At 33.2% G+C, this 115,343-nt stretch carries 98 protein-coding genes and 1 tRNA gene (2 of these 99 only partly in view); 51 read left to right on the top strand and 48 right to left on the bottom strand.

Going from position 1 to position 115,343, the window contains the following annotated elements; translation table 11 throughout:
• The 7 genes from B8963_RS06770 to B8963_RS06740 all read right to left on the bottom strand — a co-directional run.
• Positions 1-40 carry the beginning of a CPXCG motif-containing cysteine-rich protein gene (locus B8963_RS06770; protein WP_084060630.1) on the bottom strand. It extends 143 nt beyond the left edge of the window, so the window shows 40 of its 183 coding nt (coding positions 1-40); it begins with the start codon at positions 38-40; its stop codon lies beyond the left edge, outside the window.
• 4 nt (positions 41-44) lie between these two features.
• A complete protein-coding gene (locus tag B8963_RS06765) occupies positions 45-1,394 on the bottom strand; it encodes a TolC family protein (RefSeq protein ID WP_084060629.1) in 1,350 nt (449 codons plus the stop codon).
• Positions 1,391-4,618 carry an efflux RND transporter permease subunit gene (locus B8963_RS06760; protein ID WP_084060628.1) on the bottom strand — a complete coding sequence of 1,076 codons (3,228 nt, stop codon included), beginning with the start codon at positions 4,616-4,618 and terminating at the stop codon, positions 1,391-1,393. Before B8963_RS06760 ends, B8963_RS06765 begins: the two co-directional genes overlap by 4 nt.
• Entirely contained in the window at positions 4,618-5,748 is a 1,131-nt protein-coding gene (locus B8963_RS06755; RefSeq protein WP_084060627.1) for an efflux RND transporter periplasmic adaptor subunit, read from the bottom strand. The genes B8963_RS06760 and B8963_RS06755 overlap by 1 nt, the downstream gene beginning before the upstream one ends.
• Positions 5,749-5,914: 166 nt before the next feature.
• Positions 5,915-6,805, bottom strand: a complete 891-nt coding sequence (locus tag B8963_RS06750; protein ID WP_084060750.1) for a leucine-rich repeat domain-containing protein — start codon at positions 6,803-6,805, stop codon at positions 5,915-5,917.
• Positions 6,806-6,830: 25 nt separating this feature from the next.
• On the bottom strand, positions 6,831-7,721 hold the full coding sequence (locus B8963_RS06745; protein WP_084060626.1) for a leucine-rich repeat domain-containing protein: 891 nt from the start codon (positions 7,719-7,721) through the stop codon (positions 6,831-6,833).
• Between the two features lie 170 nt (positions 7,722-7,891).
• Complete coding sequence (locus B8963_RS06740) at positions 7,892-9,805, bottom strand: ABC-F family ATP-binding cassette domain-containing protein (RefSeq protein WP_084060625.1); 1,914 nt, start codon at positions 9,803-9,805, stop codon at positions 7,892-7,894.
• An 87-nt stretch (positions 9,806-9,892) separates the two neighbouring features.
• On the opposite strand from B8963_RS06740, the gene B8963_RS06735 reads away from it, so the two are divergent.
• Positions 9,893-10,279 carry a DUF983 domain-containing protein gene (locus tag B8963_RS06735; protein ID WP_084060624.1) on the top strand — a complete coding sequence of 129 codons (387 nt, stop codon included), beginning with the start codon at positions 9,893-9,895 and terminating at the stop codon, positions 10,277-10,279.
• Positions 10,280-10,282: 3 nt separating this feature from the next.
• Here the strand turns inward: B8963_RS06735 and B8963_RS06730 are convergent, their stop codons facing one another.
• The 9 genes from B8963_RS06730 to B8963_RS06690 form a co-directional block, all read right to left on the bottom strand.
• Positions 10,283-11,341: an NAD(P)/FAD-dependent oxidoreductase gene (locus B8963_RS06730; protein ID WP_084060749.1), complete on the bottom strand. Its 1,059-nt coding sequence runs from the start codon at positions 11,339-11,341 to the stop codon at positions 10,283-10,285.
• Positions 11,342-11,427: 86 nt separating this feature from the next.
• Positions 11,428-12,330 (bottom strand): type IX secretion system ring subunit PorN/GldN, encoded by a 903-nt coding sequence (porN, locus tag B8963_RS06725; protein WP_084060748.1) that lies wholly within the window; start codon positions 12,328-12,330, stop codon positions 11,428-11,430.
• 104 nt (positions 12,331-12,434) lie between these two features.
• The gene (porM, locus tag B8963_RS06720) at positions 12,435-13,994 is read right to left on the bottom strand and encodes a type IX secretion system motor protein PorM/GldM (RefSeq protein WP_084060623.1); all 1,560 of its coding nucleotides are present in this window, start codon (positions 13,992-13,994) and stop codon (positions 12,435-12,437) included.
• Positions 13,995-14,052: 58 nt separating this feature from the next.
• Positions 14,053-14,703: a type IX secretion system motor protein PorL/GldL gene (porL, locus tag B8963_RS06715; protein WP_084060622.1), complete on the bottom strand. Its 651-nt coding sequence runs from the start codon at positions 14,701-14,703 to the stop codon at positions 14,053-14,055.
• A gap of 87 nt (positions 14,704-14,790) precedes the next feature.
• On the bottom strand, positions 14,791-16,149 hold the full coding sequence (porK, locus tag B8963_RS06710; RefSeq protein WP_084060621.1) for a T9SS ring complex lipoprotein PorK/GldK: 1,359 nt from the start codon (positions 16,147-16,149) through the stop codon (positions 14,791-14,793).
• Between the two features lie 120 nt (positions 16,150-16,269).
• Positions 16,270-17,427: a formimidoylglutamase gene (locus tag B8963_RS06705; RefSeq protein ID WP_084060620.1), complete on the bottom strand. Its 1,158-nt coding sequence runs from the start codon at positions 17,425-17,427 to the stop codon at positions 16,270-16,272.
• A 106-nt stretch (positions 17,428-17,533) separates the two neighbouring features.
• Entirely contained in the window at positions 17,534-20,029 is a 2,496-nt protein-coding gene (gene topA, locus B8963_RS06700) for a type I DNA topoisomerase (protein WP_084060619.1), read from the bottom strand.
• A 153-nt stretch (positions 20,030-20,182) separates the two neighbouring features.
• Positions 20,183-21,421 carry an LVIVD repeat-containing protein gene (locus B8963_RS06695; RefSeq protein WP_084060618.1) on the bottom strand — a complete coding sequence of 413 codons (1,239 nt, stop codon included), beginning with the start codon at positions 21,419-21,421 and terminating at the stop codon, positions 20,183-20,185.
• A 64-nt stretch (positions 21,422-21,485) separates the two neighbouring features.
• A complete protein-coding gene (locus B8963_RS06690) occupies positions 21,486-22,142 on the bottom strand; it encodes a class I SAM-dependent methyltransferase (RefSeq protein ID WP_084060617.1) in 657 nt (218 codons plus the stop codon).
• Positions 22,143-22,292: 150 nt separating this feature from the next.
• Between B8963_RS06690 and miaB the strand changes: the two genes are divergently transcribed.
• From miaB to groL, 7 genes are all read left to right on the top strand, one after another.
• Entirely contained in the window at positions 22,293-23,738 is a 1,446-nt protein-coding gene (miaB, locus tag B8963_RS06685) for a tRNA (N6-isopentenyl adenosine(37)-C2)-methylthiotransferase MiaB (protein WP_084060616.1), read from the top strand.
• A gap of 20 nt (positions 23,739-23,758) precedes the next feature.
• Complete coding sequence (locus tag B8963_RS06680; protein WP_084060615.1) at positions 23,759-25,027, top strand: sigma-54 interaction domain-containing protein; 1,269 nt, start codon at positions 23,759-23,761, stop codon at positions 25,025-25,027.
• A 40-nt stretch (positions 25,028-25,067) separates the two neighbouring features.
• Positions 25,068-25,586: an LptE family protein gene (locus tag B8963_RS06675; protein ID WP_084060747.1), complete on the top strand. Its 519-nt coding sequence runs from the start codon at positions 25,068-25,070 to the stop codon at positions 25,584-25,586.
• A gap of 3 nt (positions 25,587-25,589) precedes the next feature.
• Positions 25,590-26,504 carry a hypothetical protein gene (locus B8963_RS06670; protein WP_084060614.1) on the top strand — a complete coding sequence of 305 codons (915 nt, stop codon included), beginning with the start codon at positions 25,590-25,592 and terminating at the stop codon, positions 26,502-26,504.
• Between the two features lie 2 nt (positions 26,505-26,506).
• A complete protein-coding gene (gene secG, locus B8963_RS06665) occupies positions 26,507-26,860 on the top strand; it encodes a preprotein translocase subunit SecG (protein ID WP_084060613.1) in 354 nt (117 codons plus the stop codon).
• 150 nt (positions 26,861-27,010) lie between these two features.
• Positions 27,011-27,289: a co-chaperone GroES gene (locus B8963_RS06660; protein WP_084060612.1), complete on the top strand. Its 279-nt coding sequence runs from the start codon at positions 27,011-27,013 to the stop codon at positions 27,287-27,289.
• A 103-nt stretch (positions 27,290-27,392) separates the two neighbouring features.
• Positions 27,393-29,021, top strand: coding sequence for a chaperonin GroEL (gene groL / locus B8963_RS06655; RefSeq protein WP_084060611.1), 1,629 nt, complete (start codon positions 27,393-27,395; stop codon positions 29,019-29,021).
• Between the two features lie 98 nt (positions 29,022-29,119).
• Here groL and B8963_RS06650 read toward each other — a convergent pair whose 3' ends face one another.
• From B8963_RS06650 to B8963_RS06630, 5 genes are all read right to left on the bottom strand, one after another.
• Positions 29,120-30,607 carry a hypothetical protein gene (locus B8963_RS06650; protein ID WP_084060610.1) on the bottom strand — a complete coding sequence of 496 codons (1,488 nt, stop codon included), beginning with the start codon at positions 30,605-30,607 and terminating at the stop codon, positions 29,120-29,122.
• A gap of 97 nt (positions 30,608-30,704) precedes the next feature.
• Positions 30,705-31,061: a heavy-metal-associated domain-containing protein gene (locus B8963_RS06645; RefSeq protein WP_084060609.1), complete on the bottom strand. Its 357-nt coding sequence runs from the start codon at positions 31,059-31,061 to the stop codon at positions 30,705-30,707.
• Between the two features lie 74 nt (positions 31,062-31,135).
• Positions 31,136-33,373, bottom strand: coding sequence for a TonB-dependent receptor (locus B8963_RS06640; protein ID WP_234989617.1), 2,238 nt, complete (start codon positions 33,371-33,373; stop codon positions 31,136-31,138).
• Between the two features lie 12 nt (positions 33,374-33,385).
• Complete coding sequence (locus tag B8963_RS06635; protein WP_084060608.1) at positions 33,386-34,120, bottom strand: heavy-metal-associated domain-containing protein; 735 nt, start codon at positions 34,118-34,120, stop codon at positions 33,386-33,388.
• 74 nt (positions 34,121-34,194) lie between these two features.
• On the bottom strand, positions 34,195-34,611 hold the full coding sequence (locus B8963_RS06630; protein ID WP_084060607.1) for an HYC_CC_PP family protein: 417 nt from the start codon (positions 34,609-34,611) through the stop codon (positions 34,195-34,197).
• A gap of 132 nt (positions 34,612-34,743) precedes the next feature.
• On the opposite strand from B8963_RS06630, the gene B8963_RS06625 reads away from it, so the two are divergent.
• The 7 genes from B8963_RS06625 (at position 34,744) to rodA (ending at position 42,545) form a co-directional block, all read left to right on the top strand.
• Positions 34,744-35,199 carry a GAF domain-containing protein gene (locus B8963_RS06625; RefSeq protein ID WP_084060606.1) on the top strand — a complete coding sequence of 152 codons (456 nt, stop codon included), beginning with the start codon at positions 34,744-34,746 and terminating at the stop codon, positions 35,197-35,199.
• Between the two features lie 94 nt (positions 35,200-35,293).
• Entirely contained in the window at positions 35,294-36,826 is a 1,533-nt protein-coding gene (gene purH / locus B8963_RS06620; RefSeq protein ID WP_084060605.1) for a bifunctional phosphoribosylaminoimidazolecarboxamide formyltransferase/IMP cyclohydrolase, read from the top strand.
• Between the two features lie 56 nt (positions 36,827-36,882).
• Complete coding sequence (locus B8963_RS06615; RefSeq protein ID WP_084060604.1) at positions 36,883-37,911, top strand: rod shape-determining protein; 1,029 nt, start codon at positions 36,883-36,885, stop codon at positions 37,909-37,911.
• An 86-nt stretch (positions 37,912-37,997) separates the two neighbouring features.
• On the top strand, positions 37,998-38,831 hold the full coding sequence (gene mreC, locus B8963_RS06610) for a rod shape-determining protein MreC (RefSeq protein WP_084060603.1): 834 nt from the start codon (positions 37,998-38,000) through the stop codon (positions 38,829-38,831).
• Positions 38,821-39,330, top strand: coding sequence for a rod shape-determining protein MreD (gene mreD, locus B8963_RS06605; protein ID WP_084060602.1), 510 nt, complete (start codon positions 38,821-38,823; stop codon positions 39,328-39,330). The genes mreC and mreD overlap by 11 nt, the downstream gene beginning before the upstream one ends.
• A 73-nt stretch (positions 39,331-39,403) precedes the next feature.
• Positions 39,404-41,272: a peptidoglycan D,D-transpeptidase FtsI family protein gene (locus B8963_RS06600; RefSeq protein ID WP_084060601.1), complete on the top strand. Its 1,869-nt coding sequence runs from the start codon at positions 39,404-39,406 to the stop codon at positions 41,270-41,272.
• Complete coding sequence (rodA, locus tag B8963_RS06595; protein WP_084060600.1) at positions 41,262-42,545, top strand: rod shape-determining protein RodA; 1,284 nt, start codon at positions 41,262-41,264, stop codon at positions 42,543-42,545. Before B8963_RS06600 ends, rodA begins: the two co-directional genes overlap by 11 nt.
• Here the strand turns inward: rodA and B8963_RS06590 are convergent.
• Entirely contained in the window at positions 42,542-43,342 is an 801-nt protein-coding gene (locus B8963_RS06590) for a DNA/RNA non-specific endonuclease (RefSeq protein WP_084060599.1), read from the bottom strand. The two genes, rodA and B8963_RS06590, sit on opposite strands and share 4 nt — an antisense overlap.
• A gap of 77 nt (positions 43,343-43,419) precedes the next feature.
• On the opposite strand from B8963_RS06590, the gene B8963_RS06585 reads away from it, so the two are divergent.
• Entirely contained in the window at positions 43,420-44,985 is a 1,566-nt protein-coding gene (locus B8963_RS06585; RefSeq protein WP_084060598.1) for a protein adenylyltransferase SelO, read from the top strand.
• A gap of 56 nt (positions 44,986-45,041) precedes the next feature.
• Here the strand turns inward: B8963_RS06585 and B8963_RS06580 are convergent, their stop codons facing one another.
• Entirely contained in the window at positions 45,042-47,171 is a 2,130-nt protein-coding gene (locus B8963_RS06580) for a carboxy terminal-processing peptidase (protein ID WP_084060597.1), read from the bottom strand.
• 190 nt (positions 47,172-47,361) lie between these two features.
• Here B8963_RS06580 and surE point away from each other — a divergent pair, with 190 nt between their 5' ends.
• From surE to B8963_RS06555, 5 genes are all read left to right on the top strand, one after another.
• On the top strand, positions 47,362-48,138 hold the full coding sequence (surE, locus tag B8963_RS06575; RefSeq protein WP_084060596.1) for a 5'/3'-nucleotidase SurE: 777 nt from the start codon (positions 47,362-47,364) through the stop codon (positions 48,136-48,138).
• The gene (locus B8963_RS06570; RefSeq protein WP_084060595.1) at positions 48,138-48,419 is read left to right on the top strand and encodes a hypothetical protein; all 282 of its coding nucleotides are present in this window, start codon (positions 48,138-48,140) and stop codon (positions 48,417-48,419) included. The genes surE and B8963_RS06570 overlap by 1 nt, the downstream gene beginning before the upstream one ends.
• Before the next feature lie 3 nt (positions 48,420-48,422).
• Positions 48,423-49,547, top strand: a complete 1,125-nt coding sequence (gene lpxB / locus B8963_RS06565) for a lipid-A-disaccharide synthase (RefSeq protein ID WP_084060594.1) — start codon at positions 48,423-48,425, stop codon at positions 49,545-49,547.
• A 69-nt stretch (positions 49,548-49,616) separates the two neighbouring features.
• Entirely contained in the window at positions 49,617-50,198 is a 582-nt protein-coding gene (locus tag B8963_RS06560) for a C40 family peptidase (protein ID WP_084060593.1), read from the top strand.
• A 9-nt stretch (positions 50,199-50,207) separates the two neighbouring features.
• On the top strand, positions 50,208-52,232 hold the full coding sequence (locus tag B8963_RS06555) for a ComEC/Rec2 family competence protein (protein ID WP_084060592.1): 2,025 nt from the start codon (positions 50,208-50,210) through the stop codon (positions 52,230-52,232).
• Here the strand turns inward: B8963_RS06555 and B8963_RS06550 are convergent.
• Together B8963_RS06550 and B8963_RS06545 are read right to left on the bottom strand one after the other, a co-directional pair.
• Complete coding sequence (locus B8963_RS06550; RefSeq protein WP_084060591.1) at positions 52,229-53,761, bottom strand: peptide MFS transporter; 1,533 nt, start codon at positions 53,759-53,761, stop codon at positions 52,229-52,231. The genes B8963_RS06555 and B8963_RS06550 overlap by 4 nt on opposite strands.
• A 27-nt stretch (positions 53,762-53,788) precedes the next feature.
• Entirely contained in the window at positions 53,789-55,954 is a 2,166-nt protein-coding gene (locus B8963_RS06545; protein WP_084060590.1) for a S9 family peptidase, read from the bottom strand.
• A gap of 166 nt (positions 55,955-56,120) precedes the next feature.
• On the opposite strand from B8963_RS06545, the gene B8963_RS06540 reads away from it, so the two are divergent.
• Both B8963_RS06540 and B8963_RS06535 read left to right on the top strand, forming a co-directional pair.
• Positions 56,121-57,446, top strand: a complete 1,326-nt coding sequence (locus B8963_RS06540; protein WP_084060589.1) for a hydroxymethylglutaryl-CoA reductase, degradative — start codon at positions 56,121-56,123, stop codon at positions 57,444-57,446.
• The gene (locus tag B8963_RS06535) at positions 57,439-58,347 is read left to right on the top strand and encodes a GYDIA family GHMP kinase (RefSeq protein ID WP_084060588.1); all 909 of its coding nucleotides are present in this window, start codon (positions 57,439-57,441) and stop codon (positions 58,345-58,347) included. Before B8963_RS06540 ends, B8963_RS06535 begins: the two co-directional genes overlap by 8 nt.
• A 58-nt stretch (positions 58,348-58,405) precedes the next feature.
• Here the strand turns inward: B8963_RS06535 and B8963_RS06530 are convergent, their stop codons facing one another.
• The 6 genes from B8963_RS06530 to B8963_RS06500 form a co-directional block, all read right to left on the bottom strand.
• Entirely contained in the window at positions 58,406-60,526 is a 2,121-nt protein-coding gene (locus B8963_RS06530; RefSeq protein WP_084060587.1) for a peptidylprolyl isomerase, read from the bottom strand.
• A gap of 92 nt (positions 60,527-60,618) precedes the next feature.
• Entirely contained in the window at positions 60,619-61,848 is a 1,230-nt protein-coding gene (locus B8963_RS06525; RefSeq protein WP_449384830.1) for a hemolysin family protein, read from the bottom strand.
• A gap of 258 nt (positions 61,849-62,106) precedes the next feature.
• On the bottom strand, positions 62,107-62,718 hold the full coding sequence (gene lptC, locus B8963_RS06515; RefSeq protein ID WP_084060584.1) for an LPS export ABC transporter periplasmic protein LptC: 612 nt from the start codon (positions 62,716-62,718) through the stop codon (positions 62,107-62,109).
• A gap of 1 nt (position 62,719) precedes the next feature.
• Positions 62,720-64,087: a hypothetical protein gene (locus B8963_RS06510; RefSeq protein ID WP_084060583.1), complete on the bottom strand. Its 1,368-nt coding sequence runs from the start codon at positions 64,085-64,087 to the stop codon at positions 62,720-62,722.
• A gap of 17 nt (positions 64,088-64,104) precedes the next feature.
• Positions 64,105-65,370, bottom strand: coding sequence for a BamG family beta-barrel-assembly machinery protein (locus B8963_RS06505; protein ID WP_084060582.1), 1,266 nt, complete (start codon positions 65,368-65,370; stop codon positions 64,105-64,107).
• The gene (locus B8963_RS06500; RefSeq protein WP_084060581.1) at positions 65,371-66,099 is read right to left on the bottom strand and encodes a type III pantothenate kinase; all 729 of its coding nucleotides are present in this window, start codon (positions 66,097-66,099) and stop codon (positions 65,371-65,373) included. It lies immediately after the preceding gene.
• A gap of 101 nt (positions 66,100-66,200) precedes the next feature.
• Here B8963_RS06500 and B8963_RS06495 point away from each other — a divergent pair.
• Positions 66,201-66,273 (top strand) — tRNA-Phe (locus tag B8963_RS06495).
• A 401-nt stretch (positions 66,274-66,674) separates the two neighbouring features.
• Here B8963_RS06495 and B8963_RS06490 read toward each other — a convergent pair.
• Positions 66,675-68,243, bottom strand: coding sequence for a glycoside hydrolase family 32 protein (locus B8963_RS06490; RefSeq protein ID WP_234989616.1), 1,569 nt, complete (start codon positions 68,241-68,243; stop codon positions 66,675-66,677).
• 90 nt (positions 68,244-68,333) lie between these two features.
• Here B8963_RS06490 and B8963_RS06485 point away from each other — a divergent pair, with 90 nt between their 5' ends.
• From B8963_RS06485 to B8963_RS06465, 5 genes are all read left to right on the top strand, one after another.
• Entirely contained in the window at positions 68,334-68,846 is a 513-nt protein-coding gene (locus B8963_RS06485; RefSeq protein ID WP_234989615.1) for a rhodanese-like domain-containing protein, read from the top strand.
• Positions 68,847-68,855: 9 nt separating this feature from the next.
• Complete coding sequence (locus B8963_RS06480; RefSeq protein ID WP_084060579.1) at positions 68,856-69,464, top strand: TIGR04282 family arsenosugar biosynthesis glycosyltransferase; 609 nt, start codon at positions 68,856-68,858, stop codon at positions 69,462-69,464.
• Between the two features lie 8 nt (positions 69,465-69,472).
• The gene (locus B8963_RS06475) at positions 69,473-70,288 is read left to right on the top strand and encodes a purine-nucleoside phosphorylase (protein WP_084060578.1); all 816 of its coding nucleotides are present in this window, start codon (positions 69,473-69,475) and stop codon (positions 70,286-70,288) included.
• A 106-nt stretch (positions 70,289-70,394) separates the two neighbouring features.
• On the top strand, positions 70,395-71,126 hold the full coding sequence (locus B8963_RS06470) for a DUF547 domain-containing protein (RefSeq protein ID WP_084060577.1): 732 nt from the start codon (positions 70,395-70,397) through the stop codon (positions 71,124-71,126).
• The gene (locus B8963_RS06465) at positions 71,113-71,817 is read left to right on the top strand and encodes a TIGR04283 family arsenosugar biosynthesis glycosyltransferase (RefSeq protein ID WP_084060576.1); all 705 of its coding nucleotides are present in this window, start codon (positions 71,113-71,115) and stop codon (positions 71,815-71,817) included. Before B8963_RS06470 ends, B8963_RS06465 begins: the two co-directional genes overlap by 14 nt.
• Before the next feature lie 5 nt (positions 71,818-71,822).
• Here the strand turns inward: B8963_RS06465 and B8963_RS06460 are convergent, their stop codons facing one another.
• From B8963_RS06460 to B8963_RS06435, 6 genes are read right to left on the bottom strand one after another with little or no spacing between them, the layout of a single operon-like run.
• Positions 71,823-72,860, bottom strand: a complete 1,038-nt coding sequence (locus B8963_RS06460; RefSeq protein ID WP_084060575.1) for an N-acetylmuramoyl-L-alanine amidase family protein — start codon at positions 72,858-72,860, stop codon at positions 71,823-71,825.
• Positions 72,861-72,904: 44 nt separating this feature from the next.
• Complete coding sequence (locus B8963_RS06455; RefSeq protein ID WP_084060574.1) at positions 72,905-73,843, bottom strand: hypothetical protein; 939 nt, start codon at positions 73,841-73,843, stop codon at positions 72,905-72,907.
• Between the two features lie 25 nt (positions 73,844-73,868).
• Positions 73,869-75,134 carry a POTRA domain-containing protein gene (locus tag B8963_RS06450; RefSeq protein ID WP_084060573.1) on the bottom strand — a complete coding sequence of 422 codons (1,266 nt, stop codon included), beginning with the start codon at positions 75,132-75,134 and terminating at the stop codon, positions 73,869-73,871.
• A 4-nt stretch (positions 75,135-75,138) separates the two neighbouring features.
• Positions 75,139-76,140: a glycoside hydrolase family 113 gene (locus B8963_RS06445; RefSeq protein ID WP_084060572.1), complete on the bottom strand. Its 1,002-nt coding sequence runs from the start codon at positions 76,138-76,140 to the stop codon at positions 75,139-75,141.
• Between the two features lie 46 nt (positions 76,141-76,186).
• A complete protein-coding gene (locus B8963_RS06440) occupies positions 76,187-77,053 on the bottom strand; it encodes a hypothetical protein (protein WP_084060571.1) in 867 nt (288 codons plus the stop codon).
• A gap of 17 nt (positions 77,054-77,070) precedes the next feature.
• A complete protein-coding gene (locus tag B8963_RS06435; protein WP_084060570.1) occupies positions 77,071-77,787 on the bottom strand; it encodes a DUF547 domain-containing protein in 717 nt (238 codons plus the stop codon).
• Positions 77,788-77,982: 195 nt separating this feature from the next.
• Here B8963_RS06435 and B8963_RS06430 point away from each other — a divergent pair, with 195 nt between their 5' ends.
• From B8963_RS06430 to B8963_RS06340, 19 genes are all read left to right on the top strand, one after another.
• A complete protein-coding gene (locus B8963_RS06430) occupies positions 77,983-79,329 on the top strand; it encodes an NAD(P)/FAD-dependent oxidoreductase (RefSeq protein ID WP_084060569.1) in 1,347 nt (448 codons plus the stop codon).
• Between the two features lie 15 nt (positions 79,330-79,344).
• Positions 79,345-80,925: a 4Fe-4S binding protein gene (locus B8963_RS06425; protein WP_084060744.1), complete on the top strand. Its 1,581-nt coding sequence runs from the start codon at positions 79,345-79,347 to the stop codon at positions 80,923-80,925.
• 7 nt (positions 80,926-80,932) lie between these two features.
• Entirely contained in the window at positions 80,933-81,415 is a 483-nt protein-coding gene (locus tag B8963_RS06420) for a toxin-antitoxin system YwqK family antitoxin (protein WP_084060568.1), read from the top strand.
• The gene (locus tag B8963_RS06415) at positions 81,415-82,104 is read left to right on the top strand and encodes a glycosyltransferase family 2 protein (RefSeq protein WP_084060567.1); all 690 of its coding nucleotides are present in this window, start codon (positions 81,415-81,417) and stop codon (positions 82,102-82,104) included. The genes B8963_RS06420 and B8963_RS06415 overlap by 1 nt, the downstream gene beginning before the upstream one ends.
• Position 82,105: 1 nt before the next feature.
• The gene (locus tag B8963_RS06410; protein ID WP_084060566.1) at positions 82,106-83,590 is read left to right on the top strand and encodes a cellulose synthase family protein; all 1,485 of its coding nucleotides are present in this window, start codon (positions 82,106-82,108) and stop codon (positions 83,588-83,590) included.
• A 41-nt stretch (positions 83,591-83,631) separates the two neighbouring features.
• On the top strand, positions 83,632-84,927 hold the full coding sequence (locus tag B8963_RS06405; protein WP_084060743.1) for an MptA/MptB family glycosyltransferase: 1,296 nt from the start codon (positions 83,632-83,634) through the stop codon (positions 84,925-84,927).
• A 242-nt stretch (positions 84,928-85,169) separates the two neighbouring features.
• Complete coding sequence (locus B8963_RS06400) at positions 85,170-85,796, top strand: GNAT family N-acetyltransferase (RefSeq protein ID WP_084060565.1); 627 nt, start codon at positions 85,170-85,172, stop codon at positions 85,794-85,796.
• A 1-nt stretch (position 85,797) separates the two neighbouring features.
• Positions 85,798-86,985, top strand: coding sequence for an argininosuccinate synthase (gene argG / locus B8963_RS06395; protein WP_084060564.1), 1,188 nt, complete (start codon positions 85,798-85,800; stop codon positions 86,983-86,985).
• A 119-nt stretch (positions 86,986-87,104) separates the two neighbouring features.
• On the top strand, positions 87,105-88,079 hold the full coding sequence (argC, locus tag B8963_RS06390; protein WP_084060563.1) for an N-acetyl-gamma-glutamyl-phosphate reductase: 975 nt from the start codon (positions 87,105-87,107) through the stop codon (positions 88,077-88,079).
• 73 nt (positions 88,080-88,152) lie between these two features.
• Positions 88,153-88,953: a pyrroline-5-carboxylate reductase gene (gene proC / locus B8963_RS06385; RefSeq protein WP_084060562.1), complete on the top strand. Its 801-nt coding sequence runs from the start codon at positions 88,153-88,155 to the stop codon at positions 88,951-88,953.
• 33 nt (positions 88,954-88,986) lie between these two features.
• The gene (locus tag B8963_RS06380; protein ID WP_084060561.1) at positions 88,987-90,114 is read left to right on the top strand and encodes an aspartate aminotransferase family protein; all 1,128 of its coding nucleotides are present in this window, start codon (positions 88,987-88,989) and stop codon (positions 90,112-90,114) included.
• Positions 90,111-91,310 carry a glutamate-5-semialdehyde dehydrogenase gene (locus B8963_RS06375; protein ID WP_084060560.1) on the top strand — a complete coding sequence of 400 codons (1,200 nt, stop codon included), beginning with the start codon at positions 90,111-90,113 and terminating at the stop codon, positions 91,308-91,310. The genes B8963_RS06380 and B8963_RS06375 overlap by 4 nt, the downstream gene beginning before the upstream one ends.
• Before the next feature lie 6 nt (positions 91,311-91,316).
• Positions 91,317-92,078, top strand: coding sequence for a glutamate 5-kinase (gene proB, locus B8963_RS06370; protein ID WP_084060559.1), 762 nt, complete (start codon positions 91,317-91,319; stop codon positions 92,076-92,078).
• 30 nt (positions 92,079-92,108) lie between these two features.
• Complete coding sequence (locus B8963_RS06365) at positions 92,109-93,050, top strand: Rossmann-fold NAD(P)-binding domain-containing protein (RefSeq protein ID WP_084060558.1); 942 nt, start codon at positions 92,109-92,111, stop codon at positions 93,048-93,050.
• Positions 93,051-93,102: 52 nt separating this feature from the next.
• Positions 93,103-93,936 carry an acetylglutamate kinase gene (argB, locus tag B8963_RS06360; RefSeq protein WP_084060557.1) on the top strand — a complete coding sequence of 278 codons (834 nt, stop codon included), beginning with the start codon at positions 93,103-93,105 and terminating at the stop codon, positions 93,934-93,936.
• A 2-nt stretch (positions 93,937-93,938) separates the two neighbouring features.
• Positions 93,939-95,003, top strand: coding sequence for a M20 family metallo-hydrolase (locus B8963_RS06355; RefSeq protein ID WP_084060556.1), 1,065 nt, complete (start codon positions 93,939-93,941; stop codon positions 95,001-95,003).
• Between the two features lie 87 nt (positions 95,004-95,090).
• Complete coding sequence (argH, locus tag B8963_RS06350; RefSeq protein WP_084060555.1) at positions 95,091-96,371, top strand: argininosuccinate lyase; 1,281 nt, start codon at positions 95,091-95,093, stop codon at positions 96,369-96,371.
• 306 nt (positions 96,372-96,677) lie between these two features.
• Positions 96,678-103,205 (top strand): BspA family leucine-rich repeat surface protein, encoded by a 6,528-nt coding sequence (locus tag B8963_RS06345; RefSeq protein ID WP_084060554.1) that lies wholly within the window; start codon positions 96,678-96,680, stop codon positions 103,203-103,205.
• A gap of 4 nt (positions 103,206-103,209) precedes the next feature.
• Positions 103,210-104,139, top strand: a complete 930-nt coding sequence (locus tag B8963_RS06340) for a PorP/SprF family type IX secretion system membrane protein (RefSeq protein ID WP_084060553.1) — start codon at positions 103,210-103,212, stop codon at positions 104,137-104,139.
• On the opposite strand, the gene B8963_RS06335 is transcribed toward B8963_RS06340, so the two are convergent.
• The 6 genes from B8963_RS06335 to B8963_RS06310 all read right to left on the bottom strand — a co-directional run bounded on the left by B8963_RS06335 (position 104,136) and on the right by B8963_RS06310 (position 109,528).
• A complete protein-coding gene (locus B8963_RS06335; protein ID WP_084060552.1) occupies positions 104,136-104,576 on the bottom strand; it encodes a hypothetical protein in 441 nt (146 codons plus the stop codon). The two genes, B8963_RS06340 and B8963_RS06335, sit on opposite strands and share 4 nt — an antisense overlap.
• 63 nt (positions 104,577-104,639) lie before the next feature.
• Positions 104,640-105,482 (bottom strand): pseudouridine synthase, encoded by an 843-nt coding sequence (locus B8963_RS06330; RefSeq protein WP_084060551.1) that lies wholly within the window; start codon positions 105,480-105,482, stop codon positions 104,640-104,642.
• Between the two features lie 91 nt (positions 105,483-105,573).
• A complete protein-coding gene (locus B8963_RS06325) occupies positions 105,574-106,524 on the bottom strand; it encodes a carbon-nitrogen hydrolase family protein (protein WP_084060550.1) in 951 nt (316 codons plus the stop codon).
• On the bottom strand, positions 106,525-107,430 hold the full coding sequence (locus B8963_RS06320) for a geranylgeranylglycerol-phosphate geranylgeranyltransferase (protein ID WP_084060549.1): 906 nt from the start codon (positions 107,428-107,430) through the stop codon (positions 106,525-106,527).
• Between the two features lie 10 nt (positions 107,431-107,440).
• Entirely contained in the window at positions 107,441-108,379 is a 939-nt protein-coding gene (locus B8963_RS06315; protein WP_084060548.1) for a mevalonate kinase family protein, read from the bottom strand.
• 66 nt (positions 108,380-108,445) lie between these two features.
• A complete protein-coding gene (locus B8963_RS06310; protein ID WP_084060547.1) occupies positions 108,446-109,528 on the bottom strand; it encodes a diphosphomevalonate decarboxylase in 1,083 nt (360 codons plus the stop codon).
• Between the two features lie 96 nt (positions 109,529-109,624).
• Between B8963_RS06310 and B8963_RS06305 the strand changes: the two genes are divergently transcribed.
• Complete coding sequence (locus B8963_RS06305; RefSeq protein ID WP_084060546.1) at positions 109,625-110,098, top strand: TspO/MBR family protein; 474 nt, start codon at positions 109,625-109,627, stop codon at positions 110,096-110,098.
• Here B8963_RS06305 and B8963_RS06300 read toward each other — a convergent pair.
• On the bottom strand, positions 110,095-110,640 hold the full coding sequence (locus tag B8963_RS06300) for a DUF1697 domain-containing protein (protein WP_084060545.1): 546 nt from the start codon (positions 110,638-110,640) through the stop codon (positions 110,095-110,097). The genes B8963_RS06305 and B8963_RS06300 overlap by 4 nt on opposite strands.
• A 121-nt stretch (positions 110,641-110,761) precedes the next feature.
• Here B8963_RS06300 and glpK point away from each other — a divergent pair, with 121 nt between their 5' ends.
• Both glpK and B8963_RS06290 read left to right on the top strand, forming a co-directional pair.
• Complete coding sequence (glpK, locus tag B8963_RS06295) at positions 110,762-112,255, top strand: glycerol kinase GlpK (protein ID WP_084060544.1); 1,494 nt, start codon at positions 110,762-110,764, stop codon at positions 112,253-112,255.
• 14 nt (positions 112,256-112,269) lie between these two features.
• On the top strand, positions 112,270-112,998 hold the full coding sequence (locus tag B8963_RS06290; RefSeq protein ID WP_084060543.1) for an MIP/aquaporin family protein: 729 nt from the start codon (positions 112,270-112,272) through the stop codon (positions 112,996-112,998).
• Here the strand turns inward: B8963_RS06290 and B8963_RS06285 are convergent.
• The 3 genes in view from B8963_RS06285 to B8963_RS06275 are tightly spaced (at most 2 nt apart) and all read right to left on the bottom strand, a layout consistent with a single transcriptional unit that may run on beyond the window.
• Positions 112,982-114,265, bottom strand: coding sequence for a BaiN/RdsA family NAD(P)/FAD-dependent oxidoreductase (locus B8963_RS06285; RefSeq protein WP_084060542.1), 1,284 nt, complete (start codon positions 114,263-114,265; stop codon positions 112,982-112,984). The genes B8963_RS06290 and B8963_RS06285 overlap by 17 nt on opposite strands.
• Positions 114,265-115,011, bottom strand: coding sequence for a glycerophosphodiester phosphodiesterase (locus B8963_RS06280; protein WP_084060541.1), 747 nt, complete (start codon positions 115,009-115,011; stop codon positions 114,265-114,267). Before B8963_RS06280 ends, B8963_RS06285 begins: the two co-directional genes overlap by 1 nt.
• Before the next feature lie 2 nt (positions 115,012-115,013).
• Positions 115,014-115,343, bottom strand: partial view of an alpha-amylase family protein gene (locus B8963_RS06275; RefSeq protein WP_084060540.1) — the 3' portion only. 1,542 nt of this gene lie beyond the right edge of the window; only the last 330 of its 1,872 coding nucleotides appear in the window; its start codon lies beyond the right edge, outside the window — the gene reads right to left on this strand; the stop codon is at positions 115,014-115,016.

Genomic DNA, 115,343 nt, shown 5'->3' with positions numbered 1-115,343 from the left:
CTTCCCAGCAATAAGGACATTGAAAAAAATGTTCGTACATGGTATTAAAATTCAGTATTCAATAACTGCCCTGTTAATTGTAATAACTGTAATTCTGCAAGTTTCGCATCGTATTTTGCTAAATTTTTATTCGTACTTGCATTTAACAAGTTTATCTGTGCTTGACGAAATTCTATAGAACTTATTCTTCCCAATTGAAATTGCTCACGAGAGCGCTCAAAATTGTTCTGATTGGTAATTACGTTCTGCTCTTGAATTTGAAAAATAGCAATTAAATTGTCATAAATAGCTTTCGCATTTTGTATATCTCTGTCTACTTCCAATGCTATTTGTTGCTTTAATATTTCTTGATTGTCATAGGCGATTTTTGCATTTCGCACTCGTACTGTAGTACTACCTCCATCAAATAAATTCCAGGTTAAACTAGCATTTAATCCTAAATTATTTGTGGTATTATTTGTACCTGGAAAAAAAGCTGATGCAGCACTCTGGTTTAAATTCCAACCATAGGTGCCTGTTAATCCTAATTGTGGCAAGTATCCAGATTTATTCACTTTTATATCGTATTCATTAATTTTTAGGTTCTTTTCGGTTTGCAACATAGCGACATTATTCTCTGTTGCTTTTGCTAAGTAATCTTCTAATTGCAATTCTGGAATAAATTGCACAATAGTATCTACTTGAAAAGTATCATTCAAATTTTGATTTAAAATTACATTTAAATCGCGTTTTGCATTAATAAGCTGTTGCTCCATGGTTAGCATAGCAATACTATCATTGGTAATATCTACTTGTGCGTTAAGTATATCTAGCTTCGTATTTTGGCCATATTCAAAGGCATATTCTGCTCGCTTATAACGATCTCTGGAAATCTGCAAAGCTTGTTTTAAAACATCGCGATTCTCAGTTAACCTAGCAACTTGAAAATACACGCTAAATAACTGCAACATAGTATTCTCAATGGTTTCTCGAGCTTGAAGTTCGCTCAATTGATAGCGCTCTTTTAACACTTTATAATTGTAATAACGTCCTAACCCATCAAAAAGAACATAATTAAGGCTTAGGCTAGAATTATATCGTTGCGCTTCGGCCTTATTAAGGTTTACGTCAGCTCTAGGCGAACCATCAGTATTAAACTGACCTGGAAACTCAATGGTAGAATCATCGCGATTATAAGCCGCGGATGCACTCCCACTTAATGTAGGCAAATAACCCGAATTTAATATGCTCTGATTGTTATCTGCAATCTCAACCTGATTTTTCGCCACCTTTATTCCAAAATTGTTTTCTAGTACAAGCTGAATTGCATCGTCTTTTGTCAAAAATTTTTCTTGACTAAAAACCGAAGTATAAAAGCTAAAAAATAATAGTATTAGTGTATATGCTGTTTTCATTCGTCTTTAGGCTTCAATTCTCCTTTTAAATGTAATTCTTCGTTTTGCTCTTTTATAGCTCGTTCCACTTCTTCTTTACTCACTTCATTTCCAGTAGCTAGCCATTTAGCAGATACTTTGAATCTGTTACTGAACGATAAAAATAATGGTAGTATTAGTAAAGTTAAAACCGTAGCAAATCCAATACCATATGCGATTGAAATAGCCATTGGTTTTAAAAATTGCGCCTGTCTACTTTTTTCTAGCAATAAAGGCGCAAGACCTGCGATGGTTGTTATTGATGTTAAGAAAATTGCTCTAAATCTAGATTTACCAGCATCGTACATTGCATCATCAAACTTCATTCCCTCACGTAAGTTGGCATTAAACTTGCCAATAAGTACTAGCCCATCATTAACCATAATACCCACTAAAGCTATAATACCTAACATAGATAAAATATTTATAGGAAAATCATGAATCCAATGTCCCCAAGCAACTGCTGTTAGGCTTAAAGGAATTAGAATAATCAACATTAAAGGTTGACTAAAACTCCTAAAAGTAAATGCTATTGTGATATAAATAAGCCCTAGAACAGACCAACCTACTAATTTAAGTGATGCTAAAAGTTTATTCGCTTCACGATTCTGACCTTCAAAAGATGCTGAAACTGTCGGGTATTTAGATTTAATGTTAGGCATAACATTATTTTCAATATCGAACATAACATCTGTGGCACTAGTTTCTTTGCTGTTTTTTAAATCTGCAGTAATTTGAATTTCTCGCTGCCCCTCTAAGTGATTTATAGCAACATCTCCTCTTTCAATAGTGTAGCTTGCTATTTCTTTTAAAGGTACTTTACTACCACTTGGGGTTGTAATCCTCATTTCGTCTAAATCAGTTATAGAAGATCTGTTTTCACGATCGTATCTAACCCAAACTCTGATTTCATCTTGTCCACGTTGAAATCGTTGAGCTTGCATTCCAAAAAAACCAGCCCGTACCTGATTCATGATTGTACGTAAATCTAAGCCTAATAAATAAGCGTTCTCTTTAAGTTCAAGCCTAATTTCTTTTATACCAGCAGGGTCATTATCTGCGACATCTTTTAAAAGCGCATTATTCTCTAAAACTGTTTTAAGTTCTTTTTTTGCTGCTTTTAGTTCTTCTATATTATTCCCTAATAAGGAAACTGCTACAGGGCTACCTCCAAAATTACCTCCAGAACCAAACACTAAACTTTCTACACCAATTACAGGACCTACAAGCTCTCTAAGTCTTGTAGTTACTAATTCTGATGAAATTTCATCTGGGCGCTCTTCACCTGGTAAAAGATTAATCACCAATGATGCCGTAGAAGATCCAGGGCCAACATTCTTTATGACATTATCAAACAACACTTTGTTGGTGCCCTTTAAATATTTATCGGTAAGTTCTTGATTTACAATTTTTGCTTTTTCTTCTATATATGAAATTATCGAATCGGTAACAATTTCATTGGTTCCATTTGGCATTTCTAAAGCAATTGAAACCCTATCACTGGCAACATTTGGAAAAAAGGTAGTTCTAATAATTCCACCACCTATAGCACCTACGGTTAAAATTAATGCTACTGCGAAAAATGAAAACGTGAGTATTTTATGTTTAAGTGAAAATTGCAATGCTGGACCATAAAATTCATCCCGCATCCAATTCATAAAACGATCTCCCGCTTTATTAATAACTCTTAATTTAGCAAATGCCTTTGCAATGCCTGTTTTTGGTTCATCGCTAATAGGTTGTAATGCCTTGGAATGGGCTAAATGCGCAGGCAAAATTATCAATGCCTCTACCAGAGACACCACAAGTGTTAAGATGACAATAACGGAGACCTCACCAAAAAACTCACCTATTCGTCCGTCTAAAAATAAGAATATGGAAAAGGCTAATAAGGTTGTAATAATTGCTGATACAATTGGAGGAATAACCTCCATAGTACCATCTATTGCAGCTTGTATAGGCGTCTTTCCCTTTTCGTAATGCTGATAAATATTCTCGGCAATTACAATACCATCATCAACCAGAATACCGATTACGATAATCATTCCAAATAACGAAAGCACGTTTATAGTAACATCGAAAAAACCAGCAAAAATAAACATTCCCAAAAATGAAATTGGCAGTCCGAAAGCCACCCAAAATGCTAAGCGCGTATTTAAGAAAAGTGATAAAAATATGAGAACTAATACCATTCCCATTATGGCATTTTCAGTCAATAGTTCTGTTCGCTGTACTAAAGTTATAGAAAGATCACTCACAACATTAAGTTGAACATTGTAGTGTTTATCATTAAAATCTTCTATGTATTCTTTAATTTTTTCTGCTGACGAAATTAAATCTTCTGTATTGGTACTTGTAATTGTTGTACTTACCGATAAATCTCCATTAAAATAAGTAGCATTAGGACTTTCTGCAAAACGATCGCGAATTTGAGCAACATCTTTTAAACGGATGGTTTGCCCGTTTGGAGAAGCTTTAATTATTAAATTAGAAATTTCGTCACCGTAGTAAGCTCTATTATTGGCACGTATAAGATATTCTTCGGCATCGGTTTTAATATTACCACCAGTCACTAGAATATTTGCATTTGCTACAGCCTGCGACACCTCAGTAAAGGAAACATTATAAGCCAATAAACTATTTTCGTTTACAGCTATTTCTATTTCTTCTTGAGGATATCCAGACATTTCTATCTGAGAAATTCCGTCTATAGTCCGAATATCATTCTCAATTTGTCTACCAATTTGTTTTAGTGTAGCTAAAGGAATGTCTTTACCACTAATCGCAAAACTAATAGTTTGTCTTACCTCTTCTCGTTTAGCAACAATTAAAGGTTCCATTCCTGTAGGAAAAGAAGGCACACGATCAACCGCATTTTTCACTTCTAAAAGCATAAAATCAATATCCTGACCTTTTTCTATTTCTACATTTATGGACCCACTGTTTTCTCTAGAAGTAGAGGTAACACGATCAACGCCTTGAAGCCCTTTTAAATTATCTTCTATTTTGAGAACTATGCCTTCTTCAATTTCTTGTGGAGATGCACCAGGATACGTTACCGATATAGTGATGTTTTTAGAATCTACTAAAGGAAAAAAAGATGACTTTAAAGAAAGTGCGCCTACAATACCAAATGCTGTAATTGCCAAAATAAATACGGTAACGGCAACATGGTACTTTATAAAAAATGTTATTAACTTCCTCATTAGTTAGTCTGATTTTCAGAATTATTATCAAAAATCTTTACTAACATTCCTGAATAAGCACCAACAACTGGCTTCGCTACAATTACCGTACCTTCTGGCACATTTTTTAGCACTACTTTTTTGTCCGAAAAATATACTGGCTCCACATCAATTAAATCCAAAACTGAGTCACGAACCACAAATATTTGATTGTTTTCCAAAAGCAACCCACGATTCACTTCAATTGCATTAAGTTCTTCTTTTGCATTAAGCCTTGCCTCTAAATACATGCCTTCTTTTAAAGATTTATCTTTTATTTCAATAAAGGCCTTTATTGTTTGCGAAGCTTGATCCACACTCCCATTTATACGTGTTACTATACCTTTATATTCTTGAGTGCCTTCAAGGTTATTTAATTTTACCGCTTCACCAACTTTTAACAAGTCGCTATACGTTTTACTTACCGCAACTTCTAATTCGTAAACATCAGTATTAATAAATTCTCCTAGTTTTTGTCCTGAACGTATTAATGTGCCTTCTGTAACAAGTGCTACGGTTAAAACACCATCAAAAGGTGCCGTAATTCTGTATTTAGATAAGCGCTGTTCTAAGTTTTTAACATTGTAATAACTAGTAAGTATTCCTCTTCCTGAAATAAAATACTTTTCTTTTTCACTAGTCATTGAAGGTAATGAAGGTGTGCTATTGGCAAGATCAAAATTATTTAAATAAGATTGCCATTTAGAAAATATCTCAGGATAATCTAGGCGTAAATCTGGCATTATAGAAGTTAATAAATTATAGAGATTACTCTTAGCAGATTGTACACTTGCGGCGTATTCCGCAGCATCTATTCTAATAATTATTTCTCCAGATTTATAGGACTCTCCAACTTTAAACAGCTTACCGCTGTTTTTAAAAACACCTTGTACCTCTGAATATAACTCAACTCTACGTTTTGCTACCACATTTCCATTTGCAGGTACAACAATAGCTACTGTGCCATTTGCTACCTTATCTGTAAATACAGTTTTTACAATCTTATCTGGTTTGGGTTTTTGAGTGTTTTTGCTGTTGATTAATACAGCTGCGCCACCTACGGCCAAAGCAATTAATACAATTCCTAAAATAGATAGTAATATTTTTCTCATAATTAAACTTAAGGCTAGTGAGCCTTAGATTGCAAAACTATCCATTAGTTTAAGCTAGTTTAGTTAAACATATCTTAAAAAATGACATTTCGCTAATTTTAATCCATTCTACACTAAACAAAAAAGGACACCTATTCGGCGTCCTTTTTTGTTAATTTCATTAAAATTAGTTGTCATTATCATCTTCGAATTTCGTATCTGCCATTCTTGTCATAAAACTATCAATATCTTTATATTTAGGAGATGTTTGGATTTTTTCTTTATCAAAATCAAAAACCAAAAGACTACTAGTTTTTATTGCATTAATATCTTCAAAAGAATCAAAACCATTATTTTGTACCTGAAATATTTCTAAGTTTGCTAATTGCCCAACTTCTTTTGGTATGGCACCATTTAATTGATTATTAGCCAAAACAAGTTCTTTTAATTTTTCTAGCTTACCAAATTCCGATGGCATAGTACCTTCTAAACTATTTTCAAACAATCCTAAGGTTTCTAAATTTTCCAGACTACCAATAGAATTGGGAATGGTTCCTTTAAAATTATTACTCGAAAGATTCAACACTTTTAGTCTTTTAAGCTCCCCAACACTATTAGGAATAGTCCCTGATAAAAAATTATTAAAAGCAGTTAATTCTTGAAGTTGAACCATTTCTCCTAAATTTTCAGGCAATGATCCTTTTAATCTATTCATTTCTATTTTAAGAACACTTAAGCGATGTAATTTACTAATCTCTGATGGTAATTCCCCAGTCAGCTGATTAAAGGCTAAATTAAGCTCTGTTAAGTATGTTAAATCTCCAATACTAGCTGGTATTGCACCAGACAAGTTGTTGTGAAATAAATTAATTTTAACAACAGCATTATTCTTCACTGTAACTCCATACCATGTATCTACAGATGTATTTAAATCCCAACTAGTATTCCATTTATCTCCATTGGTTTGTTTAAACAGCTCTAGTAATGCTTGTTTTTCTGATTTAGAAACATCAGCGAAAGAACTAAAACTCACCAAAAAAGTGGCTACTAAACATAATCCTATTATATTCCTTTTCATAGCACTAAAGTTTTCGTTAAAATAATTAGTTTGCTTGTTCATCTTCAAATATTGTTTTCGCTGTGCGTGTATTTGAATCTATGTATAAGTTTTTTAAGTCTTTTTTAATGATAGACTCTTGATTTCCGTCAAAATCAAAAAGTACCAAATTAGACACTGGGATATCTATATGATTTAAAAACTCCGTATTAAACTTATTTTTCTGAATCTGTAAGACTTCCAAATTTGGCATATTCATTATTTGAGATGGAAAATCATTAGAAAATCCATTCTCTGCAATGGCTAAAATTTGTAAATTTTTTAATTGTGTAAGACTTACAGGTATATCTCCACCCATATTATTATCAGAAAGTTCTAACCTTTCTAAATTAGCCAATTTTGCTAATGATCTAGGTAATTTACCGGTGATGTTATTATCCGATATTGATAATACTTTTAAACCAGATATGCTGCCAATAACTTCCGGTAATTCGCCTGAAATATTATTGCTAAACAGATCTAAATGTTCCAGACTTCTTAAGCCTCCTATTTCATTTGGAATGGAACCTGATAATTTATTTTTACCTAACCTTAAAACTTGTAAATGTTGTAACTGACATATTCCTACTGGTAGATTACCTTCTATGTTATTAAATGCAAGATTCAAAAGTTTAAGGTTTTCCAAATTGCCAATAGAATTTGGCAATGTACCTTCTAAATTATTATTAAACAAGGTAATGGAAACCACATGATTATTCTCTATAACAACACCGTTCCAATTGGATACTTTAGAAGATAAATCCCAAGTATTTTTCCAATTAGCACCATTGGTACTTTCGTATAAATCTATTAACGCATTTTTTTCCGCCTTTGGAATAGCAAACGTGAAAGATGTTATTAGCAACAATACTGCGATTATATTATTTCTGAATCTCATAAATTTAAATTAGTAGCTTCTTTAAACAAATAACTATAAGAATACTCCTACAAATTTAAACCATTGTACAAGATAAGCAAGATAAATTCGATGAACTACCCGCTATACCTGCATTTATGTTGCAAAAAAGCCTAAAACAGCTGTGAAAATACGTAAGTTAAAACTTACTTTTAGGCTAGATTTTCCATTTTCAACGTAAGATCTTCCCATTCCGACATCAAATCCTTTAACATCTTTTTCTTTTTCTCGTATGACTCGAAAAAATTAGGTTTGGCAATGGTAGTATCATAATTAGTAAGAAGTTCTTGATCTATCTTCTTAATTTCATTTTCCAATTGCGAAATTTTACTTTCTATAGAGCTCAGCTTATTATTCAGCGTTTTTATTTTCTTCTGCTCTTCGTAACTAATTTCTACTACTGGCTTTTTCTCTTTTTGAGTAACAACAACGTCTTTTTTCTCTATTTCTCTAAAATCGTCAACTTTGCGTTGTTCCAAATAAAAATCAATATCGCCTAAATATTCTTTAATTGCTCCATCTTTAAATTCGTAAACATTGTTTGTTAAGCCCTGAAGAAAATCTCTATCGTGCGAAACTAAAATAAGGGTACCTTCAAAACTCTGTAAAGCCTGTTTCAAAACATTTTTAGACTTTATATCTAAGTGGTTTGTTGGCTCATCCATTACTAAAACATTAAATGGCTGCAGTAGCATTTTGGCAAGTGCTAATCGGTTTCTTTCCCCTCCTGAAAGTACTTTTACGTATTTATCAACCTCATCTCCTCTAAACAGAAATGAACCTAAAATGTCCCTTACCTTACTCCTGTTTTTTTCGTTGGCAGCATCAATCATTGTATCTAAAATGGTTTTGTTACCATCTAAATATTCTGCTTGATTTTGAGCAAAATAACCGATTTGTACATTATGGCCAAGCTTTAATTTACCTGTATGCTCTAATTCTCCAACTATTATCTTTGCCAAAGTTGACTTCCCTTGGCCGTTTTGGCCCACAAATGCCGTTTTAATATCACGCTCAATAAGTAAATCAATATTATTAAGCACTTCTTTTTTACCATAGTGTTTTGATAAGTTATCTATTTCCACCACCACTTTTCCTGGGGTTATAGAAACCGGAAACTTTAAATTCATTACACTATTATCGTCCTCATCAACCTCTATTCTATCTAGCTTATCCAGTTTTTTTATTAAGGATTGTGCCATCGAGGCTTTTGAGGCTTTTGCTCTAAACTTTTCTATTAATTTTTCTGTTTGTTGTATTTGTTTTTCTTGATTTTTCTGAGCATTTAGTTGTTGCTCTTGAATTTCTTTACGAAGGATCAAAAATTCTGAATACGGTTTATTGTAATCGTATATTCTTCCCAAAGATATTTCTATAGTTCTATTCGTAACATTGTCTAAGAACATTTTATCGTGAGAGACAATGGCTACAGCGCTTGTACTGCTTTTTAAAAACTGCTCTAACCAAATGATAGATTCTATATCTAAGTGGTTCGTAGGTTCATCTAGCAGCAATACGTCGTTATTTTGCAATAACAGCTTTGCCAATTCTATTCGCATTCTCCAGCCACCAGAAAAAGTGTCGGTGTATTTATTAAAATCTTCACGCTTAAATCCTAAGCCTTGTAGAATTTTCTCAGTTTCACCTTGATAATTATATCCTCCTAAAATTTCAAACCTATGGGTTAAATCGCTTAAATCTTCAATTAGTTTAGAATAGATGTCACTTTCATAATCCGTACGTTCTGCCAATTGATGATTTATATCTTCCAATTGTTTCTCTATAGTTTTAATTTCTTCGAACGCCTGATAAGCTTCATCTAAAACGGTACGGCCTTGCTCAAAATCTAAATCTTGCTTTAAAAAACCAATCCTAACTTCTTTATCCGAAGCTATTACTCCGGTATCTGGCTGCATTTCTTTAGAAAGTAATTTTAAAAGAGTAGATTTTCCAGCCCCATTTTTACCAATAAGACCTACTCTGTCTCCTGAATTTAAACGAAAAGATATTTCTTCAAAAAGATATTCTCCTCCAAATGAAACAGAAAGGTTGTGTATATTAAGCATTTTTTGTTGTTATTATTATTGTTTTTTTGTGACTTTAGTTACATAAGAAACACTACTAAAATCTTACTTTTGCTAAAACTTTTGCAAATGTTAAAAAAAGGAAACAAACTCTACAGCATTTTAACAGGAACTTGCCCTAAATGTCATAATGAAAGCATGTATATGGATAAAAATCCCTATCATTTGACACAAATATTTAAAATGCATGAACGTTGCTCTCATTGTAATACCAAATACAAAATTGAGCCTTCTTTCTTTTATGGCGCAATGTACGTAAGTTATGGTGTTGGTATTGCATTTGCTGTAGCTGCATTTGTAATTTCTTTTCTCTTTATTGGCACAAGTTTAAAAACTAGTTTTTTTGCAATTCTTGGCACTTTAATTGTCTTTATGCCAATAATCATGAGACTATCACGAAATATTTGGATAAATATGTTCATGAAATACGATCCAGACGCAGTTAAGCAAAAGTAATATTTAATTTTTCTGGTAATATTTTTTAGTAAACCTCGCAATATCCATTTCGGGGTTTAAGTCTTGCTTATTTTCTATAAAATTATACAATGCTAATGATGCTGTAGGACCAATCATTACGCCACGAGATCCAAAACCATTTAAAATAAACAAGTTTTTATATTCAGGATGCCGCCCTACTAAAGGCCTCCGGTCCGCAACTGTAGGTCGAATACCTGCAACATGATCAACAACTTCATATTCGCATTTTAAAAATGTGTCTAGCTTTTCTAACAACTCATCCCTAGACTCTTGAGTGGGTTCATTGGTTTTATCTTTCCACTTATACGTTGCACCTACTCGATATAAATCATTTTCTAGCGGAATTATAAATACAGATGATTTAATTACGCCATTTTCTTTAAGTGCTGGCGCTTTAATGGTTAACAATTCTCCTTTGGTACCATTTAAAGGCAAATAAGCGAAATACGGATTTTCCTTTATGCCAAATCCAGTAGCGAATACAAGGTTTTTAGCTTTAATGGCATCGTATTCCACAAAATCTTCATGAAGATGAATCTTATTAAAATCGAAATTCTGTTTTGTAAATAGGTTTTTTTCTATCAAATAATCTTGATAACGTGCTAGTAATAATTTAGTATCTATTCTTCCTGTATGGAGCACTTGCCCATAACCAAATGGAGCATCAATTTGTTGGTTCTGGTTTTTTAGAATTTTGGTAGATAAAAAATAACTCAACTGTTTTTTGTCCGCCGCTTCGAACCACATATTTTGCTCTTCAATTGATGCAAATCTGCGTAAAACTGGAACTTTAAAATCGAGTTGCGTTTTTAGTTTACTTTCGAGATTTTTATAAAATGGTAAGGCAATAGCTAATTGTTCTTGAGCATTCCATGCCTGAGTAAATCTTTTTAAAATAACAGGATTATACAAGCCCCCAGCTACTACTGATGAGGTTTGTGAAGCATCAGAAATAACATGAAATGTTTTACTATTAGTTTCTAGTTGTTCACAAAAAGAAACCCCCGCTAAACCTAAACCAATTACTAAATAATCTATCATTGGGTAAAGGTAATTATTTGGCATAAAAAAAGTCCTAACCAAAATGGAAAGGACTTAAAAATTGTATTGAATTGGATTTTTTTACACTAGTAACTCCACATGTCTTGTTCTTTGTCTCTAATCGTTTCTTTTATACGATCAGATTCAAGTAATTGGAATAAAGAGTTATCAGAAATATAGTCTTTAATTGCACGGTCACCATAAACGTTATCTTCTTTATAGATGGTTGCTTCAAATCGACGAGCGTTTAGCAACATATCAAAAGATATTGGCTGGGCCGAATTTCTTTGATTAAATACTTTTGCTTCATGAAGAACTTGTCTTGCACTTGGATACCAGATCCAAAATAAGGCAACTTTATTTTCTTCTTGATCCATAGATTCGTCATCAATAAAGTTAACGTCTGGAGCTCTAGGAGCAATACCTAACAATCTGTATTTAAGTTCACCTTGGCGTTTGTCAAAATACCAGATTCCTTTAATTAAGTATTCTTCTAAATCTGCAGCAGTTAAATCTCTTCTGTTGATATATTCTGGAGATACTTGCTCACCTGCATTTAATTGTTCATACCCATAATCGGTAGTATCAACTTTTTGCAAAGTAGCTTGTAAATCTGCAAATTTTCTTTTTTCAGTAAAATAAGAATCTACATAAATATCTTCAATTTTACCATTTTTAATATTCTTAATAAGAACATCATATAATGATCTTCTATCAGAACCAATATCCACAGTATCTATTGGATAGTATAGCGGAAAGTTTACACGTTCATCTAAATCGATTACTTCCCATACAGTTTTTGACCAAAGAATATCTCTATCATCAACATAACCGTAATCTAAAGGAGCATCGTTATCCATCTCTATTTGAGAGTTTGTTTTTTTACCAATCTCCTCTGGCTTTTTGGCATTTAATATATTCGCCTGAGCCATCATTGAAATAGGTAATAAAGATACCGCTCCAATTAATAAAACATTTTTCCAATTCATTTTTAAAAATTTATTTGTTTTTACACCTTTACTAAAATTTGTCATAAATCATTCAAATTATATTTTTCGAATGATTTATGACTCACTCCAATAAATTTTCCCTACTAGTTTGTAAGTTCTACCACTACTGGAGAAACTTTTTTCAACTTGTAAGATTTGTTATTTGTTATATAAGCTTCAATATCAAATATTTGAACAGCATCTCCACGACCAGCTCTTTTCAAAGCAGCCAAAGCAGCACCATTTAATTTGTTACCGTTAACCACAACTGTTGGTTGACCAGGAACTTTGAATTTGAAACCACTTACTGCAAGATTTAAATCGAAATCAAAATCTTCTAATAAAGCACCTACTGTAGATATTTCTAAGTTAGTTCTTGGCATTTTTGCAGTGTTAGTTTCTCCTCTAATAGAACCGTTTGGTCTTGGAATATCTTTAATTCTGAATTCAGATTTAGAAGATACTGTTTGTCCGTCAGGTAATTTACCGGAAGCACTAATTGTTACTGTTCTACCAGTTCCAGGGTTCATTACATACTGGCTACCAGATCTTTTAGACAGACCAGGAGCAGAAGCATTTACCTTATTATCTGGAATACCAGGAATAGAAATAGACATTGGGTTAGCAACACCACGGTAAACAACATTCATTTTATCAGCAGCAATTAAAGCAGCACTTGGCTTAGAAATTGTTGCGAAAGAGTTGTTAACAGTTACAGGAACCTCTGTACCATCTTGCATGAAGTACAAAGTACCTTCAATTACGTGGTCACCAGGATTTCCAGCTCCGATTAACATCTTAACACCACCAGCTTCGATAGCGTAATCTGTTCCTGCACTTAATTTTCTACCATCTAAAGTTAATTCAGCTCTTACTGGTGTAGAAGAATTATCTGTTTTACTAATGATAATTTTACCATCGTATTTTTCACCAGAGTAGAATGCAGACTTAGAACCAAATAAAGAAGTTTTAAAGTTCTTTAATGAAACTTGGTCAGTTAAGTTACCAGCCAACATTGCTTTTAGAGCAGCCTCTTCAGTAGATTTAATATCTGCTTGTAAAGCCGTAAGTTTAGTTAAAGATGCAATTAATGGGAAACCTTCATAATGATAGTTAATCCAATCTTGCTTAGATTTATCTTTCTTTACTACTTTACCATTAGCATCGCCAGTTTCAAATCTAGCAACTACTGATGATTTTAATGCCGCAGGCACTAATTCAGCCACTTGCTTGCGGTAATCTTGAATTCTTTTCATGAATTCTTTACCTCCTTCAGCAAGACCGTCTCCACTAAATAATTTTTGATCAAGATAATCCGACTTATCCATTACTTGGTAATCTGTTGGATCCTCAACGTCTTTAGTCATTTCTTTCTTAAGACCTTCTAAGTAATCAAAATACTCTTGAGACAATTTTTGCACTTGTTGTGCTTTTTTATAATCTTCAGCATATTTAGCAGCATCTTCCGAAGCTTTTGTTTCCAAATTTTCTAAGAATGCTAAATTATTATCTGTAGTTTTCGCGTTAGAAACTTCTAGCTTTTCATTCATAAGACCGAATGCTGCTAGAACTTCTTTACTCATATTCAGGGCCAACATCGCGATAAAGATCAAATACATTAAGTTGACCATTTTCTGACGTGGTGATTGTTTTCCTCCTGCCATTTTTTCTAATTAGTTTTAAAATTAATTTTGATTTGGGTTTGCGTATCTTAGATACTAATTAGTTTCTTGACATTGCAGACAACATTCCACCGTATACTCCATTAAGAGATGACAAGTTTGTTGACAATGATGCCATTTGATCTTTTAATGCTGTAGAGTTTTGAACAACTTCTTCATTAATAGAAGCTTGTTTGCTTGCACTCTCTAACTGTACTTTGTAAAGGCTATTTAATGATTCCATCTGAGCGGCAGCTTGTACCATTTCTTCAGAATATTTCTTAGTAGAAGCCATTGCGTCTACTGTAGGAGCAATACCTTTAGCAGCACCTTCAAAGTTTCTAATGCTAGAGCCTAAACTTTCCATTAAGTTTGCATCTACACCAGCTTCTTTTAATAAATCATCTAATTTTTTAGATAATGAAGCTTCAGATTCTTGAATTTCTGCTTTAACATTGCTTCTTGCAACACCTTCTCCTCCTGCTAATTCAGGATATACTAAAGACCAATCGTATTCGTCTTCTACTGGTTCAAATGCACTAATAGCAAAAATAAGTGCCTCTGTAATAAGACCTATTGCAAGTAGAATACCCCCATTTAAAGGACCTAACTCCCAGTGTAAGATTTTGAATAATGCACCGATAATTACTACTGATGCTCCTAGGCCGTAGGCCATGTTAAATAATTTCTTTGTTGATTTTGACTGTGCCATAATTTTAATTTAATTTCAGGTTAACGTTAATAAAAATAAGGATTTGGTTTTAATTTAATTTGATTTTAATTTGTGTACTTGTTAATATTATTTATTTAATGGTTTGTTTTCTTCAACACCCATATAATCTTGTACGGTTCTGAAACCTATGTAACTACGTGCTGAATCTTGATACTCGTAATCTCTAGTACTTACCTGTAGGAAGTAAGCAACATCTTTCCAAGAACCACCTCTAATTACTTTACGAGCATTCTTAGCTCCTCCGCCGTTAGGGTTCATTGTTGATACATACTCGTAAGAGTTTGGATCATAGCTAGAATCTGTCCATTCAGAAACGTTTCCAGCCATATTATATAAGTTATAATCGTTTGGCGCAAATGATTTAGCTTCTACGGTGTATAATGCGGTATCTGCTGCGTAATCTCCACGTTGTGGTTTAAAGTTAGCCATAAAGCATCCTGTGTCGCTAATTACATATGGGCCACCCCAAGGATATGTACCACCTTCGATACCACCTCTAGCTGCGTATTCCCATTCTGCCTCTGTTGGTAATCTAAATTGATTAACAAATTGCTTTCCTTTAGATTTTTGATCATCATTCTTGAATTTTGTTCTCCAGTTACAAAATGCTTTAGCTTGTTTCCAGCTTACACCCACTACAGGATATTCACTGTAAGCGTCATGCCAGAAGTAATCATTATGCATTGGTTCATTATAAGAATACTCAAAATCTCTAATCCAAACTGTTGTATCCGGATATATTTCTAATTCTTCTTGTTTTATGAAATCTTTTCTACTGCCTTTACCTTTTGCTCTAGCTGCAGCTTCAATATCCATCCAAGAATACTTATACTTTAATTGAGTAACATCTATTGTGCGCTGTCCATTATAAGATTCTTCTTCAGAAATATATAATTTGTCCATTACCTCAACATAGTACTCATCTGGGTATTCAGAAGTATCCCAAACCAAATCTTGATCTAGATTTAAGGCTCTACCTTCATAATCTATACCTGAATACATATCAAGCATATATTTGTCATACGCTGATAATTTTGTAGTATCTGCATCTTTAAATGCGTAATCTCCTATACCACCATCTTCAGGACCTAGTCCTAATTCATCAGCCAAAATGGCTAATTTGGTTCTAACGATAGAATCTCTAACCCATTCTACGAATTGGCGATACTCACTATTTGTAATTTCCGTATCGTCCATATAAAAAGAGCGTACGGTTACAGTTTTGGTTGGAGCGTTTAGAACTTGAGCTTGGTCTTCTTCACTCTTACCCATGATATAGGATCCCTGAGGAATTAACTCCATACCATAAGGCTTTTCAGGATACCACTTTTTTCCTTGGGCTCCGACTAGTTCTCCTTTTGTTTTAGACCCACAACTGCTGAGTAAAACAACAAACGCTATAGATGATAACAATAGCTTCTTCATACTTTAGGTTAAATTTCGATTAAGATTGTAATTTTAAAAACACATTTATTATTCTCTAAAACTTCGTTTTGATTAAAATATTGTGTCAAATGTATTATCCTTTAATTTTTTTTTAAAAATTTAATTAAAGCCTTTTTTATAAGCTTTAAACCACCGCTCAGGAATAATTTGATTACAAGCATCAAGATAATCCTGCTCCGTGCAAGGTAATAACGCAGGTATATTTGTTTTATTATGTGAAGTTAAAATTGTTGGCACTTCTACCCACCATCTTTCAGTAAGATTACTTTTATGGTAGATAAGATCGTCCGCATCAGTAGGAACAATGAATTTGGTGAAATCTTCTTTATTTACAAAAGGAGACTCTTTTACCCTATAATTATGGCCTTCAAAAAAATACCACAAAATTTGTGCTATTAATTGATATGCCTGTGGCGTGTTCTCCGCTTCGTAAACTCCAAAGACATTTACTTTATCGCTAATACCAGCATACCTGGCTATAGCGCATATTTCTTTACCAGTAAAACCATTAGGTGAAAAATTTTCAGACATAGAAATTTCACTTGCCTTTACGGCCCGAAGATCTATGCTTACAATGTTGGAATCTCTTAATACCGGCTCCGCCAAAGAAATGTCAGATGAAATTTCTCCCAACCGATATCCATCAAAAAAAAGACGCTCCATTAAATCTAATTCTTCTTGAGCACAGAAATAACTCTGATATCCTAAATTTGAAAAATTAAATAAATTGTTAGGCTTATCGGTAATAATCTTACTCATGTAAGAATGAGAAGAGATAAGTTCGTCATTATCACCAAAATCGAATCTACTATCTACAGACACTAGATTCACCATATTTCTTAACCCATCAAAAGCTCTATACGTAGGATACGTAATATCTTGTGTGGCACCTATAACAACAGCAACAATATCTTCTTCTATAAGTTCCGCTACAATTTCTTTTACAACAAAATAGGTGTCTTCTACCGCTTCGCCTTCATTAATATCTCCAAGGTCAACGATGGTACTATTCCAATTTCCCATCATAAGCTTATAAAGATGCCTTCTTATTTCTGAAGTATTTAAGCTTTCATGCTTTTTTTCAAAGGCATTTCTAGATTCATTAACCCCAATTATTGCAAAAGATGCATTTGCCAAAACAGGCAATCCTTTACGTTCTGTATGTTTATGAATTTTATTTCCTAAGGCTTGCGCAGGTAATAATTCGCAATGTGCTAGTATTTTATCATCAATAGGAACTAAAAAATCGAATGCCATTACTACTAATTGGTTAGAATATTATGAATAATTATCATATCAAATATAGCACACCTTCTTGAAATAATTCAAGAAGGTGTGCTAACTTATTATCAAAATAAAAACTTTATTTTTTTGCTTTTTTCTTGGGTGCTGCCTTTGCCTTTTTCTTTGGCGTTTTCTTTTCGATCATGGCTTGCGCTTGTTCAAGAGTAATTTTGGTAGCATCAACATCTTTAGATAATTCTACTTTAATTTTCCCTTTTATTACATTATGCCTTCCCCAACGTGCCTTTTCTACTCGAATCCCTTCGGCTTTCCAGTCATGAACCACCTTATCTATCTCTTTCTGCTTTTTGGTTTCGATAAGTTCAATAATATCCGCTTTCGAAAGGTTATCAAAGTCGTACTTTTTGCTCACATTAATGAACATTCCATCCCATTTAATAAATGGTCCAAAGCGCCCGGTTCCTTTTGTTACTTCTTTGTCTTCGTAATTTAAAATAGGAGCATCTGCTTTTATCTTATCATCAATAAGTTCTTTTGCTCTATCAAAATCTACATCAAAAGCACTTTCGCCTTTATCTAAAGAGATAAATTTATCGCCAAATTTAATATAAGGTCCAAATCTACCCACGTTTGCTAAAACTTCTTCTCCTTTATGTACGCCCAAATCTCTTGGCAACGTAAAAAGCTCCATGGCCTCGTCAAAAGTTATTGTATTTAACGACTGATCCGGCAAAAGACTAGCAAATACAGGTTTCTCTTCTTCTTCAGAGGAGCCAATTTGCACCATAGGTCCAAATCTTCCTAAACGAACCAACACTTGTCTACCTGATTTTGGATCTACACCCAATATTCGTTCACCACTTGCTCTATCAGCATTTTCTTCTACATCTAATACTTTTGGATGAAAATCTTTATAAAAATTCTTCATCACTTTTTGCCAATCTTCTTTCCCTTCGGCTATATCATCAAAATCTTCTTCTACTTTAGCCGTGAAATTATATTCCATAATTCCAGAAAAGTGACTTACTAAAAAGTCAGTAACAATGATTCCAATATCTGTAGGGACTAACTTGCCTTTATCCGAGCCAACATTTTCCGTTAAATTCTTGGTTTGAATAGCGTTATTTTCAAGCACTAACTGCACGTACTTACGCTCTACTCCATCAATAGTTCCTTTTTCTACATACCCTCTATTTTGTACTGTAGAAATTGTTGGTGCATAGGTAGATGGTCTACCAATACCTAATTCTTCTAATTTTTTTACTAAAGAGGCTTCTGTAAAACGATATGGAGGTCTTGAAAATCGTTCTGTAGCTGTAATATAATTATTTATTAAAGCCTCACCTTCTTCCATTGCGGGAAGCATACCTTCTTGCTCTTCGGCTATATCTTCATCATCAAGGTCTTCCATATATACTTTTAGAAAACCATCAAATTTAATTACCTCACCATTTGCGGTAAACTCTTCATTGTGTCCGGCACAGCTTATTTTAACATTGGTACGCTCTAGTTCAGCATCACTCATTTGCGAAGCTAAAGTACGTTTCCAAATTAATTCGTATAATTTCTCTTGATCACGTTCTAGAGAAACATTTTGAAGCTTCATATCTGTTGGGCGGATGGCTTCGTGAGCTTCTTGTGCACCTTTAGATTTGCCTTTAAAATTACGTGTATTACTGTACTCTTTTCCGTAATTTTCTAAGATAGCTTCTTTGGCGGCATCTAATGCTTCTTTAGATAAGTTAACGCTATCTGTTCTCATGTAAGTTATAAGTCCCGCTTCATATAGTCGTTGCGCAACCTGCATGGTTCTTCCTACAGAGAAATATAATTTTCTAGATGCTTCTTGTTGTAAAGTTGATGTTGTAAAAGGAGCTGCTGGCGTTTTCTTCGCTGGTTTCTTATCTAGACTTGCAACTGCAAATTTAGAGTTCATATTCTCCTTTAAGAAAGCTTCTGCCTCTTTTTTAGTTGCAAAAGTCTTATTGAGTCTAGCAGAAAAAATACTACCTTCATTCGTTTTGAATTGTGCAGTTATTTTAAAAGATGCTTCTGGTGTAAAAGACTCTATATCTCTTTCACGTTCTACAATTAATCGCACTGCAACTGACTGTACTCTACCAGCAGAAAGTCCTGGTTTTATTTTTTTCCAAAGTACTGGCGATAATTCGTAACCTACTAATCTATCTAATACACGTCTTGCTTGTTGTGCATTTACAAGATCATAATTTATTTCTCTTGGGTTTTCAATCGCTTTTTGTATTGCAGCTTTGGTAATACTGTTAAATACTATTCTTTTGGTTTTCTTTTTATCTAAATCTAACTCTTGCTCTAAGTGCCAAGAAATAGCCTCTCCTTCTCTATCCTCATCACTCGCTAGCCATATCATATCCGCTTTCTTGGCTAAATCTTTCAATTTTTTAACTAAAACTGATTTATCCTTACTTACAATATATTTTGCTTTAAAATCATTTTCTACATCTACCCCTAATTCTTTAGATGGTAAATCTGCTATATGACCAAAACTGGATTCTACCTTGAAGTCTTTTCCTAAAAATTTTTCAATAGTTTTTGCTTTTGCAGGAGACTCTACGATTACTAAATTCTTTGCCATTAAGTAGTTTTTGGTGCTACAAAAGTATACCAATTTTTTTATTTTTTGTTGTATGACAACTATATAGGTGTGAAAAATGAATTTTACGCTACAAAAAAACACACCAAAATTGGTGTGTTTTCATAGCAAACAAGAATAAAAATCACTAAAATTTTATTTCAATGAAAGTGTACTTAATAATTTAATTTTATTATCTAAATATTCATATTGATATAGTGTTTCCTCGCCTATCATCAACAAACTTGTTTCTAAAGGGATTACATCAAAAGTATTGATATCTTTAAAATGATTCAATTCTACTAAATTATTTACATCTGTTTTATCGTATACCTTTAAACCTGATGCACCATCGCAAATAAATATTTTTTCATCTTTTATTCCCAATCCATAAGGCCCGTCCATTGGATACGCTTTTAAAAGATTTGGATTTGTTAAGTCTTTAATATCTATAATTAACAATTCGCTGGCCGTTGCTCCACAAGAATTACCACCTCTTAATGTTACATAGGCATAGTTTTCATCTGCAACAACAGGATCACATGCTGTACCATGCTGAAATTCTGAAACTAACGTTGGTGATGCCGGTTGTGTTATATCATATATATACATACCGCTTTTACTCCCCAAAAATAAATTAGCTCCCAGATTAAAAATAGTTTCAATATCAAAACCTGCAAAAACAGATTCTAAATTTTTTGGATTTTCTAAATTTTGAATGTCGAATACGTTAATATTATGATTGTCCACTGCATATAAATAATCATCTACAATTTTAAAACGAGCTAAAGATCCTCCTTGACCTACGGATGCGTCGTTAAAAGCTTCTGCCATGGTAAAAAAGTTGCCTTCAAATCTATTTTGGTATTCTTCAACACGTCTACGTTCTGTGGTAGTTTCCCATCCTATAACTATTTCATTAGTATAATCAAAATCACCATATTCATAAAAATCAGCTTCAGCAGGCCAAACCACGTTTTCGTTTAGCACACCTTTAAGTCGGTTTACCTCTTTTATATTGTCCATATTAGAAATATCGATTACTATTAAATCCGATAGGCTATCAGCATACAAATAATCATTCTTTACAGATATATCTACATTACCTGGGATTTTTATGTAAGCGATTTTTTTAGGCGCATTCGGATTTCTATTATCTATAACATGAATTCCTTGAAATTTATCATTTACAAAAATGTATTTTTTATACGCATATATTTTGCCAGAAGATTCAATGTACTTTGGTGGCAATACCGCGATACTAGCTTCAAAATCTGCCTTTGAAATAGTTAAAGGTCTTGCGACAATGTAATCTGCATAATCGCTATCATTCTCATGACAAGAAAATAGTAGGCAAGAACCTAAAACCAACAACAAGATTATTTTAACTTTCATAAGTATTTGTATTAAGATTGATTTCTAGATAGATACACAAATGTTGGTTTGGTTGCGAAAAAATTTAAAAATTCTGATACATAGTGGTTCGGATACAACTTTTATTATCAATTGAAATATTTAATAACACTTCTTCAAATTCTGGATTAAAATTAAATGGTGCTGCCGCAATATTTACACCACTCTTATACTTTAATCGGTTACCCATACTCGTCACCATGTCTAAATTTGGCTGAAAATTACCTGAAGGTAAATGTTCTGTGATAATTATGTATTTATATGTTTTTAATTTAGAAACAATTTGCAATATTTCTTTATTAGATAAATGTTGTAAAACTTGTCTAATAAGTACACAATCTGCTTTAGGTAGTTCATCTTTACAAATATCTAAGCATAAAAACGATACATTTTCTTGTGTAAATTTTGCGCTATTTCTTTCTATTAAATTTTCAACAATATCAATTCCAATATATGCTTTGGAAAAGGCAGCCAATTGTTTCCCCACATTAAAATCGCCACAACCTAAATCACAAACCACAAGTGGTGTATTGGCACTTTTTAAGAAACCAGCAACCATATTTACATAAGGCTCAACAATAGTAAGGTTGTGCGAACCATCACCGGAATAAAAATCTTGTTCTTTACCTCCCCACAAATGCTTTTCGTAAATCTGATACATTACATCTTTTGTCGCCCAAGGCTTTTTATCCTCTTTTCTCATTTAAAATTTTGTAACTCTTAATATCAACGAAATTGCAATAATAATGTTGGAATACAAATTTCACTTATTTTTAACTGCCAATTTGACAGAACGCATGTAAAAATCTTATCTTTGCAACCAAATTGCTTAACCTATTGCTAATCAAAACGCATGGAGGAGAAAATTATTAATGAAGAATTACAAGGACAAAGTATTGTTCTTGAAAAAAATCTGGGAAATGATCGCAAGCTTTATATTGAAAGTTATGGCTGCGCTATGAATTTTTCCGACAGTGAAATTGTTGCGTCAATCCTTTCAAAAGAAGGTTTTAATACCACTCAAATTTTAGAAGAAGCCGATTTAGTTTTGGTAAATACCTGCTCTATTCGCGAAAAAGCAGAATTAACTGTTCGTAAGCGATTAGAAAAATTTAATGCCGTTAAAAAAACGCGCCCACATATGAAAGTTGGGGTTTTAGGCTGCATGGCAGAACGCCTTAAAAGTAAATTTTTAGAAGAAGAGAAAATTGTAGACATGGTCGTAGGCCCAGATGCCTATAAAGATTTACCAAATCTAATTCAAGAGATTGATGAAGGTCGTGATGCAGTAAACGTAATTCTTTCCAAAGAAGAAACGTATGGAGATATAACTCCAGTACGTTTAAACACCAATGGTGTAAGTGCTTTTGTTTCTATAACTCGTGGTTGTGATAATATGTGTACTTTTTGCGTTGTACCCTTTACAAGAGGTAGAGAACGCAGTAGAGAACCACAGTCTATTTTAAAAGAAATACAAGAGCTTTCAGATAAAAATTTCAAGGAAATTACCTTACTAGGTCAGAATGTAGATAGTTATTTATGGTATGGAGGCGGGCTGAAAAAAGAATTTGCAAATGCTTCTGATATGCAAAAAGCTACCGCTGTAAATTTTTCAGCATTGCTAGACACTGTAGCCAGAACTTTTCCAAAAATGCGAATTCGTTTTTCTACATCTAATCCGCAGGACATGACTTTAGATGTCATAGAAACCGTTGCAAAACATGCTAATATTTGCAATCACATTCACTTACCTGTACAAAGTGGAAGCAATCGCATTCTAAAAGAAATGAATAGATTACATACTATTGAAGAGTATTTTGAATTGATTGATAACATTCGAAGAATTCTACCAGATTGTGCAATTTCTCAAGATATGATTTCTGGTTTCCCAACAGAAACCGAAGAAGATCATCAAGATACACTTAATGCCTTAAAAAGGGTAAAGTATGATTTTGGTTATATGTATTCTTATTCTGAAAGACCAGGCACAATGGCTGCCAGAAAACTAAAAGATGATGTTCCAGAGGAAGTTAAAAAAAGAAGACTAGCAGAAATAATTGCTGTACAAAGAGAAAGTGGACATTATAGAACCAAACAACATCTTGGTAAAATTGAAGAAGTACTGATTGAAGGCACTTCTAAAAAGTCCGATGCAGATTGGATGGGAAGAAACTCTCAAAATGCCGTCGTAGTTTTTCCAAAAGAAAATTACAAGGTTGGCGATTTTGTATTGGTTAAAATAACAGATTGCACAAGCGCCACTTTACTTGGCGAAGCAATAGAACTTGTAGTTAAATAATTAAGTTGGCATACTATTAAATGGAATCAGTACAAGCAATAAAACAACGTTTTGAAATTATAGGTAACGATCTTAAACTAAATCGTGCTATAGAAAAGGCTATCCAAGTTGCGCCAACAGATATTTCAGTTCTTGTAACTGGGGAAAGTGGTGTTGGTAAAGAAGCTATCCCAAAAATAATACATGCCTTATCCCATAGAAAACATGCAAAATATATTGCTGTTAACTGCGGAGCCATCCCAGAAGGCACTATAGATAGTGAGCTTTTTGGTCATGAAAAAGGAGCTTTTACAGGTGCGACAACAACAAGAAGTGGTTATTTTGAAGTTGCCGATGGTGGTACAATTTTTTTAGATGAAGTTGGCGAATTACCCCTAACAACACAAGTTCGCTTACTACGTGTTCTTGAAAATGGTGAATTTTTAAAAGTAGGCTCTTCACAAGTACAAAAAACAAATGTGAGAATTGTTGCGGCCACAAACGTAAATATGTTTCAAGCTATTGAAAAGGAAAAATTTAGAGAAGATTTATACTATAGATTGAGTACTGTTGAAATTGCTATTCCTCCTTTACGCGATAGAAAAGATGACATTCATTTACTATTTAGAAAATTTGCTTCCGATTTTGGACAAAAATATAAAATGCCTACTATAAGATTAGATGACGAGGCTGTTGCTGTTCTTTTAAAATATAGATGGCCAGGAAATATTCGTCAACTTAGAAATATTGCCGAACAAACATCTGTTTTAGAGGAGAACAGAAGTATTTCTGCATCAACTTTAATAGGCTATTTACCTAATGCAGGAAGCTCCAATCTTCCAGCAATCGTAGACAAACAAAAAAAGGAAAGCGATTTTAGTAACGAACGTGAAATCCTTTATAAAGTATTGTTCGATATGAAAGGGGATTTAAATGACCTTAAGAAACTTACCTTAGAGTTGCTAAAAAATAATGATACAGGCAAAGTACAGCAGGAAAATGAAAATTTAATTCGTAAAATTTACGGTAACGAAGATGAACCATATACAGAAGACGCTGAAGAAAGTAATGAAATTCTTCATTTACCAGAACCTAAAGTAGAACATACTTTTACTAAACCAACAGTTGAGGATAAGTATCATTTTGCCGAAGAAATAGAAGAAGAAGAAACCTTATCTTTACAAGAAAAGGAGATAGAGTTAATTACTAAATCTTTAGAACGCAACAAAGGAAAAAGAAAGGCTGCAGCTGCGGAATTAGGTATATCGGAGCGTACTTTATATCGAAAAATAAAACAGTACGATTTGTAGCCAATTATTGATTCAATTACAAACTTTAAAAAAATTACAATTGACAAAATTCAAATATTTATTCTTTATTATATTGCTTACAGCAACCTTCACTAGTTGCAAGTTTTATAATTTTACTGGTGGTGATCAGGGACTAGCAAAAACTTTTGAAGTGCGTATGTTTCAAAACTACGCCTCACAGAGTCCGGGATCTACTTTTGAACCTGGTATTGATCGTGATTTTACACAAGCTCTACAAAATTTAATCATAAACCAAACCAGTTTAGATTTGGTACCTTCTAATGGTGATTTATTATATGAAGGTGAGATTACAGAGTTTAGAATATCGCCAATGACAGCTACAGCCAACCAAACAGCTGCACAAAATAGATTAAGCATGAGAGTAAATGTGCGCTTTTTTAATAAAACAAAAGAAGATGTAGATTTTGAACAACCATTTTCTTTCTTTTATGACTATCCAGCGAACTCTAGTTTTTCTAGTGTAAAATCAGCTGCATTAGAAGAAATTTATGAACGTATAACACAAGATATTTTCACTGCATCATTAGCAGACTGGTAGCCTATGAATGTATCCGATTTTACTTATTTATTACAACATCCTGAAAAGGTAGTTTCTCCTGTGCAAACGAATCAACTAGATGATATTTTAGATGAATTTCCCTATTTTCAAGCAGCAAGAGCTATTCAATTAAAAGGATTAAAAAACCTAAATAGTTTTAAATACAATAGCGCTCTTAAAACTACTGCGGCATACACTACAGATAGAGATGTGTTATTTGATTTCATCACTTCTCCAGAATTTCTTCAGAATAAAATAGCAGATAGCATTTCTGGCAAAGCAACCTCATTGAAAGAAACAGCTATTGAGTTTGAAACCATAGTTGCCGAAGAAAAGAAAGAGTCTTTATTAGAAGAAACCTCAGAAGACAAAGCTTTACCACAAAGCATTAAAGATGCAGAGCAAATATTAGATCCTGCACTTTTTAGTTCTAAAGACCCAAAAATTGATATTGAAATAGCTGAAGCTAAAAAACAAGAAGAACAAATTACTTTAGGAAGTCCTATACCATTTACTAAAAAAGAAAAATACTCTTTTAAAGAATGGATGGAACTAGCATCTAAAAAGCCTATTGAAAGAGAACCTGTAAACAAACCAGAAAAAGATACCGTAAAAAAAATAGCTGCTAAAAAAGATTCTAGAAAAAAGAAATTTGAATTAATTGATCAGTTTATAGAGAACAACCCAAAAATAATTCCGATAGAAAAAAACACTCCAGTAATCCCTATTGAAGATTCTGTAAAAATTGACAAAAACGAGTTAATGACAGAAACTTTAGCTAAAGTTTATTTGGAGCAAAAAAAGTTTAAAAAAGCTATTCAAGCATATAAAATTTTAAGTTTGAAATATCCAGAAAAAAGTAGTTTCTTTGCAAGCCAAATAAAATTGGTACAAACAATTCAAAAAGATAATAAATAAAGATGAGCACGTTTACAATATTCTTAATCCTTATAATCATTGTGAGCCTTTTATTAATGCTGGTTATCATGGTGCAAAACCCAAAAGGCGGAGGATTATCTTCATCATTTGGAGGTGGTGGAACACAAGTAGCTGGTGGTGTTAAAAAAACAGGTGACTTTTTAGACAAAAGCACATGGACATTAGCAACACTTTTAATAGTACTAATTCTACTTTCAAACATTTCATTAAAGGACAATTTTTCAAAGTCCGATTCTAAGTTATTACAAGGTGATGGTATCGAGAATACAATTCCAGATGCATTACCGGAACCAATTTCAACACCTTCAGGAGACACTACTTCTGACTCAGAATAGCGTTTAAAAAACATAAGAATACTAAAAATGCCAGCTTAAAATGACAAGCTGGCATTTTTCATTTACAAAGTGTCAGTAAATAAGCAATGGCATAATTTCTGCCTTTAATAGAGAAATAAAAATAATTCAATTTTAAAAAAATTTAATCATATGGCTAAAGTTAACATTAAACCATTGGCAGATCGAGTACTTATTGAGCCAATGGCGGCTGAAACAAAGACTGCTTCTGGACTTTACATTCCAGATACTGCAAAAGAAAAACCACAAAAAGGAAAAGTTGTAGCTGTTGGTCCTGGTACAAAAGATGAAAAAGTTACTGTTAAAGTTGGTGACACCGTACTTTATGGTAAATATGCTGGTACGGAGCTAAAATTGGAAGGCACTGACTTCTTAATGATGCGTGAAAGCGACATATTAGCTATCATATAAATAAATTTTCTGTTATTTCTGTGAAAACGGAAATCTTTAAAATAAAATTATAAGATGAATTTATTTCCCAACTCTTTGGGAATGACTAAAATAAAATACAAAAATGGCAAAAGATATTAAATTTGATATAGATGCACGTGACGGTTTAAAAAGAGGCGTTGATGCATTAGCAAATGCAGTAAAAGTAACCCTTGGACCAAAAGGTAGAAACGTAATAATTAGCAAATCTTTTGGTGCTCCAGTAGTAACTAAAGATGGTGTTACTGTTGCAAAAGAAATAGAATTATTAGACCCACTTGAAAATATGGGCGCGCAAATGGTTAAAGAAGTTGCTTCTAAAACCAATGATTTAGCAGGAGATGGTACAACTACCGCTACTGTTTTAGCGCAAGCTATAGTAAAAGAAGGTTTAAAAAACGTAGCTGCTGGTGCAAATCCAATGGATTTGAAAAGAGGTATTGACAAGGCTGTTGAGGCAATTGTTGCAGACCTTACAAAACAAGCTAAGAAAGTTGGTGATTCTTCAGACAAAATAAAACAAGTTGCCTCTATTTCTGCTAATAATGACGAGACAATTGGTGAATTAATCGCTCAGGCATTTGGCAAAGTAGGCAAAGAAGGAGTAATTACCGTTGAGGAAGCTAAAGGAACTGATACTTATGTAGATGTTGTTGAAGGAATGCAATTTGACAGAGGATACCTTTCTCCTTATTTTGTAACCGATTCAGAAAAAATGGTTTCTGAATTAGACAATCCTTATATTTTATTATTTGACAAGAAAATATCTTCAATGAAAGATATTCTTCCTGTTCTTGAGCCTGTTGCTCAATCAGGAAAACCACTTTTAATTATTGCAGAAGATGTTGATGGTGAAGCATTAGCAACTTTGGTAGTTAACAAATTAAGAGGTTCCTTAAAAATCGCTGCAGTGAAAGCTCCTGGTTTTGGTGATAGAAGAAAAGCTATGCTTGAAGATATTGCTATCTTAACTGGTGGTACTGTTATTTCTGAAGAAAGAGGTTTCTCTCTTGAAAATGCTTCTTTAGATTTATTAGGTACTTGCGAAAAAATTTCTATTGATAAAGACAACACTACTATCGTAAATGGTTCTGGTGTAGCTAAAGATATTAAAGGAAGAGTTAACCAAATAAAGGCGCAAATAGAATCGACTACATCGGATTACGATAAAGAAAAGTTACAAGAGCGTTTAGCTAAACTTTCTGGTGGTGTTGCTGTACTTTACGTTGGAGCTGCTTCTGAAGTAGAAATGAAAGAGAAAAAAGACAGAGTTGATGATGCCTTACACGCAACTAGAGCTGCTGTAGAAGAAGGTATTGTTGCTGGTGGTGGTGTTGCACTTGTTCGTGCAAAAGCTGTTCTTGCTAAATTAAAAGCTGAAAATGCTGATGAAGAAACAGGAATGCAAATTGTTGCTAGAGCTATTGAAGCACCTTTAAGAACTATTGTTGAAAATGCTGGTGGTGAAGGTTCTGTTGTAGTTTCTAAAGTTTTAGAAGGTAAAGGAGATTTTGGTTACGATGCTAAATCTGAAGTTTACACAGATATGATGAAAGCAGGTATTATTGATCCTAAGAAAGTAACAAGAGTTGCATTGGAAAATGCTGCGTCTGTTGCGGGAATGATCTTAACTACAGAATGTGCTTTAATTGATATTAAAGAAGATGCTCCTGCTGGCCCACCAATGGGTGGCGGTATGCCAGGAATGATGTAGTGGTTAGACCATAACATAATAATTTAAAAGCCCACTTTGGTTGAACCAAAGTGGGCTTTTTATTTACATGGTATGTCTCGTCCTGAAATACCTATATATTATTTCAAGATCATTAAACTTTTCTCTGAACCTCTGGTATTAATCATAATAAACTGATTATTCTTATAGGTACCATAAGCTGGTTGGTAAAAATTAGCGCCTTTGTTATCCTGAATTTTAGTATAGGTTACTTCACCGTTTTCCGAATATGCAAAATCATACAATGCAGAAGATTCAAAAATTCCTTTTGAAACCTTTACTCTACCATCTTCTTTATCTTTTAAATTTTTACCAGAATTTAATACAACATGCAATTGGTTTTCTTTTAAAAAAGCATTGTACGATGGTGCATTTGCTTTTTTAAATACACTTCTCCCCCATTCTAATGTTCCAGATGCATTTAACTTTAATATAAGTATATTATTATAATGTGGCGTTGTTGTTGTATATCCACCAAATTGTCCATTACTCACATAAGTGGTAGAAATAAAAAATTCTTCTGCCAACAAATAAGTATTGCCATTAGCGTCTTCTATAGTATAATCCACAAAGTAATTACTCAACTCTTTATCCTTTTTATCTTCTGCATTATCTTCACCAAATATGTCCTCAAAAACAGCGATCGGTAATTGCGATAATTGTTTGTTTTCAACCACAAGTGTATTCGGATTTACTTGAAAATCACACCCTCCTTTTATCTTGTTTACATTACGCTCAGAATAAAATCCTAAGAGATGTAGTTTATGGTTTTTAAAACTTATTGTCAATGATTTTATTTGTTCCTGATCTAAGGCAATACTCTGCACATCAATCTTTGAGGTATTTACCTTATTTAGCACAAATTCATAATTCGCCTTATTATCAATTTTATTTTTTCTTCCTTCCATAAAAAGTTTGCCCAAAACAAAAACATTAGCATCATTATCCACTGCCAAATCATTGAGCTCAAAATATTTCTCAATATGTTCTTGATACGATTGTTCAAAAACTACTTCTAAGGTATTAGCATCAAAAAGATGAATCGTATAAGAATTACTTTTCTTTTTAATATTATCTGTTGTCATTGCCAGATATTTCCCATTTGGGGATTGTGCAAAATTTGTTTGACGTTTATTTGCACCTGAAAATAAAGCCGCATTACTTTCCAACGTTTTTTGAAAAAGTTGCTTTTTAGTATAGGACTTAGTATTAATATTGAATGTGTAGCAATAAACTACACGCTCTTTACTAGATGGAGCGTACAACGTAATTACTTTTATCTGGTTCTCAAAATAGAGTGAAGCCCTAAATTCTTCCTTTCGTTCAATGTCGATTATTGCATTACTTATTCTTTCTAATGACGCATTAAAGACATCAAAAAGCATTTGTCTTGTGTTAAATCTAATTACACCGGTGTCGCCATTATCATTTGTTTGCATAGCTACAACATCGGGAGCCTCCACAGAATCATGAAAAGGTTTACTTTCAATAACTTGTAGACTTGTCTGATTTTGCGAATAAATACTAATAACAAAAAAGACAGAAAGGAATACTAAAATAGGTTTCATAGTTAAGGTTAGTTTAGTTTTTTAAGCACACTAAATATCAACAAAAAAAGCCATTTTTTATGACAAAAAATGGCCTTCTATTATTTTACGATAAATTTTAATGATTCATTCCATCATCAGAATTATCTTCTCTGTATTTACAACAAGGATGCACACTATTATATGCCTCTTCAGTAGCTTTTAACTCTTTAGTATCATGACCTACTGCAACAATTGCAGTTTTTATTTTCATGGCATCTGTTTTGCGTTCATCCATAATTACGGATAATTGGTGTGAAGGAATATCCCAAGAGGCAAATTTTACACCCTTTACACCTAAAGCTGCCTTTTCTATTCGTTCTTTACACATGCCACACTTGCCGTTGACATCAAATTTCATATTTTTGTTTTTTTCTTGGGCAAATGCTACCATGGTAAACAAAGCCATACATGTGATTAAAACTATTTTTTTCATTCTTTTCTATTTTAGTTAATTACTTTTTCTACTTCTACTTTTCAATTTTTATAATCAATTCGCAACTTGCGCTTTTAAATTTTAAATCTAAATCCGGCAAAAAACATTCTGCCCATAATAGGCGCATAGACAATACTAGTATCAAAATTTGCGCCAAAAGGATTATCCGCTCCCAAAACAGCATTATTTTGAGTATAATTTGTTAAGTTTTCACCTCCTAAATATACTTCAAAACTGCTATTAAACACTTTTGTAATTTGCGCATTCATTAAACTATATGGTTCAGCATAATCAGGCAATTGGTATTGTGCTGTATATGACGCAGTACTAGGTATACGTTGTTTACCTAATGCATGTAAAGTATAATCAAATTTCCACTGCGAACCATTTTCTTTAGCTGGAGTTTGATACCCTAAATTTACAAAATATCTATGTTGAGCTTGTATAGGTTTTTGTAATGAACCACTTTTATAATCTGTTCGCACATCATAATACTTATACGCCGTACGCACCTCTAAGTTCTTTAATAGTTCATGATTCACCTCAACTTGAAAACTACTAGCGTAACTTTTACCTTCTAGGTTATAAAAAGCTATTTCTTGAGGGTTTTCCCAATCTACAACAATCTGATTTTTAAAATCTGTTTTATAGAAATCTACCGTAAAATTTCCTGGTCGATCCAAGAATGTAAAACCTTGTAAAAAACTCACTCCGTAATTCCATGCATCTTCAGGGTCTAAACCATAAATATTTCCACCAGTATTAGAAATTTTAATCTCACGAGAAGAACCAAATAGTTGTTGATTTTCTGCAAAAATATTAGCTGCTCGTTTACCTCTACCAAACGAACCCCTTAAACTTGCTTTTTCCCATGGCGTATACCGAATATGAAATCTAGGAGTTATAAATGTTCCTAACCTGTTATGATTATCTACTCGAATACCTGCCGTTAGATTCACCTTCTCTAAGTTATCGTAATTATACTCAAAGAAAGCACCGATAGATGCATCTGTTCTAGAATAATCTATATTATTCACTAATTCATCGTACCCATCATACGCGAAAGTAACTCCTGTTTTAAACTTATTTTGAGTATCGCCAATTATGGAATTGAATAAAAAATTAGTGTACACACTTTCATGCTCAATATTATAGGTTCTTAAACCAAAATATGAATCTTGATTATGATAACTATATGACGTTTGAAAACCTAGACTTTGAAAAGGTAATTCAGGAAAAACATAACCCAGTTTCAATGAAGTATCAAATCGTCGTGTGTCTATTTCACTACCCCAAGCATTTGTAGTAAGTTTATCAAGTTCAGGATTAAAAATAGTTTCTCCAACTTGTTTTTCTTCATTTAAAAAACGGACATTAAAAAAACTAACCCATCCTTTTTCTGCATCTTGATATTGCCAACGATTCATGACATTTATCTGATCAGAAATTGGAGCATCTAAAAAACTATCATCATTTGCATCTTCTTTTTGCGAACGTTTATTGCCATGAATATACAATCCTGTACTCCATTTATCCGTCAGTTTTTTATTGAAGTGCGTATTTAGTTCATACCGGCCATTCTGGTTGGCATAACCATTTACAAAAACGGCTTTATCCGTTAAAGGTTTTACTAACTCGGTATTTATCTGTCCAGAAATACTCTCATAACCATTTACTACACTTCCGGCTCCTTTAGTAATTTGTATGCTCTCTACCCAAGTTCCTGGCGTAAAAGTCAATCCATATGCCTGTGACGCTCCACGAACACTCGGAATATTCTCTTGTGTGATTAACAAATACGGACTTGTAAGTCCTAACATTTGAATTTGTTTTGTGCCAGTTAATGCATCAGAAAAATTTACATCAATTGCCGGATTAGTTTCAAAACTTTCTGATAGATTACAACAAGCGGCTTTTAATAACTCAGCACTATTTATAGTCACCACATTCTGCGAACTAAAATAGGTTTTCTGTACGGCATCACGTTTTTGCTCAACCACCACCTCATTAAGTTCATTGGAAGGTTTTAACGTATGATGCACCATTTTTGGCGTCATAATCGTTAATGTGTCTGACTCAAACCCGACATAACTTATAATTAATTTATTGTACTCTTTTTTAAAAGGTATAGAAAACAATCCTTCTTCATTAGTGATTACCCCAATTTGTGAATTCATCCAATATACACTAGCACCTGGAAGCCCTATATGCTTATTCTCGCTATTTGCTTCCATAACCATTCCTTCCACTTTTTCCTGAGCATATGTAGCGAATAATCCGCCAAAAACAATGCTAAACAATACTAATTTCATTTTAGCCATCATCTACAGAAGAATTTGAATTAACATAGTACCAGCCATAACTAGCATTATAGCATTCTCAATAAATGTAGCTTCGGTCATTGGTAATTTTAATGCCGTTCCTAAACAAGCACATCGGATAGATTTTTTGTCTAAAAGTGTTCTTGTAACTCCAATCGTTGTTATTCCTAATATAATAATAGTTACAATTAAGGCAATAGGAATTTGAATACGCATTAAAAACATAAGTCCCAATACTGTTTCTATAAAAGGATAAATCCATCCATAAAAAGGTAGTGCTTTCGCTAATGGATCATACATTCTAAAACTGTCTGGAAAACCTTTTAAATCTAAAAATTTAAAAAAGCTAAAGACAATATAAAACATGCCCATAAAATCTAGCATGGCTTCTTTTATATCCCAAGCCTTGTAATGGAGTAAAATTGCGCTTGAAAAAAGATAAAACAGAATTAAAAAAAGTGGCTTTAATTGTTCTATTTTAGATTTATTATCAGTAAAACTATCTTCCAAGTAAAGTGGCTCTTTCTGCGCAGTTTTCTTTTTCGTGATAGTATACTTAGGACGTAAGGCTTCTTGTAAAATTAAAGTGTTTATCTGATGATTAGAGTCAATTATTGCCTCCTTATTCTCCAAATTTACTTCAACAGATACAACCCCGTCTAATTTTGATATTTTTTCTGTAACTGATGAAACACAGCCATTACAGGTCATGCCAGTTACAATATAGGTATTTTTCATTGTTATATTTTCTTAGTTTATGTCAACGTACTATAGCCTTTATAGGCTTATGAATGCTATTAAAACTAAAAAAATCAAATTAAGAAGACTGCGTCAAGTAACTGAATGTCTTTGACGATATCTGGTGGCAAGTAATATTCATGAGGTAAGTTTTCAAAAGCCAAAGGCTCAAACAAACTTAAATAAGTATACGTATATGCAGCTAAAAAGATTTGCTGCTCTAAATTGACATCATGAATAGAAGGTTTTACATCATTCTGACCTTCAACTGCAATAATTGTTTCGTCGCAACATGAATTTTGAATGACTTCATCATCATTTTCATTATCAGCTGTCGACATATCCATACCACAAGTTTCTGCAGGTACAAAAAAAGCAACATCTATTAAATGACCCATACAATAATGCTTTTCTACTTTCCAAGAAGTAGTAATTACCAATAGCAATAGTGCTAAACTGGTTGCGCTTATTTTATGAAACATTTTTTTCATGAATGCAAATTTACGAAATATTAAAATTACTTGACAAAAACTCACTCGTTATTAACTTTTATTTAGGTCATTTTATTTGTAATATTTACTTAAAATGTTCGACTTTTGAATTCTAAAATTAACATCACAAGCATGCAATTTGATTCCTTAAAAAAAGAAGTTATTTCCATTTTAAAAGACGCATCTAAATCTACAGATACGCGTTTACAAGAAACCTGTGACCTTTTAAAAGCTAATGTAAAGCACTATGATTGGGTAGGATTTTATTTTAAAAATGGTGATAAAAATGAACTTAAACTTGGCCCATATGCCGGCGAACCTACAGATCATACCATTATACCATTTGGAAAAGGAATATGCGGACAAGTAGCTGTCAGCAATCAAAATTTTGTTGTGCCAGATGTAAAAGCACAAGATAATTACATAGCCTGTAGCATTACTGTGAAAGCTGAAATTGTAATTCCTCTTTTTGTAAATGGTGAAAATATTGGTCAAATAGACATTGATTCGAACACACCAGACCCATTTACCAAAGCCGATGAACGCTTTTTAGAATTTGTAAATGCTGAAATCGCCAAAATTCTTTAAAACTTTAGCGTATTTGTTGATAACATCGGTGTTTTTTTAAATTCAAAAAAATTACTTTTGTGTGCTTAAAATCTTTAATCATAAGCACCTAAAAATGAGCACCACTAAAAAAGCTACATCAGCATTAATTTCTGTATTTCACAAAGACGGATTAGAACCAATTGTAAGAAAATTTCAAGAACTTGGCATCACCATTTATTCTACCGGTGGTACTGAAAAATTTGTAAAAGATTTAGGGATTGATGTAGTTCCTGTTGAAGATGTAACTAGCTACCCATCTATTTTAGGCGGGCGTGTAAAAACATTACATCCAAAAGTTTTTGGAGGGATTTTAAATCGCCAAGATAATGAGAGTGATCAAAAACAATTGGTAGAATTTGAGATTCCTCAAATTGATATCGTCATCGTAGATTTATATCCTTTTGAAAAAACCGTAGCAAGTGGCGCTTCTGAACAAGATATCATTGAAAAAATAGATATAGGTGGTATTTCATTAATTAGAGCGGCGGCTAAAAATTTTAAAGATGTTCTTTGTGTTTCTTCTATGGAAGATTATGCCGAAGTTTTAGAGTTAATTTCAGCAAATAACGGAACTACAACTATTGAAGATCGTAAGCGCTTTGCAGCAAAATCATTCAATGTTTCTTCGCACTACGATACAGCAATATTCAATTACTTTAACAAAGACAAACAAGAAACGGTTTTAAAAATTAGCGAAACCAACGGACAAGTGTTGCGTTATGGAGAAAATCCACATCAAAAAGGGTATTTCTTTGGCGATTTTGATGCAATGTTCAAAAAATTACATGGTAAAGAATTGTCTTATAACAATTTATTAGATGTAGATGCTGCTGTAAATTTAATGTCCGAATTTAAAAATGACGAGCCTACTTTCGCCATCTTAAAACATAATAACGCCTGTGGATTAGCCTCGAGAAGCACTTTACACCAAGCGTATGTAGATGCACTTGCTGGAGATCCAGTATCAGCATTTGGTGGTGTTTTAATAAGCAATAAAGAAATAGACAAGGCAACTGCCGAAGAAATCCACGAATTATTCTGCGAAGTGGTGATAGCTCCAAGCTACGCCGAAGATGCTTTGGAAATATTACAAGGCAAAAAAAATAGAATTATTCTAGTACAAAATAATGTTGCCTTACCAGAAACATTGGTTCGCACTTGTTTAAATGGGGTTTTAGTTCAAGACAAAGATTTTATTACTGATGCAAAATCAGATTTAAAAACAGCAACTAAAACCGCCCCAACAGCTCAAGAGATTGAAGACTTAATATTTGCTTCTAAATTATGTAAGCACACTAAGTCTAACACAATTGTTTTAGCAAAAAACAAACAGTTATGTGCAAGTGGAACAGGACAAACTTCACGAGTAGATGCTTTAAACCAAGCCATACATAAAGCTCAATCATTTAAATTTGATTTAAATGGAGCAGTAATGGCGAGTGATGCATTTTTTCCATTTCCGGATTGCGTAGAAATTGCACACAAAAGTGGTATTTCTAGCGTAATTCAGCCTGGTGGTTCTATAAAAGACGATTTAAGTGTTGATTATTGTAATAATAATGGAATTTCTATGGTAATGACTGGCACACGTCATTTTAAACATTAATTTTGTTACTTTCATCGATAAAACTTACATTTAGTCCACACACCAAATAATTAAAAATGGGATTTTTTGATTTCTTGACAGAGGAAATAGCAATTGACTTAGGAACAGCTAATACTCTTATTATTCATAACGATAAAGTCGTAGTGGATAGTCCATCTATTGTTGCCAGAGATAGAATTAGTGGTAAAATAATTGCCGTTGGCAAAGAAGCCAATATGATGCAAGGAAAAACCCACGAAAATATAAAAACCATACGTCCATTAAAAGATGGCGTAATTGCAGATTTTGATGCATCAGAAAAGATGATCAACATGTTTATTAAAAACATTCCTGCACTTAAGAAAAAATGGTTTCCTCCAGCACTTAGAATGGTAATTTGTATTCCTTCTGGTATTACTGAGGTAGAAATGCGTGCTGTAAAAGAATCTGCTGAGCGTGTAAATGGTAAAGAAGTATATTTAATTCACGAACCAATGGCAGCAGCAATTGGTATAGGATTGGATATTATGCAGCCAAAAGGAAATATGATTGTGGATATAGGTGGTGGTACTACTGAAATTGCTGTAATTGCACTTGGAGGTATTGTTTGTGACAAATCCGTAAAAATTGCAGGTGACGTTTTTACTAATGATATCATTTATTATATGCGTACACAACATAACTTGTACGTAGGTGAAAGTACCGCAGAAAATATAAAAATTACTATAGGTTCAGCCACGGAAGATTTACAAACTCCACCGGATGATATGTCTGTTCAAGGAAGAGATTTATTAACTGGAAAACCAAAACAAGTACAAATTTCTTTTAGAGAAATTGCTAAAGCTTTGGATAAATCTATTTTGCGTGTTGAAGATGCTGTAATGGAAACCTTATCGCAAACACCGCCAGAATTAGCTGCAGATATTTATAACACTGGTATTTATTTAGCTGGTGGAGGCTCTATGTTAAGAGGATTGGACAGAAGATTATCTCAAAAAACAGATTTACCTGTTTACATTGCCGAAGACCCACTTAGAGCAGTTGTGCGTGGTACTGGTATTGCACTAAAAAATTTAGAACGTTATAAGAGTATTTTAATAAAATAACGGAAAGCCAAATAGTGCAGCAACTAATTTTATTCTAATAATTTAGTTGCTGCACTTAGTAAGGCAACAGAAAATAATAAAAGTGGATGCAACAGATTATAAATTTTATATTTCGGAATAAAAATCTACTTCTTTATTTATTCCTATTATTTATTTCGATTGCATTAACCATTAGATCGCATTCATATCATCAGTCCAAATTTTTCAATTCGGCTAATAGCATTAGCGGTGGGGTGTATAATGCTTCGAATAATGTTACTACGTACTTTAATTTAGAAAAAGAAAATCAAAAGTTAGTACAGGAAAATATGCGTTTGCGCAGTATTCTATTTAACAAAGAATACAACCAAGAAGTACAAATTGACTCTACAAAATTTGATTCTACCCTAATTACTTATAAAATTATTGCTGCGCGTATAATTAAGAACAGCTATTCCAATCTTGATAATTACATTACCATTAACAAAGGTTCTAAAGATGGCGTAATTCAAGATATGGGCGTTATTACACCAGATGGAATTCTTGGAATTGTAGAAAATACAAGCCAAAACTTTTCTCAGGTTCAAAGTATTCTAAATCGTAAGTCTAACCTAAATGCCAAAATTAAGAACACCGATAATTTTGGCTCTCTAGTTTGGAATACAAAAGATTATAATACGGTACAGTTAATAGATATCCCTAGGAGAATTCCTGTAAAAGTAGGTGATACCATTTTGACTGGGGCAGCATCTAGTATTTTTCCAGAAAACATTCCTATTGGAACTATAAAAGGCTGGAATTTAGATGTATCTAAAAGCTCTTATAGTATAGACATTGCACTTTTTAATGATATGTCTAATATAAAAAACGTTTATCTAGTACATAATAAAGACAGAGCCGAAATAGAACTTTTAGAATCGCAAAAACCTAATGGCCAGTAAGTATTATTTCATAAATATATTGCGATTTGTACTATTAGCTTTAGTGCAAGTATTACTATGCAATAAAATTGGTTTTCTTGGCTTTATTAATCCAATGATATATATTCTATTTTTGTATTGGTATCCAATAAAACAGAACAGAGCAGCATTTATTATTGTGAGTTTTCTATTAGGTTTTATAATAGATATATTCTCAGACACTCTCGGTATTCATGCTGCATCTACAGTTACCATTGCTTATTTGAGGCCCGCAATTATGCGTTTTTGCTTTGGTGTTAATTACGAATTTCAATCTTTTAAACTAGCAAGTGTACCAAGAATACAACAAATTACGTATATAGCTTTATTGATTATTATTCACCATACGGTTTTCTTTATTTTAGAAGTTTTTAGTTTTGAAAATTTTCTTTTAATTTTAAAGAAAATACTTGCGGTTAGTTTAGCATCACTAATTTTATGTATTTTACTTAGCTCTCTTTTTAGTGTTAAAAAAGAATAAATTATAAAATAAGCAGCAGTAATGGTTGCTAATTTTATTTCCTTTGCCCAGAATTTTACCCTTTTCATTATAAATGAAAAAAATACTTTTATCATCAATAATAATTATCATAGCCCTAACTTTTGTTGGGAGGTTATCTTATTTGCAAATTTTTCGTCATTCTTCAAATGAAATTTTTGAAGACACCGCAATTAAAGCAATATATGATTATCCTGAACGAGGTTACATATACGATAGAAATGGAGAGCTACTTGTAGCCAACCAGCCTGCCTATGATGTAATGGTAATTCCGAGAGAAGTAAAAACTCTAGACACTTTAGAATTTTGCGAATTACTGGGAATAGACAAACCTTTATTATTAAAACAATTAAATAAAGCTAGAACCTATTCTCCTAGGCTGCCGTCTGTTGTGGTGCCGCAACTTTCAAAAACAGACTATGCTCGATTACAAGAAAAGATGCGCAAATATCCTGGTTTTTATATTCAAAAAAGATCTTTAAGGTATTATGACACCAATAGTGGCGCAAATGTATTTGGTTTTATATCGGAGGTAAACGATTATGAATTAACGGAAAACTCATACTACAAACAAGGTGAATTAAAAGGAAGAACAGGTATTGAAAAACAATACGAAGTTCTCTTACGCGGAAGAAAAGGCGTTAAGTACATTCAAAAAGATAGATTTAATAGAGATATTGGACCTTTTAAAAATGGAATTTTTGATACTTTACCAGAGCAAGGAAAAGAAATAAAAATAACCCTCGACAAAAAATTACAGGAATACGGTGAACTTTTAATGCAAGGAAAACGTGGTGGTATAGTTGCCATAGAGCCTGCAACTGGTGAAATCTTAGCCATGATTTCAGGACCATCGTATGATCCAGCATTACTCGTAGGTCGTGAGCGTTCTAAAAATTACACCAAACTATATAATGATTCTATTGCACAACCTACATATGATAGATCTGTTTTAGCTCAAACTTCTCCCGGATCACCTTTTAAAACAATAAATGCACTGGTTGCACTTCAAGAAAATGTAATAACACCAGACACCAAAATACAATGCTTTAATGGCTTTTATGTAGGAAAAAAGAAAAGAGGATGTCATTGTGGTGGTGGATTACGAGACCTAAATATTGGAATCTACAAATCATGTAATGCCTATTTTGCTGGAACATTCAGAAAAATATTTGAAAAATACCCAACTACTGACGAAGGACTAGATGTTTGGGACAAACATGTAAAAAGTTTTGGACTAGGAGAGTTTTTAGGTTCAGATATCCCTACTGGTAGAAGCGGTTTAATCCCTACCAAAGCCACTTATGATCGTATGTATGGCGATGATAGATGGGCGCCTACTTATTTTATATCTAATGCTATTGGGCAAGGTGAAGTACTCGTTACTCCTATTCAATTAGCAAATATGACCGCAGCTATTGCTAATCGAGGTCATTATATAGTACCCCATATTTTAAAAGAAATTGAAGGGGTAAAAATCACCGATCCACTTTTTACACAGCCTAAATACACCACCATAGATAAAAGTCATTTTGAACCTGTAATCCGGGGAATGGCCGATGTATATGTAAAAGGAACAGCCGCTAGACTTCAAGTAGAGGGAATAGAAATAGCAGGAAAAACCGGTACTGTAGAAAATTTCACGAAAATTAATGGCGTACGAACGCAACTTACAGACCATTCCGTTTTTATTGCATTTGCTCCAGTAGACAACCCTAAAATAGCTTTAGCCGTATATATAGAAAATGGTTACTTTGGCGGTAGATATGCAGGCCATATCGCTTCACTTTTAATTGAAAAGTATTTAAAAGGAGAAATCACCAGAACCGATTTGGAGAAAAAAATGCTAACAACAACTCTAGAAAAAGAATACGCCAAAGCAATTAGTGGTAAACCTTTTATAATTAACGAGCGTGGGTGGTAAAGGGTTATTACGTAGATTAGACTGGTTATCTATATTTATATTTATTTGTTTAGTAATGATTGGGTGGATTAATATTTATTCCAGCACGTATTCCGAAGGACAGAAAAATATTTTTGACTTTTCAACCATTTATGGAAAGCAATTAATATTCATTGGCATTAATTGTATTTTAATTTTGGTGATACTCGCCTTAGAGAGTAATTTTTTCGAACGCTTTTCTAGTATTATATATACCGTTTCATTAGTTCTTTTGCTTGGCCTTTTTGTTTTCGGTACCACAATTGCTGGAGCAACTTCATGGTATAGTTTAGGTTTTTTTAACCTACAACCTTCCGAGCTAACTAAAGTAGCCACAGCACTTGCCATTGCTAAATATTTAAGTGATATACAAACTGATATTAAAAGAAATAAAGATCAATTATTTGCCTTTCTTATCTTATTAATTCCTGCAATTTTAGTAATCCCTCAACCAGATCCAGGAAGTGCATTGGTATACTTTTCTCTTGTTTTTGTATTATTCAGAGAGGGCATCCCTTTATTTTATTTGGCTATAGGTTTATTTACTATTCTCGTATTTGTTTGCACGCTAATGTTTGGCACCATTTGGATTGCAATTGTCTTAGGTCTATTAATTGCTATGTTTTTATTGCTTAAAAAACCATCACTTAGAGTTCCTATCATCCCTATTGTTGGGGTATTTATCATCACTATATTATTTTCATTATCTGTTAATTTTGTATTTGAAAATGTATTTGAACAACGACACCGTGATCGGTTTAGCCTATGGCTAAGTCTTGAAAAAGATCCTGAAAAATTGGAAGAAATTAGAAAGACTATTGGATATAATACGTATCAATCTGAAAAAGCTATTGAGTCTGGAGGATTTTTTGGAAAAGGCTTTTTAGAAGGAACTAGAACTAAGGGAGATTTTGTTCCCGAGCAACATACTGATTATATCTTCACAACTGTTGGTGAAGAATGGGGATTTATAGGAACAACAACTGTAATAATCTTATTTACAATTTTATTATTAAGACTTGTTTACCTTTCAGAACGACAAAAAAATGCTTTTAATAGAATGTATGGATATGGGGTAATATCCATTTTACTAGTGCATTATTTTATAAATATTGGAATGGTGATTGGAGTGTTGCCAACCATTGGAATACCACTTCCATTTTTTAGCTACGGTGGCTCTGGGCTACTTGGTTTTACAGCACTGCTTTTTATTTTTCTAAAAATGGACTCCAACCGTTTAAAGGAAGGCTTTTAAAATTTCCAGCCCGCAGTATTAACTGAACTTTCTAACATATTTTCAAGACTATCGGGTAGCTTCTCAAAAAAATCTATTTGGGTTCTACGCTCAATTTCATCTATAGAAACAACTTGTGCCTTTAATGTTGTATTTCTTGGTTTGTTTTCAAATAAAAAACCAATCAATTTAATTTTATCACCATCCTTACGAGCAATAATCTTGTAAAAATAATTTGGCACACTTACATCTTCATCACCAATAGTTCTTAAATTATTCTCTAACACACCACCGGTAATTACTGTTATGTTGTTGTATTTTTTGCACCAATAACGCACTTGTTTTTCCAAGTCATTCCAAATACCCGCATTAAATTCTTGATTCTGTGGGCTGATATTACTAGTATAAAATGTTTCATTATAAGCGTATTCAGAGAATCTTCGATCACCTGCAGGGCATAAATGACCCCTATCATATCCAGAACCTTTATAATTTTTCCAATCTGCAGATTTAGTTTTCACTTTAGGATCTTCAATAAAGTAAGGCCTTTTTCTATCATCATAAGTAAGCTGAGATTTATCTAAATTATAAGCCACCCACTCTGCTTGTTCGTGTTTTTCATTATACGATAGCGAATAATAATTATGATGCACAACATCACCTGTGGTGGAACTTGGAAGAAAATCTTCAGGTATTTCAGTGGCACTTGCTTTTAACTCCGGTGATGTATAAGTTGCAGGCGTATAAAAGTTTTCAAACAACCAAAAACCAATTATACAAATGATAGTCAATACTGTAAAAATTGTTTTTTTCTTCATTATAATTTTCAAAATGGCAAGTTACTTTAATTTTGTATATTCTTTTACGACTAAACAAAGAACCTTAATTAGTTAACATGAATATTATTCTTAACGACACATTCAATAATGAGCTGCGACAAGATCCAACTCTTGAAAATACGCGCAGACAAGTTTTTGAATCTTGTTTTTCATTAGTTACTCCAAAAAAAACGGCGAATCCTAAGCTTATTCATGTTTCTAAAGAAATGGCATTGACTTTAGGTTTTACGGAAATGGATATAAAGTCAAATTCATTCTTATCCATTTTTACAGGTAATGAAATTATAAAAAATTCAAAACCCTACGCCATGTGCTACGGTGGACACCAATTTGGTCATTGGGCAGGGCAATTGGGCGATGGGAGAGCTATTAATTTAGGAGAATTGGTACACCAACAAAAGCGTTGGGCAATGCAATTAAAAGGAGCTGGAGAAACACCCTATTCTCGCACTGCAGATGGCTTGGCGGTTCTACGATCTTCTATTCGTGAATATTTATGTAGTGAGGCAATGTACCATTTAGGGGTGCCCACCACACGAGCTCTTTCTATTGCATTATCTGGGGATCAGGTTTTACGCGATGTACTTTACAATGGTAATCCTGCCTATGAAAAAGGTGCCATTGTTTCGAGAATAGCACCCTCCTTTATACGTTTTGGAAACTTCGAAATATTTAGCTCTAGGCAAGATTATACTACCTTAAAAACTCTTGTAAACTACACCATAAGACACTTTTTTAAAGATTTAAAAGAAGATGATAAAACATCATATATTAATTTTTTCAAGCAAGTTGCCGATCGCACCTTAACCATGCTAATTCACTGGCAACGAGTTGGTTTTGTACATGGCGTAATGAATACGGATAATATGTCTATTCTTGGCCTAACCATTGACTATGGCCCATATGGCTGGTTAGAAGGGTATGATGATGGGTGGACACCTAACACCACAGACAACCAGCACAAAAGATACAGATATGGCAATCAAGCTAATATTGGCTTATGGAATTTGTATCAATTAGCAAATGCGCTTTATCCTTTAATTGAAGAAGCAGAGCCTTTAGAAGCGATTTTAGAAAATTATAAAAATGAATACTCCATTAGGTATTTAAAAATGATGAAATCTAAAGTGGGTCTGTTTTTAAATGAAAAATCAGATAATGAATTACTGAATAGATTAGAAGAAATATTGCAGCTGACAGAAACGGACATGACTATATTTTTTAGAAAATTAAGCTCCATAAATAAAACGGACACGAATGAGGTTGCTATTTCTACAATAAAAGATGCCTTCTATCAGTTTGATGAATTTGAGGGGGCTATTTTAGACCAATGGATGGATTGGTTTTCTGCTTATTTAATTAGATTACAAAAAGAAGTTTTAACCGACGAGGAACGAAAGGAGAAAATGAATGCAGTAAATCCTAAATATGTTTTACGCAATTACATGGCACAATTAGCTATTGACAAAGCAGATGCTGAAGATTATAGTTTAGTTGAAGAGTTTTATACCTTATTAAAAAATCCTTATTCTGAACAACTTGAACATGAAAAATGGTTCGCCAAACGACCTGAATGGGCTCGGCATAAAGTGGGCTGCTCCATGCTTTCATGTAGTTCATAAAAAAAGTCCCGTTCATCACTGAACGGGACTTTTTTTATTCTTTTAATATATTATAACTACCCTTTTACGCTGGCAATTTTTCCTGATCTAATGGTACTCTTTTTTAAATCTTGCAATACATTAACTGCCTCTTCTACGTAAACATCTTTAGCTAAATCTTCATGCCAACGATTACGTTTTTCTCTTAAAATAGAATCTTGAGTAAATAAGCTTTCTTCATACTTTAAAGACTGGAACGTTAATTTAGAATCGTATGCAGAAAGTGTCTTAAAATATTTAGATTTTTCAAGATTCTTTGCTTCATCCGATTTGTAATCATTAAAGTTTAACGAAACTACCGTTTCATCTTGTTGCTCTTTTAACCATTTAGCATTTTCCTCTATTAATTTAATTTGAGGATTAGCAGCCATACGCTTTTTACTATTAACAATAGTTCCTTCATAATCTATATAACCATCCCAAGGTGTATATTCTGCAGGAGAAATTTTATCCCAAGCTAATGGATTTTGTTGATCACGTTCACCTAAATCTATGTAACTATACTTATCTGGTACAACAATATCAGATTTCACTCCTTCTAATTGTGTAGAACCACCGTTAATTCTATAGAATTTTTGTGTTGTTAATTTTATTGCGCCAAGATCACCATGCTCATTACTGCGTACTATACGATCTAATGGAATAACATTCTGAACCGTTCCTTTACCGAAAGTTTGCTTACTCCCAATTACAACAGCTCTTTTATAATCTTGCATAGCAGCAGCTAAAATTTCTGATGCAGAAGCCGATAATTCATTTACCAGTATAACTAATGGTCCATCCCACTGAATACGATCATCTATATCGTCATGTACTTCTCTTTCATTATCATTAGAGCGCACTTGAACTATAGGTCCGTTTTTAATAAACAAACCAGCCATTTCCACCACTGTTTTTAACGATCCTCCACCATTATCTCTTAAATCTAAGATTAATCCTTCAGCGCCTTCCTCTTTTAATCTTTCCACTTCTTTAGCAACGTCTGAAGCGGCATTTCTTTCGCCTTCATAGTCATCAAAGCTCACATAAAACTGTGGTAAGTTTATAATACCAAATTTTTGATTCCCCTTAATTACATTGGCTGATTTGGCAAAAGTCTCTTCGATTTCGACAACATCACGAGTAATAGAAATTACCTCGATCGTTCCATCTACTTTTCGCATAGTTAAATCTACAACAGTACCTTTTGGGCCTTTTATTAATTTAATAGCATCATCCAAACGCATTTCTATAATACTAACAGGAGTAGCACCATCTTGACCAACTTTTAGTATTTCATCACCAACTTCAATTTGCTTATCTCTCCAAACTGGTCCTCCAGAAATGATCTCAACAATTTTCACTCCTTCTTGTTTTTTCTGTAAACGAGCACCAATTCCTTCGAATTTACCTGACATTCTAGTGTCAAATTTTTCTTTTTCGTCTGGCGCAAAATAAAAAGTGTGAGGATCAAACTCTTCAACAATAGTATTAATGTATTGCACAAACCAATCTTTACGATCTAATTCAGCAACAAAATCAAAAAACTCATCTAAAGTTTTCTCTGTATCTGCTCTTGATTCTTTTTCCGCATCCTTTGGGTTTATGGCTTTTTTATCAGAGGCATTGTCTGCACTATCCCCTTTAGAAATTTTAGAATCATAATTACCAAGTGTAGCGTACTTTAATTGTTTTCTCCAACGCTCTTTTAAATCTTTTCTAGAATTTACAAAAAATTGCTTTTTGTAATCTATATCGATACTCTCATTAACATTATAATTAAAAGGTTCCGCTAGCACTTCTTTATAAATTACTCGCGCATCTTTCATTCTAGACATTAACCTATTATAAACAACATTGAAAAAAGTAATGTCAGTATTTTTTATTTGATCGTCTATTTGATACTTATATTGCTCAAACTCTTTTATGTCACTTTCTAGAAAGTATCTTTTGGTAGGATCTAACCCATCAATAAAGTCTTCAAAAACTTTAACTGAAAAATCATCATTAATATCTTTAGGATGATAATGTCCTTTTTCCAAAACATAAGTTATAAGATCTAGTAAAAGCTTATCCTTATCATCATTTTCAAATGTTTTATTCGTAAAACTACAAGATGCTACTGCAAAAAGCATCATTAACAGTGCGTAGGCTAATTTATTTTTCATCTAACGTTTTTTTATAATCAATTTAAGTAGTGCTCTAATTTCCGCAAGCTTTACGCGCAATACTTATTGAATTCTCTAAGATACTGAAAAAACCGTGCCAGTTTAACACTGGCAATCTAAATTTTTTGTTAAACAGTTTATTCAGCACTTCTTAATGAAAAACGTATTTTTACGGCATAAATTATGCACAATGAAAAAACCTTTGATTTTAGTTACTAATGATGATGGAATAACTGCTCCTGGACTCAGGGCGTTAATTAGTTATATGAAAGAAATAGGTGATGTAGTTGTGGTTGCACCTGATAGCCCCCAATCGGGCATGGGGCATGCTATAACGATAGACAATACCTTGTATTCCAAAAAAGTAATGATAGATTTGGAGGACGAAAAAACTGAGGAATATAGCTGTAGTGGTACCCCGGCAGATTGTGTAAAATTGGCATTACAAGAACTTTTAAGCAGAAAACCAGATATATGTGTGAGTGGTATAAATCACGGTTCAAATTCTTCCATTAATGTCATTTACTCAGGCACCATGAGTGCTGCCATAGAAGCAGGAATAGAAGGCATACCTGCCATAGGGTTTTCTTTATGTGATTATAATTGGGATGCTGATTTTTCGCATGCTAAAAACGAAATACAAAAAATAGTACGTGAAGCGCTTACAAACGGTATACCTACAGGAGTAGTTTTGAATGTAAATATTCCTAAATTAGAAAAGAAACAGTTAAAAGGCATAAAAATTTGCAGACAAGCCAGAGCCAATTGGAAAGAAAAATTCGATAAAAGAACGAGCCCTTCTGGCAAAGATTATTACTGGCTTACTGGGGAGTTCGAGCTTTTAGATAAAGGAGAAGATACTGATGAATGGGCCTTATCTAATGGTTTTGTGTCTGTTGTACCTACACAATTTGATCTAACCGCCCACCATGTTATACAAACAATTAATAATTGGAATTTAAACTAATGAACAAAAAAGAAATACTAATTGGATTTACAGTCGGAATTATTGCCAATACCATAGGAACACTATTATACATATTAATTTTTTCTGATTTAAGCATTAAAGACACATATTTAGCAGCCGTTTCCGAAGGGCATATTGGCAGTTTACTGGCTTTAGGTGCCATTCTTAATTTAGTGGCTTTCTTCGGTTTTTTAAAAATTAAGCGAGATTTACGTGCGCGTGGTGTACTAATTGCCACCTTATTAACTGCTTTACTAATTATGTATTATAAGATATTTTAAAAAATGAAGTATTACATAATTGCAGGCGAAGCATCTGGTGATCTACATGGCTCTAATTTAATAAAAGCACTAAAAAAGAGTGATGTTGAAGCTACTATTAGGTGTTGGGGAGGAGATTTAATGCAACAAGCCGGAGGCACACTTGTAAAGCATTATAAAGAGCTAGCTTTTATGGGTTTTTTAGAGGTAATTATAAATTTACCCACCATTTTTAAAAATATTGCTTTTTGCAAACAAGATATCATCAACTTTAACCCTGATGTGCTCATTTTTATAGATTATTCTGGTTTTAATCTGCGTATTGCTAAGTGGGCTAGACAAGAAGGTTTTAAAACGAGTTATTACATTGCTCCGCAAATTTGGGCTTCGAGAGAAGGTAGAATTAATAAAATAAAGTCAAGTATTGATGAAATGTATGTGACTTTACCATTCGAAAAAGAATTCTATGAAAACAAACATAATTTTCCTGTAAACTTTGTTGGTCACCCATTAATCGATGCCATTCAAAACACCCCAAAAATTGATGCTTTAGCGTTTAAAAAATTATACAATTTAGATGTTGAAAGGCCTATTATAGCTTTATTACCAGGCAGTAGAAAACAAGAAGTTTCAAAAATGCTTACCGTTATGCTATCTGTATGCACTGAATTTAAAGAGTACCAATTTGTAATTGCTGGGGCGCCAAGTTTAGATCTTGATTTCTACTCGCCGTTCCTTAAAAAATCGCAAATAAAACTTATTTCTAATAAAACGTATGAATTGCTGCAAGTGGCACATGCTGCATTGGTCACCAGTGGTACCGCAACTTTAGAAACAGCTTTATTTAAAGTACCACAAGTGGTTTGCTATAAGGGAAATTGGATTTCGTACCAAATTGCCAAACAAATTATTACACTTAAATACATTTCCTTAGTTAATTTAATTATGGACAAAGAAGTGGTAAAAGAATTAATTCAGGACCAAATGAATACCAAAAATTTGAGCGCAGAATTAAGAAATATTCTCAACCCTGACCAAAGAGCAATTTTATTAAAAAACTATGACGAATTGGAGAAAAAATTAGGTGGACAAGGGGCTAGCCAAAATACAGCAGATCTTATTTTTAAAAAGTTAAAAACTTCAATTTAAAAATAAGTCACTGAAAACATTCAAAATAATTATCTAAATTTGATTTTCAAGTCTATTACTATTTTCCAAATGAATCGGAAACTTCTATATATTATTTCTTCGTTACTACTAGTTAGTTGTGGTGCTGTAAAGAAAAAAACCACTTATGGCAATAACAATGAGCGTAAAATTACTGTTGAAGCGCGTAATATTAATACCCCAACGGAAAAAAGATCCCCATCAAAATTTCCAAAAATAAATTCTGAGAATGAACGTACTGTAAGTTATATTGTAGACGATATAATTAATTCAGCACTTGCATTTTCGGGTACACGCTATAAATATGGTGGCACTTCTGAAAAAGGAATGGATTGTTCCGGCCTACTCTATGTCGCTTTTTCAAACCATGACATTTTACTACCTAGAGCTTCATACATTATGGCGGAGGAAGGCAAAAACATTCGTTTAAACGATATACTTAAGGGTGATTTACTGTTTTTTAAAACAGGAAGAAAATCTAAAAAAATTAATCATGTTGGTCTTGTGGTTTCTACAGACGGCGACGAAATTAAATTTATTCATTCAACAATTTCCAGAGGTGTAATTGTTTCTTCACTCAAAGAAGGCTATTGGAATTATGCATTCGTAAAAGCCACTAGAGTATTACTATAAACCAATCCTATGCAATTACTAAAATTTGTGCCAATAAAATTGACGCTCTTTTTAGTATTTGGAATTCTTTTTGGGTTTTATTTTACTATTCCTTTCATAAGCATTGCGGTAATAACTCTTGTTTGTTTAGTATTCTTAGGCTGGATATTTGTTAAGCAAAAATTGGCCAATGCTACACTTTTTGGTGCTATAGCAGTTTGTACTACAATTTGTATTGGGACATTAGCGGTAGCACTACATAATCCAAAAAATTCCTTTAATCATTACTCCAAATTTCCGAATACCGGAACAAATAAATTACATATAAAAATTACGGAAGTTTTAAAGTCTAATAACTTTTCCCAAAGGTATTATGCAGAAATTTTATCTTTAAACAATATCAAAACTCAAGGTAAAATAGCGCTAATTATCCCAAATGATTCTACCCAAACAAACGTAATTATAGATCAAGAACTACTTCTCTATAGTGAAATTAGCGAAATTAATGCACCTTTAAATCCACATGAATTTGATTACAAAAAGTATCTAGAAAGTCTAGGTATATATCATCAAATCTATGCCAAACCAAATGAATTTATTACGCTAGAAAAGCACAATACCACTATTTATGGCATTGCTGCCGATTTTAGAAATACCATTATTGCTCATTTGAGAGAGGCTAATTTTGCAGATGATGAATTAGGCGTAATTCAAGCGTTACTATTAGGAGAACGTAATGATATTTCTGAAGAAACCTATACCAACTACAAAAACGCAGGTGCCATACATATTTTAGCGGTTTCTGGGCTACATATCGGCATCTTGCTTTTATTATTGCAGTTTTTATTACAACCTCTTGAAAATATTACAAACGGAAAAAAAATTAAGTTAGTCCTTATTGTATTCTTACTTTGGGGGTTTGCCTTTTTAGCTGGTTTATCAGCCTCTGTGGTTAGAGCCGTAACTATGTTCACTTTTTTAGCTTATGCGGAAAGTTTAAACAGGCCTGCTAATAAGTTTAATGTCTTGGCCTTATCCATGTTTTTTATCTTACTATTTAAACCTAGTTATCTATTTCATGTTGGGTTCCAAATGAGTTATTTAGCGGTTTTTGCCATATTATGGATTTATCCCATGCTCCAACGTTTTTGGTTTCCAAAGAATAAAATTATTAGGTATATATGGCAATTATTAAGTGTTAGTATTGCTGCACAATTAGGAGTTTTACCCCTAAGCTTATTTTATTTTCATCAATTTCCAGGACTATTCTTCATCACTAATTTGGCAGTCATTCCTTTTCTTGGTTTCATATTAGTGTTTGGAATTATCGTAATTATTTTGGCATTGTTCAATATGCTACCAAAATTTATCGCTTCAATTTATAATGATGTGATACAATTTATGAATGACATTATAGGGTGGATTGCACAACAAGAATCTTTTCTTTTAAAATCTATTTCGTTTGATAGTACTATGTTAGTACTAAGCTATTTCACCATCATTTTTCTTGTATTAGCTCTTTCAAAACCTACTTTTAAAAGAGTAACCATCTTTCTTGGTGGTATTATTGCATTTCAGATTTGGTTATTAATCATTAATTATAACACCATTCGAAAGCAAGAAATTATGGTATTACATCAATCTAGGAATACTGGATTACTTTATCAAAATGGAGAAACGCTACATCTATATAGCAACAATCCCAACCGACTAGAAAAAATGGTGGATGTATACGCTACTGCAGAATTTACAAAAACGAATCTAAACCATGCCCTCAAAAACAGCTATGATATAAACCATAAGCAGTTTTATGTTATGGATAGTTTTGCAATACACCCACCTACCGAAGCAAATATTTCGTATATACTCCTTACTCAATCACCAAAGATAAATTTAGAGCGTTTGTTAGATTCTATACATCCAGATATTATACTTGCCGATGGTAGTAATTACAAAAGTGATGTTCTTTATTGGAAAGAAACGTGTAAAAAAAGAAAACTCCCTTTTCACTATACTGGTGAAAAGGGAGCTTACTATTTTAACTTGAAAGATTAATGTACTTTACCCATTAGCTTTTTAATTAATGGCGAGGCAATTAATACTATTGCGGCAGCTCCTAAGGCATAGTTTGCTATTAACCCAAAACCATCTGTATATACACCTAAAGTGTCTAAACCTCCAATATTTTTATCTGTACTTTCTATAGCTAATTGTTTTCCAATAAAACCTACGATCTGAAAAGCAAATGCCGAGGCTAAAAACCAAATTCCCATCATAAAAGCAACAATTCTTTTTGGCGATAAATCTGTTATTTTTGATAAGCCTACAGGTGACATAAATAATTCTCCAACCGAAATTAAGAAGTACATAATTAATAAATAAGAAAAAGGCACCATCCCATTTTCGTCCGCACTTCCGCTACTCATAGATAGTATTAAAAAGCTTATCCCTGCAAATGCCAAACCAAGTCCAAATTTATAAGGTGTTCTTGGATCTAAATTTTTCTTTTTTAAATAGGTAAAAAGCATCGAAATTGGAATCGATAAAATTATGATATACATGGAATTCAATGCGTTCGTTTGCGATGCATCAATCCAACTAAGATTCACATTTCGCGCAGCAAACAATGTAATAATACTGCCTGAAAGCTCGTGAAAACCCCAGAATATTGTAATGAAAAAAGTAATTAAAATGGCCACTATTAATTTCTTACGTTCATCCACAGTAGCCTCTATTAGTATTTTAATTAAAAATGCCCCTATAGCAATTGCAATTGCATAAAAAATTAAGTTCACAATATTATCCCCTTCAAAAAAGCTTCCTTTTTCACCTAAAGATTTATAAGCGGATAATAAATAAGCAATAACGGGTACTGCCATAACGGATAATATAGGTATCATTAAACCTTGTTTAATACCTAAAATTGGTTTGTCTAAAACGGTTTCTGATGGTGGCAAACCTTTATCCCCGAATACATTTTTTCTAATCCCACTCCAAAAAGCAATTAATCCAAGTAACATACCTATTCCTGCGAGTCCAAAACCATAATGCCAACCGTAAGTTTTACCTAACCATCCACAAAGTAAAGGAGCCACAAAACCTCCAATATTTATTCCCATATAGAAAATTACAAATCCTGAATCTTTTCGGATATCTCCATCTTTATATAACGATCCAACGAATGTTGAAATATTAGGTTTAAAAAATCCATTCCCGACAACAATTAATGCTAAAGCTGTGAAGAATGCCATATTGTTCTCAATAGCAAGTACAAAATGCCCTACTGCCATTAAAACACCACCTAAAAAGATAGATTTTCGCATTCCCAATATTTTATCAGAAATTCTACCCCCAATTACTGTTGATGCATATACTAATGAACCATATGAAGCATATACCGCTGCAGCAGCGAAATCACGTGTTGCAAGGGCTTCGAAAATTACATTTACCATGTAGAGCGTTAATAACGCTCGCATTCCGTAAAAACTAAATCGTTCCCACAATTCAGCAAAAAATAAATAAAATAAGCCTTTTGGGTGTCCGAAAAGTTCTTGCTCCTCGAATGGTTTTACTGTATTTTCCATAATAGTTTGGTACTTGTTGTAGTTAGATTATAAGTTTTCTTTTATAAAATTGGTCAATTTAGTATATAATTGGAGTCTTGTGTTACCTCCATAAATACCATGGTTTTTATCTGGATAAATTGCCCAATCGAACTGCTTATTTGCCTGTACTAATGCTTCTACCATTCGCATTGAATTTTGAACATGTACATTATCATCGCCAGACCCATGAATTAATAGGTATTTACCTTTTAATAAATCCGGATATGTTAATGGTGAATTTTCGTCATACCCACTCGCGTTTTCTTCTGGTGTTTGCATGTATCTTTCGGTGTAGATAGTATCGTAAAATCTCCAAGAAGTAACTGGTGCAACGGCTATAGCCATTTCGAAAGTATCGTTTCCTTTTAAAATGCAATTGCTAGACATAAAACCTCCGTAACTCCAGCCCCAAATACCTGTTCGCGAGGCGTCTATATATGGCAAATTACTCAAATATTTTGCAGCAGCTATTTGGTCTTCAACTTCATATTTACCCAATTCTTTCTGAGTCACTTTCTTAAAATCTCTACCTTTAAAACCTGTACCTCGGCCGTCTACACAAACCACAATATAGCCTTCTTCAGCCAATAACTGATACCAATAATCATTTGCTCCCATCCATGAGTTAGAAACCGACTGTGACCCGGGACCACTGTATTGAAACATAAATAATGGATATTTTTTACTCGCATCAAAATTGACTGGCTTAATCATCCACATATTTAAGTCGTTCCCATTTATAGCAATAGTAGAAAACTCTTTAGGACTTATATTGTAAGCTTCTAACTTTTTAGTTAACGCTGTATTATTTAAAATTTCTTTTACTTTTTTCCCTGATAAAGATTCATGCAAACTATACTCTGGCGGCGTAGTTGCATTTGAAAAAGTGTTTATAAAATAGGTGAAGTCAGCACTAAAATCAGCCCCATTCTGTCCGTTTTTAGTAGTAAGTCTTTTTTTATTTTTCCCACGAGAACTTATACTATATATATCTCTATTTATAGCGCCATTTTCGGTAGATTGATAATATACTCTATCTTCATTTTGATCATAACCGTAGTAGTTAGTTACCTCCCAATTTCCTTTCGTAATTTGGTTCATCAACTTACCATCTTCATTATATAGATAAATATGGTTATAACCATCACTCTCACTTGTCCAAATAAAGCTATCATCTGCTAAAAATGTAAGGTTATCTGTGATATCTATATAGGCCTTATCCGATTCTTCTAATAAAAGTGAAACTGTATTATTTTTAGCATTTACAGCAAATAATTTTAAATTATCCTGATGCCTATTTAAGGTTTGAACACTTAACATATTGGCATTATTCATCCATTTTATTCGTGGAATGTAATACGCATTTTTAAGGTTTACTGCACTTATTACATTAGATTTCACATCTAACATATGTAGTGAAACTACGGCATTTGCTTCACCTGCTTTTGGATATTTAAATACTTCTTGTGAAGGATATAAAGCACTCCCAAAAACATCCATAGAAAATTCCGGAACGTTGGTTTCATCAAATCTTAAAAATGCAATTTTGGTTCCATCGGCATTCCAATCAAATGCGCGCACAAAAGCAAACTCCTCTTCGTATACCCAATCTGTTACCCCATTTATAATTTTATTTTTTTCGCCATCATTGGTAATTTGAGTGGTGGTGTTTTTTGCAATATCAAATAAGTAAATATTGTTTTCAAAAACATAGGCCACTTTACTATTATCAGGTGAAAGTGTTGGTTCTTGTATCTTATTTTCTGAAATTTTTATGGTTTTACCGGATTTAACATCATAGATATAATAAATACCTACGGAAGAGCGTCTAAATATAGACTCTCTTTCTGTTACTAGTAATATTTTACTTTCATCGGCACTAAACTCATAAGAAGTAAAATAAGGAATCCCTTCTAGATTAGCGGAATTTACTAGGGTGTTTACTTTTTGCAAACTCACATAATCGTAAACATCAACAGTACTTGTTCTGGTGTTTCTATCAAAATTTAATAAAGTGTATTGCGTGCCATTTTTTAAAGACCTTATGGCATCAAGACCTTCTGTTCTAAATGCGCCGCCCCATATTTCTTCTAGGGTAACCGACTTTTTTTGTGCATTTATAAATGGTGAAAAACTGATAATCAGCAGGAAAAGAAAAGTATACTTTTTCATTTATTCTCAAAATTTTATTAAAAACACCAAGTTTACTAATAATTTCACATAAAAGTAAACTTTTAACAGAAAATATCACAAATAGAATTTCATCAAAACGGCTTAGAATATGCTTTATGATTTATAGTGGTAATTAGTATCTTTGAAATTAGAAACCGAATGTAATATGATTACTCCTATTGAGGGATTTTCCAAACTGACTAAAGATCAAAAAATTGAATGGATAGCTAAAAACTATACCGTAAATTCAGAAGAAACTATCCAAATAATAAATCGTTATTGGAATTCAGACGACACTTTGCAAAAATTGCATGATGAGTTTATTGAAAACACAATAACCAATTATTATTTACCCCTAGGAATAGCACCAAATTTTTTAATAAACAACAAACTATATGCCATACCTATGGCTATAGAAGAAAGCTCAGTAGTAGCTGCAGCCAGTAAAGCCGCTAAATTTTGGCTTAATCGCGGAGGCTTTAAAACATCCGTGATAAATACCGAAAAAGTGGGCCAAGTACATTTTATGTACCATGGTGCTATTGCAAAACTTGAAAAATTCTTTTTAGACATCAAACCTATTCTTCTCGAAGACACCGCTATACTAACCAAGAATATGGAAAAAAGAGGCGGCGGTATATTAGCGATTGAATTACGCAATAAAACCAAAAGCTTAGAAGATTATTACCAATTACATTGCACTTTTGAAACGCAAGATGCGATGGGAGCTAATTTTATAAACTCCTGTTTAGAACAACTAGCAACCACTTTTAAAAGAGAATTTGAAAATAGTAGTTTATTTACTTCTTCTCAAGAACAATTAGAAGTGGTTATGAGCATATTAAGTAATTATGTACCTAATTGCCTGGTAAAAGCAGAAGTAAGCTGTCCTGTATCGCAATTGAGCGATGATAAACTTATTACAGGTGAAGAATTTGCAAAGAAAATGGTGAGAGCTGTAAATATTGCAAAAGTAGAACCCTACCGCGCTGTTACGCATAACAAAGGCATTATGAACGGTATTGATGCGGTTGTTTTAGCCACTGGGAACGATTTTAGAGCCGTTGAAGCTGGCATTCATGCATACGCAGCCAAAAACGGACAATATACGAGCTTAACCAATGCAAGTGTTGAAAATGATATCTTTAAATTCTCTATAGATATACCATTAGCATTAGGCACAGTAGGCGGATTAACTTCATTACATCCATTATCTAAATTAGCCTTAGAAATACTCCAAAAACCTTCCGCGAGAGAGTTAATGCAAATTGTTGCAGTTGCCGGTTTAGCACAAAATTTTGCAGCTGTGCGTTCTTTAGTAACTACTGGAATACAACAAGGTCATATGAAAATGCACTTGATGAATATTTTAAATCAGCTAGGTGCCTCTGAAACTGAAAAAAAAGCATTAATTCATCATTTTAAAAGTCATACGGTTACACACAGTGCGGTAATTACTGAATATGAAAAATTGAAAAACAGCGATGTCTAATAGCTATTATAGTAATGGAAAGTTACTGATTACCGGAGAGTATGGTGTTTTAGATGGAGCACTAAGTTTAGCGGTACCTACAAAATATGGACAAGCTTTAACTGTACAAGAAAATAATACCAACAGCATTACATGGCAAAGTATTGATCACCAAGGTGCCATTTGGTTTGAGGGCGATTTTAACCTAAAGAATAACAAAAGTATTAACACAACGGATTCTGAAACTGCCGAAACTTTGCTGAGAATATTATGTGAAGCTAAAAAGTTGAATTCAGAGTTTTTAATCAATTCTAGTGGTTACAAAGTAACAACTCAGTTAGATTTTCCGAGAAATTGGGGTTTAGGATCTTCTTCTACATTAATAAATAATATTGCACAATGGGCTTGTGTTGATCCATTTAAACTTTTATGGAACTCTTTTTCTGGTAGTGGATATGATATTGCTTGTGCCATGCATAACACACCAATTTTATACCAACTAAAGGGCAAAAAGCCTATAGTAACACCGATTGCTTTTAATCCATCTTTTAAAGAGCATATTTATTTTGTGCATTTAAACAAAAAACAAAATAGTAGAGAAGGAATATCAGCTTACAGAAATTCAAAATTTGACAAAGACCAATTTATTAGTGCGCAAACTATTTTAACGAATAAATTTAGCACATGCGATTCTTTGGAAGAATTTCAAAAATTAATAATTGAGCATGAAACTTTGGTAGCTTCAATTATAAATGAGACACCAGTGAAGCAAAAATATTTTATCGACTATACTGGTGCAATTAAGAGTCTTGGAGCTTGGGGTGGAGATTTCATTATGGCAGTTGGTTCCAAAACAACACCTACCTATTTTAAAAATAAAGGATATGCTACAATAATTCCTTATCAAGAAATGATACTCTAATAAAACTAAAAAAAGCCTCCAAATGGAGGCTTTTTTTAGTTTATAATTCTATTACTAATTAATAGAACATTGATCTATTATCTTTTATCTCAGAAGCTTCTTTTAATGCTTGGTAAACAGCAGAACCTACTCTACTCTTTTTAGATTGATCTAAAGAATTAGAAAAAGTACTGTAGTTATCTAACTTAGTTGCTGGAGTTTTCTTGGTAACTTTAATCATAAACACACCACTATTCCCCTCAATAAGTCCTGAAGTTTTACCTTCACCTAAAACATAAGCTGTTCCGGCCACTGCAGGTTCGCTACCAGCACCAGGAATTGTTGGTGACTTTACAGTAACTGCAGAAGCAGTTGCTGGTGAAACATTGTTATCTTTACCAAAAGCATCCATAGACTTACCTTTGTTTTTGTCTAATATTTGAGCTACTTTTTTCTCTTTACGTAATATTGGTAAAACTGTTGCAGAAGCGTCTTCAGAAGTCATTAATCCTTCTTTGTATTTTGCTGTTAATCTAACCACGGTATACCCATCATTTAAATCAAAACGTTTTACATCTCCTATTTCAGTATCGTCATTAAATGCCCATTGTACTATTGAACGTTGCGCAGCTAAACCAGGCAAGTTCTCATCCATTGCTTTTATTTTATTTACTGGTCTTACATCATAATTACCAGCTTTAGCAACTTCTTCAAATGATTTTTTACCTTCTATGGTTTGCATTTCAAATTTTGTAGCATCTTGAAATACTAAATCAATGGTTTCATCTGAAGGCTCTATTTCCCTAACTAATCTTGCAATTTGAAATAAATCTTGTTTTTCATCAACTTTAACAATATGGAAACCAAATTCAGTTTCAACTAATCCAATAGAACCAGTACTATTATTAAATACAAAATCATTAAATGGCTTCACCATTGCTCCTTCGACGAAAAATCCTAAATCTCCTCCTCTTGGTCCTGAAGGCCCATCAGAATTCTCTCTTGCTAAATCCGCAAATACAACTCCAGATTTTTTAGCTTCTGCTAATAATTCTTTTGCTCTACTTTCTGCCTCTTCTTTAGTTCTTGTTACATTTTCAGCAGCACTTTGAGAACCAGCATAAGCAATTAGAATGTGACTTGCCTTTACATTTCCTCCAGCTTTTTTACCCATCATCTTAGCTACTTCAAAAGTATCTCCTTCGCGGTAAGGCCCGTAAATTTGACCAATAGACAATGCTACTAAGCTATCTGCCACTTTTGAAGGGAATGCGCTTTTAGGCTTGTACACAGTATCAAACTTTACATCGGAATTAAGGTCCAAAAATGCTACCATATCTGTAGTATTTCTAAATCCTTTAATAGTTTCTGTAGTATCTTTTGCTGCATTAAAAGCTTGTGTATCATTTAATAAAGAGGTGATTTTAGCTTTTACTTCATTTTCATCTTTTAACGATGCTTTTTCTTTGAAATATACAAACTGAATATCTCTACTTTCATCTTGCTTAAAATCTTCTTTATGTGCCTTTACATACGTTTCAATTTCGCTCTTGCTGATAGCAATTGTACTATCTGGAATTGAAGTGTAAGGAACTCTTACATAAGAGATATCAAATTTATCATTTGCTAATTTATAGTCTAACTCACCTTCTTTCAAGGTAGTTCCAACACCTGAACCTATTAAATTGTAATAGATTTGCTCTTTAGCTGCAAATATGATTGCTTTTTCTGTTTGTAACCAATCTTGGTATCCTTGTGGATTATTTTCTTTTAGTGTTGCAATAAAATCGATGAATTTATTTTCATCGAAAACACCATTTTCATTTAAGAATTGTGGTAATTGAGAGTAGCTAGGATTATTTCTTAAAAAATCTACTATTTGATCTTGCTCCACAGTAATCCCTAATTCTTGAAACTGCTCTTCTAAAATCGCATTTTTAATTTCTTGCTCCCATACGCCATTTACTACTTGCATAGAAGAAGCTCCTGCACCATAGTTTTTAGACGCAATTTCTACTTTTTGTCTAAAATCATCTATAGAAATATCATTACCGTTTACCTCTGCAACCGCAGAACCAACTTTAGCCCCTGAAAATGTATTGGCACTAAAAATACCAGATATTACAAATGCAAATAATGCTAAACCGATTATTAAAATCAGTATGGTAGTTTTCTTTCTAATTTTATCTAAAATTGCCATTATGTATTACTATTTTATATCAGGCGACGAAATTACCATTTTTCTTTCAAATACTAAAGACAAAAAAAATATAATAATTTACGCCTAAAAAGTTAGTCTTTATCAAGGATTTCGAGGGTCACCAAATCTATTTTGGTACTTGAAACCTCAAGAATCGTGAACAAGAAGTTGTTAATTTTTATTTGAGAATCTTTGCTTGGTATTTCTCCTGTTTCATTCACAATTAAACCACCCAAAGTTCCGTACTCATCGCTCTCCGGTAGATCTAATCTATAATTTTCGTTTATATAGTCTACTTCTAGTCGCGCTGAAAATTTAAAATTTGAAGCATTTATTTGCTCTTCGAATAAATCAGTAGTATCATGCTCATCTTCTATTTCGCCAAAAAGCTCCTCTACAATATCTTCCACCGTTAAAATTCCTGATGTACCTCCGTATTCATCAAGAACCACAGCCATACTCTTTCTTTTTTTAGTAAGACTCCCTAGAATATCACTTACCAACATAGTTTCGGGCACAAATTCCACAGGCATTAAAACACTTTTAATTGTTTTGGGCTTATTGAAAAGTTCGTATGAATGCACGTAACCTATAATATTATCTATAGTGTCTTTATAAATTAATATTTTGGAGAACCCGGTTTCCGAAAATCTTTTGGTTAGATTTTTTGGAGTTTCATGAATCTCCATGGCTTCAATTTCTGTTCTAGGCACCATTACATCTCTTGCCTTTATAGCAGCAAATTCAAGAGCATTTTGAAAAATCTGAATTTCCGAATCTACGTCATCTTCTTTTTCAACGGTTTCCATTTGCTCGTTAATGTAGTCGCCAAGTTCTATTTTACTGAAAGCCAATTGCACTTCATCTCCTTCGGTCTTAAAAAAGACTTTCAAAATAATATCTGATATTTTGATAACAAAATCTGATATTAAAGAAAACAAGATATAAAACACATAGGCAGGAAATGCCAATATTTTTAATAATGTATTTGAATAAATTTGAAAAAGCACTTTGGGCAAAAATTCTGCCGTTAGCAATATTATTAACGTAGAAATTATAGTTTGCGTAAACAAGCTAAAATCGGTTAAAAGAACTTGAATTACTTGATTTTCTGAACCTTGAAAACTTTGAAACCAGGCCATTAACAAATCGCCCATATATAGCCCATAAACCACTAAAGCTATATTGTTACCAATAAGCATGGTTGCGATAAATTTAGAAGGCTTTTTGGTAAGTCTGGTTAATATTTTTGCCAAAAACCCTTCTTGCTTTTTTTCTATTTCGATATGGATTTTATTCGCAGAAATAAAAGCAATCTCCATACCTGAAAAAAAGGCTGACAACAACAAACAACATAATATAATAATAACAGCTGTTCCCAATATTACTGATTATTATTTTGTTGATGCTTTTCGAATTTTTTCCTGTAACTTCTTCTAAACAAAAACATTCCAATAGAAATTATTGTAAAAAATATAAATATATAAGCAAATTGACGGTCAACGTTCCAATCCGTAAAAACACGATACATCGAGAAAATTGCTACGATTAAATATAGATATTCCGTGTATTTTAAAATTTTAATCATCTACCCCTTCTTTTATTATTTTGTAACCATCTCCCGTTTTATGCGCACTTAATAAGGTAAAATCTCGGTTAAAATCTAACCCTAATCCATGTATTAGTGTACCATCTTTTTCATCGGAAAACTTAAATTTTTCTTGTGTAAAAATCCACTGGGTAGTTTGATCATAATACAATTGATTTGTTTCTAACCTTTTACCATCTTGCATTTCTACAATTACATTTCGCTGTAAATCTATAATATTGGTACCAGAATAAATAATACCATAATCCGCCAAAATTACGCTTTTCTTGCCTTCCTTATCAAAAAATTCAACTTTTAATCCTTTAGGAAAGGTACGATAAGGGAATTCCAAATTCTCAAAATCTTCGCTTACTTCTCCTGTAAGAATGGCTATTTTTCTAGTATTACTAACCTCTTCAGTAGAAATTGGCTCTTGTGTTTCGGTATAAGTAAGTTTGTAATTATCCGCAACACCTTGCGGGTATAGTTTACTTTTAGCTTCTTCGCCTACTCTTTTATAGTCATCGGCACATGCAAAAAAAAGCAAAGCTATAGTGTAAACTATAGCAATGCTTTTAAAATTATATACTGATTTTTTTATCATCTTATAGATTAGGCACTTTTACGCTACCACCTACCCAACAATTAAAAGTAACAGTTTTACCTGACATTCCTGAGTTAAAGATCATTTCTTTAGAAGGCGCCTTAGACATATAGCTATTTACAGCTTGACCAGATCTACCACTTAAAGATGGATCAACTCTACCTGCCTGACGAGCAACCTCAGCAGCTTTCCAGTAAATTGCACGCTTATCAAAAGCACTATCTCCACAATCGTTAGCGCTGTTTGCATATAATGTTGCAATTAATAAATATGCTTTACCATTTGATGGATTTGCATCGATTGCCTTCTGAGCATAATTTCTAGCTGTTGACTTACTGCTTCTAGCATAAATTGTAGCCACTTTATAGAATATATCAGATTTCTTGTATTTATCCTTTTCTAAATCTCCAGCTTTATTGAAGTTAGATACAGCTGCACTTGTACTACCAGACTTCATTTCTAATAGTCCTAAATACACATACAAATCTGCAGTTGGTTCAATTGCCAATTGAGCATCAATTAACTTTTTAAACATTGGGTCATCAGTACACTCCTTGTTAAACATTCTGTTTACAGCTCTTTTTACCCAAGTAATATCACTTTTCTTATCTTCAAAACTCTTTTGGTATAAAGGAATAAGATTAGAACATTCCGCAAGTTCACCTAATTTAGCATCGATACTTCCTTCAATCAAACCATAGTTTTCAGAGTTTTGACTTGCTGCTGCTAAAATTCTTTTTTCTTTAGCAGTAATAGTTCCTGCATCTTCTTTTGGCAATAATTGCTCAATTCTATCCGTCAATTTCTTATTTTCAACACCTATTTGCTCAATTACGTTATCATAGGTATCGAATACTTCTTGCAAATCTTTTGTACCTGCTTTATGCAAATCAACTAATAATGAAAAGTAAAGGTATAATGCCTTTGGGTTACTAAAGTTACCCTTATCTTCTTGAAATGCTTTATCTAAAACATTATAGATTTCTTGATCTGTAGCTGTTTTTTCATCATTCATCAACAAAGCCTTGTCAATAGCTACACCAGCTTTAGTGAAATCTGAAGGAAAATTTACAATACTAGCATCATATAATGCCATTAAATCTTTTATGAAGTTTGCTTTTTCTGCACCCGCAGCTTTTTCAATCTTATATTTTAAGATTCTTTCTCCATGAATAAAATTTGCTTTGTGCAAACTTGGGCAATTATCATAAACCATTTTCCATGGAGTGTAAGCAGCTTCGTAATTTTTAACTTTTACGTGCTCAGAATATATAGATAGGTTTGTAGTACACTCAGGGTTGTTCTGCGCATTTACAGCCCCAACAAAGCCAAGTACTGCAATCGCCACGATGTAAAATTTCTTTTTCATGATCTGTTATTTAATGGTTAATTAATTTTTCTTTTGTGGAACCACTTATCGTTCAAAGATAGCCCAACATTAATTTTAAAATAGTTTTCTTTTATTAAATCTGCATCTATGGTTCCTCTCTTTCCTATCTCGAATCCTATGTTCAGATTTGAGAAACTACGACCCAGTGGTAATCCTGTTCCAAAAGTTATGCCAAAATCATTTATATCTTGATTATTTATTTGCATCCCTGTATTTGCAACCTTTAAACCGCCTCTATAAACAATTCTCTTCCAATAGCTTGTAAACGATGCATACTCAGGAATATAGAAACCTCCAATAGCAAAAGTACTTGCATCTTTATACTCAATATTATCTACGTTAAAAAAATCGTTTTTATAATCACTTAATTTTTGAAAACCGTATTCAGCCCCCAAAAACCATTTTAAATTTTCGCCAATACCTAGCCCTAATGTTGTTTTTGTAGGCACTCTAACATCAGCAAATTTTCTGCCTTGTGCATTTAAATCAACATCAAACACTTCAATATCCTGCCCCGTTACTCTAGAAAAGGAACCTATTGATTGTGCATTTTCTGCATTTAAATTTAATTGTGTATCTACACCAATTGAAGTATACAACGTATACTTTTCACTTATTTTAGGGGTGTAATTTAATGAATAATTAAAATCGTATCCTTGAATTTGCGACTCTCTCCTGTCTAAAGTTCCGTATTGTGCATCAGAAGAAGATTGTACACGACTATTATTTATTGTTCCAAAATTATAATTCAATGTTGCTCCAACGCTCAAAACATCTGAAAACTCATAACCAACTGATAGGTAAACTCTATTTAAACCACCGTCTCCAGTGTACTCATTTAAAATTACGCTATCGTCTGGATTTGTATTGGAAATATTAAAATTATAGCCAACTGATGTATAGGGCATTAATCCAAAACCTAATCCAAATTTATCACTTAACGGCACCCCAATAGCCAAATAATCTAAATTGGTTACCGAAGTACTTTGCTTATCATCAGCACTCCTAAAACTAAATTGTTTTTGTGATATTCCTGCCGAATAAGTAGTAATAGCCAATTTACTATATGCAGCAGGGTTTTTTAAATTTATATGAATGCTATCCGCATACATACTAATACCTCCCATCATTTGATTATCTACTGTTCCTACTGTTCTTATATCTCCTAATCCAAAATAAGAATATGGAGAAGCAGTTCCGTTTTGAGCACTTAAACCTACAGAGGTTAATAGCACTATGGCAATTAAAATTTTATTAATCATTTAAATTTTATTGTATTCCAACAAATAATTTAATCCTTCAAGGAGAAATTTTGGATTGGCAAATATGGTATTTTTTGTTCGTTTTGACAAGAATAGCGCATCACCTCCTGTTAAAATAACTGTTAAATCTTTAAAACGTTGATTATATTGGTCAATTACACCATTAATTTCTGCCGAAATTCCGTTTACTACACCACTATGAATACTCGAATTTGTAGAATTTCCGATAAAATCTATTATATCTTCTACTTTTAAGAGTGGAAGTTTTGATGTTTGTTGGTGTAATGCCTTATACCTCATCGACAAACCTGGTGATATTGCTCCTCCTAAATATTCTCCATAATCATTTATCATGTCAAACGTCATACAAGTCCCTGCATCAATAACCAACGTATTTCCATTCGGGTTTTTATAGAATGCTGCTGTCGCTAACGCAATACGGTCCACCCCTAAAGACTCTGGAGTTGCATAAGAGTTTTTAAAAGGTGTTTTAGATTTATGACTTAATTGATGCACATTACAAAAAAGACTTACTACTGCAATATCTTTTTTATCTAATGCACCCACAGATGAAACTATAGCATTATCAATACTAGTATATTTTTTAAATACCGATTTTATACGTTCAACAAAGAGAGAAATCTCGAATTGTTCATGAAACAACTCTGTATTTTCTCTAAAAACTGAAATTTTTATCAGGCTATTACCCGCGTCTATTACTAGGTTCATACTACAAAGTTGCAAAAATGTAAAAAAACAATTCGCTTTTTTTTGATTTTTGTTTGGATATCGCAAAATTGAAATTATATTTGCACCCGCTTAACGGCTTTGGTGCCTTAGCTCAGTTGGTAGAGCAATGGACTGAAAATCCATGTGTCCCTGGTTCGATTCCTGGAGGCACCACATTAAAAACCCGAACAGAAATGTTCGGGTTTTTTGTTTAATATGCTCATAATGAAACACTTTGCTTCTATTTTACACAGCAAGTCATTAGGTGAATTTTACACAAGAGAAACTTCCGATGTTGAAAACAGATAGAATCAACATAAAAATCTTCAATTTTTTCTAAAAATTTTACCAAAGCAGCCGATAACTGCATTTTAACAATTTGAAATAAAGAAGCTGTTTTCTTAGAAAAATTTATTGTCCGAATAATTGACAAACCTGAAATACCACATGCTATTCTAAAGAGAAAATAACTTTGGTTCTACCGAAGCTTCAGTACTGAAGGCACCACATGAAAAACCCGAACAAAAAAGTTCGGGTTTATTTGTTTAATTATTATAGTTTCAAGCATTCTTGAGCTACCAAACGCTCTTTATCTTATCTAGGGTAACTTGACCCAAACTAATATCTAGCTCAGAATTATTTTTAAATACTAGTTTTGAATAATTAGAATTTGGAAAAACTTGAGCTGTCATTACATATTGACCTTGATTAATAAAAACTTCAATTGAAGACCAATCCATTAAAATACGAATTTCAATTTCACCTTCTGGTAAAAGAGCAATTGGCATTTTCTGAACCGAAGCAAAATCTTCTTGAAAATCTACCTTACCAGATTTAGTTCTATCTAAAACAAATAATTTTTCAATACCATTCATTTTTAAACTTAAATCATCTCCATCATCATTTTGAAAATGAAGATTAAATTTTCTTGCCGACGTCCTAAATTTAATTTCAGACTGACTTAAATTATCGTTAGAAATAACCATTTGAGAATTACCACTAATTGATATGCTTTCTGAAAAATCATTGCTAGCAATAGATCCAAGATCTTCAATTGGATAATTTATTAGTTGATATTCGTTAGAATGTTTTGCCAAAGTTAATTTTCTCGGAACCGTCATTGCACTGCGCCACTTTTCAGTCGGTGTATCGCGCGCATAACTCCAATTACTCATCCAACCTATAAAAATACGATCGTTGTTAGGCACATTATTATACGTAACTCCGGCGTAATTATCCGTACCCCAATCAATCCATTTCTCTTCTTTCTGATCAGATGTGAAAGTTCTTCCATCAAAGTCTCCAACAAAATATTGAGTACCACTACCACCATTTGGCGCACCTGGGTTTATACTAATTAAAAGCACCCACTTTTCTTCATCCGTAGTACCAACTTTTAGTTTAAACAAATCTGGGCATTCCCAAACCCCACCATGTGCACCTTGATTTTTGCCAAATTCGCTTACTTTTTCCCATGATTTTAAATTTTTAGATTGCCAAATTTGCAAATGATCTCCTGCGACTAAAAGCATAGACCAGTTTTTTGATTGATCATCCCAAAATACTTTAGGATCTCTAAAATCTTTTATGCCATTATTTCCAATTACTGGATTCCCATCATAAACTGTAAATGTTTCTCCATTATCCAAACTATATGCTATTCCTTGAGTTTGAAAATCGGTTCTACCAGCTCTTTCTCCATCTATATCATGATATGTGAATATGGCCACTAGCGCTGGGTTCTCCTTAGTGCCAAAACCAGAAGTGTTTTCGGTATCTACCACTGCGCTTCCAGAAAATATATAGCCATTTTTATCTGGGTACAACGCAATTGGTTTGTGCTCCCAGTGTATTAAATCTTTACTAATTGCATGTCCCCAATGCATAGGTCCCCAAACAATATCATCTGGATAGTATTGATAGAATAAATGAAACACACCCTTATTGTAAACCAATCCGTTTGGATCATTCATCCATTTGGCAGGTGGTGTAAAATGAAATTGTGGTCTGTATGGCTCCGTATTAACTGCACTTTGCTCCACTATTTCTTTTTCTGTTACACTATTTTTTTTCTCTTTTTGCTTACAAGAAAAGAAAACCAAACAAACAAACACCAACACAAATTGCCGATAAAATTTCATCATTTTTTATATATTACTGTAGTACTAAAAAAATAAAGATAGCCAAAATATTCTTCAACATATTTAGAATTCAAAATTTCTAAATAGGTATCTTTGTTAGAAAATATATCTGCCTTGTTAAAACAATTTTTACTTTTTGGCCTTATAATTTTAACTACAAATTTCTCATTTGCTCAAAAAACTATTGAAAAAACGCTCGAAAAATTTAATAATCAGAGTATTCCGTATATCTCCGTGGAAGAATTAAAAGCATCCGAAGATGCACTATTGTTAGATACTCGAGAAAGAAAAGAATTTGATGTAAGCCATATAAAAGATGCAATTTATGTGGGCTATAAAAATTTTAATATCGATAGTCTAACCGAGCAAGATAAAAACAAAAAAATAGTAGTTTATTGCTCCATTGGTGTTAGATCTGAGGATATTGGTGAAAAATTACAATCCGTAGGGTATACTAATGTTTACAATCTATATGGCGGAATTTTTAAGTGGATAGATACTGATAATCCTGTTGTGGATTCCACCAACACACCCACCAATAAAATTCATGCCTTTAGTAAGTATTGGAGTAAGTTAGTGACAAAAGGAGATAAAGTTTTAAACTAAAAAAATACTGTGCAAAGCAAAAACCTCCTCTTAATATTTACAAGAAACCCAGAACTCGGAAAATGCAAAACAAGATTAGCCGCAACCGTTGGCAATGAAACCGCTTTAGAAATTTACAAATTTTTATTGCAATATACAGTTAGCATAACCAAAAATATACCTGCCGTTAAACAGGTTTATTACTCCGAAGAAATTTGGGAAAAGGATATTTGGAATACTACCATTTTTGAAAAAAAATTACAAAACGGAGCAAATCTTGGTGATCGAATGGCGAATGCTTTTGAACTAGGTTTTAAAAACGGATTTGAAAAAATACTAGTGATTGGTAGCGATATGTATGATCTAGACGCAACAACTATCGAAAATGCTTTCTCTGAATTAGATAAATCCGATTTTGTGATTGGTCCTGCACAAGATGGAGGCTATTATCTATTAGGAATGAAAAAATTTAATGCGAATGTTTTTAAAAATAAAGCTTGGGGCACACACACCGTATTAAATGATACTTTAAAAAATTTAGAAAAATATAAAACAAAGTTATTAGACGTAAGAAATGATGTGGATGTTTATGAAGACATCAAAGACATTTCTGCATTTAATTCCTTTTTAAAAAAATAAATATAATGATGACAAATAAACAGCTTAAAGAATCTACCGATTACCTAATTAGCAAAGGCTTTGATGCTCCAGAACTAGGTATAGTTTTAGGTACTGGTTTAGGTAAATTAGCCAATGAAATTGAAAACCCAATAGAAGCACATTACAACCACATTCCCTTTTTTCCATTAGCAACAGTAGAATTCCATACCGGAAAACTTATTTATGGTTCTTTTGAAGGTAAAAAAGTTGTGGTAATGCAAGGACGTTTTCATGTATATGAAGGATATGATTTAATGGATGTAACTTATCCTATTCGTGTAATGCATCAACTTGGTATTAAAAAATTATTTATTTCTAACGCCTCAGGAGCTATTAATTTAGACATGAAAAAAGGTGATATGATGTTAATTGAAGATCATATAAACTTACAAGGCGGATCTCCATTGGCTTTTAAAAATGTAGCTGAGTTTGGTAGCAGATTTACAGACATGAGTGCTCCATATGACGTTACCATGCGCCAAAAACTTATTGAAATAGCCAAAAAAGAAAATATCACACTAAAAGAAGGTGTGTATGCCTCCGTGGTTGGTCCACAACTTGAAACTAGGGCGGAATATAGAATGCTTAAAATTTTAGGAGCAGATGCAGTAGGCATGAGTACAGTACCCGAAGTAATAGTAGCCAATCATTTAGACCTTCCTGTAATTGCCATATCTGTTTTAACAGACGAATGTGATCCAGAGAATTTAAAACCTGTAAATATTCAAGAGATTATAGAAATTGCAGAAAAGACCGAGCCAAAAATGGTTAGATTATTTAGAGAATTAATAAAACAATTGTAACTATTCAATACTCCAAAGCATACTTAGTTATGCTAAAAAACTTTTTAATTAGCAGGTTATTTGTAAGGTTACGTGGGCATTAACAACTAAACCATAAATTGGTGATATGAGAGTATTTAGTTACGTTCTATTTTTCCTATGCTCTTTTGGTTTGAGTGCCATGGAAAACAATAAACCTAATCCAACAAACTATCCAGACCATACGCTATGGGGAAATTTGTTACAAAAACATGTTGATGATCTTGGTAATGTAAATTACAAAGCCTTTAAAGCAGATAATGACAAATTAGAAACCTATTTAAATAATTTGGCGAAAAATTCTCCTACCGACGCATGGTCTAAAGAGGAAAAATTAGCTTATTACATAAATCTTTATAATGCAGCTACCGTAAAACTTATTACTGATAATTATCCTTTAAAAAGCATAAAAGATTTAAAAAACCCTTGGGATAAAGAATGGGTAAAAGTTGGGAGTCAAACCTATTCATTAGGGGACATTGAGCATAAAATACTTAGAAAAATGAATGATCCTAGAATTCATTTTGCCATTAATTGCGCATCGTATTCATGCCCGAAATTAGTTAATGTGGCCTACATGCCAAAAACTCTAGAGTCACAACTAGCAAAAGCTACAAGTGATTTTATTAACGATGCCTCTAAAAATAATATTAAAACAAACAAACTTTTGCTTTCAAATATTTTTAAATGGTACAAAGGCGATTTTACTGAAAACGGAAGTTTGATAGATTATATACAGCAGTATACCAAAGTTGCGCTAAAAGCAAACTCAAAAATCAACTATCTTGAATACGATTGGAGTTTAAATGAAACCAAATAAGCCTAAAATAAGCATTGTTATTCCTGTTTTAAATGAAGAAAAGTGTATAACACAATTTCTTTCCTATATTAAAACAAATAGTAATTGCGAATATATAGAAGAAATACTACTTGTAGATGGCGGAAGTACAGATAACACAATTGCCTTGGCGGAAGCTAACAACATAACTGTAATTGCATCTGAAAAAGGGCGAGCCAAACAATTGAACCAAGGCGCGAAAAACGCAAAAGGGGACATACTCTATTTTCTACATGTAGATACATTACCACCTAAAAATTTTGACAAAACCATTATCGATGCAGTAATTAAGGGCAAAGAAGTGGGTTGTTTTCAGATGAAATTTGATAGTAATAGCCGGTTTCTTAATTTTTTCGCATGGTTTACAAGAATAAATCATAAGTTATGCAGAGGAGGAGACCAGTCTTTATTTATTACCCGTAAATTATTTTCAAAAACAAATGGTTTTAACGAAAACTACATAGTTTTTGAAGATAACGAGTTTATCAGTAGAATTTATGATATAGCCCCTTTTACTATTTTACCACAACACGTTAAAACCTCCGCTAGAAGGTATGATGAGCGTGGAAAATATATTCTACAATATCATTTTGGGGTTATACATCTAAAGAATATTTTAGGCGCAGGCCCTGAAAAGCTTTATGATTATTACAAGCGAAAAATTGCGATTTAAAATCTTTAATTTTCGTAATCTAAAAGCACCCCTTCACTAATCCATTTAGCCAAAGCCTGTCTATTATCTGGATCAAGAATTCTTCGTTGGTCTTTTTCATTGGTAATATTACCTATTTCGATAAAAGTCATCGCTGGATGCGTTTTTCGAACTAAATAAAGCGACGTTCTATCTTCAAAAGTCCCAGAGTATGTTCTATTTGGCTGATACTTTTTGTACTTAGATTCGAATGTTTTATGAATACTTTCCGCTAGCTTTTTTCCATTTTTACTGTCCTCGTGGTGATAAAAGAAAACATCAATATTCTGCCCTTTACTTCTACTATCTACGTGAGTAACAATAAGCCTTTGATACTTGCCTTTATTTTCTTTGTACAGGGCATTAACCGCATCAACCCTTTGCTTTAGTCTTTCAACTTGATTTAATGGAATTGGCTCATTTGGATAAACCACCTCATCCCTATCCATTTCAAGTATACGTTCATCGCGAATACCATCATCAGGATCTCTAACAATGATATAAACTGTTGCACTATGCGACAACAACTCACGTGCTAATCTTAATGTAACATCATAAGCGTATTCATCTTCAGATATGGCTTTTCCCGCATAAGTAGTCATTGCTCCCGGATCAGGACCACCATGTCCAGATATTAAGTAATACACATTACCTTTTAAGCGTGTACTTTGCGACACTATCTCAGCATATTTTTCTCCGAAAATTTCATAGGAAATTCCTTTTATAGATTTCGTTTCCACTACTACTTTTTCTTGTGCACTTGGTTTTTCAATGGCTTTTTCTACCGGTAATTTGTAAGTTCTGCCAGCATATAAATGCACACTATCTCGCAAGTTTTCTGCATTTAAAGAAACAAATTGATCATAACTATCGTAAGGATTAATTCCTTGCTTTCTAAGAAGTGATAATATTCCATCGCCCTTTTCTGCAACAACAGATTGCACGGCATCTTGCGCTAATAGGTTAATTGATGCTAGTAAAAGAATGGAAACTAGAGTTACTTTGTTTAAAATTGTTGTGAACATTATTGTATTAAAAATCGTTTTTATTATTTTAAAGGAGTCACAAATTAATCTTGATCTTCAAGGCTAATATTTGAATAATCCGTTTGTATACCAGTAGTTATTAAGCCGACAAATTTAGCTTTATTCTTGTTCGCAAGTTCTTTATTGGTTGAAATTTTATTTTGACCTTCTATTTTAATAAAGGTCATTGCTGGCAATACATTATTCGCCAAATAAACATTAGTCTTATCTTCAAAAGAAGCATCTTTTTTATTATGATCGCTAACTTTCATTTTCTGTGCCTTAAAAATTTGCTCAAAACTATGCGCGAATCTTTTTCCCTCTTTACTTTTTTGATTGTGCTCAATGGAAACCATAGCTGAATCACTAAAATTATCACTGTCTATATCTAAAACGAGTAGTCGCTGATATTCTTTTTGGTATTTAAGATAACGCTTATTAATAGCAGCAACGTAATCGCCCAATTTGGCTGAATTGTCTAAACTATATTCAAACAAAAATACACGCGCCCCTTGTTCTAAAAGCTCTTTAGCCATGGCTAATGCAATTTCATTTCTTGTTTGCGAAGTGCTTTTAAGTTGATTTAGATTTTCCGCATCAAACTTATCAAAAAGCAAATAGTACACCGTATTTCTGAGTAAGGTGTCTTTTTTTCTTAAACGGGTCTTTTTTGTATCGAATATAGGAGATTCTAAATCACTACTTAGGCTAATTTTCCTTCCCATATTGCCAAAAGAATTATCGCCAATAGGTATTTTATAACGCACACCTAATTTTAGCAAACTCCCATTACTTATTAATCCTTCATTTAAATCTAAAAATTCTTGATAATAGGTGTTTACATCCAATCCTTCACGGCGTAAAACAGAGATTATACCATCACCCTTTTTGGCAATAAAAGTTTTATTATCCTCTTGAGAAGCTACAAATTGAGAGAGACCAAAAAATACAAACAAGATAATGTATATTTTTTTCTGTAGCATGGTAGTGTTCTTTTAACAAATATTATTAAAAATATTGCCCAATTCCAAATACAAAGCCTCTAGATGCATCTTTAGTTATGCCATAACCGTAATCTATTCTAAAAATAGCATTGAAAATTCTTTTATGCATAAATCGTAACCCTACGCCAGGATATACTCTAATGTTGTTTTTATCCGTAAAATTCTTTAATTCTCCACCTGGATTTCTCCAAGAACCACCATCTAAAAATAAATTGCTCTGCAACACAAACCAGTTTTTATCAATTAATGTATGCCTGTATTCCGTATTAAAAACAATGGCACCTGTACCGCGATCTATCGTGTTCCCTACGCCTCTAATATTTAAATTGTTATCTAAGGTAAATGGAGCAAAGGGACTTTCAGAATTTGTTGCTAAACCAAGTCGGATTCTATTTGCCCAATTTCCTTTTTGCCCAATTCTCTTGTAGAACAAAAAATCGTTAAAACCAATCCAAAAGTCAGGTAGTGCCTCATTTGTACTACGAACGTACTGAAGATTTAAAGCACTTTTAAATCCATTTAAATATTGATAATGATAATTTAAATCTTCATAATTATAGATAAGTTTACCTAGACTTTTACGCACATTTAGCGCAAGTGGTACATTTTCGTCTGTAAAGCCACTAATGTATTGGTAATCTTCGGTAAACAAACTAAACCCTAAAGCAATATTGTTTTTGGTATTGATTTCATACAAACCTAATATTTCGAATCCCTTATTATTATATTTATAATCTGCGGTAGCTTCTTTGAAAAATACTGGTTCTTGAGTGGTGAAATTTTTATAATTGAAAGCCACACCAAATTTATTGGAGAATAAATACGGATCTCTAACGCCTATGCCGTAAGAATTAAAAATATCAAACTGATAAAATCCTCCAAGAGTGATATTTCTTCCCAGAAAATTAAATTCTTGGAGCCCTACTCTAAAGGCAAAATCGTCATTTGAAGAGGTATATAAGTTGGCAAAAGGTATTAATGTAAAATTTTCTTGTATGGTAAACACCAATTGTACATTTTCCGATGCTGATGGTATTACCTCATAAGTTGCATTAGCGATTGGTGGTATTCGCTTTAATCTTATAATATCATTTGCAATAACCTTGGTATCTAAAGAGTCTCCTACTTTAGTACTAATAATTTTGAGTATTAATGCAGTTTTTAGCTTTTTAGCACCATTAATTTTTATTTCAGAAATTGTTTTGGCCTGCGATAGGATTAAGCATGAGTTTAAAAAAAGCAGTAAAAAACAAACAATTCTAACTAACATAGTTTTAATACATTTTATACAAAGCCCTTATAGTTTGTTCAGCTGGCTTGTTTTGAGGTGTAAACCTATTATTTTCACCGCCGCCAGATTGTTCATGGTCTATAAACCATTTCCACACATACCCACCTGCAAACCACTCTTCAGCCCAAAATTCTTCAATTATTGCCTTGGTAGCATTTACCTGAGCTTCCATATTAACATTTTCATCATGCCTATCTACTAGCCATGGTTTTTTTGCAGTAAAATCCATACTTCTATACCCAAATTCTGTAAAGAGCACAGGCGCTTTTTTATCTGAAGAAAACTTTGCAATGGCTCCTTTCCATTTATGCCACCCTGTTTTGAGCTCTTCAACTGTTGGCGATTTGGCATCAGACAACGGAAAATAGGCATCGATACCAATATAATCTAGCTCTTCCCAAAAAGTAACTTTTGTATACTCATCCCAATTTGCTGCATAGGTTAGTTTACCGCTAAATACATTTTTCACTTCATGAATAAGATCTAACCAAAAATTTGGTCTGTTTACAACAAACTCCTCTAACTCCGTACCTAAACAAAATATTTCTATTTTTTCCTCTTCTGCTAATTCAGCATAGGTTAATATAAATTTTCTATAAGATGATTCAAGCGCATTCCATTCTGCTTCGCTATTCATTTTTAAATTCCCTGTAAACTCTCCTCTGCGTATCCATATTTGAGGTTTCAGCATTACGCCAATTCCGTTTTCATGAAGCTTTTGAATATACTGTTTTGCTCCTTTTTTTGTTTCACCAAACCATTGCCTTTCGCTGTTAAACATAATTTCAGGAGAACTTAAATCTCCAATAAACCCAAAGGGCATAATCGTAGCATGATTGGCATTTAAGTTCAAAACTTCTTTTACATTTTCTTGAGCAAGAGAGTTTCTTGACGCTACAAGGCTTAAACCGTTAATTTTTTTAGTCTCTTGAGACGTGCAATTAATTTGCAAGCACAATAAAATAAATACGCCTATTCTCTTCATAATAAAATATTTATGAATTCAAAAATAGACTATTATCTAAATCTAACTAAAAAATACCGCGCAATCCTAAGTTAAAGGTTTCACCTAGTCCTGTATTATTACCTCTAACAAAATTGGTATACAACAATTCTAAATTTATTGCATTAGTTAATTGATATTTTGCTCCACCGCCTACTGCGGTAAAATCTTGAGCAAAGTTGTTCCCTAAATCTAACCTTTGAGAATGTTGCACTAAAGCCAATACTGTGAATTTAGCACTAGGAAAATAGCTTAAAAAAATGCCAGGTGTTAAGCTTAAACTATTATTTGCAAAACTTTCTGCTTTATCACCAAAATGATATTCTGAATTTAACTCACTAAAAAGCTGCCATTTATCTCCCGGAAAGGTATAATCATAAAAAAAACGGTTTTGCCAAGTAAATCCTTTTTGATCAAGAAACACACCATTTTCAGATTCGTTATCTACTAATGGAATAAAAAATGAACTTTGAATACTAAAATTTCCAACAGCTTTAAACGGAACAAATTTTACTGATGGTGCAATTGAGGTTAAACCAGACCTTGCAGAGGTATCTTCACCATCAAATTTAAATACATCAAGAGCTTTCCTATCATTATTTACATTAGATCTAAATTCTACAATTGTCCCTATGTTCCAACGTTTACTTTCTCCAACACCTGTATAAACTTCGAGTGTAGAGGTAAAATAGGTTTCTCTAGGCTCTTTGCTATTAGTAAAAGTACTTTTTGTTTGTGTATATAAATTATTAAACCATTTTAAATCTACTTGCCCTTTATCTATTAATTTGGATGGTGTATATTGCTGAATGTTACTTTTTTTTTCATCTTGGGCAAGTCCAAATGAAGTTGTTAGCGCCAATACGGCTAAAGTGATGTAGTTTCTATTTTTCATATTTTCTTTTTTTTAAATTATTTAGTCTTGTTTAAGCTCCAATCATAAGGGTAGTAACTTATTTTGGCTCCCTCTGGTAATTTTTCTTTTCTATACGTATTAATAAAGTCCTTAATTTCACTTCCTTTTTTTTCAAAATCGCCTTTATACCATTCAAAAATTTGAGAAATTTTTACTTTATTTTTGTCCACAATAATAAAGTCTGGGTTATTTAGAGCCTTGGTTGTTTGCACTGAAAGTTGCTCATTAAGTTTAGCAGGCAAATACGCTTCATTTATTATTGGAGGACACCCAAGTCCTGCACAAACTAATACAAAATGAAACCGAGCTTCATTAGAGAATTCGGCTCTTAGTTTTTTATTTTCAATGTCATTTAACGTAATATTTTCACCGTTAACTTTATGCGTTATTTTATCAAAAAAACCAGCAACATCTAAAGGAGATTTAATAGGATAATTTGTAACAACACCATCAATAACAGCTATATTATAAGCATTAATCCAAAAAGCTTGATAATCCAAGGTGTTTTCTTTAGTTATTGAAATAGATGAAAGCATTGATTTTAGTTCCAGTAAATCTGTTTTTTTGTTTTTAATTGCCTCGTAATTTACTTTCCCGTCTATAACATAAGATTTAAAGAAGACATCAGCCTTATTAAAAAATTCAGTTTTAGTTTGAGATATCACCAAATTTGCGCTGAGCAAAAACAACATAATAAATATCTTTTTTTCCATATCTTAATCACTTTATTATTAATTGCATCCTTATGTCGAAATTTAATTTAAAAACTAACAGGACTTTAATTCTATATTTTGATGATACAAATGAAATTAAAGAGTATCACAATTTAATAACAGAAATGTTTTATAGAAAAATTGTTAAGTTCTTGTATTTCATTACGACTCAAACCCAACAACCAATTTAAACATATGAAAAACATTGTCATTATTGGAAATGGAATAGCCGGCGTAACTGCTGCAAGGCATATACGTAAAATGTCGGACCATAAAATAACAATTATATCTGCTGAAAGCGAATACTTTTTCTCCAGAACAGCATTAATGTATGTGTATATGGGTCATATGAAATTTAATCATACACAACCCTATGAAAATTGGTTTTGGAAAAAAAATAAGATTAATCTTCTACAGGCTTATGTGGAGAATGTTAATCATGAAAATAAAACCTTGCTCTTAAATGGTGGCGCTTCAATTTCTTATGATAAGCTCATTATCGCCACGGGCTCAAAGCCTAACAAATTTGGTTGGCCAGGACAAGATTTAAACCGAGTTCAAGGTTTATACTCCAAACAAGACTTAGAAAAATTAGAAAAAAACGCACCCAACAACAAGGTTTGCAAAAGAGCTGTAATAGTAGGTGGTGGGCTAATTGGTATTGAAATGGCGGAAATGCTACGGAGTAGAAAAATTCCGGTTACTTTTCTTGTTCGTGAAAAAAGTTTTTGGAACGGTGTTTTACCCAAAGGAGAGTCGCAATTAATTAACGAACATATCTTAGAACATCATATCGATTTGCGGTTAGATACTAATTTAGAAGAAATAATTGCCGACGAAAATGGGAACGCCATAGCCGTTAAAACTGATAAAGGTGATCTTATTGAATGTACGGTAGTTGGTTTGACTGCAGGTGTTACACCTAATATTGATTTTCTTAAAGATTCGGGTATTGCTCTAGGTAAAGGTGTAAAAGTTAACAGATTGCTAGAAACCAATATTAAAGACATATATGCCATAGGAGATTGCGCCGAACAACATGAAGCAATAGGTAACCGAAGACCTATTGAAGCTGTTTGGTATACCGGTAGAATGATGGGAGAAACTGTAGCGCAAACAATATGTGGCAAGCCCACAGAATACAAACCAGGACATTGGTTTAACTCCGCTAAATTTTTAGACATAGAATACCAAACGTATGGCTGGGTGTTTAGTGAACGTAATAAAGAAGCACATGAAGAACATTTTCATTGGCGACATGCAAAAGAAAATATTTGCATTACCATAGCATTTCATCAAACTACAAAACAATTTTTAGGAATAAACACCTTCGGAATACGCATGCGGCATGAAATTTTTGACCGCTGGCTTCAGGAAAATAGGAATGTAAATTATGTTATAGAATATTTGAAAGATGCCAATTTTGATCCTGAATTTTATAAGAGTTATGAAAATGAAATAGTAAGCAAATTTAATAGCGATTATAATCAAACAATTACTCCAAAGAAAAAAAGTTGGAAACGAATTTTTAGTAAAGCCTAAATGAATAAGGAATCTATGAAAACTATACAAAAAATTGGCCTTATCATTTTTTTAATAGGCTTAGGAATTTTCACTGCATTACCATTGCTTGGAACTTTTAAATTAAATCAGAATACTTTTGATAATATCATTACCGAGAAAAACATAAAAAGTAATGTTTTTATCACTGAAATTAACAATAGTGTAGTTGGCAAAGAATTTAAGGGCATGCAAGCATTATCGCCAATAATTGCCGAAGCCTTAGCTAAAGCCAATGAAACTCATATTAAAAACAAAGAATACGATAAAAAAATATACACTAGCTCTAGTGATATGGCCTCTTTAATTGGCAAGCAATCCGGAATAGGATTTATTGCCAAAAACAAGGGTATAATGTGGTTACTTACTTTTGGATTAGGAATCATTGGCGCACTATTATTTATCTTACCCAATGCCATTTTATTAGGTAAAAAAGGTATTAAAAACGATGGAATTTACCATGAAAATGCCACCAATAGAGGTTGGATAGCGTGGATGGTTTTTGTTTTTCTCGTATCCTTTTATCTTGTTCTTTATTTCGCTTCTGAATACGCAGTTAACTGGACCTACTTAGTAGATCCAATTAGCGAAAGTTTAAGTGGAAACCCTGCTGGACATTGGTTTGTTTATGGATTTATGTACTGTATAGTAATGGTTGTTATGGCGGCCAGAATGTATATAAAATACCGTCATAACATGTATCAAATTGTGCGAACTACATCTGTATTATTTTTTCAAATTGTATTTGCATTCCTTATTCCTGAAATAATGGTTCGCTTACAGATGCCGTATTATGATTTTAAAAATGCCTTTCCTTTAGATTATGATTTCTTTTTTCAATGGAATTTAAAATCGCTCTTAAATAGCGGTGGAATTGGCCTTTTTATATTGGTTTGGGGAATTGTTCTAACCTTGGTAATTGTTCCTGTAATGGTTTATTTCTTTGGCAAACGCTGGTATTGCTCATGGGTATGCGGTTGCGGCGGATTGGCTGAAACTCTAGGTGATCCTTATAGACAACATTCAAGCAAATCACTTTTCTCTTGGAAAGTAGAACGTTGGCTAATTCATGGCGTATTACTATTTGCCATAGTGATGACTGGTTTAACCTTGTACAGCTTTTTTGCAGAAACTGGTACTGTTTTAGGCATAAAAACATCAAGTATTCAAAATTTATACAGCTTATTAATTGGTTCCATATTTGCAGGGGTTATTGGCACAGGCTTCTATCCTATTTTTGGAAATCGTGTTTGGTGCAGATTTGGGTGTCCATTAGCGGCATACCTAGGTTTTGTACAACGCTTTAAATCTAGATTTAGAATTACTACCAACGGTGGTCAATGTATTTCTTGCGGAAATTGTTCTACCTATTGCGAACAAGGTATTGATGTTAGAGCATACGCTCAAAAGGGAGAAAATATTATTCGCTCTAGTTGCGTAGGTTGTGGAGTGTGCTCTGCGGTTTGCCCAAGAGGGGTTTTAAAATTAGAAAACGGACCTGAAGAAGGCAGAATTAACCCAACAGAAATTTTACTCGGAAATGATGTTGATTTAATGGATTTAGTGAATAAGAAATAACCTATTTATGTATTTAAAAGCTTTTTTTTATGTTTGCGCGTTTTTAGCATTCAATTTAAACGTCGTAGCTAAGACATATTCTAAGAATTACTACCAATCTGGCGTTCTAAAATCTGAAGGCTGGATAGAAAACGGGAAGAAAAATGGCTATTGGAAGTATTATTACACTAATGGTCAAATCTCCGAGAAAGGACACTATTCGCAAGACAAAAAGGTAGCGTATTGGATTTATTATAATGAATCGGGCAAACTAAAACAACAAGGAAAGTATATAGCTGGCGAAAAATATAATTGGTGGTCATTTTATGACAGTCAAGGTAAAATAAAACATAAATGTCAGTTAAATGATGGTATTAAGAATGGTTATTGCTTAAAATACACCAACCAAAAATTATCATCTGCAGAAAAATATAAGGATGGGAAGAAAATTAAAGAATGGTTCAGCTTTTCTAGCTTTAGAAGCGAAAACAATCTTACTGATTTAAAATAATGGTAGATATAAAAGTTATTATACCAGCTTTTAATGAAGCTGACTCGATAGCACATGTTATAAAAGAAATTCCCAGTATTGTTTCTGAAATAATAGTGGTCAATAATAATTCTACTGACCAGACGGTAGAAAACGCAAAGAAAGCTGGTGCCACAGTTTTAACTGAAAAGAAAAAAGGATATGGATACGCATGCCTTTTAGGTTTAGAATACATACAACAACAGGAGACAAAACCGGCTATAGTAGTATTCTTAGATGGAGATTATTCTGATTATCCTGAAGAGCTTACTAAGCTTGTAGACCCGATAATTCATCAAAATATTGATATGGTTATTGGTGCACGAACAGAATCTTTACGCGAAGAAGGATCTATGACACCTCAGCAAATTTTCGGAAATTGGTTGGCAACGTTGTTAATGAAAATTCTTTTTAATGCAAAGTTTACTGATCTAGGTCCGTTTAGGGCAATTAAATATGATAAGTTGCTCGCACTGAACATGGAAGATAAAACATATGGTTGGACGGTAGAGATGCAACTTAAGGTTTTAAAGAAAAAAATTTCATACGTCGAAGTACCAGTACGTTATAAAAAAAGAATTGGCATATCAAAAGTTTCAGGTACGGTAAAAGGTAGTATATTTGCAGGAATAAAAATCTTAAGTTGGATTTTTAAATACAGTATAAAATAAGATGGCATTAACTATTTCCTACATTATCATTATTATTTACACAATAGCACTATTGTTAATTTTCTTCTATAGCCTTGCGCAATTAAACCTTTTGGTTAATTATTTAGGGTATAAAAAAAGAAATCAAACTGCGCCAAAGTTCAACCTTTTGGACCCCAAAGAAATTCCATTTGTTACCATTCAGCTGCCTGTTTATAACGAGGAATATGTAATGGATCGTTTATTAGAGAACATAGCAAAATTAGAATACCCATCCAGTAAATTAGAAATTCAGGTACTTGATGATTCTACGGATGAGTCAGTTGAGCAAACTGCTGAACATATTAAAAAGTTACAAGAAACAGGACTAGATATTCAGCACATAAGACGCGAAAATAGATCAGGTTTTAAAGCTGGTGCTTTAAAAGAAGGATTAAAAATTGCGAAAGGTGAATTTATTGCAATTTTTGATGCAGACTTTCTACCTGCTCCAGATTGGTTAAAGAAAACTGTTATTTATTTTAAAGATGAAGAAATCGGCGTTGTTCAAACTCGCTGGGGTCATATCAACAGAGATTACTCAGTTCTAACGCGTATTCAAGCTTTTGCATTAGATGCTCACTTTACTTTAGAACAAGTAGGTAGAAATGCCAAAGGACACTTTATTAACTTTAATGGTACTGCTGGTATTTGGCGTAAAGAATGTATCATTGATGCAGGTAACTGGGAAGGTGACACGCTTACAGAAGATTTAGATTTAAGCTACAGAGCTCAGTTAAAAAACTGGAAGTTTAAGTACTTAGAAGATGTTGAAACACCTGCTGAATTACCTGTGGTAATTAGCGCTGCTCGTTCACAACAATTCAGATGGAATAAAGGTGGTGCTGAAAATTTCAGAAAATCTGTTTGGAGTGTAATTTCTGCCAAGAACATTTCGTTTAAAACTAAGTTTCACGGTGTAATGCACTTGTTAAATAGCTCTATGTTTTTGTGCGTATTTATTGTTGCACTTTTGAGCATTCCTATGTTGTACATAAAAAATAGTTATGGTCATTTAGGTTGGATTTTTGAGGTTACAAGTTTCTTCATTGTAAGTACTATAATTTTATTTGTTTGCTATTGGTTTACTTACAAAAGTATACAAGGTAGTAGTTTTGATAATTTCATAGATTATATAAAACTATTCTTTACCTTTTTCTCAGTGGCATTAGGTTTTTCTCTACACAATTCTATTGCAGTTTTAGAAGGCCATATGGGTAAGAGAAGTGAATTTGTAAGAACCCCAAAATTTAATTTAAGTAATATTAAAGATAGCTGGAAAGGCAATAAATATTTAGCCAAAAAATTATCTCCAAATATGATTTTAGAAGCACTTTTAATGGTGTATTTCTTATTTGGAATGTATAGCGCAATACCATTAAATGATTTTGGATTATTCCCTTTTCATTTTATGTTGTTTTTAGGATTCGGCTTTGTTTTCTTTAAGTCGCTTACAGCAAGAGCATAAGTATGTTATCTTATTGGAAACTTCATAAAGTTCCAATCTTAATGATGCTATTAAGCTGTGTGTTTTATTATACACTTGCTTATCATTTTCAACGTACAGATTTTATAAAACTAGTAGGCCTGTTTTTAGGTTTACTAGTTTTATGCTATAAATTAGTTCAGTTCGAAAAATACAACCCTAAATTTCTATTTGCAGCTGGTGTACTATTTAGAGTTATTTTTCTTTTTTCTATTCCAAATTTATCGCAAGATTTTTATCGGTTTATATGGGATGGCACTTTGGTTAGTCAATGGATAAATCCTTATCTATACACTCCAAATCAACTTTTAGAAAATGCTGAGATTATTATCCCTCATGCGCAAGAATTAATTTCCGGCATGGGAGAATTAAGCCCCAAGTTCCACAGTAATTACCCTCCACTAAATCAGTTGATATTTGGCTTAGCCGCAATACTTGGCGGAAAAAGCATTATGGGTTCAGTAGTTGTTATGCGTTTAATAATTATAGCATCTGATATTGGTATAGTATATTATGGAAGAAAATTATTAAAAAGTTTAAATCGTTCCCCGCATTTAATATTTTGGTATTTTTTAAATCCATTAATACTATTAGAGCTTACTGGTAATCTTCATTTTGAAGGAGTTATGCTATTCTTTTTTGTTTGGTCTCTATACTTTTTATCAAAAAATAATTGGCAATTAGCAGGCATAATTTATGCTTTTTCTATTGCCACTAAACTTTTACCCTTACTCTTCCTACCGCTGTTTTTAAATTATTTGGGTTGGAAAAAAAGCCTTTACTTTTACGTCATTGTAGGCGCAACTATTCTTTTAATGGTTGCACCTTTTTATGCCCCAGAATTCATTACCAATTATTCCGAAACTATAGGTTTATGGTTTTCAAATTTTAAATTTAATGCCAGCATATATAATCTTACAAAAAGTATTGGAGTACATTTTTTTGATGCAAAGCCTTGGGAGTTTATTATAGCTTACGGAAAAACAATCCCCTACTTAGTAATTACTGTGGTTCTTTTGTTTACTTTTTTTCGTAAAAACCAAAACCTCTCCACGCTATTAACATCTATGCTTTGGGTGCTATCTTTTTATTTATTTGTATCAACTACCGTACATCCGTGGTATATTTCCTTTTTAGTGCTATTAACCATTTTTACAAACTACAGATACGCCCTTATTTGGTCTGGTCTCGTAATTCTGAGTTATTTTGCCTATTCCAATCCTAACTACATAGAACATTTAGGCTTACTTGCTTTTGAATATATTGTAGTTTTCACGTACATGCTTTACGAAATAAGCACTCAACGTAACAAAAAGTAAAGTTTTTGTAAAATTTTTATCACTTTTAACCATAAGTCAATTTTATTTGTACTTTTGATCTATAATGAACAACAACAGCTACATACAATCTATTGACAGGGCATACGCTCCTGCTCGTTCATTTACACCTACACGTCGTCGCCCGTAAGGGTGCAGTATATTATGGAAATAGGTGAGTCCATTTCCGCAAATAAACAAAACAATTTTTCAATTAATTTTTTACTCTTAAACCCTAATTGGCAATGGAAATACTAATTGCTAACGAATCACATTTTAAATACGCTGAAATCATTTGTGATACCATCGCAGAATCCGCTAAAATTCGTGGAACTGGTATTGCAAAACGCACCCCTGAATATATTTGCAAAAAACTTTCAAACGGAAACGCTGTAATCGCTTTAGACGAAGGTGTTTTTGCAGGTTTTTGCTATATAGAAGTATGGGGGCATGAAAAATTTGTAGCAAATTCTGGACTAATTGTACATCCAGATTTTAGAGATAGAGGTTTAGCCAAACAAATTAAACAGAAAATTTTTGATCTCTCACGTAAAAAATTTCCTGATGCTAAAATATTTGGAATTACAACTGGCTTAGCTGTAATGAAAATTAACTACGAACTAGGCTATAAACCAACTACATTCTCCGAGTTAACCGATGATCCAGAATTCTGGAAAGGGTGTCAAACTTGTAAAAATTTCGATATTCTAACCCGTACTGAACGTAAAATGTGCTTGTGCACTGGTATGTTATACGATCCAGCAGTACAAACCAAGAAAAAAGAAGAAGAACCAGAAAGAGAAAAATTAAACACTAAAGCTTTTAAGCGATTAAAAAGTATAAAAGAAACACTTTTCCTAAAAAAGAAATAAAATGAAAAAATTAGTTCTAGCCTATAGCGGTGGATTAGACACCTCATATTGTGCCAAATATTTATCAAAAGATCAAGGTTTTGAAGTTCATGCGGTAAGCGTAAACACTGGTGGATTTTCAGAAGAAGAAATTGCTACAATTAAAGAAAAAGCACTACAACTTGGCGCAACATCTTACACCTCTATTGATGCCGTAAAAACGTTTTACGATAAAGTAGTAAAGTATTTAATTTTTGGTAATGTGTTAAAAAACAACACGTATCCCCTTTCTGTAAGTGCCGAGCGTATTGTACAAGCCATTGAAATTGTAAATTATGCAAAAAAAGTAGGCGCCAAATATATTGCACATGGTAGTACTGGCGCAGGGAATGACCAAGTACGCTTTGATATGATTTTTCAAATAATTGCTCCAGAAATTGAAATTATCACTCCAATTAGAGATAACAAACTGGCTAGAGAAGCTGAGATTGCCTATTTAAAAGAAAATGGAATTGAATATCCTTGGGAAAAAGCAAAATACTCTATAAATAGAGGTCTTTGGGGAACCTCAGTTGGTGGTGAAGAAACCTTAACTTCCGATAAAGCATTACCTGATAGCGCTTATCCAAGTCAATTACAAGAAAAAAATCCTACTGATGTTACACTTACTTTTGAAAAAGGTGAACTTGTTGCTTTAAACGGGAAAAAAGATAGTCCTGTAAATAATATTATAGCACTAGAAGCATTAGCCTCTAAATATGCTATTGGAAGAGATATTCATGTAGGCGACACCATTATTGGCATTAAAGGAAGAGTAGGTTTTGAAGCACCTGCATCATTAATTATCATAAAAGCACATCATTTATTAGAGAAACATACTTTAAGTAAATGGCAACAATTTCAGAAAGAGCAATTAGGTAATTTCTACGGTATGTTATTGCATGAAGGTAATTATTTAGATGAAGTTATGCGTAATATTGAAGCCTTCCTGACAGACACGCAAAAGAACGTTTCAGGCGATGTGTTTGTTAGTCTTTACCCTTTCCAATTTAGATTAAACGGTATATCCTCTAAGCTCGATTTAATGAATGCATCATTTGGTAGTTATGGCGAAATGAACAAAGGATGGACGGCCGATGACGCAAAAGGATTTATTAAAATACTTTCTAACTCAGGAAAAATATACAATCACGTTAACGGAGAAAAATAAAAGCCTCCTAAGTACGAAAGGGAGTAACTCTATAAGTTGGAGTTTAAAATAGGTCAAAATTAAAATTGTTTAAAGCTTGAGGCAAATAGCCTAAAGCTTAAGGCTTAAAGCAAAAAAAAATGATTAAAGCAGGTATAATAGGAGGTTCAGGATATACAGGTGGTGAGCTTATTCGAATACTTTTAAATCACCCAAATGCAGAAATAGATTTTGTTTACAGCACCACTAGAGCGGGTAAAAAACTAACCACGTCCCATCCCGATTTATTAGGGGTTACAGAAATCGCTTTTACAGGTGAAGTAAACTTAAACGTTGATGTAGTATTCCTATGCCTTGGTCATGGAAATTCTACCACTTTTTTAAATGAATATAATTTTTCTAAGCAAACTAAAATCATTGATTTGAGTAACGATTTTAGACTTCATGCAGATGCTAACTTAAATGGTAAAACATTTATTTATGGACTGCCAGAAACTAATAAAGAAGTAATTAAAAAAGCCAATTACATAGCTAATCCCGGGTGTTTTGCAACTGCCATACAATTAGGTTTGCTGCCACTTGCTAAAGCTGGTCTTCTTGAAAACGATGTGCATATAAATGCGGTAACAGGCAGCACTGGTGCTGGTGTGAGCCCTTCAGACACTTCGCATTTTAGTTGGAGAAACAATAATGTTTCATGGTATAAACCTTTTACGCATCAACATTTAGGAGAAATTGGAGAGAGTTTAAATACGTTCAATACTTCCATTGGAGAATTATTATTTCTTCCAAATCGAGGTAATTTTACTAGAGGAATATTGGCAACAGCTTACACCAAGTTCGATGGTAGATTAGAGGACGCAATTAAACTATATCAAGATTTTTATAAAGAAGCTTTATTTACGCAAATTTCTGATCAAGAAATAAGTTTAAAACAAGTGGTAAACACTAATCAGTGTCACATTCATTTACATAAACACAATAATCGATTGCTTGTTACCTCTGCCATAGATAACCTTTTAAAAGGAGCTTCTGGTCAAGCAATTCAGAATATGAACTTAATGTTTGGCTTAGATGAAGGTGCAGGATTAAATTTAAAAGCAGTGGTTTTTTAAAAGCACTTACCAATTTTAAAAATTGATATAGTCAGATTTACAAGAGATACAGAAAATAAACTAATAGATAATAATGAAAATAGCAATCATTGGAGCAGGTAATTTAGGTCTTGCCATTGCCAAAGGAATTCTAAATACCAACGGTGCAACTACCATGTATTTAACAAAAAGAAAGACTGGCGATATTGAAAAGTATGAGAAATACGGGAATGTAAAAGTAACTTCAGACAATCGTGAAGCTATTGCTAATTCTGATATTATCATTTTTGCTGTACAACCCAATCAGTTTGTAAAAATATTAAATGATGTAAAAGACCTTTTTACAGAAAAACATGTTTTAATTTCTACAATAACTGGTTTTAGTATTGCTCAGATTGAGGCCGTAGTTGGTGAAGATCAGCATATTATTAGAAGTATGCCAAATACTGCTATTTCTGTAGGCAAATCTATGACTTGTATTTGTTCCAACGAAAAAGGTCAAAAACGCGTTGCTCTTGCTTTAGCTATTTTTAATAGAATGGGCCATTCATTAGAAATTCCGGAATCACAAATGCAAGCGGCTACAGTAATTTGCGCTAGTGGAATTGCATTTTGGATGCGTATGATACGTGCTACAACCCAAGGAGCTATTCAATTAGGTTTCGACTCCAAAGAGGCACAAGAATTAGCCATGCATACTTGTAATGGTGCAGCAGCTTTATTAATAGAATCTGGCAGTCATCCTGAAGCAGAAATAGACCGTGTAACTACTCCAAGAGGATGTACAATTCAAGGGTTAAATGAAATGGAGCATCAAGGTTTGAGTTCTTCCTTAATCCAAGGAATTGTAGCATCTTATGACAAAATCAGTCGAATCAAGGAAGGCAACATGTAATCACTTATTGAGCAAGCAATTAAATTAAAAAAAATGAAATTATTTGATGTTTATCCTTTGTACAATGTAACTCCCGTTAGCGCTATAGGCAGTGTTGTAACGGATGATAAAGGAGAAGAATATTGGGATTTTTATGGTGGACATGCTGTGATATCCATAGGTCATTCGCACCCACATTATATTAAAAGATTAGAAGATCAATTACATAAAATTGGATTTTACAGTAATGCTGTACAAAATCCAATTCAAGAAGAGCTTGCTACTAAATTAGGTGCACTTTCAGGTTGTGATAATTATAATTTATTTTTATGTAGTTCTGGTGCCGAAGCAAATGAAAATGCTCTAAAAATGGCCTCTTTTATTACGGGTAAATCTAGAATTATTGCCTTTAATAATAGTTTTCATGGTAGAACTTCAGCTGCGGTAGCAGCCACAGATAATGAAAAAATTAATGCCCCAATTAACAAACAACAAAAAGTAACTTTTTTACCGTTAAATGCTATTGAATCTTTCAAAACAGAAATTGAAAAAGGTGATGTTTGCGGAGTAATTATAGAAGCCATACAAGGCGTTGGAGGTTTAGATGAACCTACTACAGCATTTTATCAAAGTATTTCCAAACTTTGCAAGGAAAATGGAGTTGTTTTAATAGCAGATGAAGTACAGGCTGGTTATGGAAGAAGTGGAAAATTCTTTGGATTTCAACATCATAACATAGCACCCGATATTATAAGCATTGCCAAAGGTATGGGAAATGGTTTTCCTGTTGGCGGTATCTTATTACATGATAGTATAGAAGCTAAGTATGGCATGCTTGGGACAACATTTGGCGGAAACCATTTAGCATGTGCAGCTTCTCTTGCCGTATTAGAGGTTATAGAAAAGGATAACCTTATTGAAAATGCTGCAAAACTTGGTGAATATTTTATAAAGAAAGCCGCTGAAATTCCGCAAATAAAGAAAGTTAAGGGTAGAGGATTAATGCTTGGATTAGAATTCGATTTTGAAGTTTCTGAACTAAGAAAAAAATTAATCTATAACCAACATATGTTTACAGGTGGAGCGAATAACAAAAACTTGCTTAGAATTTTGCCCGCACTAAATATTACTGAAAAAGAAATGGACCTGTTTTTTGACGCTTTAAAAAAAGAATTAAAGTGAGTTTCATTCTAAACATATCGCAAAGAAATAAGGTTTTGCTAACCATGGCTAAACTTGTGGCTTCCGAAAAGGACGTTATTTTACAAGCCAATAAAAAAGATCTTGATACTTATAATGGTGAAGATCTTGCTATGGAAGACCGATTAAAAGTAAATGATTCTAAAATTGAAGGAATGATTTTATCATTACAACAATTGGCCAATCTACCTGATCCATTAGGCGTAGCACGATTTAATTTTACACATGACAATGGATTGCATATAAGTAACAAAACAGCCCCATTCGGAACAGTTTGTATCATTTACGAATCTAGACCAGATGTGACTATTGAAGCTGCTGGTATAGCCTTTAAATCTGGCAATAAAATTGTTTTAAAAGGTGGTAAAGAATCCCTAAATAGTAATCTTGCCTTAGTAGCCCTTTGGCACCAAGCACTAGAGCAAAATGATTGCGCTTCTGATTGGGTAACTTATTTACAATTTAACAGAGAACAAACGCAAGCATTTTTACAAAAACCAACTCAAAAAATAGATTTAATAGTTCCTCGAGGCGGTGAAAAGTTAATTGCTTTTGTAAAAGAACATGCTTCATGCCCCGTAATAATTAGTGGTAGAGGCAATAATTTTGCATACGTAGCTACTGATGCCGATTTACAAATGGCAATAGACATCATAATCAATGCAAAAACAACTAAAATATCAGCTTGCAATGCCCTAGATAAAGTCTTAATTGCAGCAGATATGCCAAGAAAGCATGAGTTTTTACAGCATTTAATTCAAGAACTAAAAAAACATAATGTAGAGATTTTAGTAGACCAGTTTTTGACCGAGTTGGAGGGAACCACCCCCTTTCAAGATGAAAGTATTTGGTTCGAAGAGTTTTTAGATTATAAAATTGTCGTTGGTCAAGTTGCTAATATTGATGAAGCAATCAACAAAATAAACACCTATGGTGGCGGCCATTCGGCTACCATTATAACTTCAAATGTAGATAAGGCTTCATTTTTTATGGATACTGTAGATGCTGCAGCAGTTTATCATAATGCATCAACGCGATTCACAGATGGGTTTCAGTTTGGATTGGGAGGAGAATTGGCCATTAGTACTGATAAGTTACATCAAAGAGGTCCCATAGGCTTACAGCATTTGGTAACAAACAAGTGGTATGTTTTAGGTGATGGTCAAATTAGAAGCTAGTAAATAATGAAGAAAATACGTGTTTTATTAAAAGTCGGCACCAATACCTTAACCAAGGAAACCAATCATATTTCTCGAGGAAAAATAGAAGATATAGGCAGACAAATTGCAACTTTAAAAGATTCACATGAGTTTATAATTGTAAGTTCTGGAGCAATTGCAGCAGCGCGTCAGTTTGTGAAATTAGAGCATAACGGAGAAGAAATAAATGTAAAGCAAGCACTAGCTTCTATTGGGCAACCTCATCTTATGCGTATTTTTCAAGAGAATTTTAGGGAGTTAGGCCTGTTTACATCACAGTGTTTACTTTCATATTCAGATTTTGAAAACCCAAAATCTAAATCCAATATAAAAAATACCATTGATGTTTTAGTGGCTAATAATTTCATCCCAATAATAAATGAAAATGACACTGTCGCTACTGATGAAATACAGTTTGGCGATAACGATAAATTAGCAGCCCTTACCGCAGCATTATTGCAGGTAGATTTACTATTAATTGCTACAAACACAGATGGTGTTTATACTAAACAATCACTTTCGGAAACTGTTCAAGAAACAATTAAAGAAGTTCATAATTTAGAGGAATTAATTAAAGAAGTCGGCAACACCAAATCTTCACACGGAACTGGAGGAATGCAATCTAAAATTGAAGCTGCTACCATTGCAAAAAATGCCAACATAGAAACTTGGATTATTAATGGTTTAAAAGATAATTTTATTACCGATGCCATGAATAACACAAGTAATTATACTAAGATAAAATAACACGTACAGTTCATTAAATAGTACCTTAAAATGAAACATTACATAAGTATTCAAGATATAGATTCACTACCAAACCTAGTTAAAGAAGCCAGAGACTTAAAGGCTAATGCCAAAGCATACAAGCATTTAGGCGAGGACAAAACCATTTGTTTATTATTCTTCAACAACAGCTTAAGAACGCGTTTAAGCACCCAAAAAGCTGCCATGAATTTAGGCTTAGAAGTCATGGTGATGAATTTTGGCTCAGAAGGCTGGGCTTTAGAATACGGTGATGGTACTGTAATGGATCAGGGCACCTCAGAACATATAAAAGAAGCAGCTCAGGTAGTTTCTCAATTTTGCGATATTGTTGCTATTCGTGCCTTTGCATCCTTAAATGACAAAGAAAATGATGAAGCTGAATTGGTATTAAATGGTTTCAAAAAATATACCACTATACCTGTAGTGAATATGGAAAGTTCTGTTGGACATCCCTTACAAGCTTTAGCAGATGCTATTACTATTGCAGAACAAAACACCAAACCTAAACCTAAAGTTGTGCTGTCTTGGGCACCTCACCCAAAAGCCTTGCCGCATGCTGTAGCAAATTCTTTTGCCGAAATGATGCTAAAGCAAGATGCTGAGTTTGTAATTACACATCCTGTTGGGTATGAGTTAAATCCTAAAATAACTAAAGGTGCAAAAATTGAATATGACCAAAATAAAGCATTGAAAGATGCTGATTTTGTTTATGTAAAAAACTGGAGTAGTTATAACGACTATGGGAAAGTGGTTAATCAAGACAAAAACTGGATGATGACCAAAGAAAAGTTAGGCACTGCAAAATTCATGCATTGCCTACCTGTTCGTAGAAATGTTGTTGTGGAAGATGCTGTATTAGATTCCGATCAAAGTTTAGTTATAGAACAAGCTAATAATAGAACCTATTCTGCACAAATTGTATTGAAAAAAATATTAGAGAACCTACACTAACCCTTTCAAAAGAGGGGAGCTAATTAGTTCTGAGGAAAATAAAAATATATAAATGGCAGACAATCAAAAAAATAACGATAATGGGTTTCTTCCCTTTGGGGAGACTAAGAGGGGCTCCTTATCTGTAGTAAAAATTGGAGGAAATGTAATTGAAAACACGGTTGAACTGGATAAATTTTTAGACCTATTTTCAAAAATAGAAGGTCCAAAAATACTAGTTCATGGTGGTGGAAAATTAGCAACTCAACTTGCAAGCAAACTAGGCATACAATCTAAATTAGTTAATGGCAGACGCATTACGGATGGTCAAAGTATTGATATTATCACTATGGTCTATGGTGGATTAACCAACAAATCTATTGTCGCTAAATTGCAAGCAAGTAAATGTAATGCCATTGGATTGAGTGGTGCAGATGGAGATGCTATCCAAGCACATAAAAGACCTGTAAAGGATATAGATTATGGCTTTGTTGGCGATATAGATGGTATAAATTCAAATTTAATAAGCGCATTATTAAAAGTAGGATTAACTCCTGTTTTTTGTGCCTTATCGCACGACGGAAAAGGCCAAATATTAAACACAAACGCGGATACCATCGCCTCAGAAATTGCCATCGGTATGGGAAAAGAATATGATACCACCCTATTTTATTGTTTTGAAAAGAAAGGCGTTTTACTTGACATTAAAGACGATAATTCAGTTGTAAAACACATTAATTCTAAAAAATACCAAGAATTATTAGACCAAAAAATTATAGCAGATGGCATGCTTCCAAAATTAGAAAACTGTTACCATGCTTTACATCATAATGTAAAGAAAGTTTGTTTAGGCGATATTGGAATGATTAAGAAAAATGCTGATTTATATACCTCAATAACACTGTAACTATGACTCAAAAACAACTTACTGAAAAAGCCATTGCGTTATTGAAGCAACTTATAAGTATACCATCTTTTTCTGGTGAAGAGGATAAAACTGCAGAAGCTATCCAAGATTGGTTTACATCATTTGGAATTCCTTTTACGAGAGACCATAACAATGTGTATGCAAAAAATAAATATTGGGATGATTCGAAACCAACCCTACTATTAAATTCGCATCATGATACGGTAAAACCAAATCAAGCTTATACCAAAGAACCATTTAATGCACATGTAGAAGATGGAAAATTGTATGGTTTAGGCAGTAATGATGCAGGCGGGTGTTTGGTTTCTTTATTGGCTACATTTTCACATTTTTACGCATCAGAAAATCTAAGTCATAATTTACTAATGGTTGCTTCGGCTGAAGAAGAGAGTGCTGGAGAAAATAGCCTTAGAGGTCTCTTACCTTCACTCCCTTCTTTTGATGTGGCTATTGTAGGAGAACCTACTTTAATGAATTTAGCAATTGCAGAAAAAGGTTTAATTGTTTTTGACGCCATAGTTAAAGGCACACCATCACACGCGGCGCATCCAAATACTGATAATGCCATTTACAATACCATACCAGTTTTAGAATGGTTTAAGAAGTATACTTTTGATAAATCATCAGAAGCATTAGGAGAAGTTAAAATGACGGTGACACAAATAAATGCAGGTAGTCAGCATAATGTTGTACCTTCTCAAGTAGATTTGGTGATAGATGTTCGCGTAAATGACTGCTATACAAACTTAGAAATTGCTACCCTTTTAAAAGCGGAAGCTCCCTGTATAATGCAAGAAAGAGGATTGAAACTAAATTCCTCAAAAATTGATAAAAACCATGCATTAGTACAATCAGGTATTGCTTTAGGGAGAGAAACTTATGGTTCACCTACCCTATCGGACCAAGCTGCATTGACTTGCCAGTCTTTAAAACTAGGACCTGGTGATAGCACACGTTCGCATTCTGCAGATGAGTATATTTATGTACAAGAAATTGAAGAAGGCATCGATTTATATATTAAAATATTAGAGGGATTTTTAAAATAGAATAGAGTATTGAGGTATTAGTATTGAGAAAAAAATTACATAATATCAATACTTACTACTTAATACTAACTACGTAATACTAGAAATATGAAACTTTGGGATAAAGGATTTAGCACAGATAAAAAAATAGATCATTTTACGGTTGGTAATGATCGTGAATTAGATTTACATCTGGCAAAATACGACGTTATTGCTTCGAAAGCTCACGCGAAAATGTTAGGTAAAATTGGTTTGTTAACTCAAAATGAAACCGATGATTTAATTAAAGAGCTTAACCATATTGAAAAGAGTATTCAAAAAGGAGAATTTGTAATTGAAGATTCTTTTGAAGATATGCATTCCAAAATTGAATATATTCTTACTGAAAAATTAGGAGATACAGGTAAAAAAATACATACAGCACGTTCACGAAATGATCAAGTTTTAGTTGCCATGCATTTGTATTTAAAAAATGAATTGGCTGAAATTAAATCTGAAACTAAAATCTTATTCGATTTATTATTAAATCTTGCTGATAAATACAAAGCAGTTTTATTACCTGGTTACACACATTTACAAATTGCAATGCCTTCTTCTTTTGGCTTATGGTTTTCTGCCTATGCTGAAAGCCTAGTAGATGATTTATATTTTATTGATGCTGCATATAAAGTTGCCGATCAAAATCCGTTAGGGAGTGCTGCTGGTTACGGAAGTTCATTCCCGGTGGATAGGACATTTACTACTACAGAAATGGGCTTTTCTAATCTTAAATATAATGTTGTTGCAGCCCAAATGGGTCGTGGTAAAGTTGAAAAAGCGGCTGCGTTTGGTATTAGTAGTATTGCTGCCACACTTTCTAAAATGGCTATGGATATTTGTTTATATATGAGTCAGAATTTCAATTTTATCTCTTTCCCAGATGAACTCACAACAGGTTCTAGTATTATGCCACACAAAAAAAACCCTGATGTTTTTGAGCTTATTCGTGGAAAATGCAATAGACTTCAAGCAGTTCCTAATCAATTAACTTTAATACTTACAAATTTACCAAGTGGGTATCATAGAGATTTACAATTAGTGAAAGAAGTTATTGTACCCGCTATTCAAGATTTAAAGGCCTGTATAGAAATATTAACCTTTAGTCTTAAAGAAGTTCGTGTTAACGAAACGATTCTTGAAGATCCAAAATATGACTATTTGTTTAGCGTAGACACCTTGAACGAATTAGTTTTAGGCGGCATACCATTCCGTGATGCTTATAAGCAAATGGGAATGGAAATTTATGAAGGAAGATTTACCCCAAAACGTGACATTAAGCACACGCATGAAGGTAGTTTAGGTAATTTATGCTTAAATGAAATTCGTAAAAAAATGGAAGCTATTTTATAAATAATGCTCCTGCAATTTTAAAATAATTTTTCTATTTCGTCGATAATTCTATCGGCTACTCATATCTAAATATTTAATTAATATCGTTTTACGTTGTTCATTCGTAAAACGATATTTTTTTATACCGTCTGTCCAATTCAACAAGCTCATCTTCACGGTTTTCAGGGTGTTTTAAAACACCCACATCTTCTAGTTTTGCCTTGTTGACCTTTGTAAATCAAAGATTCACAACAAATAATTTCATCATTGCAAGTGCATCATCATATTTGAAACACAAACTCGTTTGCCTATAACACCTCTAGAACCATGATTAAAAATATTTGCACCGTTTTATTTGTCTTTTTTAGTTTAAGTATCTTTTCTCAAGAATTTACAACCAATTGGAATACTACTTTATTAAGTACTGGATCTTCGGCAAATAATCAAATTACCATACCCACCAATGCAGCATACACCTACAATTATACTATTGACTGGGGAGATGGTTCTACAGATTCTAATGTCACAGGTAATATTACGCATACTTATGCAACACCTAATTCGTATACCGTAAGAATTAGTGGTGATTTTCCTGCCATTTATTTCAACAATAGTGGAGACAGAAATAAAATAATAGAAATTTTAAATTGGGGAACTATCCAATGGCAAAGTATGGAAGATGCTTTTAACGGATGCGAAAACCTGAATTTTGATGCTATTAATTCTCCAGATTTATCGCAAGTTACTAGTCTACAAAATATGTTCAAGGGTGCGATATCTTTTAACGGGATTATTAATAATTGGGATATCAGTAACATAACAAACATTTCTGGTATTTTCTGGAATGCAAGAATTTTTAATAGACCACTAGATAGCTGGAACACCATTTCGGTTACCGATATGTCTCATGCATTTAGAGGTGCGGGGCTATATAATGAACCTTTGGATAACTGGAATGTTAGCAATGTAACCACTTTGGCATACATGTTTTACGGTGCAAGTTCTTTTAATCAAAATATAAATAATTGGGACATAAGCAATGTGACAGATTTAACTGGAACTTTTTACAGTACTGGCTCTTTTAATTCACCTTTAAATAGTTGGAATGTAAGTAATGTTACAACTATGGAAATAATGTTTAGCTATTCTGATTTTGATTTGCCTATAAATAATTGGAATGTAAGTAATGTAACTAACATGTCGGGCATGTTTGCTGGTTCGGCCTTTAGTCAACCTTTAAATAATTGGAATGTAAGCAATGTAACTAATATGTCTAGTATGTTCCAAAGAACTAGAAGTTTTAATCAACCGCTTACCAACTGGAATGTGAGCAATGTTACAGATATGTCTAGTATGTTCGATGGTTATTATTGGACCAATATATACAATCAACCGCTAGACGGCTGGGATGTGAGTAATGTAACAAACATGAGCTATATGTTTAGAGATACACGTGATTTTAATCAACCTCTTAGCTCTTGGAACGTAAGTAACGTTACTAATATGCAAGGTATGTTTAATGATGCCGATGTTTTTAACCAGGATATCACTGGATGGGATGTAAGCAATGTTACTAATATGAATACAATGTTTCAAAATGCCCCTTTATTTAATCAGGCTATTGGCGTTTGGAACGTTTCTAATGTAACAAACATGAGCAACATGTTCAATAGAGCTATAGCTTTTAATCAACCATTAAACTCTTGGGATGTAGCTAAAGTCACTAACACGAGCGGTATGTTTACCTTAAACACCATCTTCAATCAAAATTTGAGTAATTGGAATACCGCATTAGTCACAAATATGTCCACGATGTTTAATGGAGCTAGTGCATTTAATCAAAACTTAAGCACATGGAACGTTGGAAATATTACCAATATGACAAATATGCTTTCTGGCTCTGCTCTTTCAAAAACCAACTATGACAATACATTATTAGGTTGGGGAGTACAGACTGTAAAAACTAATGTTAACCTTGGCGCAACTAGCCTATACTACTGCGATGGTCGAAATGAAAGGCAAAACTTAATCGATAATTACAATTGGACAATTACTGGCGATATAATTGATTGTGATTTTGTGCTGTGTACATCGCTAGTATCCCCAAAAAATGGAGATTTAAATGTTCCTTCGAACGCAAATTTAATATGGGCTGCTGTACCGGGAGCAACTGGATACCGCATTAGCGTACGTCGTGAAAATGGCGGTTCAACTCAAGTTATTTATAACAACGAAGATGTTGGTAATGTTGTAGGTGTAAATTTTACTAATGACCTTACACCAGGCGATACTGTTTTTGTTACTATAGTGCCTTATAATGCCAATGGACCTGCAGTTGGTTGTACTGAAGAAAGCTTTTCTGTAATTCCAAGCTGGGTGAATAGTCCAGATGCCTTTAAACTAACTTTTGACACTAGTATTACAGATACTTGGACTTCTAACAACAGACAAGTTAGATTAGAACTAAATGATGGCTATCCTGGTTATTTTGACTATGACTTTTCTATAGATTGGGGAGATGATCAATTTGATAATAACGTGACTAACGATATTACACATACTTATTTAACCCCTGGAATATATACTGTTACTATTATAGGCACATACCCTGCGCATTATTATAGCTATTTCTCTGATAGAATAAAACTTATCTCAATAGATCAATGGGGAACACAACAATGGAAATCTATGGAAGATGCCTTTTACTATTGTTCCAATATGGAATATAATGCAACAGATATTCCTGACTTGTCCGATGTTACGTCAATGAATAGTATGTTTTCTTCTACTACCTTATTTAATGGTAACATAAACAATTGGGATGTAAGCAATGTAACGGATATGGGCGCATTGTTCATTGCTGCTACTGCATTTGATCAACCACTTGATAACTGGGATGTAAGTAACGTGGAAGATATGAGAGCTATGTTCCTTGGAGCTGACAGCTTTAATCAGCCATTAAATACTTGGAATACCAGTAGTGTTACTGATATGAGCCGCATGTTTGAACAAGCTGATATTTTCAATCAACCAATAGATTCATGGGATGTAAGCAATGTAACAAACATGGAAAGCATGTTTGAACGTGCAGAAGAGTTTAATCAGCCCTTAAATTCATGGAATGTAAGTAATGTAACCAATATGGCCCAAATGTTTGATGGCTTTGTCACTGATATGGCTTTTAATCAACCACTCGATAATTGGGATGTAAGTAAGGTAACAAACATGGCTATGATGTTTAGGAGAGCGGTAGATTTTAACCAGCCCTTAAATACTTGGAATGTAAGCTTAGTGACAGACATGAGTTATATGTTTCAAAGTGCAACGCGTTTTAACCAACCCCTAGATAATTGGAATACTTCTGCGGTTTTAAATATGGAATATATGTTTTCCAGTGCATCAGCCTTTAATCAAAATATAAATAGTTGGAATGTAACAAATGTCTTGAACACAAGATCAATGTTTAATAATGCGATAGTTTTTAATCAACCACTAAATAATTGGGATGTAAATTCTGTGGTAAACATGTCCAGCATGTTTCAAAGAGCACAAGCATTTAACCAACCTTTAGAAAACTGGGATGTAAGTGCAGTTGCCAATATGAGCTCCATGTTTAAAGATGCTATTTTATTTAATCAACCTATAAATAGTTGGAATGTAAGTTCAGTTACTTTAATGCCAAGCATGTTTGAGAATGCCGAAGCATTCAATCAAAACATAAATAATTGGAATGTAGGTTCTGTTACCCAAATGAACGCTATGTTTAAAGATACCGATAGGTTTAACCAGTCTTTGAGTAACTGGGATACTGGCGAGGTTCTAACCATGAAAGATATGTTCAATGGGGCAGCCGCTTTCAATCAAAATATCAATAACTGGAATACTTCTTTTGTTACAACAATGGAAGCTATGTTTAGAAATGCTGTAATGTATAATCAGCCTTTAAGTTCTTGGAATGTTGCATCTGTTACAACCATGAGGGATATGTTCAGCGGATCAACTGCATTTAATCAAAATATTGACGGTTGGAATGTTAGAAATGTAATTTCTATGGAAAACATGTTTAATGGTGCTACGTCTTTTAATGAAACAATTAATAGTTGGCGAGTTTCTGGGGTTTTAAATATGAATTATATGTTTAGAAACGCAAGTGCTTACAATCAATCTTTAGATCGCTGGGATTTAGGTTCGGTAAGTATGCGTTCCATGTTTCAAAATGCATCATCATTCGATCAAGAACTTTCTAGTTGGAATGTTAGTCAAGTCAATAACATGCAAAACATGTTAGACAACACAGCCCTTACAAGAGAAAACTATGACAATACACTTATTGGTTGGTCAGAGCAAACACTCTCTTCTGGAATTTCATTAGGTGCCGTTGGTTTGGTGTATTGTGATGCGCTTGAAGAAAGACAATCCATGATTTCAAATTTCGGATGGATAATAAGTGGAGACATTCTAGATTGTCCTATACCAGAATGTACGCAATTAATATCACCCTTAAATGGTGAAACCAATGTACCTGTAAATACCAATTTAACTTGGGAACCTGCGTTATACGCCCGAGGCTATAACCTTACCGTTCGCACAGAACCTGGTAATGTAGTTATAGTAAATAACGAGACGGTTAATGAAACATATTATGAATTCAGTTCTGATTTTATTGGTGATGAAATAGTTTATGTAACTATAACTCCTTTTAATGACGAAGGAGCTGCCAGTAGCTGTATAGAAGAGAGCTTTGTTATTACTTCAACAACTACTCCAACAGCACCAGAATGTACTACCTTAATTTCCCCATTGAATAATAGTCAGAATGTAGCTATTGACTCTGGTTTAAGCTGGAATCCAATTTCTAACGCCGATGGTTATAGAATTACTGTTGGAACAACCACAGGAGGTAATGATATCCTTAATAATTTTGACACAGGCAACGACACCTTTTATGATTTTGCTGCAGATTTAGCGGAAGACACAACATATTATGTTTCTATAACTCCTTATAATGAAATTGGTGATGCTATTAGCTGCGTGGAGGAAAGTTTTAAAACAGAATTAATCCCTGTTCCGCCAACATGCACTACGCTTACAAGTCCTTTAAATGGCGCAACCAATGTTCCGTTAAATACTACACTTAGCTGGAACGCGGTTCCAAATGCAACCGGATACTTAGTAGTTGTAGGAACCACCCAAGGTGGCATTGAGGTTGTAAACAATATTGACGTAGCAAATTCTACAACCTTTAGTTTTACTGAAGAACTTCGACCAAACAGAACACATTATGTTACCATTATACCTTATAATGAAGTTGGTGATGCTACTAGTTGCGTTGAAGAAAGTTTTAGAACTGGAGCCGCACCAAATACTGATCCTCCTACATGCACTACATTAACAGCACCCCTTAATATGGCCACAAATGTAGCTTTAGATACCAATATATCTTGGAATGCTTCGGCAACAGCTACCGGATACAAATTAACCATTGGCACTACAAGTGGAGGCAATGATATTTTAGCAACGACTGATGTATTGAATACTACCACTTATAATTTGTCTTCTGATTTACCTGAAGGTACTGTTATTTATGTTTCAATACTTCCATATAATACTTATGGTGATGCTATCTCATGTGTTGAAGAAACGTTTACTACAGAAACATTACCAACAATTCCTAATTGTACCTTATTGAACAGTCCAGTTAATAATGCAACCGGTATTGCTGTAGATGCTAATATTTCTTGGGATGGAATACCAGATGCCACTGGATATACTATTTCTATAACATCAACTAGTGGAAATAATAACATTACCAATTTCGATAACGGGAACAGTTTAACATACAATCCATCAATTAACTTTGAGAATGATGATGTGGTCACAGTAACCATCATTCCTTACAATACAGTTGGTGCTGCAACGAGTTGTACTTCCGAAAGTTTTACAATTGTTAGTCCTACTCCAATGATACCTAATTGTACGGTATTGAACAATCCTGTTAATAATGCAACTGGTATTGCGATAGATGCTAATATTTCTTGGGATGCCGTAACAGACGCCACTGGATACTCTATTTCTATAACATCAACTAGTGGAAATAATAACATAGCCAATTTCGATAACGGGAACAGTTTAACATACAATCCGCCGATTGATTTTGAGAATGATGATGTGGTCACCGTAACCATCATTCCTTACAATACTGCAGGTGCTGCCACGGGGTGCACATCGGAAAGTTTTACAATTGTAAGTCCCATTCCTACGATACCAAGTAGCTGCGCAAACTTAATAAATCCTAGTAATGAAGCTTTAAATGTTGTCGTAGACACTCCAATAGTCTGGGAAGAAGTAATAGATGCCACTGGTTATCGTATCACAATTGGAACTACAACGAATGGTGCTGATATTTTGAATAATGAAGATGTTGGGTTTTTGACTTCCTATAATTTAACAACAGATTTGCCCTATGATACGCGTATTTATGTTTCTATAACACCTTATAACGCTCAAGGTGATGCCATTGGTTGTTTACAAGAATCTTTCACAACTGAAGTAGAGCCACTTGTGGAATCTGAATACGGTTTTTCACCTAATGGCGATGGTATAAATGATTTCTGGGAAATAAAAGGGATAGAAAATAGCCCTGAAAATACCGTAAATATTTACAACCGCTGGGGAGATTTAGTATTTAACATTTCTAATTATGACAACCAGAATAATGTATTTAGAGGAGAAGCCAATAATTTAACTGGATTTGGCGCAAGTACATTACCTAATGGCACCTACTTTTTCCATATTCAAATTTCTGGAACACATAACTTAAAAAAAATGAAAGGATTCGTAGTCCTAAAGCGATAATCATATGAATTTAAAAAATAATATCACTGTCTTAGGGACAATCATCTTTACAATGCTCGGAATGTTTCAATGCTACGCTCAGCAAACCCCAACATTCTCCGAATATAATTATAATCCCTTTATTTTGAATTCTGCTTACGCCGGACTTACCGCTAATACAGAATTATCTGTGAGTAATGCAGGGTATTTTAATGATTTTGAGGGGAGTCCACGAAGTTTTTCTTTAAGTGGACATGGACAATTAAATAGAGGAAAAGTTGGTCTTGGAGCTGGAATAATTCGCGACCAAATTGGCGTTACCACTTCTACGAGTTTCTTTGGCGCTTATTCATATAAAATATTTTTTGATTTTGAAGACAATAGGCCTTATTGGCAATTGTACAATCCTGGAGTCTTATCTTTTGGTATAACCGCTGGCGTACAGCAATACCAAGATAATCTATTGGATTTAGGTATTATGGATGATCCTAATTTTTCAGAAAACATAAGCGCAACCATACCAACTATTGGACTAGGATTTTTATTTAATCATGCGTCATTCTATGTAGGGTTTTCTGCTCCAAATGTTCTAGGAGATGCATTAGCCTCCAGAGACGATTTAAACCTTGAAAATCCCATTTATGGTTATTTTGGCTATCGTTTTTTTAATAACAGATTTCAAGATGTATTAATTAAGCCAAATATGTTACTAAAGTATGAGGATGGCGCTCCACTGCAAGCGGATATTAATTTAGCGGTAAGTTTTAAAAATAAATTCGAGATTGGAGGCGGTTATAGAACTAGTTCTTCGGTAAATTTATTAGCTGGTGTATACCTTTTTGATAGCGTTAGATTTATCTATAATTATAACATAACCACAAATGACTCTCCAATAGGAAACACCCATGGATTTGTACTAAGTTATCAGTTTGGTGAAGGCTATAAAATTGATTAACTATTTTTAATTCTAATTTTGAAAACCGTAGCTACAACTATATTTATAAAATATATGGTTTGCGCTAAAAAAAATATAATAATAGACAACCAAGCAATTACCGTTTCTAAACCGTCATTATTAGTAAATTGATCTATTACAATACCAAATAAACTTAATAAGGTTAGCAATAAATGTATTTTGGTCATCGAATACACTGGTGTAATTTGGTATTTAAGAAGAATAAAGTATCCAAATCCACAAAGTAAAAACCACAGCGCACCCAATAGAAATATATGGGAATGTGCAACTACTAAATAAATATCCGAAATTGTAACTAAGAAGTTTGTATCAATTTTAAAAAAATAAGATATCGAACATCCAACCGCTAAAATGGCTCCTATAAACCATAAAACTAAATATGGTTTTTCTCTTAACAGCATTTTTAATTTCTCCATGACCGTAATATTTCGACAATAAAGTTAATTATGATTTAATTTTGAATGTGTAGAATTGGTTACTTATTTAATCATTCCTAAATTAATAACCTCTTGTTCTGTAAGTGGTCTCCAATGGCCACGAGGCAGATCTTTCTTAGTTAAACCTGCATAAACCACTAAATCTAATTTTACCACCTCATATTCCAATTGCTCAAAAATACGGCGTACAATATTATTTCTAGTACTAAATATTTCTATACCAATTTGATTTTTTGGTGCATTTTCAACATAACTAATATCCTGAACTCGCACTATACTTTCTTCTACCTCAATACCTTCTTTAATACGCTTAAGATCCGTACTTTTTAAAGGCTTAGTTAACTCTACTTGATATATTTTACGAAGTCCGTTTTTAGGAGAATTTAATCTAGCTGTTAGCTCACCATCGTTAGTGAATAGCAATAAACCTGTTGCAGACTTATCCATTTTTCCTACTGGCAGTAATTTTGCTTTTGAAGCATTAGATATTAAACCTAGAGCAGTTCTATGTCCACTACCATCTTTTGAAGAAATAGCAAAATCTTTAGGTTTATTTAATAATATATATTCCTTTTTAATAGGATTTAAAAGTCGACCATCAAAACGTACCTCATCTGTTAATTGTACTTTATACCCCATTTCTGTAATTGGTTTCCCGTTTACAGTTACACTACCTGCAGCAATAAAAATATCTGCCTCTCTACGAGAACATACCCCAGAATTTGCGACATACCTATTTAGTCTAAGTATGTTTGGATTAGATGGCTTTCTAACTTCTGTATTTTTTTTAATAGGTGAGTTTCCTCTAGAATAGCTTTTCTTTCTAAATGTTCCTTGTCCCCGTCCTGAAGCCTTATTGTCATTATTAGAATCTGACCTGCTCATAATTATAAATATTTCGGCAAAGGTAGTAAAGGAATTTGGATGTTTGGAGTTATAACTTTTGTTTTATTAAAGTATGCTAATATTCAGCAAATCAATCGTTAAATTCAACGGTTGATTGTCGTTCTCTATTAACAATTAACTTCGTAACATCTGGTCTAGCATAATGACCTACCACATCAAAGTTTTGGCGTTCTTCATATACCCTATTAAAATCTAAAGTTTGATAAATTAAACCTTCTTTATTAAGTACCGGTTGCACAATCCATTCTCCATCTGGGCCGGCAATACATGAGCCTCCATTGGCAAGAACATCTGGCGATTTTTCTAATATTTTACTAAGATGAGGTGTGTCTACAGGAAAATCAGACTTTTTCATTAAAGATGAAACTGATATAACAAAACTTCGAGATTCACGTGCAATAAATCGTGTAATGTCTTTCGTATTATGCTCACTACCAGGCCATACGGCAATATGTAAATTTTCGCCCAAACCATACAATGCTGCTCTAGGTAATGGCATCCAATTTTCCCAACAGTTTAATCCACCAACGGTAAACTGCTTTAGAGAATGCACTTGCAATCCATTTCCATCGCCTTGAGCCCAGGTTAAGCGTTCATCATAAGTAGGTTGTAATTTTCTATGTACCGATTTTACTTCACCCTCAGCGTTTATAAAAATTAAAGAGCAATAAATACTGTGCCCTCCTCTATTTTTAGCACGCTCCATGATTCCTAAATAAATCGCCATTTTATGTTTCTTTGCTAAGACACAAATAGCATTTAAGTCGCCTGCTTCAATTTGTATAGCATTGCGAACATAATGTGCGTGAATTTCTTTATTCACTTTTAAATCCCACTCAGCTCCATCTGTAAGTGCTAACCAAAAAGGATAACCCGGCAGTAATGCTTCCCCAAACACGATTAACTCTGCCTTTTCAAGGGCTGCTTCCTCTATGGCATTTTTAATTTTCTCAATTGTAGCTTCTCTATTTAACCATACAGGAGCTATTTGGGCCAATACTACTTTAAGTAAATTATCCATTTATAATATTCGGTTTAAAACTACATCTAGGTTAATTAACAAGATACTAAATACTCCTGCTATAATTATTAATTTTAAAATATTGTGCAATAGCACATAATGCCTTTTAGAATCTGATCTAAATAGCAAAACAAGAAATAGCAGTAATAAAAATATACATCCGATAAAGTATAAATACATATACCCAACATCAAATTTTAATATTAATAAAAGTGAGGGAATAAGCGTTAATAGAATTAATATTCCTATCAGAGTTTTTGCGACTTTTTCTCCAAAAATAATTGGTATGGTTTTATAATTTTGAGCTATATCGCCTGCTATATTCTCTAGATCTTTAATCATTTCACGTGCTAAAATCAACAAAAACAGAAACATTGCGTGTACAAATATTACAGTTTCAAAATTCCTGTAATAGACAAAAACAACAAAAAAGGGAGCTATCGCTAAGGTTGATGAAACAAAATTACCTATAAATGGAACTTTTTTAAGTTTGTGTGAATAAAACCAGATACCAAAAATATAAGAAGAAAAAAACAGCACAGCTTTAAACGAAACGTAACTAGCAACTAAGGCCGATAAAAAATTTAAGATAAAATAGGCGCTTAATTTAAACCGTTGACTTACCAAGCGGTCAAGCATGGTTTTATGGGGCTTATTAATTAGATCTTTCTCGGCATCATAAAAATTATTAATTATATACCCTCCAGCAATAACCATTGCCGAGGCCAAAACAATCAAGAATAAATTAATATCGAAAACAACTTTTCTTAATGGTAAATTGGGTGATAAAATATAGATAGATGCAAGATATTGTGCAATTACAATAACCAATATATTGTAACCACGAACAACGGAAAACAGACTCAATAACTTTAAAAGTAGGAGCTTGTTTTTTCTATTAAGCATTTAATAATATTTAGAAGTTGTAAACCACTTCTAATTTATGGCCTTTAAGTGAGTTTTTGGCCTTTTCAAAATCTTCTGTAAACCCTAGTATATAACCTCCTCCACCAGAGCCACACAATTTTAAGTAATACTCGTTGGTATCGATTCCATGTTTCCAAATTTTATGAAATTCGGCAGGAATCATTGGTTTAAAGTTGTCTAAAACAACATTAGACAATTGTTTTAAATTTCCGAAGAGCGATTTTATGTTACCACTAACAAAATCTTCAACACAAGCATCGGTATGCTTAATAAATTGATCTTTTATCATGGTACGGAACCCTTTATTTTTCATTTGTTCCATAAAAATCTGAACCATAGGAGCTGTTTCTCCAATAATACCGCTATCTAATAAAAATACGGCACCTTTACCTTCTAAGTTTTGAGATGGTATACTCGTAGACTCAATATTATCTTTAGAATTAATTAATATTGGCAAACTTAAATAACTATTTAAAGGATCTAAACCAGAAGATTTGCCATGAAAAAAAGATTCCATGTGACCAAAAATCGTCTTCAAGGTTAATAGTTTTTCCCTTGTTAAATTCTCTAAAACTGTTATTTTATCAAAAGCATATTTATGGTAAATAGCTGCCACTAAAGCCCCACTACTTCCTACGCCATACCCTTGTGGAATAGAACTATCAAAATACATTCCCTTAGAAATATCTTTTTTTAAGGATTTAAAGTCAAAGCTAACAAGGTTTGGATTCTTTGCAGTCATTTCCTCTAAATAATCAGCAAATGCCTCTAGACTTTTGTTAGATTTAATTGCCTTTTCCGAAGATTTTCCATCAGTTTTTAAAGCACCTCTAAAAAAATTATAAGGTATAGATAACCCTTTAGAATCTTTAATAATTCCGTATTCTCCGAAAAGTAGAATTTTTGAGTAAAATAATGGTCCTTTCATGTATTTAATTCAATTCTGATTGGGTAATAATAACTAACGTTTAAAAACTTGTATTATGATTCTAAGTTATAGTTTTTTTGCACCAAATCCAATTCGGTCACAAATATACTGCTGGTTTTCACAATATGCAATTAACTCATCTTTAATAAATTGGAAAACAACATCTTTTTCATTTTCCGGATAAAGCACATGAACATTTGCTCCTGCATCAAGGGTAAAGCATACATTAGTTTTAGACACTTCTCTAAACTCCCATATTTTATTTATAATCTCTAAAGTATTAGGCTTCATTAATATAAAATATGGCATACTTGTCATCATCATAGCATGCAGCGTTAATGCTTCGCTCTCTACTATTTTAATAAATTCTTTTAAATCTCCATTTTTAAATATCGTGATGAGTTTATCAAGATTGTCATGTGCCTGTGAAAATCGCTGTACTGCAAATGGATGATCATGCATTAAATTATGACCTACAGTACTGCTTACTTGTTTTTGACCTTTATCTACCAATAGAATAGTATCGTAATAATTCTTAAAATTATCATGAACTTCATATGGATATTTTATCCCATATAAATCTGTACTACCTTTTGTGTTTTTATGATTTCCCCATTGCACAATATCACCTTCGATACTTCTACAAGCACTGCCGGAGCCTAATCGAGATAAAAAAGATGCTTTTTTAAGAAAAAACGAATCCGAAATATCCGGATTTAATTGTCTTTCTATAGCTACCAAACACAGAGCTAGGGCAGACATTCCGCTTGCAGATGATGCAATACCACTGCTATGTGGAAATGAATTTGAGGTTTCAATTTTAAAATGATATTCTTTTAAAAACGGTAAATAAGATTCTATTCTAGATAGAAAAGTTTTAATTTTTGGTTTAAAATCATCTTTGGTCTTTCCTTCAAACCATAATTCAAAAGAGAAATCATCACTAGGTTTAGGTAATTTATTGTAAAAAACTTGCGTTGTTGTTGCGCATGCATCCAAAGTAAAACTTATGGACGGGTTTTGGGGTAATTGATTTTCTTTTTTACCCCAATACTTCACTAAAGCTATGTTACTTGGGGATTTATAGCTTACTTTACCTTCGGTAATTTTTAATTCGTAAGCAGAAGGAATAAAGTCTTTTTCAATCATTTAAGTTTAATTTTACAACAAAGATAGTTTTTAAGTGCATTTGTGTTAATGACAATTAAATTAAATCACTAATTTAGGGGTATTACACCAACTATTTTGAAAAAACAACTATACTACATTGGAATTGCGGTTGCCGCATGTTTGGTCATTGGCTTTTTATCAGGCTTTGCTACAAAATCATCGATAGCAGATTGGTATGTAGCATTAGAAAAACCAAGCTTTAACCCACCTAATGAAATTTTCGCCCCTGTTTGGACTCTATTATATATAATGATGGGTGTTTCTGCAGGCATTGTGTGGTCCAAAGGTTTTCATCATATATGGGTCAAAACAGCCTTATACCATTTTATTTTTCAATTATTGTTTAATGCCCTTTGGAGCATTGTATTTTTTGGATTAAAAGAGCCTTTTTGGGCATTTATGGTAATTATTACTTTACTTGTCTTAATTGTTTTAACCATTCGATGGTTTAAAGTGGTAAATAAAACAGCAGCCTATTTATTAGTACCTTATTTACTCTGGGTATGTTTTGCCACTGTTCTAAACTATAAAATTTGGGAACTTAATTAGTTAGTTTTAGCCATATCTAATAGTTTCATCATGGTTTTATAATTACGAGTAGTTGCTTGCACTTTTAATTTTCCTTCAAAAAAATTGTTGTTACACTTGGCTTTCCCATAACCATTATTACACTTTAAGTACACACATTTTTTAGTGATACTAAACACTTCATTACTAAATTTTTCTGCTTCCAGAAGCAGTATTAATTCTATTTTTGGCGTGCTTTTTAATAACACAAAATAACATTTATTTTCTTCGAAATCTTCATTTTCGTCCCAAGGAGATTTATCTATAATTGCCATAAAACTATTTGATTCTAAAATAAGTACTGGAACCTCAAATCCAAACTCGTTATAAATTGCCGAATGCACCTTCTGTTCTAAAATGTTAGGATCTTGTTCTCCCGAATTAAAAACAACATTACCACTTTGTATATACGTTTTTATACTTTCCAGACCTATATTCTCCAACATATATTTTAAATCTGCCATCTTGATTTTATTATGCCCAGAAACATTTATTCCTCTCAAAAGTAAAATATAAGTCTTCATTTTTATGAATCGATTTGCTTATTAATAGTACAACAAAATAGAATATCTCCAAGGTATTATTCTATGAATATGCTAATTATATTTTAGTATCTTAACCAAGTGAAGCACTAATTTCTTGTTTATGGAAAAATATATTTTAGCATTAGATCAAGGCACCACAAGCTGTCGGGCACTTATAATCGATAAAAAAGGTACCATTGTTTCAAGCGCACAAAAAGAATTTAAACAGTATTTTCCCAAACCAGGTTGGGTGGAACACGACCCTATAGAAATTTGGTCTACACAAGCCGGTATGGCAGCAGAAGCAACGACAAGAAAAGGGCTGAATGGGACAAATATTGCTTCAATAGGCATCACAAATCAAAGAGAAACCGTAGTGGTTTGGGACAAAAAAACAGGAATACCTGTGTATAATGCTATAGTTTGGCAAGACAAAAGAACATCAGAATTTTGTAATCAACTTAAAAAGCAAGGCAAAGAACAATTAATAAGGGAAAAAACAGGACTTGTTATTGACTCTTATTTTTCCGGTACTAAAGTAAAATGGATTTTAGATAATGTGGAAGGTGCAAGAAAACGCGCAGAAGACGGAGAACTTATTTTAGGTACTATAGATAGTTGGCTTATTTGGAATATGACTAAAGGTGCCTTACACATAACAGATGTTACCAATGCCTCACGCACTTTATTATACAATATAAATTCGCTGGAATGGGATAATGAACTTTTAGAATTAATGACTATTCCAAAAAGTATGCTGCCAACAGTAAAACAATCTAGTGAAGTTTATGGACATACAAGTCCCAATTTTTTTGCAGTAAAAATACCTATTTCTGGCATTGCCGGTGATCAACAAGCTGCATTGTTTGGGCAAATGTGTACTAAAAAAGGGATGGTTAAAAATACCTATGGCACAGGTTGTTTTATGCTTATGAATATTGGTAAAAAACCAATAGTTTCTAAAAACAATTTATTAACTACAGTTGCATGGCAAATCAACAATGAAACGCATTATGCTCTTGAAGGTAGTGTTTTTATTGCAGGCGCAGTAGTCCAATGGTTAAGAGATAGTTTAAAAATCATTAAAAAATCGTCAGATATTGAGGATTTAGCCAGTTCAGTTGACAGTTCTGAAGGCGTTTATTTTGTTCCTGCCTTTGCAGGATTAGGAGCTCCACATTGGAATCAAAATGCACAAGGGACTATTTTTGGATTAACCCGAGGTAGCACTGATGCACATATTGCGCGAGCAGCGGTAGAATCTATTGCCTATCAAACCATGGATATATTAAAAGCAATGGAAGCCGACTCAAGTATTTCTATTAAAGAACTAAGAGTTGATGGTGGGGCGACAGTAAATAATATGCTCATGCAATTTCAATCTGATGTGTTAAATACGGAAACCGTACGGCCGAAAATTATAGAAACAACCGTTATGGGTGCAGCATATCTTGCAGGGTTAGCTGTTGGATACTGGAAAAATACCGAAGAAATACAGGAAATTTGGCAAGCAGACACACATTTTAAACCCAATACAGAAAGAAAGAAAATAGAACAGGAAATTAAAGGTTGGTACAAAGCTATAAAAGCTTTAGAATATTGGTCTAACAATTAAAAATAAGACAAACCATGACGGCATTTACAGCAGAAATTATTGGTACTTTTTTATTAATTCTCTTAGGCGGTGGCGTTGTTGCCAATGTTGTCTTAGAGAAAACAAAATCTAATGATCCAGGATGGATGGTCATTACAACAGCTTGGGGACTAGCGGTATTCGTTGGTGTGGTGGTTGCAGGTCCTTATAGTGGCGCCCACTTAAACCCAGCAGTAAGTATTGGTTTGGCTGTAGCTGGCAAATTTGAATGGGGTTTAATCCCAATGTATGTATTAGCACAATTTATAGGTGCCATGCTAGGTGCTACAACCGTTTGGCTGTTTTACAAAGATCATTTTGATATTACCGAAGATCCAGAAGCCAAAAGAGCAATATTTTGCACTTCTCCTGCTATTAGAAATGTAAAATCTAACTTGTTTAGCGAAGCCATAGGAACTTTTGTTTTAGTATTTGTGGTTTTATACTTTACAGATGCCACATTAACTGAACCTGAAACCACAATTGGGTTAGGTTCTTTAGGCGCACTACCTGTCGCAATTTTAGTTTGGGTAATTGGGCTAGCACTAGGTGGAACTACCGGATATGCTATAAATCCGGCAAGAGATTTGGGACCCAGAATTATGCATGCCTTATTGCCAATTAAAGGAAAAGTAAATGATTGGGGCTATAGCTGGATACCAATTGTAGGGCCAATTATAGGAGCTTGCTTAGCCGGTGGACTTATGCTTATACTTTCGCAATAGCTTGCGCGGCAATATAGGCACTTGTCCATGCATTTTGAAAATTAAAACCACCAGTAATCGCATCTACATTTATCACTTCGCCAGCAAAAAATAAGTTTTTTGCAATTTTACTTTCATAGGTTTTAAAGTTTATTTCTTTTAAATCTATGCCGCCTGCAGTTACAAATTCTTCTTTAAAAGTACTTTTGCCATCAACAAAATACTCTCCAGCAGTTAATTCTTTCGCTAAATTTTGAAGCTGAATCTTTGTTATGTCTCCCCATTTTATAGTTTCATCAATTCCAGAAGCCTTAACTAAATTAACCCATAAACGTCGTGGAACGTCAACAGCATTTGTACGCAAAACAGTTTTTTTAGCTTCCACATCTTTTATTTGCATTAAAAGCAAGAGCATCCCCTCTTCATGATATTCTGGCAACCAATTAACTCTTATTACAAATTTATAATTCCAATCATGTAACTCTCGAGCACCCCATGCTGACAATTTTAAAATGGCTGGACCACTCATACCCCAATGGGTAATTAGTAATGGCCCATCTGAAAACAACAAAGCCTTTGCAGCTTCCTTGCTCTTTAGATTTATTGTAACCTTATTAGGCAGAATTTTTTCTAAAACTTCTACCGTTGCATAAGTGCTCACACCAGGAATGCCTTCTATTCTGGGATCTTTTATATTAAAAGTAAATAATGAAGGAACAGGCGTTATAATAGTATGACCAAGCTTTTCCATTAATTTCCAAACCTTGGGATTGCTACCTGTTGCTACTAAGATTTTTTTTGCGTAGTACTTTTTTTGAATAGACTCAACCATCCATCCATCAAACGGTTGCTCTTCTAATATGGCAATAGGCTCTATCGCTATTACAGAGCTATTTCGAAGAAGTTTTACCCCTAAACGTTCAGCTTCGGTTACAAAACAATCTATTATGGTTTTTGAGGTATTACTTTCCGGAAACATGCGACCATCTTCCTCTATTTTTAAAGCTATTCCTCGATTTTCAAAAAATGAAATAGTATCTCCGCTACAATACGTATGAAATGGCCCTTTGAGCTCTTTTTCTCCCCTTGGATAGCTTTTTACCAATTCATTTGGATCAAACTCTGCATGCGTTACATTACAACGACCACCACCAGAAACTTTAACTTTAGTTAAAACTTCTTTTCCTCGTTCTAAAATGGCAATTTTTAATTTTGGATTCGCCTCGGCTGCATGAATGGCAGCATAAAATCCAGCAGCACCGCCACCAACAATAAGTATATCAAACATTATTTTATGCGTTCTGGGTAATTGGTAAATATACCATCAACACCAATCCTTTTCATTTCAAGTATCGCTTGTTCTTCATTAACGGTCCATGGAAAAATTTTAAATCCTGCCTCCCTTATCCGATTTGCATTCTCTAAATTCAACTTTTCAAAATCTGGATTAATCGCAACGGCATGAAGTTCTTTTGCTAAAGGCAATGCCTCTAAGGGATCCTCATTTTCTATAAGCACGGCTATATCAATTTTCGCATTACTTTCGCGCATGATTTTTAACTCATCCCAATTGAAACTAGAGATTAAAAAATCTTGTAACTTCCACCCCTTTTCATCAATATAATTCTTGAGTATCGCATTTACATCTTTAGCAGTCCCTGCTCCTTTCAATTCTATATTCAAAGGGACTTTTCTATTAATCACCTCAATAACATCTGTTAATAATGGAATTTTATGACCCCCTGTAACATTCAGTTTTTGCAATTCTTCCCAAGTATAATCTTCAATATTCCCATCACCGTTGGTTAGCCTTTCTACAGTATCATCATGAAAAACTACAATTTCACCAGTAGCAATTTTAAAAACATCAATCTCTATCATGTCAACATTTAATTCTAATGCCTTTTTTATAGATGGAATTGTGTTTTCTGTTTCATGTCCCATAGCACCTCTATGGCCAATAACCAATAGCTTTTTGTTATTCATACATGCTGTAATTGTAATTAAAATAAGGAAGACTACTATTTTTTTCATTTTTATTTTACTTTAAATATAAATGATTCTAGCGGTTTTACTTGAATTGAAAAAGTTCCAACACCATCATCACCAATTACTAATGTAGGCTTTTCAACTCCATATAATTGATCTTTCATTGGGTACTCTCCTATTGCTAAGCCCCATTTTTGAATTATCTCTTGAGGTACTTTTACAGAAAATTGATATTCTTTATTAGCATCAAAATTACTTAATACAATTAGTCTTTCATTTTCAGACCATCTGCAATAGGTAAACACTCGATGGTCATAACCTTGGGTATGTTCTTTGTTATAGTAATGAATTTCTTGATACTCACCCATTAAAGCATC

The organism is Cellulophaga tyrosinoxydans, assembly GCF_900176415.1.
GTDB classification, from domain to species: Bacteria; Bacteroidota; Bacteroidia; order Flavobacteriales; family Flavobacteriaceae; genus Cellulophaga; species Cellulophaga tyrosinoxydans.
The sequence above is the reverse complement of the archived record's forward strand: the minus strand, read 5'-3'. Positions and strand labels throughout refer to the sequence as shown.

What these genes read in the sequence shown, in the direction of transcription:
- B8963_RS06765 (WP_084060629.1), bottom strand. Translation starts at nt 1,394, where the DNA reads ATGAAAACAGCATATACACTAATACTATTATTTTTTAGCTTTTATACT.
- B8963_RS06760 (WP_084060628.1), bottom strand. Translation starts at nt 4,618, where the DNA reads ATGAGGAAGTTAATAACATTTTTTATAAAGTACCATGTTGCCGTTACC.
- B8963_RS06755 (WP_084060627.1), bottom strand. Translation starts at nt 5,748, where the DNA reads ATGAGAAAAATATTACTATCTATTTTAGGAATTGTATTAATTGCTTTG.
- B8963_RS06750 (WP_084060750.1), bottom strand. Translation starts at nt 6,805, where the DNA reads ATGAAAAGGAATATAATAGGATTATGTTTAGTAGCCACTTTTTTGGTG.
- B8963_RS06745 (WP_084060626.1), bottom strand. Translation starts at nt 7,721, where the DNA reads ATGAGATTCAGAAATAATATAATCGCAGTATTGTTGCTAATAACATCT.
- B8963_RS06740 (WP_084060625.1), bottom strand. Translation starts at nt 9,805, where the DNA reads ATGCTTAATATACACAACCTTTCTGTTTCATTTGGAGGAGAATATCTT.
- B8963_RS06735 (WP_084060624.1), top strand. Translation starts at nt 9,893, where the DNA reads ATGTTAAAAAAAGGAAACAAACTCTACAGCATTTTAACAGGAACTTGC.
- B8963_RS06730 (WP_084060749.1), bottom strand. Translation starts at nt 11,341, where the DNA reads ATGATAGATTATTTAGTAATTGGTTTAGGTTTAGCGGGGGTTTCTTTT.
- porN (WP_084060748.1), bottom strand. Translation starts at nt 12,330, where the DNA reads ATGAATTGGAAAAATGTTTTATTAATTGGAGCGGTATCTTTATTACCT.
- porM (WP_084060623.1), bottom strand. Translation starts at nt 13,994, where the DNA reads ATGGCAGGAGGAAAACAATCACCACGTCAGAAAATGGTCAACTTAATG.
- porL (WP_084060622.1), bottom strand. Translation starts at nt 14,703, where the DNA reads ATGGCACAGTCAAAATCAACAAAGAAATTATTTAACATGGCCTACGGC.
- porK (WP_084060621.1), bottom strand. Translation starts at nt 16,149, where the DNA reads ATGAAGAAGCTATTGTTATCATCTATAGCGTTTGTTGTTTTACTCAGC.
- B8963_RS06705 (WP_084060620.1), bottom strand. Translation starts at nt 17,427, where the DNA reads ATGGCATTCGATTTTTTAGTTCCTATTGATGATAAAATACTAGCACAT.
- topA (WP_084060619.1), bottom strand. Translation starts at nt 20,029, where the DNA reads ATGGCAAAGAATTTAGTAATCGTAGAGTCTCCTGCAAAAGCAAAAACT.
- B8963_RS06695 (WP_084060618.1), bottom strand. Translation starts at nt 21,421, where the DNA reads ATGAAAGTTAAAATAATCTTGTTGTTGGTTTTAGGTTCTTGCCTACTA.
- B8963_RS06690 (WP_084060617.1), bottom strand. Translation starts at nt 22,142, where the DNA reads ATGAGAAAAGAGGATAAAAAGCCTTGGGCGACAAAAGATGTAATGTAT.
- miaB (WP_084060616.1), top strand. Translation starts at nt 22,293, where the DNA reads ATGGAGGAGAAAATTATTAATGAAGAATTACAAGGACAAAGTATTGTT.
- B8963_RS06680 (WP_084060615.1), top strand. Translation starts at nt 23,759, where the DNA reads ATGGAATCAGTACAAGCAATAAAACAACGTTTTGAAATTATAGGTAAC.
- B8963_RS06670 (WP_084060614.1), top strand. Translation starts at nt 25,590, where the DNA reads ATGAATGTATCCGATTTTACTTATTTATTACAACATCCTGAAAAGGTA.
- secG (WP_084060613.1), top strand. Translation starts at nt 26,507, where the DNA reads ATGAGCACGTTTACAATATTCTTAATCCTTATAATCATTGTGAGCCTT.
- B8963_RS06660 (WP_084060612.1), top strand. Translation starts at nt 27,011, where the DNA reads ATGGCTAAAGTTAACATTAAACCATTGGCAGATCGAGTACTTATTGAG.
- groL (WP_084060611.1), top strand. Translation starts at nt 27,393, where the DNA reads ATGGCAAAAGATATTAAATTTGATATAGATGCACGTGACGGTTTAAAA.
- B8963_RS06650 (WP_084060610.1), bottom strand. Translation starts at nt 30,607, where the DNA reads ATGAAACCTATTTTAGTATTCCTTTCTGTCTTTTTTGTTATTAGTATT.
- B8963_RS06645 (WP_084060609.1), bottom strand. Translation starts at nt 31,061, where the DNA reads ATGAAAAAAATAGTTTTAATCACATGTATGGCTTTGTTTACCATGGTA.
- B8963_RS06640 (WP_234989617.1), bottom strand. Translation starts at nt 33,373, where the DNA reads ATGAAATTAGTATTGTTTAGCATTGTTTTTGGCGGATTATTCGCTACA.
- B8963_RS06635 (WP_084060608.1), bottom strand. Translation starts at nt 34,120, where the DNA reads ATGAAAAATACCTATATTGTAACTGGCATGACCTGTAATGGCTGTGTT.
- B8963_RS06630 (WP_084060607.1), bottom strand. Translation starts at nt 34,611, where the DNA reads ATGAAAAAAATGTTTCATAAAATAAGCGCAACCAGTTTAGCACTATTG.
- B8963_RS06625 (WP_084060606.1), top strand. Translation starts at nt 34,744, where the DNA reads ATGCAATTTGATTCCTTAAAAAAAGAAGTTATTTCCATTTTAAAAGAC.
- purH (WP_084060605.1), top strand. Translation starts at nt 35,294, where the DNA reads ATGAGCACCACTAAAAAAGCTACATCAGCATTAATTTCTGTATTTCAC.
- B8963_RS06615 (WP_084060604.1), top strand. Translation starts at nt 36,883, where the DNA reads ATGGGATTTTTTGATTTCTTGACAGAGGAAATAGCAATTGACTTAGGA.
- mreC (WP_084060603.1), top strand. Translation starts at nt 37,998, where the DNA reads ATGCAACAGATTATAAATTTTATATTTCGGAATAAAAATCTACTTCTT.
- mreD (WP_084060602.1), top strand. Translation starts at nt 38,821, where the DNA reads ATGGCCAGTAAGTATTATTTCATAAATATATTGCGATTTGTACTATTA.
- B8963_RS06600 (WP_084060601.1), top strand. Translation starts at nt 39,404, where the DNA reads ATGAAAAAAATACTTTTATCATCAATAATAATTATCATAGCCCTAACT.
- B8963_RS06590 (WP_084060599.1), bottom strand. Translation starts at nt 43,342, where the DNA reads ATGAAGAAAAAAACAATTTTTACAGTATTGACTATCATTTGTATAATT.
- B8963_RS06585 (WP_084060598.1), top strand. Translation starts at nt 43,420, where the DNA reads ATGAATATTATTCTTAACGACACATTCAATAATGAGCTGCGACAAGAT.
- B8963_RS06580 (WP_084060597.1), bottom strand. Translation starts at nt 47,171, where the DNA reads ATGAAAAATAAATTAGCCTACGCACTGTTAATGATGCTTTTTGCAGTA.
- surE (WP_084060596.1), top strand. Translation starts at nt 47,362, where the DNA reads ATGAAAAAACCTTTGATTTTAGTTACTAATGATGATGGAATAACTGCT.
- B8963_RS06570 (WP_084060595.1), top strand. Translation starts at nt 48,138, where the DNA reads ATGAACAAAAAAGAAATACTAATTGGATTTACAGTCGGAATTATTGCC.
- lpxB (WP_084060594.1), top strand. Translation starts at nt 48,423, where the DNA reads ATGAAGTATTACATAATTGCAGGCGAAGCATCTGGTGATCTACATGGC.
- B8963_RS06560 (WP_084060593.1), top strand. Translation starts at nt 49,617, where the DNA reads ATGAATCGGAAACTTCTATATATTATTTCTTCGTTACTACTAGTTAGT.
- B8963_RS06555 (WP_084060592.1), top strand. Translation starts at nt 50,208, where the DNA reads ATGCAATTACTAAAATTTGTGCCAATAAAATTGACGCTCTTTTTAGTA.
- B8963_RS06550 (WP_084060591.1), bottom strand. Translation starts at nt 53,761, where the DNA reads ATGGAAAATACAGTAAAACCATTCGAGGAGCAAGAACTTTTCGGACAC.
- B8963_RS06545 (WP_084060590.1), bottom strand. Translation starts at nt 55,954, where the DNA reads ATGAAAAAGTATACTTTTCTTTTCCTGCTGATTATCAGTTTTTCACCA.
- B8963_RS06540 (WP_084060589.1), top strand. Translation starts at nt 56,121, where the DNA reads ATGATTACTCCTATTGAGGGATTTTCCAAACTGACTAAAGATCAAAAA.
- B8963_RS06535 (WP_084060588.1), top strand. Translation starts at nt 57,439, where the DNA reads ATGTCTAATAGCTATTATAGTAATGGAAAGTTACTGATTACCGGAGAG.
- B8963_RS06530 (WP_084060587.1), bottom strand. Translation starts at nt 60,526, where the DNA reads ATGGCAATTTTAGATAAAATTAGAAAGAAAACTACCATACTGATTTTA.
- B8963_RS06525 (WP_449384830.1), bottom strand. Translation starts at nt 61,848, where the DNA reads ATGGAGATTGCTTTTATTTCTGCGAATAAAATCCATATCGAAATAGAA.
- lptC (WP_084060584.1), bottom strand. Translation starts at nt 62,718, where the DNA reads ATGATAAAAAAATCAGTATATAATTTTAAAAGCATTGCTATAGTTTAC.
- B8963_RS06510 (WP_084060583.1), bottom strand. Translation starts at nt 64,087, where the DNA reads ATGAAAAAGAAATTTTACATCGTGGCGATTGCAGTACTTGGCTTTGTT.
- B8963_RS06505 (WP_084060582.1), bottom strand. Translation starts at nt 65,370, where the DNA reads ATGATTAATAAAATTTTAATTGCCATAGTGCTATTAACCTCTGTAGGT.
- B8963_RS06500 (WP_084060581.1), bottom strand. Translation starts at nt 66,099, where the DNA reads ATGAACCTAGTAATAGACGCGGGTAATAGCCTGATAAAAATTTCAGTT.
- B8963_RS06490 (WP_234989616.1), bottom strand. Translation starts at nt 68,243, where the DNA reads ATGATGAAATTTTATCGGCAATTTGTGTTGGTGTTTGTTTGTTTGGTT.
- B8963_RS06475 (WP_084060578.1), top strand. Translation starts at nt 69,473, where the DNA reads ATGACAAATAAACAGCTTAAAGAATCTACCGATTACCTAATTAGCAAA.
- B8963_RS06470 (WP_084060577.1), top strand. Translation starts at nt 70,395, where the DNA reads ATGAGAGTATTTAGTTACGTTCTATTTTTCCTATGCTCTTTTGGTTTG.
- B8963_RS06465 (WP_084060576.1), top strand. Translation starts at nt 71,113, where the DNA reads ATGAAACCAAATAAGCCTAAAATAAGCATTGTTATTCCTGTTTTAAAT.
- B8963_RS06460 (WP_084060575.1), bottom strand. Translation starts at nt 72,860, where the DNA reads ATGTTCACAACAATTTTAAACAAAGTAACTCTAGTTTCCATTCTTTTA.
- B8963_RS06455 (WP_084060574.1), bottom strand. Translation starts at nt 73,843, where the DNA reads ATGCTACAGAAAAAAATATACATTATCTTGTTTGTATTTTTTGGTCTC.
- B8963_RS06450 (WP_084060573.1), bottom strand. Translation starts at nt 75,134, where the DNA reads ATGTTAGTTAGAATTGTTTGTTTTTTACTGCTTTTTTTAAACTCATGC.
- B8963_RS06445 (WP_084060572.1), bottom strand. Translation starts at nt 76,140, where the DNA reads ATGAAGAGAATAGGCGTATTTATTTTATTGTGCTTGCAAATTAATTGC.
- B8963_RS06440 (WP_084060571.1), bottom strand. Translation starts at nt 77,053, where the DNA reads ATGAAAAATAGAAACTACATCACTTTAGCCGTATTGGCGCTAACAACT.
- B8963_RS06435 (WP_084060570.1), bottom strand. Translation starts at nt 77,787, where the DNA reads ATGGAAAAAAAGATATTTATTATGTTGTTTTTGCTCAGCGCAAATTTG.
- B8963_RS06430 (WP_084060569.1), top strand. Translation starts at nt 77,983, where the DNA reads ATGAAAAACATTGTCATTATTGGAAATGGAATAGCCGGCGTAACTGCT.
- B8963_RS06425 (WP_084060744.1), top strand. Translation starts at nt 79,345, where the DNA reads ATGAAAACTATACAAAAAATTGGCCTTATCATTTTTTTAATAGGCTTA.
- B8963_RS06420 (WP_084060568.1), top strand. Translation starts at nt 80,933, where the DNA reads ATGTATTTAAAAGCTTTTTTTTATGTTTGCGCGTTTTTAGCATTCAAT.
- B8963_RS06415 (WP_084060567.1), top strand. Translation starts at nt 81,415, where the DNA reads ATGGTAGATATAAAAGTTATTATACCAGCTTTTAATGAAGCTGACTCG.
- B8963_RS06410 (WP_084060566.1), top strand. Translation starts at nt 82,106, where the DNA reads ATGGCATTAACTATTTCCTACATTATCATTATTATTTACACAATAGCA.
- B8963_RS06405 (WP_084060743.1), top strand. Translation starts at nt 83,632, where the DNA reads ATGATGCTATTAAGCTGTGTGTTTTATTATACACTTGCTTATCATTTT.
- B8963_RS06400 (WP_084060565.1), top strand. Translation starts at nt 85,170, where the DNA reads ATGGAAATACTAATTGCTAACGAATCACATTTTAAATACGCTGAAATC.
- argG (WP_084060564.1), top strand. Translation starts at nt 85,798, where the DNA reads ATGAAAAAATTAGTTCTAGCCTATAGCGGTGGATTAGACACCTCATAT.
- argC (WP_084060563.1), top strand. Translation starts at nt 87,105, where the DNA reads ATGATTAAAGCAGGTATAATAGGAGGTTCAGGATATACAGGTGGTGAG.
- proC (WP_084060562.1), top strand. Translation starts at nt 88,153, where the DNA reads ATGAAAATAGCAATCATTGGAGCAGGTAATTTAGGTCTTGCCATTGCC.
- B8963_RS06380 (WP_084060561.1), top strand. Translation starts at nt 88,987, where the DNA reads ATGAAATTATTTGATGTTTATCCTTTGTACAATGTAACTCCCGTTAGC.
- proB (WP_084060559.1), top strand. Translation starts at nt 91,317, where the DNA reads ATGAAGAAAATACGTGTTTTATTAAAAGTCGGCACCAATACCTTAACC.
- B8963_RS06365 (WP_084060558.1), top strand. Translation starts at nt 92,109, where the DNA reads ATGAAACATTACATAAGTATTCAAGATATAGATTCACTACCAAACCTA.
- argB (WP_084060557.1), top strand. Translation starts at nt 93,103, where the DNA reads ATGGCAGACAATCAAAAAAATAACGATAATGGGTTTCTTCCCTTTGGG.
- B8963_RS06355 (WP_084060556.1), top strand. Translation starts at nt 93,939, where the DNA reads ATGACTCAAAAACAACTTACTGAAAAAGCCATTGCGTTATTGAAGCAA.
- argH (WP_084060555.1), top strand. Translation starts at nt 95,091, where the DNA reads ATGAAACTTTGGGATAAAGGATTTAGCACAGATAAAAAAATAGATCAT.
- B8963_RS06345 (WP_084060554.1), top strand. Translation starts at nt 96,678, where the DNA reads ATGATTAAAAATATTTGCACCGTTTTATTTGTCTTTTTTAGTTTAAGT.
- B8963_RS06340 (WP_084060553.1), top strand. Translation starts at nt 103,210, where the DNA reads ATGAATTTAAAAAATAATATCACTGTCTTAGGGACAATCATCTTTACA.
- B8963_RS06335 (WP_084060552.1), bottom strand. Translation starts at nt 104,576, where the DNA reads ATGGAGAAATTAAAAATGCTGTTAAGAGAAAAACCATATTTAGTTTTA.
- B8963_RS06330 (WP_084060551.1), bottom strand. Translation starts at nt 105,482, where the DNA reads ATGAGCAGGTCAGATTCTAATAATGACAATAAGGCTTCAGGACGGGGA.
- B8963_RS06325 (WP_084060550.1), bottom strand. Translation starts at nt 106,524, where the DNA reads ATGGATAATTTACTTAAAGTAGTATTGGCCCAAATAGCTCCTGTATGG.
- B8963_RS06320 (WP_084060549.1), bottom strand. Translation starts at nt 107,430, where the DNA reads ATGCTTAATAGAAAAAACAAGCTCCTACTTTTAAAGTTATTGAGTCTG.
- B8963_RS06315 (WP_084060548.1), bottom strand. Translation starts at nt 108,379, where the DNA reads ATGAAAGGACCATTATTTTACTCAAAAATTCTACTTTTCGGAGAATAC.
- B8963_RS06310 (WP_084060547.1), bottom strand. Translation starts at nt 109,528, where the DNA reads ATGATTGAAAAAGACTTTATTCCTTCTGCTTACGAATTAAAAATTACC.
- B8963_RS06300 (WP_084060545.1), bottom strand. Translation starts at nt 110,640, where the DNA reads ATGAAGACTTATATTTTACTTTTGAGAGGAATAAATGTTTCTGGGCAT.
- glpK (WP_084060544.1), top strand. Translation starts at nt 110,762, where the DNA reads ATGGAAAAATATATTTTAGCATTAGATCAAGGCACCACAAGCTGTCGG.
- B8963_RS06290 (WP_084060543.1), top strand. Translation starts at nt 112,270, where the DNA reads ATGACGGCATTTACAGCAGAAATTATTGGTACTTTTTTATTAATTCTC.
- B8963_RS06285 (WP_084060542.1), bottom strand. Translation starts at nt 114,265, where the DNA reads ATGTTTGATATACTTATTGTTGGTGGCGGTGCTGCTGGATTTTATGCT.
- B8963_RS06280 (WP_084060541.1), bottom strand. Translation starts at nt 115,011, where the DNA reads ATGAAAAAAATAGTAGTCTTCCTTATTTTAATTACAATTACAGCATGT.